The sequence below is a fragment of the Providencia sp. PROV202 genome, assembly GCF_028479565.1.
In the GTDB taxonomy this organism is placed as follows: Bacteria; Pseudomonadota; Gammaproteobacteria; order Enterobacterales; family Enterobacteriaceae; genus Providencia; species Providencia zhijiangensis.
Genome location: NZ_JAMPNV010000010.1, coordinates 1 through 115,343 on the forward strand (window position 1 = coordinate 1; position 115,343 = coordinate 115,343).

The window sequence follows — 115,343 nt, forward strand, 5'->3', positions numbered from 1 at the left end:
TGGTGAATAAGGCATTCACAATAAAAATTGCTGATCATGTTTAATGTTATGGCTAGCGATTTAATCGCACTGAAACCCAGTGACGAATTCGTCGATAAAGATAAAAGGCAATACCACTGGCGATAAGCAAATCAACCAGCAATACCGTGGTGGCGATATTTTCAGTAAAACCGTATAGCCAACCGGATGACATGATAATCAGTAGACTAGAGAGGGCTAATCCGATAATGATGGACGAGATAATGGCAACTAATTTTGGGTTGAAATGGATTTTATAATCAATCCTCTTAAAGGCACTCAAAACCCACAAGCCTAATTGCGCCAAGAGTTGTGGGATAACCAAAGCCAAGAGGTATAAAACGAAGTACATCAATGTGATCCCATATGGGTTCATGATGAGGGCGATAAGCTGGAAATGTGTTAGCAATACGCCCGTGATCCAAAGGCATAACAAGATACTGATAACGATAGCGATGCGTTCTAAACCCAATTGTAAGTGTGAAATGGTGTTCATATTTTTAAGCTTCCTTATGTGATGATGAATTCACGGTATGAGGGTGATTTTGAATGGGCATGGCCCATTCATGACCGCAATCGCGGCACATCCAACCCGTGCCCCATGCAATGATGTCTTGCTCAGAAGAACAGTGAGGGCAATGGGTTGGATGCGATGCTGGTGGGGCTAATAACGTCATGGTCGGCTCCTTTCTTTGAGTGATGGAAGAGAGGTAAGTACTTGTGATATCAATCGAAAATGCGGTAAGGCCGCGATAAAACTGTTTTGTTGTGACAGTTGCATCACTGCGTGTTTCGGTGTGAAGGAGGTATTGAGTGGTTGAACTTGCTGGATATCATCTAATAATAAGACATGCACTTGCTGGTGGTATTCCGCCAGTAAATACCACTGACCTTCACGGTAAATCAGTTGATAGGGTTGTAGCGGATTAAATCGACGCTCAGGTGTAAGTAAACTAATAGATTGCTTACTGGTAATGGCATACACCAATTGATAGAAATGGTCGGCATGCAAAGCCGAAATCTTATGGGCGTGATGCCAAATCAAACAAGGTGCATGGGGTTGTTGGGTTAACAGTAATCCCAGTAAGCGGCTGTCTAGCCCCGGAAACAATCGAGTCATCCCAATCTGTTTCACAAAAGTTAGAATATCTTTGTCTCGGTAAGCTTTTAGCGTATTGATGGGCAAGCGATAACAACCTTGCCGACCTTCTACGCCTAGATAAGACAAGCGTTCACGAAAATCGCGCTGTAACGTGCGTTCAGAAACATTGAACTCTTGGGCTAAACATGAGAGCACAAGGCTTTCTCCTGCCATTAAGCGGGCAATCAGCGCAGAGAGTCGCACAGCCATGCGGTCATATTTTCGGTTAATCTGAAACATAACGTATTGCTCTCAATAACAGACGTTAGGAAATTAAGAAGTGAGGGAGTTTAACTTAGGGGATTGACAGGTTATGTCTGTTGAGAAAAATTCTCATTGGGCTTTTTAGTGAAAAATGACCATAAGTAATTCATTGATAAATAAGGTTATGCTTTTTATTTGAACGATAAGAAAATAAGGCGTAGTGACACAACCTGTCAGGGCGGGAAAATTAGTTGGGTTGGCGAGGGGCTAGTTGGTTAAATAAGGTATCCGCCATCACCCACAGGGCTTTATTGAGTTTGATATCACCATCAATTCCATTCACCGAGCGAGTTCGAGCACGTTTACCTTTTGCAGTGCGGCCAGATAATCCTCCTTTAATCAGGTTTTCTTGTAGACGTTGGTACACTGTCCACAGGTCTTCTTTTTTATCTTCAAAACGTCGAGGCTGTAGAACTTGCTCTCGTGTGACGGGTTGGAACTCTTCACCAAAGCGATAGGTCAAAGCCGCTTCCGCAAAGGCGTGCTGGGCGGGTGAAGGCAATAATAACGACTGCATACTTTCGCGTTTTTCAGCCACTTGCTCAAACGTATCGAGTACCTCATACGCCCCTTCAATCACTTTGCCCACCACATCCCCTTTATGGGGCACACGCACTTCTCCTAATACATCACCGCACACCAAACCGTTGGAGCATACAGCTCTAAAGAGTCCCGGCAACATCTGATAGCTGCTCGAACCGTCATGGCTGTTTAATAAAATAATTTCAGGGACTTGTACGCCCGTTATTTGGTCATGACGACGCAGCCTCAACATATGCTTGGTGTGCTCTCGACGGCTGATATCACGAACACGAGTTTGACAGGCAAAGAACGGATAAAAGCCTTCTTTTTGCAGGCTATCTAACAAGGTAATAGTTGGAATATAAGTATATCGTTCACTGCGTGAATCGTGTTTTTCTTCAGAAAACACACTCGGTACAGTACGGAATAACTCTTCGATGGTCAGTGGGCGCTCACGACGAATACTGTTAGCAGAACCAAAACGCGAAGCTAATAAACTCATGATAGACTCCTAATTAATCAATTAAGTGGAAAATGGCAGCGGATTCGGGATGTTGTGAAGCGTAGTCACGCAGTTGATAAAAGTGGTCACTCATCACTTCGCTTTCTGTTTGGAATGACCAGATGCTGTACAGGATCAGACACACCGCAATGCCTGCCGCCTCTTGGCTCACGGTGGCTTCATTGCCGTTGTGCATATTGAATAGCGTTAAGGTGTCTGCGCTGATATCGGGGTAGATAAAGGCACCACCATTGCTGAGCGTGCCATATTCCCAGTAACCGCCATGATATTCATCACAGAACTGGTCCATCGTGGTGAAGATCACCACTTCAAAGGTAGCCCAGCCTTTCACTGCACCAAAATGGTTGAGCCAAAAATCAAGGCGTTGTTCATCAGGAACGCGTGTGATTGCAATAGCGGATTCAGTTAAATGATTCATAAGTTGATACTCCAATAAAAAGAAATAAAAAAGCGCCAATCCCGTTAAGGACTGGCGCTTGATGTCATCAATGTTGTGTTAATTTAAGAAGTTAAAAGAACAGGCTCCACAGGGATTTAGCGATAGATACAATGCTGTTTTTGACTGTATCAATCGTACTTTTCATCAAGGCAGGTAGGGGAAGGATGTCTATCAGCGTATCGACGATATCACTGACGCATTGCCCAAAATCGTTACGTGCTGAAGTTTCTACAGATTGCGTCCGGTAAGTGCTGCTCAGTTGCCTAGCGACACCGCTACTAGCCTCTGCCGGTAATACCTGTATTAATTGCTCTGCTAATTCTGTGAGTTGAAAACCTTCTGCCGCAGAGACTGTCATCACAGGGTGGTGCGGCTTGAATACTGTTATCACGGCTTGCTGCTTCAATTCTAAGTTAGCCGCTTGCTCTAGGGATGGCTGGTGGCGTTGTTCATCCCACTGGCGGCAGGGTTCTATTTTGTCGGCTTGGTTCAACACAAAAAGAAAGCGGTTTGGTTGATAACCACATTGCTCAGTGAGAAAGCGATAGCACTGTTCATCAGAAGACCATGCCCTATCATCCGCCTTGAGTACCCAGATGATTAAATCTAGCTCAGGTAATAAGTGACGATAGAGCTGGTGGTACTCTTTATCTCGTTCGATACTTTCCCCCACGCCGGGTAAATCAACAAAGGTGAGCGTATGGTTGTTCATCGTCATACTGAAGCGTTGCGCTTGGCGTGTGCAGCCGGAGACATCACTCACAGGCGATAGTTGGGATTGGAATAGGGCATTGATCAGACTGGATTTACCCGCTCCCGTTTTACCCATTAGACCGATGGTGGGCGAGTAGTTGATTAGGTAGTTTAGTTGATTGAAAAAAGAGGTTTGGAAGGTATGAGGTAATGCTGATAGGAGCGGTTTAAAGTAAGAGAGCATAGGCATATTACTCCTTGAAATAAAAGAAAATGATAGTTATTCAAGGAGATAATATATATCTGAGATTTTTTGTAATGGTAATTATGGATATAGCCTTTCTTACTAACGAAAGGCCTAACTATATTAAATGATAATCATCATCTAAGCTTTTTCACTCATTTCAATGGCATCTCGAAACATAACATCCAGTATTTTAGTTGATTTTAATAGTGTATCAAGGGCGCTTCTCAGTGGAGAAAAAACCTCATGCTCCACTGGGAATTCACCATGGAGTGCCCAGCAATCAGCAAGTACTTTTGAATCAATCATGACAGGAATAAAATAGTTACCTTTCCCTCGATCTTCTAGCCCAAGATCTTTTAGTTGTTTTTTATGCTCTACCGGAATCGAATTGTTAAAACTAGTCAGATTTCTGGCTCCTCCAAAAAGTGCTACATTCACCTTAAATTCAAAACCAAAATTTCCTTGCTCAGTTCCTGTGCCAGTCAGAACGGCTAAGGTATAGTCGAGTTCTTTATCAACTGTTGTCTTCGTTTCAAACCAGTATTTCCAGTTATTATTGTCAATGACCCAATTTTTCGGCGCGAGCCAACAATAACTTTTGTGCTCATAATTAGCATCACCAGCCAAATCATGACTTTTAATAAATCGCTCGATACACTTGTCAAAACTTTTCCAAAAAGTAGGATCTAAATGCTGTTCAAAGTAAACAACCGCTTCGTTAAACATTTTCAAATGTGAAAGTAGTTGTACGCCTGCTTGGCGTTCTGTTTCACTGAGTTTATTCATATCTATTCCTTTAAATTAAAATGTACGAATTCGATTAAGAAAGCAAAATACGGCATGTGCTGCCATCTGGCGCGACGGTGAGCTTTTTTCAACAGAATCGAGATTGTTATAGTACGATTGCAATGGATTTTCTAAATTTGTGGCAAGCTGGCGCCACGATAAACATGGTACATCTTCAGATTTAAACTCTGAACCACAGGTCTGAGGTTCTTTGCCTTGTAACGTTAAAAAGACGACCGCCCATGGGCGTGATATGGCTCGCTGCTTTGCATCCTCACAGTACCGGGCCATTTGTTCCGGTTGTTCATTAGCGTCAATTTTTACTTCAATAAATAGAAGAAAATTATCTGCGTCGATTTCTATATCAACACGATTGGTGCAATCACCAGTTGGATTGGTTTCAACTTGGACTCGACAATAGCGATGATAATCTTCTGGAATATCTTTTCTGTTGTGCCGTATCGTCTGTAGGAGTGTTTGCAGCGGTAATCTACCGAAACCATGAGTTCCCTCAGGATCAAGAAGCCAAGCAAGAACGGCTGTATTGCGAACTTCTTTACGTTCAAGACCTGCAACTTCCCATGGGTCAAAAGATAAAGCGCGATGTTGTACTAATTTCAGTGGGGCAGAAAGTTGGGTGAAAAACTGAGTTAGCTCCGCTGTATTGATATCAATTTTTGTGCGATTTCTTTCTCTAGCCCAATTGATGTTTTTAGGCCATTGCTTAAAAAAATCTGGAAGCCAATTTGCCAGAGAGGAATTGCGATGTTCCGTTGTGTTATCCATTCGGAATACTTCCTGTTGCTTGCTCAATGGGTAATTCAAAACATTTTACGGGCTTTCCGTCCTTCATTTCGATTAGTAGCCGTGCCGACTGCAGTTGTTTAACAATCAATCCTTGTTGGCGTTGTTCGAATGATAATTGGCTTTGCTCAATAGACAATTTTTGCTGTGCTAATGTGTTATTTATCCACTTTCGTAGTAATATTTTATTGGCATTCGTTGTATTGCTCTGTTCCGCTACCGAGCTGATGCTTTGTATTTTTTGATGCAACTGACCTTCAACTTCTTTAATAATGTTTTTGAACTGTTGATAACTATGAGTAATGCTTTGTTGGCGCTGTTTAACAAGAGTTGTATTCCCTTCGGAATTGGCTAACAGATGCAATGCTTGCCCACGAACTGCTATTGCCAAATTCCATTCGTGGATCCGCTCATCAAGGATTTTCTGTTGAGCTTGAACTTTGCTGGTAATTTCCATACTGCTAAAAAAACCACCATTTTCAAGCTTAATAATTTTGTTACCAGTAGCTGTTATATCTGTCAATAAATGCGCTTGTATAGCGGAAAATTGAAGCTCTATATCTTCTAGTTTTTGACGGACTGAGGGTAAGCACTGTTCTTCAAATACTGCTGGGCTAATTTGTTGCAAATACTCTATGGCTCCAGTGATTTCCGATTTACGTTCGTTGTTCTGAAAGGCAGAAACCTCTCGTACAGCATCAACTATTTCTGTTAATTTTTTGCTGATATCGGCTAGATGTTTTTGTGCTAATACAGCAGAAGCAACATTTAATAACATACCTGCATTAACAAGTTGATTGAGTTTGTCTGGGTTTAGTAGAACAGCATGCTCTTTAATACCTTTTTCTCCTAGACTGAATCCACGAAAGCCTGAACCATCTTTCACATTCGCTAGAGGGCCATTAATAAACACTTCCATATATTGATGATTAGCAATATGTGAAGAAGTAGCCAATGACGGCAGAGTTTGTAACAGCGGACTCAGGCGTGAAATACTCGCTACATTCTGTTCCCGCATAGCAGAGGTGTTGAACATTTCTGAAAGGGAAATTGTCGAAACAGTTAGTGCCGGTTGGTTATCATCACTCCCAAATCCCCAACGTTGATCGTAATTGAGTACAGGCATAGTAGTTGAGGATGATTTAGTTGCTAACCGAAATTGTCGGGAATTTTTTAAACGTATCCAAGCAATTTGTACCACGCAAGGGACTGTCACTCGGAATGCTGGATTTGAAGCGCTAATCAGACCGGCAATCGGTATGCCCATAGGGACAACTAGTGCGCCTAAAGCAGCTGCAATTCCATGTTTGGCACGAAACTCTACAGTTAAAGGCAACTCTTTGCTTGCTATGGCTTGAGCAAAGCTATTGGCAACGAACATCGCTTTTTGCCAATAGGGGATGTTAATACCGGATAAGTTTTCGATATTATTGGGAAGGGTTACCCCCATACCATGTAAAATAGTAGCACGTTCATCTACTGCTATTTTTTGCCACAAAGTGGTAAATTCAGCGTTAATAATCAATGCTTCTTTTTCTTCAACAGAGCTAGATGTTGGGAGTTTGAGCTCAACGTGACTGGCAACATCATTCACAATTTCGTTGTAACTGACGCCATTGCGACGAACTAAATTCACAAACGTATTGCCACCAAAGTATTGTAACTCTCGTACAAGTAGGCGTAGAGTTTCTTCATCAGGTTCATCATGGAGTTTAGTGTCTAATAACACACGCTTTACGTTATCTGACATTGAAAAACCAAACTTTCCAGTATTGGTTATGTAATCAATCAGTAAATCAATGTCATCTTTATCTGCATTTAATAGCAGTTTAACCAGGGCCTCATCATCCTGTATATCTATCTTACTCATGAAAATACCTATGTAATGTTAATTACTAAAAATGATTAAAAATTGCTAATTATTAATAAATATATTAACTGATATCATACTCGTTCATAAACCTATACACGAATACCATTTTATTTCAGAATATTTAGAGTTTAAAATAATTGTTCTTATTATTTTCACGGAAGGTTATGGCAATAAATACGTAGCCAGCCTGAACGATAAATAATTAATTTAGGGAAATAGATTAAGGTTTTTATGGAATACCAGTTCAAATCATACAGTAAAGGTAGCAAGAAGAAATTATTACCGTCTTCTATTTTTCCAGTCCTCTATTTATCTTGGCTAGTTTATTTTGCTGTTTCGCTTCATTTAGGCGGTAGCATTATGTTATTTGAATGGTTTCCTAAATGGACGATTATTATTGTTTTTGCTATTTTTACAGGGATTATTGGGGGAATATGGCACCCCTTCTTTCGCCCATCAAAGTATGTAATCATTGATTATTATTGGGGCGGCTTCCTTGGCTTTATGCTAATTATTCCAACATTTAATGTGCTTACTTATTTATCATTAGACCAAACAAATCAATACCAAACAGAATATGATATCGTATCGCCAGGGCCTCCGCGGCTTAAAGGCCCTAGATGTGAATATGGTATACGGTTAAAAGAAATCTATACGGGGCAGTGGGTTTCATTTTGCATTAGCGATCCAAAATTGAAAACCAAGAAAAACTCGGGAATCGTATGGGTTACAGCAAAAACAGGGCCTATTGGTGCATACGTTGTTGATTATCAGTTCTCTCCTTTTAACCCTGAGTAATAAGTACGAAGTTATAAAGACTAATATAATTTTAGCTTTCTCCACCCAAACCCACCTGATTTTATGCGATAATCTTAGCCAAACCTATTTTGTATACATTATCGGCAGTTAGCGTAAAAATAATCAATACTAACTCCGCGCTTGCCGATAATAACTGATAAGCAAAGAGAATCTATCGATATGGCCAAATCACCCGCGAAAAAACCAACCAAAGGCTTTGAAGAAACCCTGTGGGATACCGCTAATCAACTGCGTGGTAGCGTTGAATCGTCCGAATATAAACATGTGGTGCTTAGTTTGGTGTTCCTGAAATTTATCAGTGATAAATTCGAAGCCAAACGTAGCGAATTAATCAAAAATGGTCAGGAAGCCTTTGTTGATATGGATGTTTTCTATCAACAAGATAACGTTTTCTTTTTGCCACAAGTATCCCGTTGGTCTTATGTTCAAGAGCGAGCGAAACAAGACGATATCGCAGTCATTATTGACACTGCGTTATCCACCATCGAAAAAAGCAACGCATCGCTAACAGGCGCTCTACCTGATAACTATTTTTCCCGCCAAGGGCTTGAGCCGAAAAGGCTCGCTTCTCTTATCGACAGCATTGAAAATATCGATACCCTTGCCACCGAATGTGGGCTAGGGGAAGAAGATCTGGTTGGTCGCGTTTACGAGTACTTTTTAGGGCGCTTTGCGGCAAGCGAAGGTAAGGGGGGCGGCGAGTTCTATACCCCGAAGTCGGTAGTAACCCTACTTGCTGAAATGCTTGAACCTTACCAAGGTAAAGTGTATGACCCGTGCTGCGGCTCGGGCGGTATGTTTGTGCAATCGTTGAAATTTGTGGAAAGCCACCAAGGGAAAAGCAAAGATATTGCAATTTATGGGCAGGAACTGACCAGTACCACCTATAAACTAGCCAAAATGAACTTGGCGGTGAGGGGGCTTACGGGCAATTTAGGGGAACGCCCAGCGGATACCTTTTTTGCCGACCAACACCCTGATCTGAAAGCCGACTTCATTATGGCGAATCCGCCATTCAACTTAAAAGATTGGCGTAATGAAGCCGAGTTAACTAATGATCCACGTTTTGCTGGTTTCCGTACCCCGCCAACGGGCAACGCCAACTATGCGTGGATCTTGCATATGCTATCTAAGCTCAGTGAAGACGGTGTTGCGGGCTTTGTGTTAGCCAACGGTTCGATGAGTTCGAACACCAGTGGTGAGGGCGAAATTCGCCAAAAACTCATCGAAGATGACCGTATTGAGTGCATGATTGCACTGCCTGGTCAGCTCTTTTTTACCACGCAAATCCCTGTTTGCTTGTGGTTTATCAGCAAAAGTAAACAAGCGAGTGCCAAATATGGTTATCGTGATCGTCAAGGGGAAACCTTGTTTATCGATGCCCGTAACCTCGGGACGATGATCAGCCGTACCCAAAAAGAGCTCACAGCAAAAGATATTGCTACCATCGCCGATACTTTCCACGCATGGCGCAGTAGCGAAAGTGAACTGAAACGCCGTGTTACCGCCAAAGAAATCAGTGTTGAGAAGTATCAAGATCAGGCGGGCTTTTGCAAGGTAGCCTCTCTTGATGATATCAAGGCCAATGATTTTGTATTAACGCCGGGGCGCTATGTGGGCGCTGCGGAGGTTGAAGATGACGGTGTAGCGTTTGAAACCAAGATGCAGGAATTGACCCAAACCCTTTATCGCCAGATGGATGAAGCGGCAGAGCTGGATAAGGCTATCCATAAAAATATGGAGGCGCTGGGTTATGGGGAATAACAGCTGGCGGGAAGTCAAACTATCTGATTTAGGTGAGGTTGCGCGAGGTCGTTCAAGGCATCGGCCTAGATATGCTGAGCATCTATATGGAGGAGAATATCCTTTTATCCAGACAGGAGATATAAAAGCTTCTGAAGGTCGTATTTCATCTCATGAGCAAACATACTCTGAGGCTGGTTTGGCTCAAAGTCGTCTTTGGCCTACAGGTACAATGTGTATAACAATCGCAGCAAACATAGCAGAGACAGGAGTTCTACAGTACCCGGCATGCTTTCCTGACAGTGTTATTGGTTTTATTGCTGATAAGAATAAAGCTGATGTCTACTATATTGAATATGTATTTAGAAAGCTAAGAAAAGATATTCAGCGGCAAGCAACTGGCTCCGTTCAAGATAATATTAATCTCCAGACTTTTGAACGATTGAAGTTTAAAGTACCTCATGTTGAAGAACAGCATAGAATAGCCAACTTTCTTAACCATTTTGATAAAAAAATCTTTCTCAATCGTCAAACAAACCAAACCCTAGAGCAAATGGCACAAACCCTATTTAAATCATGGTTCGTGGATTTTGATCCTGTAATTGATAACGCACTAGATGCCGGTTTTTTTGAGCAGAATTTAGCTTTTTCTGATGAATTACTGCGTCGGGTTGAGATGCGTAAAGCGGTGCGTGAAAGTGATAATTTTAAACCATTACCAGAAGATATTCGTCAGTTATTTCCTGATGCGTTTGAAGAATGTACAGAGTCTGCGTTGGGGCTTGGGGGATGGGTTCCTAAGGGATGGGGCTCGTCACCAGTAGGTTCATTAATCGAGTTGATTGGTGGTGGTACGCCTAAAACGTCTGAGAGTAGCTATTGGGGAGGAAATATACCATGGTTTTCAGTGGTTGATGCTCCGAATGACAGTGATGTATTTGTAATGGATACTGAGAAAAAAATAACAGAATTAGGTATTCAAAATTCATCTGCGAAAATTTTAAAGGTAGGGACTACTATCATCAGCGCTCGAGGTACTGTTGGTAAATGTGCTTTAGTTTCTAAGCCTATGGCTATAAATCAATCATGCTATGGTATAGTCGGAAAGAATGGGATTCATGATTATTTTATTTATTACCTTATTCGACATTCAGTATCTCATTTGCAGCAAAGAAGTCATGGCTCTGTTTTCAGTACGATTACTCGTGATACATTCAGTTCCTTCAATTTCATTTTTTCAGGGCAGTTAATAGCGAATGCATTCGGAGAAACTATATCCTTTTGGTTTGAAAAAATAGCTAGAAATAACCACCAAAATTATATTTTACAGAACCTCCGCGACACTCTCCTTCCCAAATTAATTTCCGGTGAGTTATCTTTAAACGAGTTAAAAACAGCAATCCCAGAAGAAACGCTAATCTAATTTATGCGACCGCTTCACACTTTTATTGTTGTGAGGCGGTTTTTGTTATCGAATCAATTAAACTAGCTTAATTAAAAATGCGATAAAACAAATTTTAAAACGAATAAGAAGCCACTGATATGAGCCATATCTTCACTGAAGCTAAACTGGAACAGGCGATAATTGAACTGCTAGGACAACATGCAAACAATGCAGGTCAGCCTTGCTATCCGCATTATGTCGGCAACACTATCCCACGCAAAGACAATAGCGACGTGTTGATAGTGAATGACTTGCGTCAGTACCTCGCTCGCCAATATCAGGCGGATGGTATCACTGACGGTGAAATTAATTCTATTATCCATCAGCTTCAAGCCCTGCCTGCCAGTGACCTCTATCAAAGCAACAAAACCTTCTGTCATTGGCTCAGTAATGGCTTTTTACTCAAGCGCGAAGACCGCAACCAAAAAGACCTGTATATCGAACTTATCGATACTCAAACCTTGCCAAATCAATTAGCAAAATTATTTGCAGGGGAAGTCGAGCTATCCGAGGTAGATAATAACCGCTACCGGTTAGTTAACCAGTTAGAAATAGAAGGCCAAGCCCGAGACGGCGGGGTGCAATTGCGCATCCCTGATGCCATTTTATACGTCAATGGGTTACCGCTGGTGGTGTTTGAATTTAAATCGGCGGTGCGTGGGGAAGAAGCTACGTTATTTGATGCATGGACACAGCTTTGCGTGCGTTATCGTCGCGATATTCCTAAACTGTTTGTTTATAACGCCTTGTGTATTCTCAGCGATGGCGTGAATAACAAAATGGGTAACCTGTTTGCGCCTTATGAATTCTACTATGCATGGCGCAAAGTCAACGGCAACGAATCAACGGAAAAACAAGGCATTAATGGCTTGTATACCCTGATCGAAGGGCTATTTCATCCCGTTCGTTTATTGGATGTACTAAAAAACTTTATTTTTTTCCCTGATACCAGCAAGCACGAAGTGAAGGTGTGTTGTCGTTATCCTCAGTATTATGCGGCTCGTAAGCTGTATTACAACATCGAGAAAGAGCGTAAACAGATTAACGCAAGCGGTGAAAATATCGGCGGTAGTGGTAAAGGGGGCACTTACTTTGGTGCGACAGGCTGTGGTAAAAGCTACACTATGCAGTTTTTAGCGCGTCTATTGATGAAAAGCGTCGATTTTGCCAGCCCGACTATTATTTTAATAACTGACCGTACCGACCTTGATGAACAACTCGCCAAACAGTTTTGCAACGCAAAAGCCTTTATTGGCGATGAAATTATTGTGCCTGTCACCAGCCGCCAAGATTTACGTGATAAACTCGCAGGGCGTGCAAGTGGCGGGGTGTTCCTCACCACCATCCATAAATTTACGGAAGACATTCAGCTGCTTTCTGAGCGCAGTAATATCATCTGTATCTCGGATGAAGCTCACCGTAGTCAAATCAACCTCGACCAAAAAATCAGTATCAACCAAGAAGACGGCACGGTTAAAAAGACTTATGGCTTTGCCAAATATCTGCATGACTCACTACCTAATGCCACTTATGTTGGATTTACGGGGACGCCTATTGACGCCACCCTAGATGTATTCGGTGAAACAATCGATAGCTACACCATGACCGAATCGGTGAATGATGAAATCACAGTGCGCATTGTGTACGAAGGGCGTGCGGCTAAAATCGCCCTTGATAACAGCAAATTAGAAGAAATCGAACGCTACTATCAAGAATGTGAAGCCCAAGGCACCAGTGAATATCAGATAGAAGAAAGCAAAAAAGCCACTGCCAACATGAACTCTATTTTGGGTGATCCCGATCGTATTGATGCATTAGCGAAGGATTTTGCTCAACATTATGAAAAGCGGGTGGAAGAAGGTTCGACGATTAAAGGTAAAGCGATGGTAGTTTGCGCCAGCCGCGACATTGCTTATGCGTTTTATCAGAGCTTGAAATTACAACGACCGGAGTGGTTTGAAGCGAAACAGGCAATTGACGGTGTGGAACTCACTGAGCAAGAGAAAAGCGAGTTAATGCGTTTGCCGATGGTTAACATGGTAATGACCCGCGGGAAAGATGACCAAGAAGCCATGTACAACTTACTGGGAACGAAAGACTACCGCAGAGAGTTAGATAAACAATTTAAGAACCCGAAATCCAACTTCAAAATCGCCATCGTGGTAGACATGTGGCTGACGGGCTTTGATGTGCCTGAGCTGGATACCATCTATATCGACAAACCATTGCAAAAGCATAACCTTATTCAAACTATATCCCGCGTGAATCGCCGTTTTGAAGGGAAAGAAAAGGGTCTGGTTGTTGACTATATTGGCATTAAAAGCCGTATGAATATGGCGCTCGCCATGTACTCGAAGGCGGATAAGTCTAACTTTGAAGATGTTCAGCAATCTATTGTTGAGGTGCGTAATCATCTCAATTTGCTTTCACAGGTATTCCATAAATTCGATAGCCGTGATTACTTTTCAGGTTCGCCAACGCTGCAATTAGACTGCCTTAATCGAGCGGCTGAATTTGTTCTGCAAACCAAGAAAGTTGAACTGCGCTTTATGGGCTTAGTGAAACGTTTGAAAGCCGCTTATGATGTGTGTGTGGGTAGTGAAGATATCACCCAAGATGAACGTGAACATATCCATTTTTATTTGGCAGTCCGTTCCATTGTCTACAAATTAACGAAAGGTGATGCCCCTGACACGGCGCAGATGAATCAAAAAGTGCGTGAGATGATCTCCGAGGCGCTCAAAGCCGAAGGGGTAGAAGAGATCTTCACTTTAGGCGATGACAAAGCGGAAACCATCGATATTTTTGATGATGAATACATGGCGCGCATCAACAAAATCAAGTTGCCGAATACCAAAATGCAACTGCTGCAAAAGATGCTCCAAAAAGCCATTAGTGATTTCCAAAAGGTCAACCAACTCCAAGGGATCAATTTCTCAAAGCGTTTTCAAGCCTTAGTTGAGCAGTACAATCAACGCAAAGAGAACGATGTGCTCAATGGCGAAGAGTTCGATGATTTCACTGCACAAATGGCAGATATGATTTATGACATCAAGGCAGAGATGATGTCGTTTGAGGATATCGGCATCGACATGGAAGAGAAAGCCTTCCTCGATATTTTGCAGCATATGTGCCAGAAATACGATTTCATCTACAATGACGACAAAATGCTGGCACTTGCTAAGGATATGAAGCTGATTGTTGATGACAGTACACAATACCCTGACTGGAGCAACCGAGACGATATTAAAGCGAAGCTGAAAGTCGACCTGATTTTATTATTACATCGCTATGGCTTCCCACCAGTGGCGAATGACGAAGTATATAAAAGTGTGCTGGAACAAGCTGAGAACTTTAAGAAATATCAGTTGGTGTGATGGGTAATCGCTGAAATATCAAAGGCTACTCTAATTTACTGAATTAACACACCTTGATGGGAGGAGTTGATGGCACAACCGTTTATTCATACCTCTGAACTTTGCTGGTCACCTCAAGAGCTAGAAGCTATGGCTCGTGCTATTGAATCTTGCTTTTTGCAATACCAAATAAAAGGTGAGGTTGTTGGTTATGACGAAGGCTCAACATTTACACTTTTTAAAATCGAACTGGGCAGAGGGATAAAAGCCTCTCAAGTGACAGCGTTAGTGCCAGAATTGTGTCGTTCCTTGAGTGTCGTTGATATAAAAGTTATTGATTTTATTGCGGGTACACCTTATATCGGATTGCGAGTGACCAATACCTATCGTAGAGCGGTGCCTTTTGTTGAATGCTTTAATCAATGGTGTGGAAACAATGGGCTGTCTTCGCTTTCTATCATGTTAGGAGAAGATATTATAGGGGTTCCAGTTGGCTGGGATTTAGCTCAAATGCCACATTTACTTATTGCAGGTGTGACGCGCTCAGGCAAGTCAATGTTAATGCATTCCTTGGTAATGAGCATTTTATACAGAAACTCGCCGGATAAAGTTCGCTTTGTGATGTTTGATACAAGCCAGCTTGAACTCAGTTTATACAACGATATACCCCACTTATTATTTCCTTCCGCTTCTGATTCCGTTGAATCAATAAAGCCATTAACGTTTTTGGTTAATGAGTCAAGGCGTAGACAAAAATTATTTGGAGCATTAAATCAACGTAATTTGAGTGGATACAATAAGATAATCTCAAGTGCGAAAGAGTTAGGTAGGCCTATACCTGATCCCTTCTGGCGCCCTAATGAAAATTATAGCGATCATCTTTATTTAGGCTATGAGCCTGAAATTGTTGTTTGTATTGATGATTACGTTCAACTTATTGGCGAGTATAAACAAATAGGGGAAATGTTAGTTCTATTGAGCCAGCAAGGTCACGCGGTTGGTATTCATTTAATACTAACGACTCGTAGCCCTTTATCCACCAGTATCGGTTCACAGCTTCGAATTAATATTCCTACGCGTATTGCTCTTTCGGTGTCGTCTAAGGCTGACTCTAATTTAATCCTTGATCAGTATGGTGCAGAATCACTATTTGGTTTGGGGGATATGCTATTCGCATCACCGAGTTTATCTGAACCGACTAGGATCCAAGGTACTTATGTGAGTGATTCAGATATCAGGAACACAGTCGATTATTGCAAACAATGGGGAAATGCGAGTTATCTTAATCTTTATGATGATGCCCAGAATGGAGATGTGGCAGAGGAAGAACTTGACCCATTATTTGATCAAGCAACTGAGTATGTTGTAGAAAAACAGCGCGTTTCTATTTCAGGGATCCAGCGGCAGTTCCGAATCGGTTACAATAGAGCCGCAATGATTGTAGAGCAGCTAGAATTACAAGGCATAGTTAGTGAACAAGACCACCATGGTAATCGTGAGGTATTAGCTCCACCGTATGAGTAGCTACTAATATCGATTATTGTATAGGTGGCCCTAAGGCCACCACAAATATCAATACTGACTACGCCCTAAACTACGACGGACAGGACTGTACTGTTTGGAGTATTCTTTTGCTAAATAACTTAATCGTTTCATGACTAATTGGTAATCGTCAGAAAATGATGATGAAAGTTTATTTAAGCAATATCGGCAGTTTTCTGGGTAGTGTACTAATGTGCCTGTATCAAAAGAAGGATCATATTCGAGCTGTAATGCATTGTACCAAGCTGTGGTGATCATTGTCCGTAAACTAGGCTCGAACAAATTGTAGTCCCCTAAATGGTAGTATGCGTCTTTATTGAAGACTAAAAATACATGGTAGTGAGGGAGTGTCGCGGTTGCAATTTCTTTTACCCACATATAACGCATGTTGTTTTCAAAAGTACGTTTACCTTGAAGCTTTTTACGGTGTTGATCGTGCTTAAGTTTAGCCTTTAAGGAATCAGTAAATCGGGATATAGGACTTCCTTCTAAATAAGGGAAACAGGTCGGTATATCTCCATTATCGATAATAGGCGGAAAGTGAAGGTCAACTCGAATTACTGTAATACGAGGGTATTCCTTTAAAGCATAATTCAATGTATCAGCAATGCATTCTAGATAAAAATTATTATATTCATTTTTAGACATGAGTATTCCCTAGGGTAATATTAACTTACCCTTTAATATGATTAAAGTAATATTGGGGAAGGGCAAAGGATCTGCCTTATCCCTTTTTCATGATTTGGTTAATAAGATTTAAAATAATTTTTATTAAATCGGATATCATCTCCTTGGTGTTTTTATATAATGAGTTCCTTCTATAGTCTTTATTGTTTGCTAGTTATGATAGATGGTATATATAATACCTATCCAACGCGAAAACTATATTTAGAGTCGCACTGTAACTGAATTTACTATTAATTAGTTACTCTGGAGTTAGTCCTATTCGAAAATATCTTTATTCCAGTGGCGCTTTATAGTTGAAAGACTAATGTTAAGCTTATTTGCTATCTCGCGTTGTTTATATCCCTTGCACCTTAGCTCATAAATATAATCTTTATACTTACTTCCTGCTGGTCGACCTAATGACTTATTTTGGGATAACGAAATGTAATGTCGCCTGCTTAGTTTTAGTGCTTCATAGCTTTCTTCTAAATCATTTAATAGATTCAGCACGTCTAGCAAGAAAAACTTCTGTTCAAATATATTCGTGATAGACTGATTAAGGATGATAACAGCCATACCAAGTTCGTGGCATCGAGATAAAATCTGTGTAGCCTGCTGAGTATTATTTCCTATATCATAGAGATTCCTTATTATTAAAGTGTCTTCTGGTGTTAAAATATGGTCAATATGCTCCATAAGTTGTGGTGGAGGAAGTTTCACATCAAGCAATGGTTGACGTTCAATGATGATGTTATCCTTAACCTCAGGGCAAAACGTGACAATTTCCTGTGTGTATTGCTCAAGATTTGCTAAGGCATCACTGTTATCATGTCTTACTCGGATATATGCATAATGGCTCATTTTATTCCCTTAGGTATCAAAAAACGTATTAATGACCTGTTATAGTGGGTTTATGATTATGGTGTTTGAGCTTTTGTCTATTCTTTTGTTGGCATTGTTCCTATCAATAACCCCAATTAGAATGCACTGATGGTTTGTGTGATAAATCGGTATAAAAGCCTCATAGGTATGTTTTAACGGTACCTTACTTTTCTTTATCGCTTCTTCAATGCCAAAAAAAACAATATCATTCATCGGTATGTTAATGATCCCATTAAAGTCAAAAACATAATTTTTATACTCAGTGTTTTTAATTAAAATCGTATTTGATAATCCACCTGCTTTATGTAGCTTATAGTGAACATGCCTATCAGTATAAATAAAGATAGCTTTCTTAATATTGGGTTCGCTAATATAGTGATCTAGTTCTTCTTGAATGCTTATTTTTTCTTTGAGGCCAACTTTAGGACTTTTAAATGCATGAGGATAAGCATGTTGATCAATAATGACACCTTTTTCTATTATGTGCGTTTGCCATATATCTAAAAGATGTTCAGCTAAAGAAAATGTCGATGCTTTCCCTTGATAATTCATTGCAGATTTATCAGGGGAAAATAATTTACTTTCAAGTTCGTTAGTTAATTGAGTGTATTGGTTTATCTCTGAAAGTAATGGGCAAGCACTCTTTAATATACTGGATATTAAAGATGAACGTGAAGTTTTATGCTTACAGCAGTACTCATCTATCTGTTTTAAACTGTCTTCATTTTTTACAGTAATAGTTATCCGTTGAGACATGATAGTTATCCTCTCTTAAGTTTTTTATAAATAAATTTTAACGTTATTGAATAGTCAATATTCGATAATCTAGGCCAGTTTTGGTTTTACTTCTTTAACTTCTTCACAATAATAAACATTCTCAATAAAACATTAATATCGTTAATGATAAAATAATGACTAGCTAAGTTGACTCTCGTTGAAGTAACCAATCGTTGATTTCGGATTCGATCCAACCAACAGATTGTTTCCCTAATTTTTTTTGTTTAGGAAACGTTGGGTCATACCTTGGCGATGCTGGGTTGATCCAGTCATAGATGGTGGAACGACCGATACCAATACGTTCGATTACAGTGGGTAGTCGAAGAATCATGATATTGGATTGATTCATAGTGTGATTTCCTCTTTAAATTGAAGCGCTGTCTCGATGGGGAACAGTCTAGTAAAAATAAGAGGACGTAAATATACAGGAAACAAAATTATTCTTGTTTAAGAAAGACATAATTTTTATTGAGGTGTTAATTGATTGATAATAAAGAAGTGTTTTATCAGGCGCGAGTTTTTGTTGAAGCGAAACAGTGGCAGCTACATGACGAAATTTACAAAAAAGGGTGGAGAGGTTTAAGCGCAACGTCGAAAGAAAATGCAATAGACATGTTACAAATGAAAGATCCGAGAGTTTCTGAAACTGCAAATGAGCTCTATGAGAAAATAATGAAGAGTTCGAATCCATACAAACGCCTAGAAAAATACCTATCAACTGATCATGTAGAATTAACTAGAGTGCATTATGGTTCTAATGTATATCTTTTAAATACCATATTTTGGTCCTGCGTTACCTTTCATCTCGCAGTAAAGTTTCATAAGTTAAATCGCTCTACTGAGTTTGAAGTAATGGCGATGCAGTGCTTACTTAAAAGCCTGGAGATAGTTAGCGAAAGTTTTGGTTTAGGTGTTTATAGCTATTACAGTAAAGATTTAAATCGATTGAGGATGCAGCGTAGTGACGCTGCTAAAGAGGGGCGTAAGGCTCGAACCAACTTACTGAATCGGATAAAAAAAGAAGCAAGTGATTTACTTTATATACATCAACCGCCTGATAGAAAATGGAAAAGTAAAACTGAAGCAGCTCAAAAAATTGAAGGTAAACTATGGAGTTTTATCCAAGAATTGGAAGAGAACGGTGAAAAAACAGACCTTGTTTGTGAGAGTTTAGATAAGACGATTGTACGATGGTCTAAAAAAGAAGGTGAAGTAAAATTAGCAATGGAAGAAACAGTTAGGATCAGAAAAAATAAAGCTTCGGTATCGTGATTGATCTGGAATTCGACCCTGTAATGCTCAAGGACTATTTGCAGGGTTGATTATGGATATTTGTTTGGTAGCTTGCTGTAGATAATTTTAAAGATAAAATATCCACATACAGCAGACGGTAATAAGGATATAGCATGACAATTCTCTCCATCCACGGCGTTCGCAGTTATCAGGGTGAAAAGCCAGTGGAATTCGACTTGAGTAAGTATGTCACTCTTATCTATGGACAAAACGGTTCAGGAAAATCAACTGTTTCTGGTTACTTTTATAAGCATGGTCGAGCAGAATACAGTCAGTGTAACCTGCAACCTCCGTTGAGTATGAACTACTTGGTATTTAATCAGGAGTATGTAGATGATATTTTCAGTCAACCTTCTCAGCCGGGAATTTTCACTTTAAGTAGTGAAAATGCAGAAATTAAAACTGAAATAGATATTCTGGAAGCACAATGCAAACGTCTCCGTACCGATAGTGATGCTTTGGATGTACAAAAACGTGATGTTGAGAGTATGTCAGAAAGAGTTAAAAGTGAATCAGCAAAACAAATTTATAGTTCCACCGCAGAAATCAGAAAAACAGATTTATGGGATTTGATGGCTGGAACCAAACAAACCGATAAGCTTTATCAGACAATCTTAGAACACACTGAAGTTGAAGATACATCAACACAGGAATTGGTTGAAGAATTGCACCAACTTGAGGCAAGTAAAGGTAATCCTTATGCTTTACTCGAATCCTTGCCAGCATTCCCTTTGAATGAAACTGACATTACGTTATTGATGCAACCTCTTATTCCAACAGGTGATAGCCGCCTTGCTGCTGCAATTAATCAATTGGGCAACATTGACTGGGTGAGGAATGGACAGTCGTGGCTGATTGATGATATTTGTCCATTTTGTCAAACACCAATAGATGTGCAGCAACTTCAACGGGAAATTACTGCGCTTTTTGATACCTCATGGGAAGCCGCGATGGAGCAGTTGCAGGAGCTTCAGGAACGATATCAATCCTGGTACGATAAACCCGAAGATATGCGTCAGTTAATAAAGGCGTGTCCATTAGTTGAGAAAGAACATCCCGTTTATCTCTATCTGCTTGAACTAGAACAGGTATATCAGCGAAACAAATTGCATATTGATGAGAAATTAACATCACCTTCGATATCGATCTCTCTTGAAGATCTTTCTGTTTTGGCAGACGCTGTTTCAGCGCAGCTGACTGATATTAATACGATAATTGGCGAACATAACCGAAAGGCTGACAATTATCATGTTGAGCGGCCAAGACTAAAACAGAAGTTACTCGGCTATATCCGAAAACTGGTAACAGAAACAATAACTAATCATGATAAAAAATTAGCGGAGTTTGCAAAGAAGTTAGACAAATTAACGGAACGTCAGAAAGAAATCTCGGACAATCTTAATGCTCTAACCTTAATTATTCGCGATAAATCAAGCCTTATCGTCAATACTCAGGAAACGATTGATCGGATTAATTGTAGTTTGAATAGTCTAGGGGTCACTGGGTTTCATATTGCTCCTTATGAAGATCGGGATGATTACCGTCTGATTCGGGAAGGAGAGAACAGCGATACACCAGTTTTTAGTAGCCTGAGTGAAGGGGAAAAGACGTTGATTGCTTTTCTATATTTTCTAGAAACCTGCACAGGGAGAAAAAGTCGTGATGACAATGACCAACGAACACGTTTAATAGTCATTGATGACCCCATATCCAGCTTATCGCAAAATTATGTTTTTGAAATTGCTTCATTGATCCAGTACCATGTTATACGAGCCAGAATTGCTGAAAAAATTATTATTCTGACACACAGCCTATTTTTCTTTCAAGAGTTGCTACTTTCTGCGGAAAGAAAGAAAAGGCCTGCTGGTTCTTGTCCTCCTGAATGGACGCTTTATAGGATATCCAAATCCCTGCATAGTTCTGCTTCTCCTGTTTCTGAAAAAGAATTACTGAACGACTATCAGGCACTATGGTATGTCTTGCGTCATGCCCAAAAAAATGACATTGCCAGTGTTGTGATCCCGAATACAATGCGGCAAATTCTTGAATATTACTTTGGTTTTTCAGGAAAAAGTGCAACCCTTCACCGAGCACTTGAAACACTGTCCAGCGGACCTGAAGGCGAACCTGGGTTTCGTATATTTGCCCGTTATCTGAACAGACATTCCCACCAAGATGCTCGCAATATCTCTCTTCATGAAGGTGCTTCGGTTGAACGCTATCTTACTTGGTTTAAGAAAGTATTTGAGGCAGCGAAAGATGAAGAACATTACACATCAATGATGGGAGAAGTGACAAAATCTGCTTGATTAACAATAGAAAGGGACCATCACCCTGAGATTAACCGTTAACAGTTCGGCAAAGAGCGCATGTGCTGACACACGTGCTCCCAGCGACCAAAACGGAAACGCAGATACTGGTGAACCAGCACAGTTTTCTGTTTCATTCCGGGCTCCTTTCTTTCGACGCCGACAAGCTGTCAGCGAGCCTTGTACACCTCGTACAAGCGTGACTATCGTGTAGAGGCTGAGGATCCCAGGATGATGGCTACTGTTATTGTAGGCCATTTCAGCTAATGATTCAATCTTTGCTTAATCTCCTTATCTGGCTGTCATAGCTTCCATCATCAATAGCCGAGTCCATTATATTCATTCATTATTTAGTAACCTCACTACTAGTGGCTATTCAGGGAACTATTGTCCTCATTGTAAGCTTTTCTTATACTTAGTGTGGCAATGCTCAAACGAGTCTAGTGTTGTATTTAGCTATAAAAGGTGTTTGAACAGCTCACCATAAATTAACAGAGTACTCGCTTCTGGCATTAAACTACCCACATATAGAACCCTCGGGCCTATTCCCCAGATGGCAAACCGACAAGCTTAGTTGAATTGCCAGAAGTGGAGTTTAAAACCTGACTTCAAGCCTCTGGTGGTGTGGTGATTATTTAGCGGACTAATGCGAGCTGAAATTCTAAATCATCATTTAATAATGGCGGAGAATTACTGATAATATTCAAATATCATGCAGGGGGACTGGTGCGTATAAACATAACTGCATCTAAATCTAAGGAAGATAAATGACATCGTTTATAGTGGAGCAAAAATTTCACTCGGTAGGGAATGGCACTTTTAAATCAGGTGTAGTAATGAGCCTGGATACAAGAGAGGCTTTCCAATGGGTTTATGATTGTGGCTCCACAAGCATGACTACGCTAAATCGAGTATTAGGGGCAATAACCCGGCGCGGATGGCCAGAATCCATTGATATGTTAGTGCTATCGCATTTCGATAATGATCACGTTAACGGCGTTGAAGAGATTCTGAGGCACTGTCGCGTTAAAACTCTTATCCTCCCATTTTCAGAATGGGCACAGACCGTGCGCGAGATTTCGGTTATGGGCAAAAAGGGTACTTCACCGTCAACAGCGCTCATGCAGCTCAATCCAGTTAAATGGCTGACATCAAGAAATTTTGATGCTCATGTCGAAGAGATTGTATTGGTTCAGGGGGGAACCGAAACTTCACCTGTTCCCTATGGTGACGATGATCCTAAACCGGAACCGAGAGATTTTCAGCGAGATGATGATGTCAGACGTTTCAGTCAGAACTACTTTTCTTTAGGTTCGGCTATGACCGGTGCCTCAAGAATTCGAATTTTCCGCCATGATCGATCTATTCAAGCCTTAAACAGGGAGTTTGAGTTCGTCTTTTATAATGCAGAGAAAGACTTTGCTACCCTAGGGTTGATTGAACAGCGAAACGGACAGTGGTATGCAAAAAAATCAGGTAGTCTCTTATCTGATGCTAAAACAGATATTCAGAATACCATCATGAGTATTAACCTACACCAGCCGCTATCGACAATGCCTACAGGCTGGAGGAAAACTCTAAAGAATTGCTATGAAAACCATTTTGGTCATTCAGGCAAGGCTAAAAATAACATTTCGTTATGTATGTATGCTGCACCTATCAGAGCAACACCTTGTCAATTTCATGTGAGGAATGATTGTTGCATTATCCCGCATGCGAAAAAGCCGACTGTTAGGCTGGCTACGCTCTGTACTGGCGATATTCATCTTACTTCATCAGTGATTTCAGATATCCAAAACCATCTGGGAACGCAACGCTGGGACAGAATTGGTTTGGTGCAGGTTCCTCACCATGGTTCTCAGCATTCGTGGGAACTAGGTAATGCGAAATTACTGGCTCCTGCTCAATTTGTACATTGCGCATCGGGGACAAAGCACCATCCACATCCACTCGTGCAGGCAGATCTCAGTAGTTCTGTTGTGTATACGGCAGACCGTAAGCAAAGTGTATATGTTTATTATAAGCTTTAATGAAAGGGGGGAGCGCCCCCTGAAGGTCTTCGAAGGAATACTCCTTATCTAAGTGTTACTGTGATAGCGACACCTTGTGATCTGTACGTCGTAAATCCAACAAAATGATATTAGCTACTTTAGCTTCCGGCATAGAGCTGACATCTAGATGATGTATAGCTCTGAACTGATACACAGTAAGTTACCCAACTAGCGATATCCCTCTTATCCCGCCTTCAATAATACTTCCCCTATCAGCCTCTTCAATAAAATCAGCCCACCATTGCATCATAGGGCGTCTTTGCTCTAGATAATCACTGCGGTTATAGGCGCGTCTAACTTCATTTTTATCAACGTGGGCGAGGGCGGCTTCGATGACATCGGGTGGGAAGCCTTGTTCATTGAGAGCGGTACTAGCAATTGAGCGTAGGCCGTGTGAGACCAGTACACCACCGAATCCAGCGCGTTTTAATGCAGCATTGACGGTTTGGCTATTCATTGGCTGAGTAGGCTTGATACGGCTAGGAAAGATAAACTCACGATTACCACTTAATGGTTTCATTAGCTCTAAAATAGCCAAAGCAGCGTCAGATAACGGAACGGTATGTTCGCGATTCATTTTCATTCTAGCAGCGGGTATCTTCCATTCCTTGGTTTCAAAGTTGATTTCGTCCCAACGGGCCTCAGCGGCTTCGGCAGGGCGAGATATGGTAAGCAGCTGCCACATAAACAAGCATCGAGTTGATAGGCTAATACTAGCTGTTCGCATTGTCTGCATGAGCTTTGGTAGCTGATCAGGTGGGATACTTGGCATATTCTTTTTCTTGGGTTTTTCAAAAGCCTTGCCAATGTTGATACTTGGAACGGCATCAATTAACCCAGTATTTTGAGCATAGATCATCACTTCGTTGATACGCTGACAAAGGCGACGGACAGTTTCTAGTGCGCCTCTGGCTTGTACTGGTTGTATTGCTTGAACCAATATGTGCGCTTTGATATCAGTAACACTAATATCGCCAATAGCGGGGAAGACATCTCGTTCAAGTGAACGCCAAATGTCGTTACCATAGTCTTCGGTTACTGTGGACTTCTTCACTTCCCACCAACGTTCAGCGACAAGTTGGAAGGTATTGGTTTTAGCCTCTTGAGAGTTTCTTACTTGATCTTTCTGATATTCTTGAGGGTCAATATCTTTTGCCAGTAATGAGCGAGACTCTGCTCTAAGTTTTCTAGCATCTGAAAGTGTGACAGCAGGGTAGGCCCCAAAACTTTGTTTGGTCCTTTGTTTTGTATAAGGGCGGTAGTAACGGAATTGCCATAATTTGCTTCCGCTAGATTTGATTAGCAGTGTGAGTCCATCACCATCATACAGCTGATAGTCCTTGTCCTGCGGTTTAGCTGCTTTGATTTCGGTATCGGTTAATGGCTTAGTTTTTCTTGCCATGAAAAATCTCCATGCGTTTAGGCCCAACAAAGATGTTAGTTCTTTTCGTTGGGCCTATCAATGGGCCTAAAGGAATTAGCTTGGGTGGGATAAAATAGGACAGTGTAGGACATAAAAAAGCCCGCAACTCATTGAGTTAGCGGGCTTTTCAGTCTTCTTTGGACGTCCTTAGAAGATAATTTGGTGGAGCTGGCGGGAGTTGAACCCGCGTCCGAAATTTCTACATTCTCTAATGGGGTATAGTGAAATCAATAGGTTACTATATTAATCAATAAATTAGCTAACAATGGCTGATAACGGCTATCAATAGATATCAACGAATAACAATAGTTATTGAGTTAGATGGACACTATGTGGACATAATAAATTGTTAGCTGTGTAAAAAGCAATGTTTATTCATCCAGTGAACATAATGGATTTTTGGTGACGGCATCTTCCAAATGACTAGGTGCAAAGTGAGCATATATCATTGTCATTTTTATATCTGAATGGCCTAGAATGTCTCTTAGCACTAAAATATTTCCCCCGTTCATCATAAAGTGGCTTGCAAATGTATGTCGCAAAACGTGGGTGCATTGCCCTTCGGGTAATTCAATGCCTACTTTATTTACCGTTCTTTCAAATGTTTTACGACAAGGGGTAAACAGCTTGCCTCGTTTTTTGGGTATCTCGTTATATAGTTCTTTTGAAATAGGAACAGTTCTTACTTTTTTACTTTTTGTGTTTTTATAAGTAATACGATAGGGGGTTACTTGGCTACTTTCTAAATTTTCCGCTTCGCTCCATCTTGCGCCAGTGGAAAGACAGATTTTTGCTATCATTAAAACGCTATCACTTTTAGATTCTGAAAGCGCATCAAGTAGAATTTTGATTTCATCTTTATATAGAAATGTCACCATGCTTTCATCTACCTTAAAAGTAGGTAGGCCAGCAAGAGGGTTAGGTAAAGACCAATGACCTAATTTTTTTAAAGTACCAAAGACTGCTGATAAATTGCGTTGTTCATGATTAACCGTGACAGGCTTTATTTCCATGCAGCGCCCATTAACATCAGGTATTTCACCTTTTAAGCGACCCTCACGATATAAACTAAAATCAGATGCGGTTAGTTGTGATGCGATTGGATCGCCTAGCCCTGCACAAATAGCTTTTAGCTTTGACATCATGCGGTCTACATCGGTTAAGGTTCTACCGTATAAGTCATGCCATTGATTGATTAAATCAGAAAGCCGCCTGTTATCCTGTTTTTCACCAAGCCACGGCTTATCCTCCATTTCACCTAGGATATATTTCTCGTAATAAAGAGCTTCACCCTTTGTGGCAAATTTTTTTCGTATGCGTTTACCGTTAACACCGTTTGGCCTTATATCACATAGCCATTCGCCAGAGTCAATTTTTCTAACAGTCATATTATTTATTGATTTTCAATAATAGTAACAACTCGACCTAATATAGATAAGTCATCTAAATCACAATCAAACGGTATACCAACGCCAGACACGCGAACTTTTTTTATAGGTATGCGAGTAAGTTCTCTAATACTTATTTTACCCTCAATATCAACTAGCCATTTACCGTCAAAAATATCACTGAAATGTTTATCAATGATGTAGTAATTATTATCTTCCTGAATGGATTTAGGTTCAGCAGGAAGCGGGGCGGTATTTTTGAACATAGCTTTATCAAACATAACGTTGCTTGACTGAATAAGTTCACCATTGATTAACTTAAAGTTAGTAATTTTTAGAACATCAACTTTTTCATGTGTGAATGGTGTTCCAGTGCCAAATGTTAACCACTCAAGATTAGCGCCTGTTTCCAGAACGCAACGTACAACTATATCGGCGGGGAATAAATCTCTTTTGTAACGCATCGATAAGCTACTACTAGCGATACCTAAATGTTCTGCTAAAGCTACTTTGGAGCCAAATCCATAAGCCTCAATACAACGATCTAGCACCTCGCCACCACTTTTAGTGAAGTCTATTTCTAGATTCAAGGTAAATACCTCTTGATTTTAGCTTTAAGTGAATCTATTATTCACTACAAGCTATTGTTAGCCATTGTTAGGTAGTTAGCAATTATTGTTAGCTGTTGTTAACCAACTGGAGATTTTGCCTTATGAACGAACAATGTTCAACTGAAACAACCATGAAAAAGCGCTGGATTCCAATATCAGAATTTTGTGAAAAGTATGGAATATCGCTTAGTACTGCCCGTTATTGGAAATCTCAAGGTAAATTAAAAATCAAACCAAAGAAGAAAGCTAATGAACGTGTATACGTTGATTTGGTCGCTTACCATAAAGAATGGTTTGAATAAAAAAGTTCACGTTTCGTGAATGTTGATGTGTAAATAGTGAATTACAAAAAGAGTAAAGGCTATGTTTGATTATCAAGCTTCCAAACAATCACACTTTGACAATGCATGTCGTGCTTTTGCGATTACGCACAAAGGTGACCTTGTTCAGATAGCGGAAGCAATCGGCATGAATGCGCAAATGTTGCGTAACAAGTTAAACCCAGAACAGCCGCACCAATTAACATCAAGTGATTTAGTTAAAATTACGGATGCGACAGAAGATGCCACGTTGTTAGATGGTTTATTAGAGCAGCTTCAATGTCAGCCGTCTGTACCTTTGAATAATGCGACTGAGGGAAATTTTCCAGCGTATATTTTAAATGCAACGGCAGAGGTCGGAAAGTTAGCAAGTCAAGCGGTCTTAGGTGGTCATATTAATAATGCCCGTTCCGCTGAAATTAAACAGAGCGTAAATAATGCGATCCGTTGTTTAGCATTAGTTGGTGTGACAATTTCAGCCCGTTTACATTCATCCCCTGCGTTTGTATCAGCGATTGATACCGTTGTGGGATTCAGTCAAGCAATGGTGTGATTATGTGTAATGAAAAAAGTGCATTAGAAAAATTAGCAGAAATAACAAATAGAAATCGTGATTTGAATAAAAAAGGAATAAAAGTAAACACAGATAATATTCGCAATAGGAGCAAGTATAAGTCTGAATTGAAATCTGATGTGCTTAGTTGTCTTTTCTTATATATGGAAAATCATAATTTAGGCATTGATGCGGTGTATGAGGTGTTACTAGACATAAGGACAGAGTTAAATTGCGAGTTTAACGCAAAAATATACCATGATGATTATGATGATGAAGTTCCATTTTGAGGGTTAACAAATGACTCAAGCACATAAACAGCAGTACAAATATAAAGTCACTGGCGACTCATTTAAACGTTTAGAAGAAATCAGCGTAAACAAAAAAGATGGTTCATTAAAATATATTGTCCCCGTTATTTTGTTTGCAACTGTTTATTTAATTTCTAGAATATAGGTAATTACTATGAGACAGAACCCAGCAATACTTGAACAGCGTTACATGCCAATGTCTATAGGTCAGCGTGTACACGGTATCAATAAAGTATGTGAAGTTAAATCTAAAACATCGGGATTAGAGAACAAAGAATTAAAGTCATTTATAAAAGAAATGCGTGACCGCTTTAATGAAGACCATGTAAATAATAAAAAACTTTTAGCTGTTATATTTTTCATGGCTGACATTGATAAGTCTAGACATGGTTGTCAATTTGAAGATTTAACTTCAAAAGAAATATTTAATATTGTTAAAGCTATTAATTATATTAAAGGCTCAAGTGCCTTGTTACCTAAAAATTTAACCTTACCGCTTAATTAAATAATACCCAATTAAATAAATGACGTTAGCGCGTCAGGAATTTTTACACTCTAAATTTAGGAATTAAATAAATGAATATACCAGAACCAACATTCACACCTGTAGTTGATATGGGTAACGGTGAAGATGTCACAATGATTGCTGTTATTCAAGCTAACCGTGAAGATGAAAAAAATGCACGCTCAATTATTTTTGCTTCTCGTTTACGTCGCCTTTCATTGCAAGTTATTCGCGACAAGCTCGACTATGGACAGATAGCACAGTTATTGGAGAGTGAAGCTAATCACATCGAAAATCAGGCGCAAGAACTGAATTATGTTTGAAGTGCAAGAACACAATAGCGACGTATATATTTCAATACGTCGCCAACAAGAAGAAAATAAGCCAGAGTTGCCGAAATCAGCGACTCTGGCTGAACGCATTATGTGGGATGCCAATAAAGATGATGCTGAGTGGCGTCATGAAATTATTTCGCATGTTCCCGATTTCCTATCAATTTACTTTGCCACTAAATACGCACGCCTTTTTAATCAAAAAGGTCGTCGTCGTGCCAATGAATTTTTACGCAAAACAGCTAAGAATGTATTGCCACGATTCGAACGTGTCATGAAACAGTATGAGTTTAAACATCATGTTTCAGGTGACAGGCCATTCCCTTTTATTGAACAACTCGAAAATATAGCGCAGTTAGATAGAACGGTTATCAAAACCTTGGCAAATGAAATTGCCAGTTTTATGAGTGATAACTATGAAGCTGCAACAAAGCAATACGCCAATAGCGACCCAAAAGATGAATGTGAAGCCCGTCAGCGTCTTGATAAAACTTACGCTTTCCTTGCTAAATTAACATTGCAGTCAGGCACTCAGCCGCCATATTGGCAGCAATTTAACAAAGGTAGGATTAGGCCAAGTGAAGATAAACTTTGCGCGGCATTGCTTCGCATGTTTGATGTTGCTTGGTGGTATCGTCGTTTAAAACGTTTGTGTGACCTGAAACGTGAGCACCTTGCTATCGCGATTGGTCAAGTTCAAAAGTCCGCATCACCTTATGTTTCAAAAACAACCTTGCATCGTTGGGTAGAACAAAAGCGTTCCAACTGGCAATTTCTTAAAGACTTTGAATTACAAGACGAAGACGGCAACCGAACTGAACTTACAAAAATGGTTTTAGGTAGTGTGGCAAACCCTGCCGTTCGTCGTTGTGAGTTAATGGCACGCATGCGCGGGTTTGAAGACCTTGCAAATGAAATGGGCTGTGATGGTGAGTTCTACACAATGACCGCCCCATCAAAATACCATTCCGCTTATCAAGCAGGTGGTTTTGTTGATAATTGGAACGGATGTGATCCAAGAGCAACCCAAAAATATCTGTGTAAAACGTGGGCGAAAATACGTGCGGCTTATAGCCGTGCGGGTATCCGTGTTTTTGGTTTTCGTGTTACCGAGCCACACCATGATGGTACGCCACACTGGCATATGTTGTTGTTTGTTATGCCTGAGCAGAAAAAACAATTACGTTCTATTTTTAGCCACTATGCACGTTTAGAAGATAGAGACGAACTTACCACACCTAAAGCATTAAGAGCCCGTTTCCACGTTGAACCTATCGACGAAAGAAAAGGTAGTGCAACTGGCTATATCGCTAAATACATTTCAAAAAATATTGACGGTTACGCGATGGACGATGAAGTCGATAAGGAATCAGGCCAGAAGTGCAAAGACATGGCGCGTGCAGTTTCCGCTTGGGCTTCTCATTGGAAGATTCGCCAGTTTCAACAAATAGGTGGTGCGCCTGTGTCTGTATGGCGTGAATTACGCCGTATGGGTGATGATACAGAAGCATCAACAGGTTTGGATGTTGATTTTGCCGAAGTCCATAAGGCCGCAGACACAAGCAATTGGAGCGAATACACCAAATTGCAAGGTGGAGCCTTTGTACGTCGTGCCGACCTTATCGCCCGTCTATGGTATGAGCGTGAAGAAAAGACAAACGCCTATGGTGAGCCTGTCGATTGTATCAAGGGTGTTTATTGTACTTTGGTAGGTAATGACTCCCCATTAATTACCCGTATTAAGAGCTGGCAGATTGTGCCGAAGTTAGCCGAAGCGACAGCGGAGGCTGGTTTTGATGGCGCGATTAGCGCCCCTTGGAGTTCTGTCAATAACTGTACGCAGGCACGGAGGACGATTAAAGACAAAGAAACGGTTATTCCCGATATTGTCAGAAAAGCCAAAGAAATTGGCATCACTTTAGACCCCGAAAAAGACCCTTTCATGATCCATTCGATAGCAAGAGGGGCTATTTATACAGAAAACGGTCAAAGCGTGAAATTTCATGCGAATGGCCATATCCAAAAAATCGTATTTAAGTCAGATAAAGTCAAAAAATCACTGGCTCGGTGTGAGTCGGCTATATCTCGAATTCAGCAGAGGATAAAAGAAAATGGCAAAAACAGCGGCAGAGCGCAAAGCGGAACAGCGTAAGCGACAAAAAGACAATGGCGAAACGAAATTTGAGCTGATGGTCGATAGTCAAGAATTGGAAATGTTGAAGAATAATTGTGCTATTCGTCGACCAGGGCGGGAGCCTTACGAAATGAATGAGTACATTCAACTATTAATTCGCCAAGATACTGCTCGACTAAGTGACAAAATTCACGAGTTATCAAAATCAACCTGTAAAAGATGCGGTGAGCAATTGCCTGTTAGTCAGTGTTGCTTATCAGGTGCGTCTGATTGTTGGAATACCAACGGCTGGCATTATTTGAAGTTGGATAATATTGCCGTGACATGTCACAAAGCGGATAGTTTATAAATGAATCACATAACCCTGTAATTCAAAAGAAATTTTAATTATTTCTGATTTACAGGGTTTCCCAATGACTTTATTTATGTATACTGTACAAATATCCAGTATACAAATGGGAATTTGAATATGAGCGATTTATTACAGGAATCGGTAGCGTTTGAGCGCATTAGTGTTATTGCAAAGCTGGGGAGTTTAGAGGGTTGCAACCATTATGAGCGTCAAGTTGTACTCACACTGATTACTGAACTTGCAGACGGTGCAAGGGAAGAAATAGCAAAAAAGAGCAATCAAAAAATTAGGCTGCTAAATAGCAGCCTGATGTAAATCAGCAATCATGCACCCTTTGAGGTTAATAACCCTAGCGCCAGTTGGCGCTGTTCAGGGTTAAATTTTTCAATCATGGATTGAATCAAATCATCTGAGTGGGCGCTAGGGCTGATTGTGTGACTAAACGTTAGATTTAAAACATAGGTGTGACCGCATTCAACATCATTACAGGCGCAATAAAGGTCTGAAATTTCACGATGTTTACGATTCGATTTGCGAATTGTCGCGCGTTGGCCGCAAATGGGGCAGAATATTTTTAATACTCGCACGTTCCAGACCTCCGATTGTTGATAACGTCTTAATTTTACCCTATTTTTAGACATTATTCATTTTCCTTAATGATATTTTGACGGAAATTTAATTTCAAAGACTCATTTCTACCGATTTCACTATTAACCGCATTCATAAATAAATTTTGTACGGGGATAACTTCATCTTGTCGATAGGCTTCTCTTGCTTTTAAGGGGTCACCTAAGCCGCCAGAGCCTAAGCCGGGAATGATGCCAGCAAGGCCAGCAGGGAAACGGTGAGCATTTAGAATGTCTTGCGCACTAATACTTTTCACATTGCTAAACTCATCGTTTGCAGAGATATCCCCAACGGGAATAAATTTGATGCCGTCAGGGTCACCATTCGGCACACTCACAAACATGGTTTCAAAATTACCAATCCCTTTGCTTTGGCTGAGTTTTTGGATAATTTGTTCTTCTACTTCGTCGGTCATATTCGGGTCATTACAGTAAATCATCCCGCCCGTGTGTGCCCCGTTATGGTAATAACGACGACGAAATATAGTTGCTTCACTGTTCAGTAAAGCTGCGTGGATGCCGCCAATATAGTCCGGTAAACCGTAGACTTGCTGTTGTGGGTCATACATCTTGATATAAATGATTTCATCAGGGGTATAAACTAGTGGCTCACCTTCTTGTAAAATGACAAAATCGCCGTCTTTACGCCTACGCAAGTAAAGTGAGGGTAAAACCTCCAATCCGATGATTTCCCCCCAACCGTTACGCACTTTTAAAATGGCCACATCACCAAATAAAAAGTAATTAAAGACAGCCGCTTTTAATTGCTCGTGGGTTAGGCCACCGCCAATATAATCACTGGTGACCATATTATGACGAGCATAAAGAACGCCCCCATGCTGGCCATTTAAATTTACCAATTGCGCCAGTGCTTCACGGTCTATTGGTGGTGTCCAATGGTCAAAATCATTGTCATACCAGATATTTTTATAATCAGTATGCGTCGTTAAAATAGGCGTTGGCTTGCCTAGTGTGATGCTAAATCCTTTAGAGGGGGCTTTAGCCGGTTGCGCCATCTGTTTGCGTGAATTCCGTTTCTTTTTCATTATGCAGCCTTTGGTAATATATATTTGGATTTGCGCTTTTTATCCGTATTAAGCGGCTCTTTAATTACTGCGTGAGACGTTGCCCAGAAAACATCCGCGTGGCCTGTTTCTTGTGTTCTATCTGCGACGAATGTCATTGCGCCACCTTTACCCGTAGTTGTGTGACGAATGCATAAAAATGATGCTGGGATTTCTTTCTGATCCATATCCCATTCAATGCGCTCTTCATCAACAATATCTATCATCTTCATCACAAGTTGCGTTTTCATTTGCAGACTATAAAGAATGGGCTGTGTGATACGAGGCGCAAAATCTTGCACCATTTCATACACGGATTGGCCTATCCCTGTAGTATCGATGCCAATGTGTGTGAAACGATATTTCTTGGTTAAGTCTTCAATCAATTTTGCTTGATGTCGCCAGCTAAACCCTTGCCAATAAAATGTTGCCAATACCCGAAATACTTCGGGTGCCATCATGGGTGGTGCAACGATAACAAACGTTGATGTGTCGCCAGAGCGTGCAGGGTCATACCCGCCCCACACTTCGCGATTGCCAAATGGGCGCGGGTCGTCGGGTTTATGGTCTTCCCATAAATTCACATCAACACCGCATTTCATTAAGGTGTCATATTTAAAGACAGACTTACCACTATCAATAAATACGCACATATACAACATGTTGAATGTGTCAGGGTTATATCGTTGTCGTAATTTATCGATAGACGCTAAGTTAAAGCCGCCTTTTATCGCATCTTCAAGGGTAATGATATAGCGCCATTGCCCATCGGGGCACTCACGCCCCCCGTCACGCATTTCTTTCTCACTTGGAAACTCGACGTTCTTACGTTTAGGGTCATTGCCGCGCCATTCATCCCCCATCCAAAATGGATAAGCTGGATGTGTTTTAGAGCTAGGCGTGGAAAAATAGGTGATACGCCAGCGGTCATGTGTTGCCATTGCAGATGCAACATCATTTAAGCGTTTAAAATCAGGAACCCAAAAATATTCGTCACAATATAAATGACCACTATAAGATTGAGCCGTGTTTTTATTGGTGGATAAGAAGCGCAGTTCTGCTCCATTGCTTAAACGGATGGGATTACCCGTTAGCGATACACCAAAGAATTGCTCCGCAATATTCACAATATATGACCGGAATACTTCCGCTTGGGGTTTTGACGCAGATAAAAATATCTGCGGGTCACCCGTCAAGCAGGCATTCTCAAAGGCTTCAAAGGAGAAGTACCACGTTGCCCCGATTTGACGGCTTTTTAATATATTGCGCACTGCCTGCGTGATATTAATGCGCAAATGCTTTTGATAACCAAACAGCATTTCATCAGCAAAGCGTTGGAAATCTTCTGGCGTCAGGCTAGAAATGTCATTTTTACGATAGCGTTTCTTTTTCTTCGGTTCGCCATCTTCATTCATTGCATAATCAGCACCGCCTTGCATATCCGCTGATTGCGATTTTAACGCTGCCATTTTTTCAGCGTGTTTATTCGCTTGCGCCATTAATTTAACGTGGCTAGCAATCAATCGGTCTAACTCATCTAATTCAAGCTCCGTTTTTTTAGTTCGCTCGCTCAATAAAACAATGCGACGGTTAATTGCTTCAATCACACTCTCATGACTGAGCATATCTGCCCAATTCCATTTTTCTGCCCAATAGTAAACAATCCGACGATTAGGCAGGCTCAATTCCTCCGCGATTTCCGCTGGAGTATAGCGTCGCAAATATAACGATTTTGCGACCTGTATTTTTGCATCCGTGTATTTAGCCATAGTAGATGCATTGTGCCCCGACCTTTAAACGCTGGCATTAAGCGGCTTTCGGCAAAGCATTTATAACCGAATCGAACTTGTCGCCAGTGAAAAAAATGTGGGCAATACTGAGCACCTAACGAAATGGAAGCAACAAACCCAAGGACGGGAGCAACATGTAAATGTCGCAATTAAGAACAACATGGTTATGTATCGCGACAGAGGGTGACACCGTAGACGGCAGAGTCATTGAAAGGCAAGACCTGTTAGATGCAGCAGAGCTCTACGATTATAAATTATATGCGGCACTAATTTGGCCGGAACATAATCACGATGCAGAACCAATGGGCGAAGTGCTTGAGGTCATGCTTGAAGAAAATGAGCATGGTGAATTACAGCTTCTCGCCATTATCAGGCCATTTGTTAGCTTATTAATCGCAAATGCCGAGGATAAATACCTGTTTACCTCCATAGAATTAACGCCTGACGGTAATTTTAGAGGGACAGGTAAATCGTATCTTGAAGGGCTGGCTGTTACTAATGAGCCTGCCAGTGTTGGAACCACAAGGCTACATTTCAGCCGAAAAAAACGAAAGGACAAGGACATGTCAACAAAGTCTAAGAAAACAAGCTGGCGTAAGTTGTTTAATATTGCTGAGCCAGAAGCGACACCGCCAGAGGAAACGGTTGACGGTGATAAGTTACAGAAACTAGCGGAAGCATTAGCCGCTGCCGAAGAAGAAATTAAACTGTTAAAAGAACAGATTGCATCTACTCAGCAGGAAGTGGAGGACGTTCAAGACGACGTCGACACGGTAAAAGAAGTGGTAGACACGGAAGAATTCGCACGTTTGCGCGAGAACCTACCACAAATCGTTAAAAACTTTGGAAAGTTAGACGAAAAAGTCACTAAGTTGCCAAAAAATAACCCTAAAGGCGAAGATAAAGAACGCAAAAAAGGCTTCGAATATCTTTAATCGTCATTAGTTTAGGAGAGGGATTTCCATGTTAAATCAAAAGGCAGTTAAGTGTCTTGATAGTTATGAAGAAGGCCTTAGAAAATCTTATGGGATTGATAAGACTTCTCGTTATTTTAATTTGTCAGACCCAAAAGAAACCGCTTTACGTTCTGCATTATTAGACCGCATTGAGTTTCTTAATATGATTACTTGCGCTGATGTTGACCAGTTACAAGGCCAAGTCGTCGCTGTTGGTAATCCGGGTATTTTTACAGGTCGAAGTGATACTGGTCGTTTTATTCGAAAAACTGCGGTTAGTGGTAACGAATATAAATTGGTTGAAACCGACTCAGGTGCTGCGTTGCCATGGAGTTTATTGTCTGTTTGGGCGAATGCTGGGACAGAGGATGAATTTGCACAGCGCATGCAAACATTTACTAATGAATCTTTTGCGCTAGATATGCTCCGTATTGGTTTTAATGGTGTGAAAGTTGCGGCTAAAACCGACCCTGAAAAATACCCGAACGGAGAGGATGTCAATATCGGTTGGCATCAAATCGCTAAAAACTGGGAGAATGGTAAGCAAATTATTACTACTCCGGTCACATTGGATGACAAAGGCGATTATCGCTCATTAGATGCGATGGCATCCGACCTGATTAATACCTGCATTCCACAGCAATTCCGTAATGACCCGCGCTTGGTGGTGCTTGTTGGTGCTGATTTAGTGGCAGCAGAGCAATATCGATTATATCAAGCGGCTGATAAACCAACGGAAAAAATCGCTGCACAAATGCTGGCAGATACTATCGCGGGTCGTAAAGCGTTAGTACCGCCATTTATGCCCGGTAAGCGCATGGTTGTGACAATGTTGTCAAACCTGCATATCTACACCCAGCGCAACACGCGTCAGCGTAAAGCAGAGTTTGTAGAAGACCGTAAGCAGTATGAAAACAAATATCTGCGTAATGAGGGATATGCGTTGGAATACCCAGAGTTATATGCCGCTTATGATGAAAATGCAGTTACTATCGGCACCGTTTCTGAATTACCGAACAATCCAGATAATCAGGAACAATAGTAATGTTATCACCCGCACAACGCCACCGCTTAGACGTTGAAGTCAAGCAAAAGCTGGAAAGGCAAGAGGCCATCACTATCGCTGATGGTGCCAGCATGCACTTACAAGCGAGGGCGATTGAGCGGGATGTCAAAAGACTGCGTGAGCAACCGACAACGGCTGACCGCGTGGAAATGAAAAAGCGGGAGTTACTCCCCGCTTATCTTCCCACCGCTGAACGCTATTTGTCCGAGGGGGAGGTCTACCGAAACCCGATTTTTGCTTACTGCACCGTTTGGCTATTTGATGTTGGGGATTTCGACAAGGGATTGGATTGGGCAGATATTGCCATTGAGCAAGGACAGCTCACCCCAGACAATTTCCGCAGTAATTTTCCGGCCTTTGTCGCTGACACTATCTTAGCGTGGGCAACATTGGAAAATGAAGCGGGAAACAGTATTGAGCCTTATTTTTCAAGAACCTTTAAAAATGTCACTGAAAAATGGCGAGTTCACGAAAAAATCAGGGCGAAATACTACAAATTTGCTGCATTGAATTTGCTAAGAAGCAATATCAATCAGGATGCGAAAGCCAGTGCCATTGACTGTGTCGATACATTGGAACAGGCCGCATCCTATATGGAAAAAGCACGACAGCTTAATCCTAAGGTGGGTGTTGATACGCACTTAAAACGGATCGCCATGCGCATTCGAGCGTTAACAGCCGAATAAAAACGACTACCGCAAGCCAATCGGGCGTGGTGGAGATGACGCAATTTATTGCTTTCAGTCTTGGAAGCCAGTCAGCCCGATTTTTTATTACAAGGATTGATAATGAAATCAGACATAATTGTTGGCGCAATATTGATTGTGCTCGTAATCGCAGCATGTTTATTGCTATCTCTGGGTGTTTCTTGGGGAGTATTAAGTATCTGGAATTGGTTTTCAATTTCAGCCGAATTAAATACGGTAGTACCTGTAAATTGGGGAACGGTTATTGGGCTATCAGTCATTTTATTTGTATTGCGAAGTATATTCTGGCGGAGTGATTCAAAGTAGCGAGCGATAAATTATGTTTAATGGCAACGATTTAAATTATCAATCGGTCGAAATAACTAATGATGGTTTTTGGCCTGATATTAATTTAGCGGATTTTCAAAAGCAGCGCCAAGTACCACCTGATTTAAATCATGAGTTATTAACCGATGCGTTATTAGCGAGTGTTGCTGAAATTAATTTATCGCTCGAATCACTGAAAAAACAATTGTTGTCTAAAGGGTATAACACTGCAAATGACGCTCCGGGAGCAAAAGCCAATGGGCAAAACGCATTGTGTGCACAATATAAAAAGGCGCTCTATGCACGGGCTAAAGCGGATTTGATAGGCGAAATAACATCAATTGTCAGCCGTGCGGCAAATCCGAAGCAAGAAAACCCTGAAACAAAGAATAATTTACTCGCAGAAGCCGCATTTGTGATCCGCAATATGAAAGGCTTAAAACGTGTCACGGTGGCGATGATATGAATAAATTAAAAAGCCTAACTGATTTTTTAAAAGCCAATTTACCGCCACGCGTCTGCGATGTTGAATTTAAAAGCGAAATGGACGAAATACAGTTTATCCGCGCGCATCGGGATTTAGGCTTAGACCAATATCAAATGATGATACGACAAAGTGAAGCTGTCATTTCATGGGGGCGTTTTCCTTATCGACTGATTCACCCTGATTATATCCCTTTGCTAATTGATGCGTGGGCATGTGAACAAGATAACGAGTTAGGCAATAGCAATATCGAACAAGAACCGCCATCTATGATTGTTGAAGTTGATGACGAAACAGCCGTTGTCATTGTGTCAATTTCACTCGCTGAGCCCGTTGTGATGAAAGAAGACATAAACGGGATTGTTCCTTTTGATGGTAAGCGTTGGTCACTGGCAGATACCGAATTTGGATACGCAGAACACGCTGAAATTTATAGTGACGTGAAAAATGATAATTAAAGGCCAATTGAGCAAAGAGCAATTTGCAGAAATGCAAAAAGCGTTAAAAAACCTTGAATTATCAGAAAAGAAAAAACAGCGTTTTTTATGGCGCATGGCGAAGCATGGAGTAATTGCATCAGCAAAACGAAATGTTAAAAATCAACAATCGCCTGATGGCGAAGCTTGGGAAAAAAGGCAGAGTAAGTATAAGAAAAAAATGCTTCGTAATATGCCTAAGTTATTACATATCAGGGAAATGCCAGAAAAAGAAGCCGTTAGAATTTATTTACAAGGTGGTCATTATCGTAATGGTAAAAAACCTGTTCCTGCTGGTGTAGTTGGTTATGCACAGCAAAATGGAATGAGCGTGAGCCGAAGAAAAAGAGACTCAGAGCAAGAAAATAAATCAAAACCGACGGATAAAGATAGAAGAGCAACTATCAAACAAGCCAAAAAATTACGGGAGCTTGGTTATCAGGAAACCAAAGGAAAACGAATTAAAAAACCATCAGTTAAAGATATCACAACAAATATGTCTTTTATAAAAGCAGGTGGAATAATTCGAATGTTAAGTAAAAAAACAGCCAAAACATTTTGGACTATTGAAGTACCTTCACGTGTTTTCCTCGGCATGAGCGATAGCGATTTTAAAAAGGCACTCGCAAGGCAGTTACAAGGGATTGGATTTGGCGCTGATGTTAAAGCGCAGGATATTAAATAAAAGGACTTAACTATGTGGCCTAACATTCAGGTTAATCAAGTCAATCAGTTACAAGGCGAAACCAAAGAAATTGAGCGTGTTTTGCTGTTTGTGGGCAAAGCGAAAAGCCATATTGGTGAAACCTTACCTGTTAATACTCAAACTGATTTAGATACATTATTGGGGGTAGAAAATAGCCCTTTAAAGTCGAATATCAAGGCAGCAATGGCGAATGCGGGGCAGAACTGGTTTGGTTATGTTCACGTCTTACCGGAGAGCGCAGCCGAAACCGATTTTGTTGATGCGGTAATGAAAGCGCAATCTGTTGCCAGTGTTGAGGGCTATGTCTATATCGGTGACACCACGAAAGCAACCATTAAAGCCGCGCAAACACTCCGCGCAAATCTAATGGCGAAATTTGGGCGCTGGACATGGGCAATTCTTTCCGTCGCAGGTTTACAAGCAAAAGAAACGTGGCAACTAGCCTTAACCCGCCTTGGCGATCTTCAAAAAGGCGAAGCGGTTGAATCTATTCAATTAGTGCCCACGTTTTGGGGAAATGAAGCGGGCGTATTGGCGGGTCGTTTATGTAACCGTGCGGTTACCATTGCTGATAGTCCGGCTCGGGTGAAAACAGGCGCTTTGCTTGATTTAGGTAGCGTTGATAAACCTAAAGACGATAGCGGGGTAGAAATTGATTTAGCCACCTTGCAAGCGTTGGAAAAACTCCGTTATAGCGTGCCAATGTGGTACCCCGACTATGACGGCATGTATTGGTCGGATGGTCGCACTTTAGATGTTGAGGGCGGTGATTTTCAAGCGATTGAAAACCTGCGTATTGTTGATAAAGTCGCGCGTCGCGTTCGTTTACAAGCTATTGCAAAAATTGCAGACCGTAGCTTAAACAGTACACCAAACAGCATCGAAACCCACAAATCCTATTTTGCTCGCACCATGCGTGAAATGTCACGTAGTGCAGAAATTAACGGGGTTACGTTCCCCGGTGAGTGCAAGCCACCGCAAGACAATGACGTCGTGATTGTGTGGAAAACCAAAAATACCGTTGAAATTTATATCACAGTAAGAACGTATGAATGCCCGAAAGGAATTACGGTCAGTATCTTACTGGATGCTAGCTTGGAGAGCGCATAATGAGCCAACGTTTATCTGGTCAATCCTTTGACTTTAATATTGATGGTGACTTAATTCACGTCGAAAAAGTGAGTCTATCCATTACTGATAATACCGCAGCCGCGCAAACCAAAGGTATGCCCGACGGTTTTGTCGCGGGTGATGTGAGCGCAGAGGGTGAAATCGAAATTAGTACAAAATATTTTGAGATTATCGTTGCAAAAGCGCGGGCGGCAGGTTCATGGCGTGGGATTAAGCCAATGGATTTCTTATGGTATGCCAAGGCGGGCAATGAAGAAATGAAAGTCGAATCATTCGGTAATAAATTGATTCTGACTGATATTTTAGATACCGACCCCAAAGGTGGTGCACTCACTACTCACAAAATTAAATATCTGGTCACCAGTCCTGATTTTGTGCGTATTAAAGGCATTCCTTATTTGGAATCTGAGTTAACTCAAACCCTTATCGGATAATAGGGATAATTTGTTCATGGAAGAACACGAAAAAACATTTATTACAATGGTTATTATCGGGGCGCTAATTAGCATTGGTCAAATGCTAACAGGGGCTGAACCTATCACCATCAAGTTATTTGTGAGTCGGGTGATTTTAGGGGCGGCAACCTCTGTCGCTGCCGCTGCACTTTTAATTTGGATCCCCGACCTTTCACCGCTTGCCCTTGTTGGGTGTGCATCCGCATTAGGGATTGCCGGATACCAAGCGGTTGAAATGTGGATTAGAAAACGTGGAAGCGCACTGTTAAAAGGGAAATTTAAGCAATGAGCAAATTACCACCAAGAGGCATTCGTAACAATAACCCCGGTAATATCCGCCACGGTGATAAATGGCGAGGTTTACACCCTGAGCAAACAGATAAATCATTTTGCCGATTTATCGCACCGGAATGGGGGTATCGGGCGCTATTTATTTTAATGCGTACCTATGAGCGAAAACACAAAATTTGCTCTATTCGTGAAATTATTAACCGTTATGCACCGCCAGTGGAAAATAACACGGAGGGCTATATTCAGCGTGTCGCAAAAGAGTTAGGGGTTAGTCCTGATGATTGCTTATCTGTTATGCAAAAAGACGTTTTGTTTGCTTTAGCGGATGCCATTACTCGTGTCGAAAATGCGGGGCAGCAACCTTGGGGCATTGCCGAATTCGAAAAAGGATATGCATTAATATGACAAAACAACTCGCGCTGATAATTGCTTTATTGGCCTGTGCCTTTGGCGCGGGTTGGAAAGTCAACGGCTTATATCACGATAGCATTGAGCTAACCGCAAGTAGGACAGCAGCAAAAATTAAAGGGGATATTGAAAAGATATCGAGTGAGTCCGGTCAAAAGCTGGAAGAACAATTGGAGGGGATTGCCAATGCTGCCCCCAGAGAAATACGCACTGAAATTATTAAGCCTGTGTTTACTAACGTTTGTATTAGTGATGAGTTTGTCAGCATGTACAACCAAACCGCAGAAAACATCGAGCGTGAACTATCAGGAAAACCTGTTAAAAAAATGCTCGACGGACATTCCGAGACTCGCGGGAACAACAGGCCGTGATATCTCAGAGCCATTAGAAAAAATGGCTATTTTATACGGTCAATGTGCCGCACGGCACAACCAATTAACGGACGAAATCAGAAAGAGAAAGGAACTATCTCATGACTAAAAAAATTATTACGTTAACTATCAATGAAAAAGACGTTAGCTTTGAGCCAAATATCACGGCTTATAATGGCATGATTAACGATATGTCGATGGACAATAAAGTTGCCCCGCTCACCACTTATTTAAAACGTATTGTCACCGCTGAAAGCAAAGAATATTTAGATGAATTACTGAGCTTCCCGGGGGCTGCCGCACAGCTTGCCGAAGCAGTAAACAAAGAATACGCGCCAAAGCTGGAAATTAGCGTAAAAAACTAAAAAACCGTGTTCGTGCAATTGAGCGTAATGAGTTAGAGCAATTCATTGCGCTCAGAAAACACTATTTACCTCATGAGCCGGACACGGAAGAAAATCTCGCTACTGCAATCTGGTTAGATAACCGTCACTGGAAAAATACGCAAATTGCAGTCGCAAACGGAATTGTATTAGCGTTTAAAGGTGACTCATGAGCGAGTTAGATTTTACTCTCAGCCTTATCGACAATATCACAAAGCCTATTCGACAAGTGCAATCGGCTGTCTCTAATTTTGCTAGAGATAGCCAAGTCGCCTTTGGTAAAATTGCTGTAGGCGGTGCAGGTCTTGCCGGGGCGTTCTGGTCTATTAAAAGCATTCTTGACCCTGCCATTGAAATGAATGACGCCATGATGAGTGCATCATTACAGGGTATTGATGATGGCATTATGTCTAAAGTGTCTAAAGACGCCCTGAAATTCGCATCCCAATACGGAAAATCATCCATTGATTTTGTCAATTCCACTACGGCAATCAGCAAAGCCATTAACAATGTCACACAGCAAGATTTGCCGCAATTAACCCGTATTACCAATACGACAGCCGCTGCATTGAAAGCCACATCAACCGAAGCCACTGAATATATGGGACAAATGTTTAACCAGTTTGAGAGCCATGCGAATGCCGTTGGGCATGTTAAGTTTGCCGAAGATTTGGCGGGTAAGGCCGTGTATATGTCAAAAGCGTTTGGTGTATCGATGGCTGAAATAACAGGTTTGATGGAGGGCGCAAAAAATGCAGGTACGCAATTTGGCGTCGGGATTGATGAGCAGCTTGCGGTATTGGGTGAACTGCAAAGAACGCTAGGCGGTGAGTCGTCGGGAGCGTATGAAGCATTCCTCAAAACAGCGTCCGATAGCGGTAAAAAACTCGGCCTGTCATTCGTCAATGCGTCAGGTCAGATGTTATCCATGCCTGAAATGCTGGATAAATTGCAGGCCAAATATGGCAAGAGTATTGAGGGCAATTTAAAAGCCCAAAAAGAAATTGAAGCGGCCTTTGGTGATTCTGCCGTCGTGGTCAAACAGCTTTATGGCAATGTTGATATTTTGCGTAAAAATATTGGTTTCTTAGGTGCCAGTGATGGAATGAAGCGCACCACGGAGCAAGCCGCAAAATTAGCCAATCCGTGGGAACGGCTTATGTCTATTTGGCAATCTATCCGTATCGCCATTGGTATGACGTTATTACCTGTCATTACCCCATTAATCGATAAACTCGCGGAAGGCGGTCAAACCCTTGTACGATGGTTTACGTTATTCCCCAATATTGCGCGATGGGTCGGCTATATCACCATGGGCACACTCGGATTTGCTGCCGCAGGTGCTGCCGCCAATATCGTGATGGGTATTTCCAAATTTATCATGGCAGGGTTAAGTATCATCATGGGGGTATTTAGTGGCATGCTAAAAATGGGCACTGCTGCTATTTGGCTATATCGCACAGCAATATTGGCATGGAATACCGCCCTTAAATTTATTCGCGGCACATTGTTAGCGGTGCGTATTGCTGCAATGGCGGCAGGTGTCAGCTTTTCATTTATGAGCTGGCCTATTTTATTAGTAATTGGCGCCATCGCGCTTTTAGCTTATGGCATTTATAAACTTATTCAACATTGGGATGATGTTAAAGCCGCAGTGATGGACACCACCGCATTTAAAGTGATAGCAATTGCCGTGCGTGCCGTCGGGCTTGTTGCTATGCAAGCATGGGAATGGATGGCGCAAAAATGGCAAGAGTTTACAGCCTATTTTGCCGATACATGGGCATTCAAGGCGCTCATGATTGTGATTGATACTTTGAAATCTGCATTTGTTCAAACGTGGCAGGCAATTACAGATGGGTGGAATGCGGTTTGCAATTTCTTCAGTGATTCACCTATTGATAAAACATTTGAAGCAATGGGGAATAGTATTAAAGCTGTTTTTTCAAAGGTTTGGCAATCAATTACGGATTCTTTCCGTAGTGTTTATAACACCATTGTAGAAACACTAAATTACTTGCCGGGTGTCAATATTGAAACCAAAACCACCGGAACCGTTGACGGTTCACCCGCCCCAGCAGGCGCGGCAGGTTTATTGGTCGGTGGGCAACTTAGCGGTGTAGAGAAAGGCGGCATTAGTCGGCAAATCAGCAATAACCGAACCCAATCGATTGATAACAGCAAGCGATACGATACAGTAAATATCAATGTGACAAACGGAATGTCACCAACGGATTTAGCGGAATGGACTGCGCTTGATAATGGATAATCTACTCTACATTGATTTATTAATTACAAACCGAGATTTGACATTAAACTCCGGCAATGAGCCGGAGTTATGCAATAACCGTCAATCAATCACCCAAGATGTGGCACACCGTATTATTGAAAGCGGACTCGCCACCCAATTAGTGGCAGAGCGTAGCCCAACATTACGCGCGGACATTCGCACTCAAATGGAAATCTTGGTTGAAAGTGATGAACGGTTAGTTCCGGGTACCGTTGTGATTGATGAAGAAAATACTAAGCGACTTTGGGTAACCGCGGATACGTATGATTTTGGCCGTATCAATTTAGGGGTAAATTATGAACAGTAAAAAAATCCCTGAAATTGATTATGAACAGGTTTTACGTGATAGCGGGATGCCAGTCTCAGAGGAAGAAATTAGCGATAAATTTGCGGAAATTGTCCACGATGAGGGCTTTGTTACTAACACCTCGGACATGTCACCGTTTTGGCGCTTGATTAATACCATCGTAACAAAGCCTGTTCGCTGGCTCACGGAAGCATTAATTAATGTCACCTTGAAAAATATGTATTTAGCCACTGCATCAGGGCAATGGCTAGATATGTTTGCATGGGGCGTCAATTTAACGCGCAAGCCTGCCACCGAAGCAAAAGGCGTCATCCGCTTTTATCGTGCCGCAGGTGCGGGAACAGTCACCATTCCTGCCGGAACCATTGTGCAAACAGAGCGTATCAACGGAATTATTTACAGTATGAAAACCGTTGAAACGAAAGCGATAAATACCGATAGCGCATTAGTGCCGGTTATCGCTGAAAATGCCGGAGGAGCTTACAATCTTGCTCCTGGTTATTTTCGTATTTTACCCGTGGCGATTGCAGGGATTGAGCGTGTTCAAAGTGAAGAAAATTGGTTATTGGTTCCGGGTGCGAATGCAGAAAGTGACAATGATTTGCGTGACCGCTGCCGCAATCAATATAACTTAGTCGGTCAATATCATACCGATGCGGTTTATCGCGGCATGATAGCGAATGTTGTCGGCTTGAGTATTGACCGTATTTTCTTTTTGCATGATGCACCGCGCGGAGCGGGAACGGCTAATGCCTATTTGTTATTAGACAGTGGCGTCACCAGTCAGCCATTTATCGACAAAGTGAATGATTATATTAATGCACAAGGCCACCACGGACACGGTGATGATATGCAGTGTTTTCCCATGCCAGAAACACAGCACGTATTAAAAGTGACTTTATTTGTGCAAAGTGTGGAAAACTTTACCGCAGAGGAATTGCAAAAACTTAAACAAGATACGGGTGATTTGGTGCGTTGTGCATTTCGTGAAAACACCAATTATGACGTTAAAAAAACATGGCCATATTCGCGTTTTTCATTCTCAAATTTAGGCCGTGAGTTACATAAACAATTTTCCGTCTTGGATTCTATTGTGTTTAGCATTCCCGACATTGTCAGTGATTTAAGCGTCCCACGCCTAAAATCGCTCACGATAGAGGTGCAAAATGCCCGAGTTTAAAGAACGATTAAAGCGATTGCAGTTGCCGTCATGGATGAACCTTGGTGAGCTTGCCACATTATTGCGAGCCGCAAAGCGGTTTTGGGAAATAGTTTATAGCTGGTTAACGTGGCCTTTGGCGCAATTAGACCCCGATACATGCACCGAGCCATTATTAAACTTGTTGGCCTATCAACGCGATATCCACCGCTTTAATAATGAACCGTTGGATTTATACCGTAAACGCGTGAAATATGCATTTATCAATGCTAAAGACTCCGGCAGTGTCGCAGGATTTATTGAGATATTTAAACGCCTTGGTGTGGGCTATGTCGAAATTAACGAGCGACAACCGGATATTGACTGGGATGTCATTATTTTACGGGTCAGCGACGGGCAAATAGCGAATAACCCTGATTTGTTGCTGCAAATTATCCGTCAGTACGGGCGAACATGTAGGCGCTATCGTTTTGAAGTCATGGCGGTGCATGAGTTAGGAATGCGCGTGGGCTTTGTTGAAGCCGATTATATTTGCTATTACGCCACGCTCCCAAATCAACCATTATTTATTCGAATTGGACAAATTACCGCGTCAAGTGAAACCTTTGGCGCATCATTAATGTAAAGGACTACATTCATGGCATCAGTTATTACAGTTGCTTTCGAAAATTGGAAAGCCCAAGAGGCGGCAAGCGGTAAGGCCGTATTGTTGGATGAATTCGTGTTTGCCAATGTGCCGAATTTAGACCCGTCACAGCCGATTGACCGCAATGAAAAATTACCCCCTGCAAATCAAATTGTTCACCGTCAAGCGGTCAATAAAGCAGGTTTAGCCAGCGAAAATGCCGTGGCCTATAGCGTCACATTGGGCGCAGAAGTCGGTAACTTTGATTTCAACTGGATAGGCTTACTAAATAAAGCATCCGGCACCGTGGCCATGATTACCCATGCCCCAACCCAAAAGAAACTTAAAACCCAAAATGGGCAGCAAGGGAATGTATTAACTCGCTCATTTATCTTGGAATTCCAAGGCGCAGCCGAAGAAACCCAAATCAAAACCAGTGCGGAAACGTGGCAAATTGATTTTACTGCCCGCTTGTCGGGCATTGATGAAATGCAGCGCCTAATTAATGTTGATAGCTACGGCGCGGCTGCATTCTTTAATGATGGTTTTGAAGTCACCCGCAGTGGTGAACAATATACGGTAAAAAAAGGCTTGGGCTATGTGGGTGGGCTACGTGGTGAACTGGCACAAAACCAGATTTTAAACGGGTTACGCAACACTAAAGTGTATGCGGATTTTAGCTATCAAGGAAACATTGTTAGCCAGTGGAATACCGTTGTTAAAATCACACCAGCGGCAACACTGAATAATTATGTTGATGCCTTTGGGTTTACCCATCAAGTGTTTGCTATTGCCAGTATTGACGCATCAGGAAACGTAAAAGACTTGCGCCCGATGGGTGGGTTAAGTAGCCAAGAAATCAGCGCGTTGGAAACGCGCTTTAAACTTGATTTAACAAAAAAAATAGATAAAGCCAATATCACGCACCAAACAGGAAATAGTACCGAGCTAGTCGCTAGTCAACAGATGGTGACAACTGAATTAGGCAAGAAACAACCCGCTGGAAATTATGCTGATGGTTATATATTCAGTAAATTAAAAGATTATACCCGCATGCAATCCCCTTCATTTGCCTATCGTATTGTGATAACCGATGCGGGTAGCTTTATGATGATAAATGATGCTACTAGTGGTCAAGTTTTTGGTTTCAATGCATCAGGTGAATTAATCTCAGGCAAAATACCCGTTGAAAGATTGACAGGTCTATCTCAAACAGCCGGAAGCTCAAAAACTGCCGTGATGAGCCAAGATGCTGCAACAAAAGCATTTCAGCCTGCGGGAAATTATGCAAGTAGCGATATCTTTACTGTTAATAGCGTGTTTTCTGCAATGCGTTCACCAACCGAAAAGTACCGTGTGTGCATGCTGGATGATGGGCGGTTGATGGTGATTGATGCGACGGTATCCAGCTCTCCTGCAATCTTATCATTTTCTGCGTCAGGGGAAATGATGACGGGTAAAGTGCCTTTTGAAAGGCTGACTGGGGTGAGCAAAGATGCCAGCGGGTTTGTTCGCACTGGCAACTCAACTGCGCTAACAACAGCAGAAAGAACGGCTTCACTGGGAACATCCACAACACTTGTTGCAACGCAAAAGCTTGTTAATGATGTTAACTCAAAATTGATTGGCGTAGGCCAAACATGGCGGCACATGCACGCAACAGGGGAAAGAAAGCCTAATATCGTCTATACAAACGATAAGGGGCGAGCGATTGAAATCAGTGTCACCTACCAAGCCGCATCAGGAAACACTTTAGCCGCACTGTCAGTCAAAATAAACGGTTTCCTAATGGCAAGACAAGTATCTCGCTATGAATCAGCCGAAAAAGCCGTAAATATTACAATGGTTATTCCTTCAGGGGCGACTTATGAAGTGACTGACGTTGCTGGGAGTTTGTATTTATGGGCTGAATTATCATGAGGATAGACATGAATTACTATAAAGATAAAAAAACAAATCAAGTGTATGCGTATGATGCTAGTCAGCTTGAGCAGGTCGCGAGGCTGACAGAACTTGAGCATTTATTGACTGAAAGCGAACCTGATTTTATTGATGCCAACTCGCGATTACAACACGCAACTCAAGAGCTTGAAGACGCAAAACAGCAACTTGAAGAAAATAACGTCTTGATATTAAGTGAAGGGCATAACGAAGAATCACAAGTGGAGCTTTTTAAAAAACGCGAAGAATTAATGCAATGCGTCGATGAAAAATCACAAGATTATAATGACGCTTTACTCGCTTACCATAAAGCCGAACTCATCTACCTACCGTTAAAAAATGAGTATAACGCGGTTGTGCCTGCTATTTTTGATATTAGAGAAAATCTTAAATTATTTAAAAAAATGACAGTAAAAGAAGTTGATGCACATACCAACCCGCCAGTACCTAAAGAACAACTTATCGCCGAAGCTGCAATGCAAAAACAATCATGTGCGGATGATGCAGAGAAAAACATCACCATTTTAGAGCGAAAAGTAAGACTGAACATGGCGACAGATGATGATAAAAATAGCTTAACCGCTTGGGAAATATACAGTATCAAAGTATCGGACATTGATACATCAACCGCACCGGATATCGAATGGCCAGTGAAACCATAATCCACCCAACGTGGCGTAAATCGCTCATGAAAATGTCCCCGACCATGTCGGGGATAACCTGTTCAATGGTACCAGCACATCCGTTTGTTTATGGGCTTGGGCAAAAAACCGATACAGGTTGCTATTTAAGCCCAACCAACGCCATTAATCACATTGCAAAGAAATTGGCAGGTGCGGGTGAAACTGACATTGTTGTCATGATGGTCTGCGCTAAATCGCAGATGGAATTTATGTCATTATTACAATTGTTTTCGTCTGTATTTCCACTGCCTGTTTTCTCACAGGTAGAACGCATGGCAAAAACAGCAGCTAATTTGCAAGTCACCAAAATGCAATTACCGGGCAAACAGTTTGGCGGCTTACCCAAGCCACAGGCACTATCAACATCAACAAGTCGGGCAACAATTAATGCCCAATTGATAGAACAGGCCAAAAATAGCGCAGGTAGTACAAGCGGTATTGATGCCATGAAATCTGCTATGACTGGTTTTAAATCAGCAAGAGAGAGCGCACTTAAAGAGATTGGCAATAAACTCACGGATTTACTTGGAAAATCCGTGGTTATTTGGAGTTTTACGGGCAAAGGTACAGGCGATTATTTAGCGGAACGGCTACAAAAAGATATCCCTGAGCCAGATGCCATTTTTACATTGGCTACACTGTTTGCAGGAAGCGAACTGGCACCACTAAAAGGAATGCTTCATGATCCAACAAAATCAATCAACAACACAGAACCCGACAATCACGCTCGCCCTTGATGGTGAAGCTATTCCGCTGAAAAACATCAAAGTTAATTCGTCTATTCAATTTCAAGATAAAGACCAGTCCGGCCAAACGTCCAGCACATCCGTAGCAGAGCAAGGTATTAAGCCGCAAGAGTTGCGTATAACGGGCGTGATTAATTTTATTGATGAAAAAATCCTCACACGCCTATTTACATTAGCGAGAGCCACCGAAAACGGAAAGCTAAAACGTTATCGGGTCGCAAACCACACAGCTAAAGCAATTAATTTTCGCATTGGTACTTTTACCAATAATCTTGATGCCAGTGAAATTGATGGGCAGATGGCGTGGCAAGTCACATTCACGTTGCGAGAGCATTTATCCGTATCTGAGAAAAAAGACGCCAGAACCGCAGCCCAAGTCAAAGCGAAAAAACAAACGGGCAACCCGAAAGCACCGACGGCAGGGTCACAAGAAGAAAAAGACGAATTAAGTTGGTTTGAAAGCACGGTTTTGAAACCGATTGATGATTTAGGGAATAAATAATAATGAAACCCATTAGCCGCTGTTATTTATCTAATGATGAAGTCCATATTGTGGATGCTAAAATCATGCTTGAACTATCAGCCTGTGGTCGTGGTTTTTTGACGGTTGAGACAGAAAATGATTACACAGGTAAATTAGTTCGATTTGATACAGGTTACACGGATTCATTGTATCGGTATTTCACTGGGTACGTTGAACGCTCACAACCTGCAGATAATGGCTTTCAAAAATTATTTGTGCGTGAGCTCGTTGGCCTGTTTGATAAAATGTGGCCATGTTCATTTCAGCACCCAACATTAAAAACCATCATCGACTATCTACACGAAAATAGCGGCCTAACCTTTATTTTGCCCGATGCGCAATATATCTATACACCTATTCCTCACTTCACCCACAATGGTACCGGATATCAGCTATTAACTAATTTAGGCGCAGTTTTTAGCATCACTGATTATGTGTGGTACCAAATGCCCGATGGTAAAGTTTTTGTCGGCAGTTGGGTTGATTCGATGTTTAAAGCCGATAACCACGAAATCCCCACTGAATTTTCAAAGAATCAATCTGCAGGTAACAGCGCCACTTATCCATTAATCCCCGCTTTACGTGCCGGAACCGTGGTAAATAATCAGCGGGTTAATAAAATTCAGCTTGAAAATGACGATATTACGCTCTACTGGACTGCAGCAAATCCACTGACAGGGAAAGCCGAAAATAAGAGCCCAATTCAAAAACAAATTGATAAAGCTTACCCCGAATTATCAGCAGGTTTACATTTACCAAAATTCGCGCGAATTGAATCACCAAGCGAGTCAGTTAGTGCCGGTGATATTTCTGACCCATTCAGACCGAAATATGCCGTTGATGTGCAATTGTTAGATAGTGATGGTAACGAATCAGCCGCACCAACTTACAAAGCGGTACCATTACCACTACCAATGGCAGGCGGTGAAAGCGGTATGTTTCAATTTCCACCCGAGGGAACATTAGTCGAAATTGCTTTTGAAGGCGGCAGACCAGATAAACCGTTTATCCGGCAAACGCTCAGTCAAAATAATACCCTACCGGACATACAACCAGGGGAGCAATTGCAGCAACAGCGCAAAGAAGTTTTTCAGCGTGTAACGCAAGATGGTAGTTGGAACCGTGAAACTGACCAAAGCATCAATGAAGCGTCAATGTTACGTATTATCAAAGCGGACAAAGAACAGCGTGAACTGGTCGCAAGGGAAACCACAATACAGGCCAGCGACACATTAACCGTTTTAGGTACACGAAAATTACTAGCAGGCGCAATACTGCAATTATCTGAGGGTGACTACTCAATCGCCACATCATCAAATTATGTCGCCAGTATTGAAAAAGACATGACCCTTGATGTTGGGCAAAAGCTCATTGAGAAAGTTGGGCAAATAAAACAAAGCATTGCAGGCGCACAGCAACAAATTATAGCGCCTGTTGTTTGGATAGGTAGCCAGCAAATCAACGTCGCACAATTGATGATAGACACATTAGATGTGGTCAAGGAATTAGCAGAACTCACAGCCGCACATACTCACAGCAATACAGGTGCGCCAATAAATGCAGCAGCTATCAAAGGTACTGGCGACAAGTCAGACACCTTGAATAAAAAGTATTCACCCGTCATTGGTAAGTAAAGTTATCGTCCACCATTTGCCCACCGAGTGTGGGCTTTTTTATGCGTCTAATATAGCAGCCTGAGCGCAACTCAGAGCGCACTAATCACCCAACTACACCACGCAATAAATAAAATGGATCGCACTTACTGCATTGCGCTGGCGAGTCACAGCGCCCACGAAAGAAAAGATTTCACCACGTAAAACGCACTACACCGCACCCGCCTGCACAATTTGGATCTAAAAATTATTTCAGTTTTAAAATTCTACAAAACATATCGCCAAGCCGCGCCAATACTAGGGAGTTGCCTAAAATCTCAAACTGAAATGTGTGAAAAGAATTTCAATAGATTTCAGTTTTTAGATCACAAAATGGATCACACTAAAATCACAACACAATGAAAGATAAAAGAAATTTCTATTTTACGTGAGTTTGATTGGATCTCGATATCAACCATGTAATTTCAGAAAGCCAGCAATCATGCGGCTTGAGAGGAATTGAAAAACTGAAATGAACTGGAAAATTATTTGGGGAAATTAGCGTGACATACCTTAGACAAAATAAATCACGCTGTGACATGTCACGAAATTATTGTAAGCGGCCTTGAGTTACTTTTGCATTAGCAACTGATTCACTATCAATATTAATAATGCAGTGATAGGTCATAGGAACCTTTGCATTAAATCCATTTGTGAATTTAAGTTCATCACCAACAAGAGTCATTTGATTATTCTTTTCATCGAACAAGTACCGTGAAAACATAGGTGTCATTATTCCATCAGTCCACTCGTAATCGTACTTTGACAGTTTTTGAATATTGGTTTTACAACTTACAATTAAATCCGCATTTTTCATCATAGAGTTTGCAATGCACTCTCCATCATTCTTAGCACATGCAACAGGGTTTGTATTCGTTGTTTTATTCTCAGAATCACTACTAGCGAAGTAATAAACAATACCTGCAAAAATGACTAGGGCAACAAGACAGCCACCTGCTTTTTGTTTTGCTGTTACTCCGGGTTCTTTCACTCCACAATGAGGACATTGTTTTGCTTTGTCTGATACTTCCTTTTTGCATTCTTTGCATTTTACTAAAGCCATATCACCCTCGTTAATAAATATTGAGTGTCCATCTTCATTTAGAGTGATGGACGTAAAGTGGACATTAGATAAAACAAAGGGGCTGCGTTTTCACGCAACCCCTTGATTTAATTGGTGGAGCTGGCGGGAGTTGAACCCGCGTCCGAAATTTCTACATCCTCGGTACTACATGCTTAGTCTAGTCTTTAATTTCATTTGCCAACTGCGGACAGACACGCCATCAACAAACTATCCTGATTAAGTTTAACGCTTCAACCCCAGGCAAGGCATCCACGCGATCTCTTTTGGGTTTGACTTCTCTTGATCCCCGTCCTAAGAGCGGAGGCTAGGGAGAGAAGGCTCTAAGCAGGTTATTAAGCTGCTAGTGCGTAGTTTTCGTCGTTTGCGACTATTTTTTTGCGGCTTTTTACGAGGCCAACCGCCCCTCGGCATGCACCTTGGGTTTCGCAAATCCCGTCGAATCCAGAATCAGCCCCAAGTTGTGAGCGCAGTATAACAGAAAATAACTCTATAAAGCTAGGACTTAGCGATTAGAATGTTTCATTATACGTGCTTTATCTAATTGCCACTCTCTATCTTTGATATCAGAACGCTTGTCGTGGGCTTTTTTACCTTTGGCGACGCCAATTTTCACTTTGCACCACGCGTTTTTCCAATATAAGGAAAGAGCGATGACGGTATAGCCTTCGCGGTTAACTTTACCGTAAAGGGTATCTAATTCACGTTGATTAAGAAGCAGTTTTCTACTGCGGGTTGGGTCACAAACTACATGGGATGATGCGACCGTCAGTGGTGTAAAGTTGGCACCAAACAGATAGGCTTCACCATCGCGCAGTAAAACGTAGCTATCACCAATGTTGGCTTTGCCCGCGCGTAATGATTTAACTTCCCAACCTTGTAGGGATAAACCCGCCTCGAACTCCTCTTCGATAGAATATTCGTGGCGAGCACGTTTGTTCATAGCAATTGTTGCTGAACCGGGTTTATATGGTTTTTTCTTTGTCATAGTTCATTCATTATACGTTAAGATGCGTTGAATGAAATCGTTCAACACTGATATTTTTGCGATTGTGCATTTCTTGCCCTGCACGGGTTTTGTTTTTTGAGTAACCCATCAATGGTGCTATTATATGCGCAGTTTTTGGGGATAGGAATTGATATGCCACAGATTAGTCGCTCTGCGTTAGTCCCTTTTAGCGCAGAACAAATGTATAAACTTGTGAATGATGTGGTTTCATATCCAAGTTTTTTACCGGGATGCGTTGGAAGCCGAATTATTAGCCAAAATTCTGATGAAATGACGGCATCGGTTGAGGTTTCAAAGGCGGGAATTAGCAAAACCTTCATTACGAAAAATGCGTTGGAAGACAATAAACGTATCCAAATGCAGTTAGTTGAGGGCCCTTTCAGAACTCTATCTGGGGGATGGCAGTTTATTCCTTTGAGTGCTGATGCCTGTAAAATTGAATTTCATCTCGATTTTGAATTTACCAATAAGCTGATTGAGTTGGCATTCGGTAAAATATTCAAAGAGCTAGCCAACAATATGGTTCAAGCATTTACGTCTCGTGCTAAGGTCGTTTACCGTGTCTGATATCAATATTGAAGTGACTTACGCGTTACCTGAAAAGCAATTTTTGCTTTCAGTGAAGGTTGCAGAAGGAACGACGATTGAAGATGCCATTATTGCGTCGGGTATTTTAACGCTGCGTTCAGATATCGATTTAAAGAAAAATAAAGTAGGCATTTATAGTCGCCCAGCGAAATTGGGTGATGTGGTTCAAGAAGGGGATAGAATCGAAATTTATCGCCCATTGATTGCCGACCCGAAAGAGCTGCGCCGCAAGCGAGCTGAAAAATCGAAAGAGAATAATAAATAAGATATTGCGTAGTGAGCGAACCAATTTGATATGAAGCCGAGTGAAAGCTCGGTTTTTTTGTGTCTAATTTATAGATTTTTCTTTGTAGAGAGTGATGGATACGTCGATTTATAGGCTAGAACGTAGAAGATGGTGCTTCTATGTATTGGCGAGAATTTATAAAAGAATAAACAAAAGTACTAAAGTAACTACCTGTTTTTTATCCCATCATTTAAATGGGGCAGGTAGCTACTTATATACTCAAGTTATAAGACATACTTAAGTTATACACGCTCAAGCATTACGCTATATAGGGTTATTCCGCTGCTTTTGGTTCTGATGCTTTAACTTCACCAGCTTCCATGGCTTGTTGCGCTTCAAGGTTTTTCTCGTTTTTGATATCCGTCAGGATACCGTTGCGATCAAACGTCAGCGTCAATGTTTCTTGCTTCACTGGGTCATGCCCCAACTCTTGGCGGAAAACATAAAACCAAGTCTGAGAACCAAACGGGTCAGTCATCATTGGCGTGCCTAAAGCATAAGCAACCTGTTGCTGTGTCATTCCTTTTTTAATCTTCGCAACATCTTTCGCTGTCAGGTAGTTACCTTGGTTAATATCCGGATGATAGACAAGACGTTCCATCATTGAACAGCCTGTGGACATTAATGCGAATGATAGTGCTGCAGCAGTTAACAATTTATAACGCATGGATATCTCATTCCTTTTGGAGTCAGAACATCAATGATAATCGACATTGATACAATTTAAAACCTTCCAGATCGACTCTAAGACAACAGGAGATAAAAAAAGTTGTCGAAATTTAAGCTGCGAGCAACTCTTTTGCATTAGCCAACGTATTTTTTGTCACTTCAGAACCTGCAAGTAACCGTGCAAGCTCTTGTAATCTCGATTTTTTATCCAGTAACTGCATGTGAGTCTCGGTTTCTACACCGTTTGTTTCTTTACTAACATAAAAATGGTGATGACCGCAGCCTGCGACTTGAGGCAAGTGAGTCACACACATAACTTGGGTGGATTCGCCAAGTTCACGGAGCAATTTCCCGACGATAGCGGCGGTTGGGCCACTAATACCCACGTCTACTTCATCAAAAATTAACGCCGGAGTATCCATTTTTTTCGCGGTGATCACTTGAATGGCTAAAGCGATGCGAGATAGCTCACCACCTGATGCGACTTTTGCTAAGGCTTGATGAGGTTGTCCCGGGTTTGTGGTGACATTGAATTCGACTTTGCAGGCACCATCGATTTGCAAATGTTCAGGAACAAATTTTACATCAATCGTGAATAGACCATGAGGCATTGAAAGTTGGTGCATGCTGCTGGTAATTAGTTGGCTGAGTTCTTGTGCGTAATGCAGGCGTACATGATGTAAACGTTCCGCACATTCTAACGCTTTTTGGTGATCAGTAATGACCTGCGCATTTAAAGCTTCACAATCTTCATTTTGATTAGCAATTTGATTTTGCTCTTCGACTAATTGCTGAAAGAGTTCAGGCAGAGACTCAGGCGTAACATGATGTTTGCGCGCCAAACTAATTTGTTTGGAAATTCGCTGCTCCAATTCAAACAAGCGATTTGGGTCTAACTCGTATTGATCGCAGTAATGTTTAATTTCATCACTCACTTCACTAACTTGGATGGCCGCTTCTTCCAGCATATCCAATAGTCCTGAAAATTTAGGATTCAGAGTGACTAAATCAGAAAGCTCATTTTTTGCCATATTAAGAAGGCTGATGACGTTCGCATCGTCACTTTCAGTTAGGATTTGAGCCGCTGTTTGCCCAATAGTTAAAAATTGTCCGTGATTAGCAAGCTGCTTATATTCTTGGTCAATTTCCTCAAACTCCCCTTGAACGGGTAGGAACTCATTTAACTCTTTTAAATGATAATCAAGTAATTGTTGGCGAGATTCACGCTCTTGCATCTGTTTTTGAAAAACAGCTAATTGCTGACAAGACTCATGCCACTTTTGCCACGTTTGCTTCATTTGAGCGAGTAATTCTTGCTGATTAGCATAAGCATCAAGTAAGGATTGCTGATGGTCATTATCCAGTAATAACTGGTGAGCGTGTTGGCCATGAATTTGGATCAGTAATGCACCGAGTTCACGTAATTGGGATAAGGGAACGGAAACTCCGTTAATAAAGCCTCGAGAGCGCCCATCGGTTGCGATGGTACGGCGAAGCAAGCATTCATTTTGATTATCAAGTTGATGCTCAATAAGCCAGTTTGCCGCCATTTGAGCGTCAGACAGTGAAAAACGAGCACACAGGTCGGCACGTTGAGCACCAGGGCGAACCATGTTGGCTTCACCTCGGTTTCCTAAACATAAGCCAAGAGCATCGATAGCGATGGATTTACCCGCACCGGTTTCACCTGTAATTGTCGTCATGCCGCTACGAAAATCGATTTCTAACTCACGAACGATAGCAAAATTATTGATGGTTAGCTGGGTTAGCATCTGAGCTCTCCTGTTTAAATACACACCTGTGTTTTCATACAGTTTAACCTGTTTTTTTATACAGTAAAGAGGCAGTGCGAAAAATTTAAAAAGTTTTTTTAGACCAACCAAGTTTTGAGCTTAATGTATTGAAATAATTGTAATCTTTTGGATGAACTAAATTCAGACTCTTCGAGCTGCGTTTAATAATCACCTCTTCGCCATCCTGTATAGGTAGCATAATTTGACTGTCGCAACTGACTTCATAATCAATATTGGTGCGTAAAAATTTTAAGCGAATACTGCTGTCGCTACTGATAACTAATGGGCGAGACGATAAGGTGTGCGGGAACATCGGCACGAGTACAATAGCGTCTAGATTTGGTGTAAGGATAGGGCCCCCAGCGGATAAAGAGTAGGCTGTTGAGCCTGTCGGGGTTGCAATAATTAAGCCGTCTGAGCGTTGCGAAAAGGCAAATTTTTCATCAATGTAAACTTCAAACTCAATCATATGCGCGACTTTGCCAGGGTGAAGAACGACTTCGTTGATGGCGCTACTTTTACGGGCTTTTTGATTTGCTTTGATAACTTGAGCTTCTAATAAAAAGCGTTGTTCTTCATGATATTCCCCATCAAGAACACAAGAAAGTTGTTGAAGGGCATTGTCGGGGTCTAGGTCGGTTAAAAAACCTAAATTACCACGGTTTACGCCAATAACTTTATTGTTATAGCGGGATAAAATTCGCGCCGCTCCAAGCATGTTTCCATCGCCTCCGACAACGACGACTAAATCTGCTTGTTGACCGATTTCTGTTAAAGTTCCTGTATTGGCATCTTTTAATTTCAAATCCTTAGCCACTTGTTTATCAATTATTGCGTGGTAATTTTTTGAAATCAGCCAATGATAGATAAGTTCATGGGTCGCCAGTGCTTCAGGGTGCCTTGGGTGTCCGACAATACCGATAGTTTTAAATTGTGAAGATGGTGTCATCTTAGCCTTTTGCATACTTTTTTAACTCCTCGTTGTATGACTTCCCTTGAATCCCTGTATTAGATCCCCATAATACTCTCATAGATAGAATTATTGCTAAATACGCGGAGATATTCATGAGTAGTAAAGAACAAAACATGCATGATGAGCAAGCTTCTGAGCAAAATGAAACACAAAAAGTGCAAGCAGAGCAAGAAGTTGATACTCAACAAGCAGATTTACAAGCCGAAGAACAAGCGTTAGCAGCGCGTATTGCTGAGCTTGAACAGCAACTTGAAGCTTCCCGTAAAACTGAACGCGAAGCGATGTTACGTGCTCACGCTGAAATCGAAAATATTCGTCGTCGTACAGAACAAGATATTGAAAAAGCCCACAAGTTTGCGCTTGAGAAGTTTTCCAATGAATTGTTGCCTGTGATTGATAACTTAGAGCGTGCAATTGAAGCCGCTGATCGTGACAACGAAGAATCCAAAGCAATGTTAGAAGGCTTAGATCTTACGTTGAAAACGTTCTTAGATGCCGTTTCTAAGTTTGGTATTGAGCCTGTTGATGCGGCGAATGTGCCATTCAACCCTGAAGTTCACCAAGCCATGACCATGATTGAATCCCCAGACCATAGTGCAGGTCAGGTGATCAACGTAATGCAAAAGGGTTATACCTTGAATAACCGTCTGCTGCGTCCTGCAATGGTAATTGTTTCTAAATAAGTTTAGAACATAAATAATTTTAGGGTATATAACGAGAATGGGATGCTGAGCATCCCATTTTTCTATGATGAATTTCTGCAAGCTTCATCACCAACACATTTACTTTCTATAGAATGCGTTTATTCAGGAATAACCGGATACCAATCAATCGGTGTGCGACCTTGTTGTTCAAGCAATTGATTAGCTTTCGAAAAATGACCACATCCTAGGAAGCCTCGATGCGCAGAAAGTGGTGATGGGTGAGGTGCTTTAAGGACATGGTGGCGTTTAGTATCGATAATGCGACCTTTCTTTTGCGCATGGGATCCCCATAAAAGAAAAATCACGCCTTCTGTATGATCATTAATCGCCTGAATCACTTTATCTGTAAACGTTTCCCAGCCTAAATGTGCGTGTGAGTGCGCATTGCCTTGTTCGACAGTTAATACAGTATTGAGAAGTAAAACCCCTTGCTGCGCCCAGCTAAGTAGGTACCCATGTTCTGGGCGGATAAATCCAGGAATATCTTTCTCAAGCTCTTTATACATATTGACGAGTGAAGGTGGCGCTTTAATACCGGGGCGCACAGAAAATGATAAACCGTGTGCTTGTCCTGGTCCATGATAGGGGTCTTGTCCTAAGATCACGACTTTGATGTCCGCTAATTCAGTATAGCGAAACGCATTGAAAACATCTTCTTGCGGCGGGTAGATTACTTTTCCGCTTTCTCTTTCTTTTGCGACAAACGCGAGAGTCTCTTTGAAATAGGTTTGTGATTTTTCCGCACCGATTACGTCGTGCCAAGTCATCGTATTTGACATGAATGATTCCATAGTGATGTGTTTTATAGTTCGTAGCTTACTGGTTCATGACGTATAGATAAAGTGTTGTTCTGCGCTAACTCTCTAAAAGCGCTTCAAATTAATTTGAGAATTTACAAAAATAATTAAAAAACCCAAACGTGAATATTGATTTAAATCATGAAGATGCACTGGTTTGGTTAATTACCATACGAAATATTTGATAAATATCAAAGAATGTAGGGGTTCTAGCTGGTATATATTAGATAAACAGGTTGGTTAGACCAATTATCCAATCAACAGCGATTAAAAACAGTTAGCAAAGATTGATCAAAATCTGATTCGAACGTGGAGGTCGAGATGATTACTGGTATTCAAATTACTAAAAGTGACAACGCAGCACTGCTAAACTCTTTCTGGTTAATCGATAGCGAGACAAATGAAGCTCGTTGTGTATGTGCGAAAGCAGATTATAGCGAAGGTCAGGTTGTTCCTAAAGATGAACTGGGTGCTTTTGAGAGCCGTGAAGTTCCTCTCGAAATGAAACCAACTGTTCGTGTAGAAGGTGGTCAGCACTTAAATGTTAACGTATTAAGCCGTGAAACATTAGAAGATGCAGTAAAAAACCCAGAAAAATATCCTCAATTAACTATCCGTGTTTCTGGTTATGCAGTTCGCTTTAATTCATTAACGCCTGAACAGCAGCGTGACGTTATTACTCGTACTTTCACTGAAAGCCTGTAATAAACATTAAGGGGTCAATAGATCTCTTATCTTAATAAATTCTAAAAGCCATTGTTCTCAATGGCTTTTTTATTTGCCTCTAACAAAGTTGATTATTTCCTCCCTTGGTTATTTATATTTCAATATTCTTCCAGCATACAGCATTTGTTAGGGAGAATTTATGCCATTCAATACAGCAATACAGCAGACAGTAAGTAAGGACGAACTTTCTTTTGTTGAAGAAGGTTTAAATTTATATCAACAAAATACATTTTTAGATTCATCATGCGGTTTTAGAGATAAATGGTCTAAGAATGTCACAAGAGAGGAGTTTTTAGGAAGAGATGCACAGAATAAAGATTATCTTTTAGCGTTACTATCACAAGGTGCTTATCAGAATAATTGGCGTGATATTCAAGGAGTAGAAAAACTTAGCCCATCAAAAATTAATGAATTAGGCATAGATGCAGAACTTTTAAATAATGAATTTACAGGTTTTCAATCAAATATTTGTTGTTTTAATGGTCTGTATATTATTTGCTTTGCGGGGACGAATGATATTGTCGATTTTTATGCCAATATTCGGCAAGGGCTAGGATATTACGAACCTCAATTCTTTCAGGCTGTGGGGTTAACTAATATTCTATATCGAGCCGTGAAAGGCAATATTATCTGTACAGGGCACTCTCTAGGGGGAGGTCTTGCATCAATAGCCGCTCTGGCGAGTCAATCACCTTGTATTTCATTTAGTCCTTCAGGGCTTGCTCAAAACACAGTAAATAAAATTGGAATGGATTATAACATTGCTAAGCAACAAGCAGATGAAGGTTTGATACGCTTTTATACTGTTCAATATGATTGGCTTGATGCACTTCAAAACACGTTACCAATCCCTTCTGCGTTGGGAAACCGTATCAAAATGGCTTATAGCGAACATAATTCTTGGAAAGACTGGTTACCACACCGTTTGATGGCCAGGAGCTTTATTGCACATTCAATGGTTAAGATTATTAGGATGATGTGCAAATATAAACCATGGAATAATTGGAATGCGATTACAGGTGAATTTGATAAAACAGCGGATTCTATGTTGAATGAATTTCCTAACGTAGAGCAGAAACAAAGTCTTAATTGGCAAGAAAGCTGTAAAAATTCAATTAAGAAAGAAAACATCAGTGAATTTAAAGCGTTGCTTTCAATGAAAAATAAGCACTGCGATATTGATAAACTCGCTATGCAATCTGTTCGTACAGGTAATAGCCAATTTATAAAAGTATTATTGGAGTCACCATATGGGCAGGGAATTAAAAAAATGCAGTTGGCTCAGCAAAAAACTGTTTTACATTTAGCGGCTCAAAGCGGGAGAGTGGCTCAATCAGAAATTTTGCTGAGTAATGGTTTAATAGTCAACGTGAGAGATAATTTGGGAAATACTCCGTTGCATGATGCTTTAAATAGTCACTCTTTAGATGTTGCTGAATTATTATTATCGAATGGCGCAGATTGGAGAATGGAAAATAATCAGGGTTATAACTGCCGAGATATTTTAGATAATCATATGATAAAAGCAGAATCGTTAACTAATGAAAGCCGGGCTATGAGGGAGAAGGTCTATAAGTTAATGAATTAAAAACGGGCCGAAGCCCGCTTTTGTCAGTATCACTCGATTGAGTTTTACTTGGTTTTATTGCTATCTGCAGTTGCAGATGGCGCAGTTGTAGATGACATAGCTGGAGTGCGACGTTTGCCGATATTTTTCTTATCGCGATGGCGTACTTTTTCTTTTTTCTTGCTTTGCTCTTCTTTTTTCTTCTCTTTACGCTTAGCCAGCACTTTCTTAGATGGTTTTGGCTTATTCAGCATCGCTTCAGAAGGCGCTTTGGTTGTTGGGCGTAATGAATCTACCACACGCATCTTAATCGGATCTTCGATGTAGCGAGTGATTTTGCCCAGTAGAGGGAAATCGTGCGCTTCCACTAAAGAAAGGGCAGTACCTTTGCGTCCAGCACGACCAGTACGGCCGATACGGTGCAAATAGACATCTGCAGTGCGCGGTAAGTCGAAGTTAAAAACATGGCTGACGTTTTCAATATCTAATCCACGGGAAGCAACGTCCGTCGCAACGAGGACTTTAACTTGTCCAGTCACTAGGCGGCGAACGGCTTCGTTACGCTTCGCTTGCACCATTTCGCCTTCGATATAGCAAGGTTCAATACCAGCCTCACGCAGCCATTGGACAACTTCACGAACGCGTTCGCGCTTACGCACGAAGACAATCGATTTGGTGACATCTTCTTGCTTGATAAGATGGCACAGTAGCGCAGTTTTATGTTCTAACGTATCCGCGCGATAGTAGAATTGTTGGATTTTCTTGCGTTCACGGCGTGAAGGATCCGCTTCAATTTCGATAGGATCTTCGAGTAGGCGCTCAGCAAAATCACGAATCGCTTCACCTTCAAGGGTGGCGGAGAACAACATGGTTTGCTTACGCCAGCGGGTTTCGCCTGCGATCGTTTCGATATCGTGCGCAAAGCCCATGTCCAGCATACGGTCAGCTTCATCGAGGATCAGAATTTCCACAGCGCGGCAATCGAAGTTTTCTTCTTTAATGTATTGCAGCAAACGCCCCGTGGTTGCGACGACGATGTCTTGGTTTTCGCTGAAAACTTCAGCGTGATTCATATACGCAACGCCGCCTGTAATGGTGGCAACGTCTAAATGATTATGTACACACAACTCTTTAGCTTGATCAGCGACTTGCATAGCGAGTTCGCGAGTTGGTGTTAAAATCAGAACGCGAGGCGGACCTGATTTTTTTCTTGGGAAATCAAGTAAATGTTGAATAGCTGGCAATAAGAATGCCGCAGTTTTACCTGTTCCGGTTGGGGCTGAACCTAAAACGTCGCGTCCATCCATTGCAGGAGGGATGGCGGCTTCTTGGATCGCCGTCGGGCGCTCGTAACCTTTATTGGTCAGCGCGGTGATCAGGCTTTCATCAAGCTCAAGTTCAGAAAAAGTGGATGCAGTCATGATATACCTCTATTTGGGGCGCTGATTATAAACAGGTTAGCAAAATTGTTCACCACAAAAATCAGCTTTGTGCAGAGTTTACCTGTTTTTGTTGGCGGGGGGTATATAAGGAAGTGGCTTACTGATAATGCTCCCTCTTACCAAACTCTGTCATATAGTTGGTAAGAGGGATGAAGTGGAATTAGCTGAGCATGTTAATTAACCAAGTGTGGTAAGGAATTCCCACGAGGTCGATAAGTACAGCTCCGCTTAGAGGCACAATCATAAATGCTTTCATAGAAACTTGTTTGTAGCGCTCGCAGACCGATGACATGTTTGCCATTGCGTTCGGCGTTGCACCTAAACCATGCCCCATCATGCCTGAACACATTACTGCGGCATCGTAGTTTTTGCCTAACAGTCTGAAGACGACGAAAACAACGAACAGGATGATGGCAATAGTTTGCGCCAGTAAGATGATGAATAATGGCAGCGCGATGACTTTCAGTTCCCAAATCTTAAGCGACATCATCGCCATGGTTAAGAATAAGCCCAGTGAAACATCAGAAATTAAGTTGATGGATTTTTGGTTAATACGAACAATTTCAACTTGGTCGTTAATGTTGCGCACAATAATCGCGATAATCATGGCGCCTACATAGCTTGGTAAAGAGAATCCAGTAGCTTTAGTGAACTGGGCTGACGCAAACTGACCGACGACCATTACACCTAAAATCAGCGCTAACATTTTTAAGAATGCATGGGCGTCGATAGAGTCAATTTTACCTGCCAGTTTCTCTTCAACTTTCATGCTTTCAACATTATCTTCAGCTTGAATAGTGACGTTGTGTTTTTTAATTAAGTAGCTTGCGATAGGACCACCTAATAGGCTTCCTGAAATCAGACCAAACGTTGCAGCCGCAATCGCTGCTACGGTTGCAGACTGTACGCCAAGACCTTCAGCCATACTACCAAAGGCAGCCGCACCACCGTGTCCGCCTGTTAAGGAAACACCGCCAGCCATGATCCCGATAACCGGGTCGATACCTAGCAAATGCGCCAAACCGGCACCAAAGGTGTCTTGGAAAATAACCAATGTCCAGCAAATTAACAGGTAAGTAATCAATAAGCGTCCGCCGCTTTTTAATATGCGGAAGCTGCCATCAATACCCACAGTTGTAAAGAACGCCACCATTAAGAATGATTGTAAACTGGTATCGAACGTAATCTCAGCTAAATCGGAAGACTTTAATCCCCAGATAAGCAAACTGACTAAAAATCCACCAATGACCGGTGAAGGGATACAAAAACGTTGCAGCCATTCAATGCGCTTCTTGAGGTGAACACCCATTAGTAGGCAAACTACTGTCAGGAAGAGGGTGGTGAGTGTGTCGATTTGGAATGTCATATTTTTCCCTTTTTTATACTTTGTCTTTCGTGCTACAGCGTTGTTGGTTTCTCTTAGGTACCCTAGTCACATACTTTATGTATGCTCCTAGGGGTACCTTCATTCACCGCCTAGCTGTAACTCGAAATTCAAGGGTATAAATGTCTTGTTAAAGGCATGTATAAGTGTTTTTCAAGCGACAGTGTTGTTGGCTATTTCGAACCTCTGTGCTGTTTATTTTTAACTAGTTGCTTAGTTGACTAAGCTTTTATTTATATTTTGAAAGACAAGGTAAAGTTGTTTATCAGTCGTTTTATTGTGTTTGTTGTTTTTAGAATAAATATTGGTAAACCAAGTAAGCGGCTAGTTTTGATGTGTGGTTATCAATATCAAATTCAGGATTACACTCAGCGATATCAAACAGCGCAATCTTGCCGCTGGATTTGATGACGTTAAATAATTCATCAAATGTTTCAGTAGAAATCCCTCGAGCGGCTGGTGCACTGACCCCCGGTGCGATACCCGCAGAGAACACATCCAAATCCACAGTGACATACAGGTAATCTACAGAATTTATAAATTGTTTAATCTGTTCAATTGCTTGCGGTAATAAGCTTGCGGTTAAGGCTTTATCGCGAATATAGTGGCAGCCTAAGCTGTCCGCTGTATCGAATAACACCTTGGTGTTGCCATGATCCGCAATGCCTAAACACAGGTAATTGAAAGGGCGCTGATGCTTAGCGCACAGTTGCGAGGATTGTAAAAATGGCGTACCGGATGTGGCTTCTGGGGCTTCACGTAAATCAAAGTGCGCATCAAAATTGATGATCCCAATGGTCTTTTCTGGCTGATGTTTTTGAACGAAATCGAAAATGCCTTGAAAGCTCGCAAAGCCGACTTCGTGCCCACCGCCTAAAACAATGGGTTTTTGACGCTGTTCTAATACTGAGATTATTTCATCAGATAGGCGACGTTGAGCTGCTTCCAGCTCACCATCGTCACAACTTACGGTTCCCACATCACGGATAGCCAATGGCTGGTGGATAGGTAAGCCAGCAAGCTGACGACGAATGGCATCAGGGCCAGCTTTAGCACCTTGGCGGCCTTTATTGCGGCGAACACCTTCGTCTGAAGCGAAGCCGATAATGGCAAACTCTACAGGTGAGCGTTGGTTGATGACTTGGTGAATGCGTAAATGTTCCTGTGTTTCACCATCAGTTCGCCCCTGCCATTGAAAAGGTTGTGTCATAGTTACTCCAAGTTAATCAGTTTTGTTATATTTTGGGCCGTTTGGCATGTTGCTTTAATCAGTTCATCGACACGGTTGACGGCACGAAATTCGGGTGCCATGACAGAGACGACAGCTAAAATATCGTTGCCTTTAAAAACAGGAGCCGATGCGCCAAAAACACCAGCGTCAATTTCACCAATAGAAATGCCATAGCCTTGTTGGCGGATTTGGATTAGATCCTGTTTTAATTTCTGTAAATAGTTATCTTTGTGTAGCTGCTTGGCGTGAGTTTCGAAGACTAATTCTTGGTATTGTTCATCACGGTAGGCTAAAAGGGTTTTTGCGCTAGCGCCGCGGATCACGGTATTACCATGCCCAACAATAAAAGAGCAGCGTACGGCTTGTTCACTATCAATTTTATCGACACAGATAGTTTCCCGTAGGTTGGCGGTAATAATTGCCGCAGTCTCTTGGGTCTTTTTGGCCAGTGCGTGCAACTCTGATTTTGACGAGGTCATTAGCAAACTGTGGTGATAGTATTTTTCTTGGGTTTTGATACTCTGCGCACCAACGGTATAAGTGCCATATTGCTTAGAGTAAGTCACAAATTCCCAGTTTATGAGAATAGTTAAAAGCCGATAAACCGTTGAAAGAGGAATATCTAACTCTTTGGAGATGGTTTGTGGTGTGATTGGAGACGCGCAAGTCGTGACAAACGATAAGATATCTAGTGTTCTATTAATACTGTTCATGGCATCTCCTTTTTCTCGAACTTAGCAGTAAAAAAAATCACTAACAAATGATATTCTCAATATATGAGAATAATATTATTGAAATTAGATTAAATTTGCAGATTTGTGGGTTGAAATTGAGAATATTCACGCAAATCCTATTTAAACCAGAGTGGCAGTATGAGCGAACAAAAAAAGCGTTATCGAAAAGGCGGGTTTACCTTCAAGCAATTTTTTGTTGCCCATGACCGTTGCGCGATGAAGGTCGGTACTGACGGGGTATTACTCGGTGCGTGGGCGCCTCTTAATGCGACAAAATACGCGTTGGACATAGGCAGTGGGAGCGGATTAATTGCCTTAATGCTGGTTCAGCGTAGTGAGCAAGTGCAGGTTGATGCGGTTGAACTTGATGACGCCGCGGCGTTACAAGCGCAGGAAAATTTTGATGAATCGCCATGGTCTGAACGGCTGCGAGTGTTCCATCAGGACATTATTACGTTTAGTGAACAGCCTAACCATCAGTATGATTTAATCGTGAGTAATCCGCCTTATTTTGAGCCCGCGGTGGCGTGTCGGGATGAAAAACGCGATCAAGCTCGCTATACCGGAACACTGACTCACCAAGTATTATTAGATAGCGCTAAACAATGTTTGGCACCTGACGGTATTTTTTGTTTGGTATTACCTTATGAAGTGGGAGAGAAAGTCGAAGCAATGGCAATGGCGAGTGGTTGGAATTTAGCTTACCGCGTGCAAGTTCAGGATAAAGCACATACGCCATATCATCGGATGCTATTAGGGTTGACGATTAAGATGACGGAGCCGGTTATTTCGTCTTTAACGTTGAAACAACCCGATGATAGCTATACGGATGAGTTTATTTCGTTGATCCGGCCATTTTATCTTAAGTATTGATCGACTCAGCATTGTTCGACTAAGTATTAACCGCCTATCTGTGGTTAAAGATACCGATAGGCGGTTAGTGTTAGCGAGTTAAAATGGTGGGGCCAGACTCCGGTAATAACTCAGGGTAGTCTAGGGTATAGTGCAAACCGCGACTCTCTTTACGTTCTAAGGCGCAACGCACCATTAACTCTGCAACTTGGACTAAGTTGCGCAGTTCCAGTAAGTTATTGGAGATGCGGAAATTAGCATAATAGTCATTAATTTCTTGCTGAAGTAAATGAATACGACGCAAAGCGCGTTCAAGGCGTTTTGTGGTTCTTACTATCCCCATGTAATCCCACATAAATAGGCGTAATTCATGCCAGTTATGCTGAATTACAACCTGTTCATCAGAATTATGAACTCGGCTTTCATCCCATTCAGGGAGTGCAGAAATTGCAGGGATCTCGTCGATCGTTTTGATAATATTTTCTGCGGCAGCCCATCCATAAACTAGGCATTCAAGTAATGAGTTAGACGCCATACGATTGGCACCATGTAGCCCGGTATAACTCACTTCACCAATAGCATACAGATTTGGTATATCTGTCATGCCGGTTGGGTCAACAACGACGCCGCCGCAGGTATAGTGAGCTGCGGGAACTATCGGGATCGGCTCTTGGGTTAAATCTAAACCTAAGGTGAGCAACTTGGCATAAATGGTGGGGAAGTGGTTCTTAATAAAGTCTGGGGATTTGTGGCTGATGTCGAGATACATGCAGTCCGCCCCGAGGCGTTTCATTTCATGGTCGATAGCTCTGGCGACAATATCTCGCGGTGCTAATTCACTGCGCTCGTCATAATCTGGCATGAATCGGCTGCCATCAGGGCGTTTTAAGTAAGCCCCTTCACCACGTAAAGCTTCAGTGAGTAAGAAATTACGTGCTTGCGGGTGGAATAAACAGGTTGGATGAAACTGGTTAAATTCCAAGTTCGCTACGCGACAACCTGCTCGCCATGCCATGGCAATACCATCACCGGATGAGATATCGGGGTTAGTGGTGTATTGATAAACTTTCGCAGCGCCACCCGTGGCTAAGACGATAGTTTTTGCTCGAATAGTCTCGACTTGCTCTTTTTGGCGATTCCAAACATAGGCACCGACAATGCGGGAGCGGGCGTTCTGTTGGTTTTTGTCTTCGAGGATCAGATCAACCGCATTGTAGCGTTCTTTGATCTGGATATTCGGGTGTTCGAAAGCAAGATTAACCAGCGTGGTTTCAACCTCTTTTCCGGTGGCATCCGCGTGATGCAGAATGCGGCGATGGCTATGCCCGCCTTCTCGGGTGAGGTGATACTGAGTTTCCCCTGTTTCGTTGACTTCAGTATCAAATAAGACGCCTTGGTCAATGAGCCACTGAACACAATGTTTGGCGTTTGATGCAATAAACTCGACGGCGCTCTTTTCACAGATCCCTGCGCCAGCTACAAGCGTGTCATTAACATGGGACTCAATGCTATCTGTATCATCGAAAACGGCGGCTATTCCGCCTTGAGCATAATAAGATGCACCTTCATTGAGGGTGCTTTTACTGAGAATAGTAACTTGATGAAAGGGCGCGAGCCGGAGTGCGGCTGATAATCCTGCGACACCACTTCCAATGATTAAAATATCAGTGTCATGCTGTGTGGATGCGTTCATAAGTGTTTGTGTGCTGTGTTTCTATAGAGAATTTTATGTTAGCCTATCGAGCTGCCTGTGACTATGTATTAATCGCATTTTGAGTTCCCAAAGAACCGTTTTATTTAGCTACACTTGAGTTATTTGGAAAACTTGAGTTATTTGGAAAATCATCGTTTATTTGGAAAAAACCATCGGCTACATGATAAGTGCCAATGTGAATGAATAAATTCCACGTAATCATGCCGTAGATATGCCTGTTTTGTGTATACTATTAGGTAGTGCTCACAAGGATCAATGGGATCGATTAAGAAACTTTGATCTCATTTTTTGAAATTATTTTCGATTATTTTTGGAATAAATTGAACTTCATCAGTTTTTATTACTCGAAGTTAGGCTTGCTTAAGGAAGGGAGAAGATGAACAAGTTAAGTCATTATCAATCTGTGTTCAGGAGATGGTTCCTGGAATGAGCGAGCAGCTGACAGACCAAATATTGGTTGAGAAAGTACAAAAAGGCGATCAACAAGCTTTCAATTTATTGGTGATTAAATACCAGCATAAAGTTGCAAGTCTCGTTTCTCGTTATGTACCGCAAGCGGATGTGCCTGATGTCGCACAAGAGTCGTTTATTAAGGCTTATCGTGCAATCGGTTCGTTTCGTGGCGACAGTGCTTTTTATACTTGGCTTTATCGAATTGCTGTCAACACGGCAAAGAACTATTTAGTCGCGCAAGATAGACGTCCTCCCGCGTCAGATCTGGAAGCGAGCGACGCAGAAAACTTCGAGTCCGCCGGCGCATTAAAAGAAATTTCGAACCCAGAGAACTTAATGTTGTCTGATGAATTAAAGCGAGTTGTTTTTCGTACCATTGAGTCTCTGCCAGAAGATCTTCGAATGGCAATCACGCTACGTGAACTTGATGGTTTAAGCTATGAAGAGATAGCCGAAGTGATGGATTGCCCTGTGGGTACAGTTCGATCGCGGATCTTTAGAGCGAGGGAAGCAATTGATGAAAAAGTTCAGCCGTTGATCCAACAACATTAATTGGTTGGGTAGCGAGTTACTGTTTAACTGTGAGCAATTAACTGAAGGTAATTGGGCATGCAAAGAGAGAAACTTTCCGCAATGATGGATGGTGAAGCTCTAGATTTAGAACTTATTAACACCATTTCATGTGATTCAACGTTAAAGCAACGTTGGGAGAGCTATCATCTTGTTCGTGATACTCTGCGTAATGATACAGGCGATGTCATTCATTTTGATATTGCAAGTAAAGTTGCGGCAGCGCTGGAAAATGAAGCGGTGCGAATTAATCCTCAAGCAGTTGTTGAATCACAACCAGAGCCAGCAAGCTGGAGTGGCTTCCCGTTTTGGAACAAAATTCGTCCATGGGCTAGCCAAATTACGCAAATCGGTGTGGCTGCATGTGTATCACTCGCTGTAATTGTGGGGGTTCAACAATACAATCAAAGCAATAGCGTCGATTCTACTGTGGATGATCCTGTATTTAATACCGTTCCAGTCGGACGTGGTGCGCCAGTTAGCTTAAATCTTTCAGATAGCCAATTGTTTGGTACTGAGCAACAATCTCAGCAAATCGAACAACAAAATCAACGTATCAATGCCATGCTGCAACAGTATGAAATTGAAAGACGTTCAATGCTGAATCAGCCGCATCAAGACAGTGATAAAAATACCGCATCAGCAGGGGTTAAACTGCAATAATGAATAAATGGTTATCCGTCTTCTGCCTGACGGGCAGCCTGATTATGTCTAATCAAGCATCGGCATCATCTACGGATGCCGATGTTCTTTTCAAAGAAATGGGAACGGCTGCCCAGAACCTGTCCTATGAAATGTCGTTTATGACATTCAATCCGCAAAATATCGTTCCAGTGCGCTATCGTCATGCGATTATTAATGGAGTCCCTATTTCTCAAATGATCCAGATGGATTCATCTCGCCGAGAGATAGTGCAAAATGGTAACCGAATTAGTTATTTTGAACCGGGATTCGATGCGTTTAGCTTAAATGGTGAACATATCATTGATAACTTACCTACGGTACTTTTTGCGGATTACCAAAAAATTCAGCCTTATTATAATTTTATCGATGCTGGTCGTACGCATATTGGTGATAGACCCGCATTAGTCATGCGCATTATTTCAAAAGATAATTCTCGATTTAATTATGTGTTATTAATCGATGAAGAAACTAAACTGCCACTGCGTGTTGATTTGCTCGACAACAATAATCAAACACTGGAACAGTTCCGGGTAATTTCGACTGTTTTAGATAGTAAAAATGTACAAGATTCATTGAAATCTCTCAGTAATGTAAATTTACCACCATTATTAGTGTCGCCGAAAAACGAAAATCCATCGTTTAAATGGCGGGTGGGAATGCTGCCTCCAGGCTTTGAGGAAGTGTCTCGCTCTACGCGAAAATTAAGCGATGATGACATCATTGAAACGGCAATGTTCAGCGATGGGCTATTTACCTTTTCGGTTAATGTGACAAAAACATCGAAAGGTCCTTTACTGGATCAGCCGCGACAAAATGGTCGCCGCACAATTTACACCATGACTCAAAAGCAAAATGTGATTACGATAATAGGGGAGTTACCGCTATCAACATCCCAGTTAATTGCGAGTAGCATTCAGTTTCGGGAGTAAATCATGGTAAAAGAATGGGCAACGGTGGTTAGATGGCAGAAAGGCCGAGCATTATTACGTTATGGCTCTTCAGCCGGATGTGGAAGTTGTAGCGCTCGTGCTGCTTGTGGTTCATATGCTTTAAACAAAATAGGGCCTAACACAGAGCACGAATTGGAAATTGAAGTTGAGCAGCCTTTGGTTGTTGGGCAAAAAATTGAAGTGGGTATTCCTGAAGGGAGCTTACTGCGTTCTGCGATGTTAGTCTATTTAACGCCATTGGTTGGATTGTTTTTATTTGCCGCCTTGGCTCAATTAGCTGAATTTGAGCAAGTTTGGGTCGCCTTAGCGGGAATTTTCGGTGGGTTTGCTGGCTTTTTCACTGCGCGAGAAATGGCTGCACGTTGGCGCAATAAAATCGATTTCCAGCCTATCGTCTTACAAATAGGACTTCCCCCTGGCGACATTAGCGTTCAATCACATTGTTGAATGCCATTGTCTCACATCATCGCCTGTAGTTAAGCTTTCACGACATAAGCTTTTTACTACAGGCGATTTTGTTTTTAGTCGCTCAAAAATGAAGAAAAACGAAGAAAAATGAAATAAGTAACTCATTCAACTTTGGCAAGTTTACAGTTGTTTTACATTGAATCTTTGTGTTAGTGGGTTCTTGTATGTAAAATGCTGCTAATTAGCAATCTTGTGATAATCATAGCATTTTAGTTTTGCGGCAAAATTTGCTCAAAACTGATTTTGTAAGGCAATTTAAAAGAAGATATTACCTTGAAAATCAAAAACATCAGAAACTTTTCGATCATTGCACATATCGACCACGGAAAATCAACGTTGTCAGATCGTATTATTCAAATCTGTGGTGGCTTAACTGACCGCGAAATGGCGGCTCAGGTTTTAGACTCTATGGATCTGGAACGTGAACGTGGTATCACCATCAAAGCACAGAGCGTAACGCTCGATTATAAAGCGGCGGATGGTGAAACTTACCAACTGAACTTTATCGACACCCCAGGACACGTAGACTTCTCCTATGAAGTTTCTCGTTCATTGGCGGCGTGTGAAGGTGCATTATTAGTTGTGGATGCAGGGCAGGGTGTTGAAGCTCAAACCTTAGCGAACTGCTATACAGCTATTGAAATGGACTTGGAAGTGGTTCCAGTCCTGAACAAGATTGACTTACCAGCCGCTGATCCTGAGCGTGTTGCTGATGAGATTGAAGACATTGTGGGTCTTGATGCCCATGATGCTGTTCGTTGTTCTGCGAAAACCGGTATCGGTGTTCAAGATGTTATCGAACGTTTAGTGAAAGAAATTCCACCACCAGAAGGTGATGGTGATGCACCGTTACAAGCGCTGATTATCGACTCTTGGTTCGATAACTATTTAGGTGTTGTTTCTCTGATCCGTATTAAAAATGGTACATTGAGAAAAGGCGACAAAGTTAAAGTGATGAGTACGGGCAACGTGTATAACGCGGATCGCCTCGGTATTTTCACACCAAAACAAGTTGACCGTGATGTGCTTAACTGCGGTGAAGTAGGCTGGTTAGTGTGTGCGATCAAAGACATCACTGGCGCCCCAGTTGGGGATACTTTAACAGGTGCTCGTAACCCAGCAGATAAAGCATTACCGGGCTTCAAAAAAGTGAAACCTCAAGTTTATGCGGGTCTGTTCCCTGTTAGCTCTGATGACTATGAAGCTTTCCGCGATGCATTGGGTAAATTAAGCCTGAACGATGCTTCCTTGTTCTATGAACCAGAAACGTCAACAGCATTAGGATTCGGTTTCCGTTGTGGTTTCCTTGGCTTACTGCACATGGAAATCATTCAAGAGCGTTTAGAGCGTGAATACGATCTCGACCTAATCACTACAGCGCCAACGGTAGTTTATGAAGTGCAGCAAACTAATGGCGAGATTGTTTATGTGGATAGTCCGTCGAAATTACCACCGCTGAATAACATCGAAGAGTTAAGAGAGCCTATCGCTGAGTGTCATATGCTGATGCCTAAAGAGTATTTAGGTAACGTTATCACTCTGTGTATTGAAAAACGTGGCGTACAAACCAACATGGTTTACCACGGAAATCAGGTTTCTTTGACCTACGAAATTCCGATGTCAGAAGTGGTGCTGGATTTCTTTGACCGTTTAAAATCAACCTCTCGTGGTTATGCTTCTTTAGATTACTCATTCAAGCGTTTCCAAACGTCAGACATGGTGCGTGTGGATGTGTTAATCAACAATGAACGTGTCGACGCATTAGCGCTGATCACTCACCGTGGCAACTCACAGTACCGCGGACGTGAGCTGGTGGAAAAAATGAAAGAGCTTATTCCACGTCAACAGTTTGATATTGCTATCCAAGCAGCAATTGGTAACCACATTATTGCTCGTTCTACAGTGAAGCAGCTGCGCAAAAACGTTCTTGCCAAATGTTATGGCGGTGACGTTAGCCGTAAGAAGAAACTGTTACAGAAGCAAAAGGACGGTAAGAAACGTATGAAGCAAGTGGGTAACGTTGAACTCCCACAAGAAGCGTTCCTTGCTATATTGCACGTTGGTAAAGACAGCTAAGTTTACAAGGAGTCTTAATGGCTAACACATTTGCCCTGATCCTCACACTGGCTACGCTGGTGACAGGGATTATTTGGTGCTTAGATAAATTTAAGTTTGCGCCAGCACGTAAAGCGAAACTTAAAAAATTGCGGGAAGTAACAAACGGCTCAATGAATGAAGATGAACTTGCGAAAGCGGTTCGTCGTCCGTCGTGGCTGGAAACGGGAACCTCAATTTTTCCTGTGTTAGCCATTGTTTTGGTTGTTCGTTCGTTTATTTATGAGCCGTTCCAAATCCCATCAGGTTCGATGATGCCAACACTTTTAGTTGGCGATTTTATGTTGGTTGAGAAGTTTTCTTATGGATTGAAAGATCCAATTACTCAAACCACATTAATCGAAACGGGTAAGCCTAATCGTGGAGATATTGCGGTATTTAAATACCCGAAAGAGCCAAATGTAGACTTCGTGAAACGTGTTATTGGTTTGCCGGGGGATAAAATCATTTATAACCCAGAAGCGAAAGAGCTGACTATTTACCCTAACTGTGCAGACAATAAATGCACAGAAAAATTACCGGTTACTTATGGCCCATTAGAGCCAAGTGAATGGACAATGGTATTTGAAAATAGCTCCGTGGTTGATAATCAATATGGTAACTATCAAATCCCAGTAGACCAAGCGGTACCGAATAACTCACTGCGTCAATATGGCCGAAGTGAGAAATTAGATACCGTTACGCACCAAATTTTGACGATTAATAACTACATTACTCAATCAAAATATGTACAACCAGGTTTACCACTTAATGAGTGGATTGTACCTGAGAAACACTATTTTATGATGGGTGATAATAGAGACAACAGCTCTGATAGCCGTATGTGGGGCTTTGTTCCTGAGCAAAATTTAGTGGGCCGTGCGGTGTTTATCTGGTTAAGTTTAGATAAACAAGAGAACGAATGGCCTACAGGTATTCGCTTTAGCCGAATTGGTCCTCTATAATTCATTTCAGACAATGCGGGTTTTCATGAGAAAACTCGCATTATCATAAGCATTATTATTTTACCCAGTGTACAATAATGTTGTTTTAAACATTATTGACTTCCTAATTATTAACTATTCTCGTTAAATTCCGATAATTCATAAAATTTATTTTTCGAATATCAATTGCTTACGGGTGATGGTCGGAGGAAGTCAGTGCAAACGCAACAGTTTTGTAAAATAGCTGATTTTACAGGTCTGTTGCGTGTGCTTTTTTATTAAACGTAGAATGGTTGGGCGCACATGAACCCCTCTTTGTTAGAAAAATTACAGCGTAAGCTGGGATATACATTCCAGCAAAATGATTTATTAATTCAGGCATTAACTCATAGAAGTGCTAGCAGCAAACATAATGAAAGACTGGAGTTTTTGGGTGATTCAATTCTCAGTTTTGTGATTGCTAACGATCTCTATCATCGTTTCCCTAAAGTGGATGAAGGTGATATGAGCCGTATGCGCGCAACGTTAGTGCGTGGAAATACACTGGCAGAAATTGCCCGTGAATTTGAACTCGGTGAATGTTTACGTTTAGGCCCGGGTGAATTAAAAAGTGGCGGTTTCCGCCGAGAATCAATCTTAGCTGATACCGTTGAAGCCTTAATTGGCGGGATTTTCCTTGATAGTAATATTCAAACTATCGAACAGATCATTCTGGCATGGTACAAAGTAAGATTGGATGAAATTAGTCCGGGTGATAAACAAAAAGACCCGAAAACGCGGCTACAAGAATATCTGCAAGGGCGTCATCTTCCACTACCAAACTATTTAGTGGTACATGTGAAAGGTGAAGCTCATGATCAAGAATTTACGATCCATTGCCAAGTGAGCGGCATTGAAGAGCCGATTAACGGCATAGGTTCAAGCCGTCGTAAAGCGGAGCAAGCCGCAGCAGAACAAGCATTGAAAATCTTGGAGATTGAATGAGTGAATTACAATCCCACTGTGGTTTTGTTGCCATAGTTGGACGACCAAATGTTGGGAAATCAACACTGTTAAATCAGTTACTGGGGCAAAAAGTCTCGATCACATCGAGAAAGCCGCAGACAACTCGCCACCGTATTATGGGGATCCATACAGAAGATAATTACCAAATTATCTATGTTGATACCCCAGGTCTTCATATTGAAGAAAAAAGAGCAATTAACCGTTTGATGAACCGCGCAGCATCCAGCTCTATTGGCGATGTTGAATTGGTTATTTTTGTGGTTGAAGGTACCCATTGGACACCTGATGATGAAATGGTGCTGAACAAGCTATCTAGCTTGCGTTGCCCAGTCATTTTGGCGATCAACAAAATTGATAATGTGGTGGATAAAACCAGCTTACTGCCACACATCGGTATGATCAGCCAAAAAATGAATTTCTTGGACGTGGTGCCAATCAGTGCAGAAAAAGGCACTGGCGTTGATACCATCGCGAAGATTGTCAAGCAGCACATCCCTGAAGCTATTCACCACTTCCCTGAAGACTATATTACAGATCGCTCTCAGCGTTTTATGGCCTCTGAAATTATTCGTGAAAAACTGATGCGTTTCTTAGGTGACGAGCTACCATACTCAGTGACTGTTGAAATTGAACAGTTTAAAGAGATGGATAAGGGTGGCTACCATATCAACGGACTGATCTTAGTTGAGCGTGAAGGTCAGAAAAAAATGGTTATCGGTAATAAAGGTAGCAAGCTGAAAACCATTGGTACCGAAGCTCGTATTGATATGGAACGTCTGTTTGAAACTAAAGTTCACTTAGAGCTTTGGGTTAAAGTTAAATCCGGTTGGGCAGATGACGAAAGGGCACTGCGCAGTCTGGGCTATGTTGACGATTTAAAATAATCGGTGACATCGTGAGTGGTTGGCAACGCGCGTTTGTGCTCCATTCCCGTCCTTACAGTGAAACGAGTCTATTGATTGACTTTTTCACGGAAGGGGAAGGAAAAATTCGTTTGCTAGCAAAGGGTGCGAGACGCAACCGCTCACCATTAAGAGGCTGCTTGCAGCCTTTTACACCTTTGTTGATCCGTTGGAGTGGCAAAGGTGAAATCAAAACCCTCATCAATGCTGATCCTGTCTCTCTTGCTCTCCCTCTTAGTGGTACTGTTTTATATAGCGGTTTATACCTTAATGAACTTACCGCTCGGGTTATTGAGTTTGGCACACCGTATTCATCTCTATTTTTTGATTACCTCAATTGCTTGCAAGTTTTAGCCGGGAGTGAACGCACGCCTGAATCTGCTTTACGCCAGTTCGAGCTCGCTTTGCTGTCTTATCTCGGTTACGGCGTAGATTTTTTACATTGTGCGGGCAGTGGTGAGCCAGTTTCAGACACCATGACCTACCGTTACCGTGAAGAAAAAGGGTTTATTGGCAGCCTAATTGTTGACCAACTCACATTCACGGGTAAGCAATTAAGAGCGTTAGCCGAACGCGAATTCCCAGATGCGGACACCTTAAAAGCCGCTAAACGGTTTACCCGCATGGCACTGAAACCTTATCTTGGCGGTAAACCCCTTAAAAGCCGTGAACTCTTCAGGCAATTTATTATCCCTTCTCAGAATATGGCGAAGTCATAACAATTAATTGATTTTGTTTTATGACGCGATTTTTTCTATTTGTTATTACTGCGAGCATTTCCAACTATATACCTTTCCAACTGCGGACTGTTGTAACCGCAAAACTACAGGCAATCTAGACAAAGTTTTCGTCCTATCCATTTTCTTCGAGGCGCTTCCCAAAACATGAATGTAATTGATGAAATATTATTATTGCTTTGGAATCCGCGAGGAAGAACGAGATATTTTTTCCCCCAATACGATAAATTGCAGTAGGATATGGCAGACAAGAAATAAGTGACTGTTTATTCATAGGGAGTTAAACATGGCTGAGCTGTTATTGGGCGTTAACATTGACCACATTGCAACTGTTAGAAATGCAAGAGGAACACAATATCCTGACCCTGTTCAAGCAGCATTTGTTGCTGAGCAAGCTGGAGCTGACGGGATCACTATTCACTTACGTGAAGATCGCCGCCATATTACCGATAGAGACGTTGAACTGCTCAACCAAACCATTCAAACGCGCATGAACCTTGAAATGGCAGTCACAGAAGAGATGATTGACATTGCTTGTCGTATTAAGCCGACTTATTGCTGCTTAGTTCCTGAAAAGCGTGAAGAGGTGACTACTGAAGGTGGGCTTGATGTTGCAGGGCAAAAACAAAAAGTCGCATCCGCAGTAAAACGATTGACCGAAGCGGGTATTTTAGTCTCTTTATTTATCGATGCGGATCATGAACAAATTGATGCGGCTCAAGAGTGTGGGGCACCATTTATTGAAATTCACACAGGCGCATACGCGGATGCTAAAACTGAACAAGAGCAAGAGCTTGAATTTCGTCGTATTCGTGATGGCGTAAGCTATGCCGCGGGTAAAGGCATTAAAGTGAATGCGGGACATGGATTGACTTACCATAATGTTCAACGTATCGCAGCACTGCCTGAAATTTATGAACTGAATATCGGGCACGCGATTATTGGCCGAGCTCTGTTTAGCGGTCTAGCTCAAGCTGTATCAGACATGAAAAACTTACTCACAGAAGCGCGTAAATAATGGCTATTGTAGGTTTAGGTACAGATATTGTTGAGATTACGCGTATTGAATCTGTCATTGAGCGCTCCGCTGACAGCTTAGCGAAGCGTATTTTAACAGAACATGAATATGTACAATATCAGCAACAAGCTAAGCCTGCGCGTTTTCTTGCTAAGCGATTTGCAGTGAAAGAGGCGGCGGCTAAGGCATTAGGTACGGGGATCCGTAATGGTTTGGCTTTTAATCAGTTTGAAATCACAAACGATGAGCTAGGTAAACCGTTACTTTCACTGAGTGGTGAGGCGTTAAAACTAGCCAATAATTTAAAAGCCACGCATTTTCATGTTTCGATTACTGATGAGCGGCACTATGCGGCTGCAACAGTGATTATTGAAAGTCTGTAGGCATTACTCATTGCCGACTTGTTTTCGGTCGGCAATGTTTCAATGAAATAGTACTTTAATGAAATAGTACTTTAATGAAATAGTACTTTAATGAAATAGTACTTTAATGAAAGTGTGCTTCAACGGATGGATGTTTTTAGTAAAACAAAAATTGAATATCGCAGAGCTGAGCCATCGTCACTTTAACAAATGTATTCAGCGTATTGGCGAAATTAGATTTTATCGGCGTGATGGATCATGACAAACTTATCCCAGAGTTGTTCTTGGGATTCAACATGTTCAGGGTCTGTAATAATCGTATTCGTTATGGGGCAAACTGACTGGCAAGTAGGTTTATCATAGTGCCCAACGCATTCAGTACACAGGTTAGAATCTATTTCATAGATTTCCGACCCCATGAAAATTGCATCATTTGGGCATTCGGGTTCACACATATCGCAGTTAATGCATTTTTTAGTAATTAATAGTGCCATTTCAATTAGTTATATCAGATTCAAACCAGTAGTATACGTTTTCGAACGCCATTTTACACTGAAGTAAATCAATTAGACACTGAATTGTGTGTGAGTGAACGAATATACTTAGCAAAAAAATAGTAATGAACAAGCAGAATAATCAAGAGTTTTAAGTGTGATTCAAAGTGGATGGTCTATAAGTAAAGCGGAATTAATAATATAAAGATGATTTTATTTATAAAAATAAAATAAGAGCTTAAATTTAAGCTCTTATTGGGTAAGGCAATTAAAAATTAATAGAAAATATTAAATTAATAATTAATTAAGTTATAGATATACCAGTTCTTAGTTTTATCAGATTGCGTATAGAAGCACAGTACGCCATTAACGATGAAGAAGGTCGCTGATTTAACCGAGTCTTCAACGGTGAACTCCTCAGAGTACATCAGCACGATACTGGCATTATCGGTGACTTGATAAACATCAATAACTTTCTCATCGAGATTATAACCGTACAGATATTGCTTGTTCTGTGTTGGATCGTAGAAGGCTTGAATATTTTGCAGGTAGGTTTTTAATTTACCTTTTTGTACAACGACAGTAGGTTCGATTGTTCCTACGTCTTTCATGTTGTAGATCATGTAAGATTTATCTTTTGAATGCCCTAAGAAGTAATTTTTCTTAGCAGCACTGAATGCGAGCGTTGTTGGATAAAATTCTTCAAAGATACTTGATTGCACGGTTCTTTTAATAAAAGCCATGTTTATTCCTCTTATTTAAATTATGAAAACTGAAGTGCGGGTTAATCATATTTAATGAAAGAGATTTTAAAAATAATGTTATTTATTAGTTTGTTTTATATATTCAAATGATTTAAAAATTAATAAAAGTAGAATATTCACAATGGTTCTTAACTGTGATAGTAATAAGAAAAAACAATTAGGAAGTGGTCATGTTTGAAAATCTAGGGGTATTGAATTTCTGGACTTACTTAGCGGGATTGGTGCTTATCATCATTGTACCCGGTCCAAACTCACTGTATGTATTAAAATCAAGTACTTCACATGGGACTAAAGCGGGATATCGTGCCGCAATCGGTGTTTTCACGGGGGATGCAATACTGATTTTTCTTTCATTCATTGGTGTTGCCTCGGTCATCAAAGCCTCTCCAACACTGTTTACTATCGTAAGATACTTAGGGGCGGCTTATCTTTTGTACTTAGGATGCAAAATCCTATATGCAACCTTTTGGCAGAAAAAACCGTTATCAGCAGGGGTAGAGCAGATTGAAGTAAGAAAAGAAAATTACTTTACTCGAGCTTTGGTACTTAGCTTAACGAACCCGAAAGCGATTTTGTTCTATATTTCGTTCTTTATTCAATTTATTGACTTCAATTATAGCCATGCTTGGGTTCCGTACATGGTATTAGCAGTTATCTTAGAAACGGTTAGCTTCTTGTATCTAAGCTTATTGATATTCAGTGGCTACTTGATAGCCCGCTTTTTACGGGAAAAGCAGATTCTGGCGAAACTGGGAAATTGTACTGTAGGTGCATTCTTTATGGGGTTCGCTGCGAAACTTGCCATTTTTAGTAATTAGTTATTGATTAATATCAGATTCAATTTGCAGTCACTTTAACATTTCGTAATAATCAACTTTTCGAGTGTGGATGAATGAGAGGCTAGAGTGACGCAATTAGAAATCGATGAGTATTGGATGGCTCAAGCCCTTGAGCTAGCAATAAAAGCTCAAGATGCCGGGGAGATCCCTGTGGGTGCGTTACTGGTCAAAGATAACCAACTAGTGGCAGAAGGCTGGAACCACTCCATTGAAAACCACGACCCTACCGCCCATGCTGAAATTGTTACCTTACAAAAAGCGGGCACCGCGCTACAGAATTACCGCTTATTAGACACAACACTGTATGTCACTTTAGAACCTTGCATTATGTGTGCTGGAGCGATGATCCATAGCCGCATCGGTCGGGTCGTATATGGTGCGAAAGATTTTAAAACGGGAGCGTGTGGCTCCTTCATGAATATCATGTCGCAGCCAGGTTTAAATCACTATGTTGAAGTGACGAGTGGTGTACTTGAAGAAACTTGCTCATCCATGCTCAGCGAATTTTTTAGAATGCGCAGAGCACAAATTAAAGAACAGAGACGCCAAGAAAAACAGGCTCAAAACCCCGAGAACTAGTCATCAATCGGTGGTTCCCTTTGTAGGACTACGCCATTATCGATGGAACTCGAGCGTGTTGGTTTTGCTAGAATATATTTCCCTAGGGAGTGATTTTGTGCACGACTATTTTCACTGGCATAAAACACACCTAAATTAGCTGACGCTTTTGGCGCGACCTCCAATTTGGCTGGCACCATATCAGGCATCACATAAGATGAGAGCTGAGTATTCTCATTGGGTACCACGACATAAACGTGAGATTTCTTCGCAATCTCTAAGGTTTTCTGTTTTTTCTCCTGACTCTGCAAATAACCCACTAAGCTTTGATGATAGCGGCGAATATTTTCCACATAACGATAAGCCTCGTGTCCTCGAGCATAGCCATACGTGAGCTGAGAATAATATTTTGGTTGTGTTAACAGGGGCAAATTCGCTTTAACATCAAGCCAACGGTCAGGGTTGCCACCCAGCTTTTGCGTTAATTTACGCACATCCAGCATATGCCCATAGCCCATATTATAGGCTGCAAGGGTAAACCAAATACGGTCATCTTCAGCGATAGAGTCGGGTAAGCGTTTCATGATGTACGACAAATATGCTGCCCCACCTTTGATGCTTCCTTCAGGGTCTAATCTATCTTCAATTCCCATCGTTGCCGCAGTTGGTTTGGTAAGCATCATGATCCCACGAACACCAGTAGGGGAGGTTGCAAGGGGATCCCAGTGGGACTCTTGCCAAGCGATAGCTGCCAATAATTTCCAATCGACGGTCTCGACAGTATCCGCATATTTTTCAAATAAATGCTGATAATCAGGTAATTTATTGTTAATGGCACTAATAAATGTAATCGTATCAAAATAATCAAAGGATTCTACGTGACTAAAATGTTTCTCGGTCAAGCGGGCGAGTGAGTCATTTTGATTACTGATATTAAAAAAGTCGAGCAGAGCGGCATCTAGGCTATAGTCATGTTTGCGGCTCATATACCATGTGATGGCATGGTCATCGCGTAAGTCAAATGCGACAGCGACTTTCGGGTGAATACGTTGTTGTAAAGAGATTGCGATAGAATCCTCAAGGGTATAGTCAATTTCACCTTCGGCCACCATTTCTAATAACTGGCTTGGTGTATAGTCGCTGCTTTCTTCCCACTTAAGATTAGGGTATTGCGTCGAAAGTGCTTTTAATGTGCTGGCGTGAGTACTCCCAGTGATAACAACCAGTTTCCCTTTCACGTCATTGAAGGTTTTTGGACGAAGTTTCCCTTTACGATAAACCAATTGCTGAGTCACGTTTAAATAGCTTGGACCAGCTTTCATCGTGTCTAAACGGTCTTTGTTATACAGCAATCCTGCCATAGCAATATCAGCATCATTGTTGTCGATATCATCAAAAATTTGCTCGATAGTGGGGCGGATAATGATTTTTAGTTTAACACCTAGGTACGTGGCAAAGCCTTGAGCTAGCTCGTAGTCGAAGCCACGTAGCTGATGTTGCTCATTAATATAGATAAGTGGCGAATTTACTGCGCTAATACGTAATTCCCCTCGAGAGATAATTTTATCGACTAGGGTGTTTTGCGTATTCGGCCATCGGACATTGAAGCCAATGATCATGGTAGCAAGTAAGGCGATGACCACGATAATAAAATAGTTAACTTTTAGGTTATTCAAATAATTATTTCTCGTGTAGGGAACTGGTGTTGTGCGCTTAATAAAAACTGTTTAATCATGGTTATAAATCCAGTGGTTTCGTATTTTGCTCTAACAATGATGATCGGTGCAACTAATATTATCGTATTTAGCACATAATAATATTTAACTAATCGCTCTATTTTTAGTCACGCAAACGGTTTCGTATTGATGAACATTGCTCTATAATGGACTCCGGTTTCCCTGCTTTCATGTTCAGGGCTGGCGTTTAAAAGAGAGAATTTAAGACTATGGAAATTTTGCGTGGCTCACCGGCACTATCAGCATTTCGTATTACCCGCCTTTTGGCGCTGTTTGCTGAAAAACAGCTCCCTGTAACGGATATCTATGCTGAATATATGCATTTTGCTGAGCTATCAGCCCCATTAAGTGGCAGTGAGCAAGGTAAACTGAGTAGTTTGTTAAAATATGGTCCTTCTCTGGCAGAGCATGAGCCATTTGGAAAACTGATTTTAGTCACCCCACGCCCAGGAACTATCTCTCCTTGGTCTTCTAAAGCAACGGATATCGCGCATAACTGTGGCTTAACACAGGTTAAACGTATTGAACGCGGTGTTGCCTATTATATTCAAGCCGACTCACTGACAAGCGAGCAGTGGGATCTGGTCATCAGTCTGTTGCATGACCGTATGATGGAAACGGTTTTTGCCTCTTTTGAACAAGCCGAAGCGCTATTTGTTCAGCAGCAGCCAGCCCCAATGAAAGTGATTGATATTATCGCAGGCGGACGCCAAGCACTCGATACTGCTAACAAAGAGATGGGCTTAGCGTTAGCCGACGATGAAATTGATTATCTATTAGAGGCATTCACAGGGTTAAAACGTAACCCAACGGATGTTGAGCTGTATATGTTTGCGCAAGCAAACTCAGAGCATTGCCGCCATAAAATTTTCAATGCGGATTGGATTATTGATGGGGAAACACAGCCAAAATCCCTGTTTAAAATGATCAAAAATACTTTCGAAAAAACGCCAGATCACGTTCTGTCTGCCTATAAAGATAATGCGGCAGTAATGGAAGGCTCTTCAGTAGGTCGTTTCTTCCCTGAGCCAGATGGACGTACTTATCGTTACCATCAAGAAGATGCACATATTTTGATGAAAGTGGAAACTCACAACCACCCAACGGCAATTTCTCCATGGCCGGGAGCTGCAACCGGTTCTGGTGGTGAAATTCGTGATGAAGGCGCAACAGGTCGTGGTGCAAAACCAAAAGCAGGTTTAGTCGGCTTCTCCGTTTCCAACTTACGTATTCCGGGTTTTGAACAACCTTGGGAAGAAGATTTTGGCAAGCCAGAGCGTATTGTGACCGCACTCGATATTATGACGGAAGGTCCTTTAGGCGGCGCGGCATTTAACAACGAATTTGGGCGTCCTGCTTTATTAGGTTATTTCCGTACCTATGAAGAGAAAGTCAATAGCCATAATGGTGAAGAATTACGCGGTTACCATAAGCCAATTATGTTAGCAGGCGGTATTGGTAACATCCGTGCAGATCACGTTCAAAAAGGCGAAATTACTGTTGGCGCTAAGCTAATCGTTCTCGGTGGTCCTTCGATGAATATCGGTCTAGGCGGTGGGGCTGCATCATCAATGACATCCGGTCAATCTGCGGCGGATCTTGATTTTGCTTCTGTTCAACGTGACAACGCCGAAATGGAGCGTCGTTGCCAAGAAGTGATCGACAAATGTTGGCAGCTAGGCGATAAAAACCCAATTCTGTTTATCCATGATGTTGGCGCGGGTGGTTTATCCAACGCAATGCCTGAATTGGTGAGCGATGGCGGTCGTGGTGGTCGCTTTGAACTGCGTAAAATTCTGAATGATGAGCCGGGAATGAGCCCATTGGAAGTGTGGTGCAACGAATCCCAAGAGCGCTATGTGATGGCAGTTGCGCCAGAGCAATTAGCCTTATTCACAGAGATTTGTGAGCGCGAACGCGCACCGTTTGCTGTGATCGGTGAAGCAACGGAAGAGCGTCATTTAACCCTTAATGATGAGCACTTTGACAACCAGCCTATCGACATGCCACTGGATGTATTGCTGGGCAAAACGCCAAAAATGCTGCGTGATGTGACGACACTGAAAGCCGAGCCTGAATCACTGGATAGAACCGCTATCGATTTAACGGAAGCTGTTAAGCGTGTTCTGCATTTACCGGCTGTGGCAGAAAAAACCTTCTTAATCACTATCGGTGACCGTACTGTGACGGGTATGGTTGCACGTGACCAAATGGTTGGTCCATGGCAGATCCCAGTCGCTGACTGCGCGGTGACAACCGCAAGTTTGGATAGCTATTATGGTGAATCAATGTCTATTGGCGAAAGAACGCCAGTGGCACTGTTGGATTTTGCCGCTTCTGCGCGTATGGCTGTGGGTGAAGCACTGACTAACTTAGCTTGTTCTTATGTGCAAGACCTTAAGCGCGTGAAGCTGTCTGCTAACTGGATGTCTGCTGCGGGTCACCCAGGGGAAGACGCAGGTCTGTACGAAGCGGTTAAAGCGGTTGGTGAGGAGCTGTGTCCAGCATTAGGTTTAACAATCCCAGTGGGTAAAGACTCAATGTCAATGAAGACTCGTTGGCAGCAAAATGGTGAAGAACGTGAAATGACGTCGCCATTATCATTGATTATCAGTGCATTTGGTCGAGTTGAAGATGTTCGTCTAACGGTTACGCCAGAACTGAAAACTACGGCAGATAACGGCTTGTTATTAATCGACCTTGGTCAAGGTCACAATGCGCTTGGTGGTTCTGCACTGGCACAAGTTTACCGTCAGTTAGGTAATAAAGCGCCAGATGTCCGTGATCCAGCGTTGTTGTTAGGTTTCTTTAATACTATCCAAAAACTGTTATCTGAGCAGAAATTACTGGCTTACCATGACCGCTCTGATGGCGGGCTGTTTGTCACGTTAGTGGAGATGGCATTTGCGGGTCACTGCGGTATTAATGTGGATATCAGTTCATTTGATGAAGACACTTTAGCGGCGTTGTTCAATGAAGAGCTGGGCGCGGTGATCCAAATCCAAGGTGTGGATCGTCAATATGTAGAGCAATGCTTTAACGATGCGGGCTTAGCAGGCTGCGTTCACTATCTTGGTTCTGCAACTCATGACGATGCGGTGATCATCAATAGCCGTGATACGGTCGTTTATAATGGTTCCCGTAGTGCTTTGCGTGAGTGCTGGGCTGAAACTACATGGCAAATGCAGCGCCTGCGTGATAACGAAGAGTGCGCAGACCAAGAGCACGAAGCGAAGAAAGACAATCAAGACCCAGGTCTGAATGTGAAGCTGACTTACGATATCGCAGAGGATATTGCTGCGCCGTATATCGCGTCAGGCGTTCGTCCTAAAGTGGCTGTGCTGCGTGAGCAAGGGGTTAACTCCCACGTTGAAATGGCAGCAGCATGGGATCGCGCAGGTTTTGATGCTATCGACGTCCACATGAGTGACTTACTGGCGGGCAACTTGTCTCTTGAACAGTTCCAAGCGCTAGTGGCATGCGGTGGTTTCTCATACGGTGACGTATTAGGCGCGGGTGAAGGTTGGGCGAAGTCCATTCTGTTCAATAACCGTGTTCGTGATGAGTTTGCCTCCTTCTTCAACCGCCCAGACACTTTATCATTAGGTGTATGTAATGGTTGCCAGATGATGTCTAACTTGCATGACCTGATCCCCGGTGCTGAGTATTGGCCTCGCTTTGTACGTAACCGTTCAGAGCGCTTTGAAGCGCGCTTCAGCTTAGTGGAAATTGCAAACAGCCCATCATTACTGCTGCAAGATATGGCGGGTTCGCGTATGCCGATTGCGGTTTCTCACGGTGAAGGTCAAGTAGAAACTCGTGCACCTGCTCACTTAACTCAGTTAGAAAATAACGCGCTGGTGGCAATGCGTTTTGTGAATAACTACGGTCAAGTGACAGAGCAATACCCAGCGAACCCGAACGGTTCTGTGAATGGGATTACGGCAGTAACATCAATGGATGGTCGCGCGACTATTATGATGCCGCACCCTGAGCGTGTATTCCGTACGGTGAGCAACTCTTGGCACCCAGAAAACTGGGGTGAAGATAGTCCATGGATGCGCATTTTCCGTAATGCACGTAAGCAATTAGGCTGAGATTAAAACACCTGTTTTAATTTAAAGCTAAAAACTAAACACCCTGTAAGTCGCCTGATTTATAGGGTGTTTTTTATGCTTGAAGATTTTTAATAGAAAAATAATCATTATTTTTCTTTGAGTTACAACGACGAGTATTGAATTTTCAACGATGAACTTCCATTATTTTGCTATTCAAAAATAAGCTAATATGGAGTGTTAGATGCTTACGTGTTTTGATATTGCTGATTATTTTTTGTCTTGTTGTGATTCAGAAAGTGGCGAATTAATGTCCAATTTAAAAATCCAAAAATTGGTTTATTACGGGCAGGGATTCTCACTGGCATTGCTCAATGAAGCGTTGTTTAAAGAAAATATTGAAGCGTGGATGTATGGTCCAGTTATCCCTAAATTATATGAAAAATATAAAAAATATGATCAAACGCCATTGCCATTTAGCGGTTTAGATAAACGTAAATTTACTCAGGAGCAGCTGGATTTATTAGCGGAGGTTTACCATGTTTATGGTCAGTTTTCTGCATGGAAGCTGAAGGATATGACCTATCAAGAAGCGCCTTGGCGTGAAACTTACATAGATGGTAAAGAACCCGTCAGTATACCAATTGGTTTAATGAAACAATTTTTTTTGACTCGAATCGTGCATTAATATGTCATGAAAAAGCAGAAGAGCAAATTTAATGGGAAGATCATAAAACCCAGCAATAAATCAGAGGGTAATCTAGGAATACAAAAAAATATTACAGGTTATATTGCTGAAAATAACCCACCTAATTTTTCATTAAGATATTTGCAAAAAGGTTATTGCTTAGATTGCTGTGAGAAAGATGAAAAGGCTGCTTTATCTGATAAGCTATTTAAATTGAGCCAGATAACGTGGGCAGAAATAAAAAGTTTACCTCGGCATGGTTTAGGGTTTGAAAAAATAAGTCGCAGTTGTATTAAATCGAGTATTCCTCCGCATATTACAGATGATGTTGAGCTAATTGCATTTAGGTTTTGTGCAAAAAAGCCAATGGTAGGTTATAGGAAAGATTCAACCTTTTATCTTATTTGGTTGGATAGGACGTTTAAATTGTATAACCATACTTAATTGTACACTTAACTATGAATGAAAAGACAAATAAAAACCGCCCAATAGGGCGGCTGAAATAACAAGTCTAAAACAGAAAACCTTTATTCTAAAATAAACATCCCGTATGGGTGGATTTGCAAATAAAGATCTTCACCCACAGACGGTTGCAATTGAGTTGCGTTGATCTGCAATAGCATCGATTGACCATGCCAATCTACCGTGACTTCATATTGCGGGCCCATATATGCCACATGAGTGATGGTACAGCGTTGGCTATCTTCACCTTGCTTGCTTAATGTGATGGCTTCTGGGCGAACACCGACAGTGACTTGGGTTTTATCTGTCATAAACTGCGCAGGGCGTGGTAAACGATAATTAAAGATATCCACGGAATCGCTGCTGAGTGTGGCTGGGAAAATGTTCGCATCACCCATAAAGCTCGCCATAAATTTGGAAGCAGGCTGGCGGTATAGCTCTTGCGGTGAACCTAACTGCATTATTTTACCTTTGTTCATTACCAGAACCATATCCGAAACCGCAAAAGCTTCGCTCTGGTCGTGGGTCACGTACAGTGAGGTAATATTAAATTGCTGTTGCAGTTCACGGATTTTTTCACGCATGCTGCGGCGTAAGTTAGCATCCAAGTTACTTAGCGGCTCATCAAATAACAGCACTTTCGGTTTTAAAATCAGAGCACGTGCCAGTGCCACTCGCTGCTGCTGCCCACCGGAAATTTGGTCAACGAAACGGTCTGCAAAGCCCGCTAAGTCTACCAGCTCTAATGCTTCTTCTACGCGCTGTTTGATTTCAGCCTTTGGTAAGCCAAGCATTTTCAAACCATAGCCTACGTTATCCCCTAACGACATATGCGGGAAGAGGGCATAGGATTGGAAAACCATACAAATATCGCGCTGTTGAATAGAGCGGTCGGTGACATCTTCGCCATCGATAAACATGCGTCCTTCCGTTGGTTTTTCTAAACCGGCGACTAAACGCAGCACGGTGGTTTTACCACAGCCAGACGGCCCTAATAGGGTGACCATGCTTCCTTGTGGGATGGAAAGACTTAAATCGTCAATGACCGTATTGTCGCCAAAGCGCTTAGTTATATTTTTTAATTCAACGAAACTTTTCTGTGTCATGTCAGTGACTCCATGATTACTGTGCATTTTTGGCTTTGGAACGTGAAACACGGGCTTCGCCAATTAAATAGTCAAATAAGAAGATAATCGCGAGCATGACCACGATCAGAATAGAGCCGTAAGCAATTGCCACACCGTATTCACCATCTTCAACGCGGTTCAAAATATACGCCGTCGCAACGCGGGTGTCTGGTGTTACCAAGAACACAATGGCGCTCACGGTGGTGATAGCACGGACAAAGCTATAGATCAGTGCCGACAAAATCGCTGGGCGTAATAATGGCAGTAAGATGTGGAAAATTGTCCTCATTGAACCTGCACGTAAGCTGAGGGAAGCCTCATCTAGCGACTTGTCAATTTGGCCTAATCCCGCGATACCTGCGCGAATACCCACAGGCACGTTACGCATGGTCATGGAGATAATCACAATTGCCGCCGTCCCTGTTAAATAGAACGGTGTATCGTTAAAGGCGAGGATGTAAGAAACCCCAGCCACAGTACCCGGTACGGCAAAGCACAACATGGTGGTAAATTCGATGGTTTTCTTACCACGGAAATCTTGGCGAACCACAATATACGCGATAAGCAGACCCAAAATCGCGGTGATTGGTGCAGCGATACCCGCATATAACAAGGTATCTAACAGTGACGGCCATGCGCCATCATTCATGCCTTGACCAAACAGTTTGATAAAGTTGTCCAGTGTTAAGGTGTAGTCCACACCCCAGTTCACAGTGAAGCTTCCGTAGAAGATGCTGCCGTACAGTAAGACGTTAAACGCTACCCAAATACCCAGAATTGTTGTCACTGTTGCGACAAGAGAAACTGGCAGCGGTTGCACATCGCCACGATAAGATTTACCGGAAACGGTGACGTAAGAGCGTTTACCAATCCACATGTATTGCACACAGAACACCAGCAATGAGAAGACAAGTAAGGAAGCACCTAACGTACTGGCCGCTTGGTAATCCAGTTGGGAACCTGTGATATAGAAATAGATTTGCGTCGCCAGAACGTCGAAGTTACCCCCTAATACTAATGGGTTACTGAAGTCGGCAAGGGATTGCACAATCACGATTAAGAAGGCGTTCGCCAGTGCAGGTTTCAACAGTGGCATAAACACGTTGAAGAATGTCTGGTAGCGGTTAGCACGTAAGGTGTATGACGCTTCTTCCAGTGATGGATGGATAGTTTTAATCGCACCATCAAGGATCATAAAGGACATCGGCGTGAACGCGAGAACCTGCGCTAGCCAAATCCCAGTAAAGCCGTACAACCAGTTAGTATTTTCTAGCCCCATATAGGTCGCTAAAAACTCAGTAATATAGCCTGAGCGACCCATCATTAAGGTGACGCCTAAACCGACAACAAACGGCGGGGTCACAATCGGTAAAATCGAGAATACGCGACCAATAATCGCAGAACGCTTAGCAATTCGGGTGGTATAAATCGCGAGGATCAGACCAAAGAAGGTACAGCCAACACCCACGGCTAGCGAGAGGAATATGGAGTTGATGATGACCTGAACAATATGCGACTGGGTTAAAATAGCCACAAATGCAAATGGTGCAAAATCTCCGTTCCCATCAGTAAACATCGGAATAAAAATTGCCACACTGGGAAATACGATAAACAGCGCAATCAGTGCGACAACGGTGATCAGGGAGCCAATCACAAATTGGTCGCCACCCAGCCACTCTAAGCGAGTGAGGGCATGGGTCATTATCATACCCAATGCAATAAACAGCGTAATGGCGGAGTAGCCTAATCCTGTGCCTACCAAATAGGCACTAATAATGACGACAACGGCGGTAATTGCAGCCACGGCGATGTCGATATAGTGACGCGTTTTTTGGTTGCGATCAGCGGCAGTGATGGGTCTTAACAGTAAAATAGAAGGCAATAAATACCATAGCCAACTAATATTGACACTGCTCCAGCCATACGCAGCTAAGATCTCATCTTGGGTTGAGTCGAATAAGCCGTAGTCGAGGCTCCATGAGGGTAGCAGAGCGAAGCCCAGCCACGCTATCAGAATCCAAAGGAAGATACTGTCCTTTTTCTTCGAGGCTGTGAGGGTTAAGGTCTGAGGCATTGTTTTTCCCCTAAGCTTATGATTATTGAGTTAATTAATCACTGATTTAATATTATGATTTATAAAGAAAATAATTATAAACTTAATTAATATTATCGTTCTAATGAGTGAGCCAAGCTGGAGCCGTCTGCGTGGCGCAGACACTCTTTGATTTGGCATCATTTTTTATAGTAAGTAGCTAATACACTAAATCGCGAAGCTCGCGAGTCTTACGTGAGCAAATCAGGTAAAGTGCGGCGATGGGCGCCGCACTCAACATCTTATTTACTCATTTTAACTTCAGTAACCCACTTGTTGATTAGATTCTTACGGACTTCAGCATCGCCGTATTTATCCATATCGTAGTTGATTAAGTTTAAGTCTTTGAGTTTCAGAGACAGTGGAGAAGACTCTGCAGTGGTGTTAGTCAGGATTTGGTAAGATTGACCTTGTTTCCAGCTCAGTTCTTGGGCTTCTTTAGACAGAACGAAATCCACGAACAATTTTGCGTTGTCCATGTTACGTGCGTTTTTCAGAATACTGATCCCGCCGATTTCATAGCCTGTACCTTCACATGGCGCGATTAACTCTAATGGCGCACCATTTTCAACTTCTAAAGAGTAGTCATGCAGGAAGCCGATGCCGATAGCAGATTCGCCGCGAGCCGCGTTACGTGCTGGGGCAATACCTGATTTGGTATATTGGGAGATGTTCGCGTTCAGTTTTTTCAGGTAATCAAAGGCTTGCTCGTTGCCCCACAGTTGGTCAAAAGTCGCCAATGCAGTGTAGGCAGTCCCTGAACTTTGTGGATCCGCGATTTGAATTTCGCCTTTATATTCAGGCTTAGTCAGGTCTTTCCAGCAAGTAGGAACTGGTAACCCTTTCTCTTTTAAGCGATCTTTATTCACACCAAAACCTAAGATGCCGATGTAAACCGCAGAAGAGTAGTTACCTTTACGTTTAGCTGGATCTTGGAATTGCGGCATGATTTGAGACAGGTTAGGGGATTTGTACGGCTCAAGCAGATCCATTTCACCCGCTTGTGAATGTGGATCTAAGGTTCCGCCATACCAGACGTCTGCTTGTGGGTTACGTTTTTCAGCTTCGATTTTCGCTAACGTACTGCCGGAACCGTTGCGAACAAACGTGGTTTTAACGTCGTATTTCTTAGCGAATGCTTGCGTTTCCGCTTCGCACATTGCGTTGGTCGCACTACAGTAAACCACTAAACGACCCGCTGCGTTTGCAGTGGTTGTAATAGCGGCAAGGGATAAACCTGCTGCAACGAGTGTAGAGAGAGTCTTAAGTTTCATTGTCAGTCCTTTATTCACGTTTTCGGATTAACTATTATTATGTGTCGGTGAAACTGCACCGGCTAAATGCTCTCTTTTGCTGACATTGGCAATCAAAAGAGGCATCAGTAGTAGCCCCATCAAAGCGGCTGCACTGGCGAGTAAGGTAAACATCCCTGACCAACCATAATTGGCAATCACTTGAGAGAGCGGCCATCCTGCGATTGCCGCCCCTAGATAAGCGTACAATCCAAGATAACCTGTTACCGTTCCAGCTGCCTTTTTATGACAATATTCTGTAGCAGCTAGACCGACTAACATTTGTGGTCCAAATACAAAGAAACCGTTGGCTAAGAAGCATGCAGCTAATAGCCCGTAGTGATGAATTGGTATTAACCATAAGGCATTCACAGAAATGAATAGACCTAAGGAAAACAGCAAAATCATCGGTGCGCGTTGCCCTCGAAACAGGAGGTCGGAACCCCAACCCGCGCACAGTGCGCCCAATAAACCACCTAATTCAAACAGTGCTAACGTGGCATTGGCACTTAATAAATTGCTTCCGTGTGTTTCGGTTAGCCATAAATTTCCCCAATCGTTTATCCCAATACGGATGAGATAAACCAAAATGTAGGTGAAACCGAGCAGCCAAATCATTGGGTTAAACACAATGGTTTGTTTTAAAATCACCCACATGGATTGTGGGGGAGAAAGCTGCTCTTGGCGTAACTCTAATGCATCATGTCGCCACTGTCCTACCGTGGGTAAATGTTCTTCTTTGGGCGTACCTCGGAGCTGGCGGCATAGCCATAATCCTAAAATAACCCCAATAATTCCCGGTACGATCAGCGCCATTTGCCAACTGTAATGGGTCGCCAGCAGTGCCGCTAACAGCGGTAGCACCATTCCCCCAAGATTGATGGAGATATTCCACAATCCCCACCAAAAGCCCCGCTCGTTACGTGAGTACCAATGAGTGAGAATACGCGCACAGGGTGGCCAACCCCAGCCTTGGAAAAATCCGTTTAACGTCCAAACGACTAACAGCGCAGGGAACGATAAGCAGTAGGCAAAAATGATATTGAGGATCCCTGTCATGATGAGGCCAACACCCATAAACCAACGGTAGCCTGTAATGTCATGGAAAATACCGGATATAAACTTGGATAGACCATACGCAAGGTAAAATGCTGAGGCGATCCAACCAATATCACTTTTGTCTAAAAACAGTTCCGTCTGCATAACGGGCATCACAAAATTAACGCTTTTACGGGTAAGGTAAAAAGCGGCATAACCGATGATCATGGAAAACATCAGGCGGCGACGCCAGAAACGGTAATTGCTATCCAGATCCAGTTTGCTTGTACCCGTCATAATTGTGTTTCTCCCGTTTGGCAGAATGTAATGAAGTTTTTAAATAAAAGGATGAGATAAGGTATTAGGAGGCTAAGAATAATTCCTAGTTTTTCACTATTTCATTTCAAAATGTGGGCAAGTTAACAATTATTTTGGTACCACTTTGCGTTGTTAGCGTCCAGTCACCACCTAAGGCCCTGACTCGTTCCTCAATTCCGCGTAAACCAAAGCCTGATGTGCGTTTGCTAAAAGGAATGCCTACACCGTTGTCATCCACAATTAGCTGTATCGAGTCACCTTGCTGATTGAGTGAGATGTGGATTTTTGTGGCTTTGGCGTGCTTGCTGATATTGTTCAGTAGCTCTTGAACTAAACGGTAAAGGGTGAATAACACCGTTTCATTGGCTGGGGTTTCAGTTAATCCGTAATGGAAGTCACATTGAATATTGTTTTCTTTAAATGCAAATTCACCGATTAGATGGGTGAGTGCGTTTTCAAGGGACATTTCATCGAGTACAGGCGGACGTAATTGGCGCAATAGATGGCGGGTGGCTTGGTGGATCTGTAGTGCTAGCTCATTAATTTGGCTGGCAGCGTTATAGCTTAAATCGTTAGTCGCCGTTTTCTTCACCAGCATAGATTGGATTTGGATCGCGGTAATGTTTTGTCCAATCTCATCATGAAGTTCACGGGCGATATCTTTCTTCACATCTTCTTCGGTGTGCACGAGTTGGCGCATCAGGTCTCGACGGGCATGAAGTTCTTCTTCTAATCGCTGGCGGTAGCGTTGTAAATTACTTGAGAGTTGCTTCTGGCGGCTGATAGCAATACCTAACCCGATACCAATCAAGGCTTGAGAGCTTAAAAACAGTTGTAGTTCTTGGAGATCATCAAAAGCCCCGTGGAACTGTCTTGCAAAGGTGATGATTAAGCTTCCCAGTAATGCGGATAACACACCGCCTTGCCAGCCATAACGGTATGCCATAAAAATATTGGGAATAAAAACTAATAAAACAATCAGTTGCTCAATTTCTGGGGCAAAGAAAATTTGGGCACTTAAACCAACAAGGCAGAAAAGAAAACACCAAATAATCAATGAAGTACGTAATTGCTTATCCGTGGTTCCATAGTCAAGCAGCATATGATAGTGCTGTTCGTGCAAGTATTCATAGATAAGATAAACAAAGGGGGAGAGGAGAATTCCACCCGTAAATGTCGTTAAGAATAATTGGCTAATGGAATATTGAGACAAAAGCCCAAATAGCAAGGCATTGAGTATGCTATTGGCGGCCACACCAGCCAGTAACAAAATAAGCCGTTGCCAATAAAGGGTATATCGCCACCAAATATTTTGGATAACCATCGCAACCAGCAGGCTCAATATTGGGGATAACAGCAAAATAGGTTGAGTGAGTAATTGCTCTTGTGCAAGCCAGTAGGTCAGTAGCCCTTCAGCGAGTAAAACCGTTGGCCAGTAGCGTCGCCATAATAGGATCATCAAGGTGAGGCGTAAGGCTTGCGGTAGAAATAGGGTGGCTTGAAAGCTATTTTGGCTAAGATAAAAGCCGATGATCCATAACCCCACCCAAATCAGTGAGTAGGTAAATAATAGGAAGAGAGACTGTAATCCTAAACGAGCCGCTTTGTTCATTACTATTTACCTTGCTGGGACGTTACCTTGCTGTAACGGAAATCGGTCTATCGAGAAATGATGTTGTGTTCTAAGGCGTAGTGCACTAAATCAATGGTGCTTTCGCATTGCAATTTCCCGAGGACATTCGCGCGATGTACATGCACCGTTTTATGGCTGAGGTTTAATTGTTCGGCTATGACTTTCACACTGAGACCTGCCACCAGTAAATCAAAGACTTCGCGCTCACGGTTAGTGAGCTCTTGAACACCTTGTTTTTGCTGCGGTGTTTGGCGCAAGGCTCGCATTGCATCAGCACACAGGTAGCACCCACCTTGGTGAACAGAGCGTACCGCCTGGACTAATTCTTCAGGTCCGCAGCATTTGGTGAGATAGGCACTGGCGCCAGCATCAAGTGCACTTTGCACGAAAGCAGGGGTGTCATAGATGCTTAAAATAATGGTACGAAACTCGGGCTTTTTTTTACGTAAACGGGTTAGCAGTTGTAAACCGCTCTCATCTGGCATTGATATATCCATAATCGCCACGTCAATATCGAGGCTAATTAGGTGCGGCCATGCTTCTTGCGCACTCGCATATTGTCCCACAATACTAATGTCAGGTTCTAACGTCAGTAATTGGGCAAAACCGGAGCGAACAACAATATGGTCATCAATAAGGGCTATTTTTATCATTGTAATGTTAAGAGTAAGTAGGAGACCATTTGCCAGTCTTATATCAATATAGGGATGGATAAGCTAGCGGAATAACATAAAATTCTGACGTACATCAGAAATGAAACGCGCAGGATCATAGCGATAATAAATAGGATGGCAATATTTTATTTGGGGATGAAGTGAGTTTGCCATCAAATAAAATAGGTTTTGGTGAATGACTATACACTCGCTGCTAAAATACCGTGAAAGCGAGTGCGAGAATATTATTAGATTATTTGGGCTTCAAGAATCGATAAATCACAGTCAGTTTTAATAAAGTTGGTGACTTTTAAGCCTGCTTGATGCAACAGCAGCTCAAAATCTTCTTTAGAACGTTCATCAGCACCCACGTTGATGTTGGTGCATAAAAGTCCCACTAATTTTCCAACATTAAGGTGATTACTGTGTGGGAAATGGTAATCAATCAATAGGATCTTTGATTCATCCTTCATGGAGCTACGAATGACGTTGAATATTTTTACTAGTTGTTGGTCGCTCCAGTCATGGGCTACCGTTTTTAAAATATAAAAATCCGCAGTAGGGACTTTCTCAAAGAAAGAACCACTTTCAATAGTCCAGCGGTTATCCTCGTTTAAATCATGAAGAATGTGTTTATCCGTCACGGCTTTTAGGTCAAAGAGGATACCTTGAGTATTCGGATTATTTTTTAATATTTCAGCAAGTAAGCCACCCGTTCCACCACCAATATCGGCAATCACGCTGTTTTCAGGGAATGAAAGTTGGGTGATGATAAATGGGATTTCAATGCGTGAGAGTGATGCCATGCCATCATGGAAACTATCAGCGGTATTTGCCTCATTTTCCCAGTAATCAAAAAAGGAGCTACCGAAGATATGTTCAAAAACAGGTTCTCCCCGCGCCATCGCTGAAAAATGCAATGAAGGGAGCCAAAATGTTTGGTCAGTGAGCATTAAGACGGCACTTCGCATTGAGTAAGGGTGTTCAGCTAACAGAAATTCAGCATCTGAATTCAATGCAAATTGGCAATCATCAATAGCAGAAAAAACATTTTGCGTGGCGAGTAGACGTAGAATTTGGTGGATTATCGTGGCATTAGCATCAACTTTTTGTGCAATTTGCTCTGCGGTTTGAGGACCACTTTGCAGATGTTCAGCCAATTCTAACTTCACTGCCGCACGTAGGGCTGCTTGAAAAATAAAACCAACGGATTTGTGAATTAATCGAACGCCAGGTTCCAGATGAGAAAAAACATAGGATGACGACAAGCTCATAGAGTCTCCGTATATGAATGAATAGGGTATTTTTATTAGGAACTTGAAGTATCGTAGGGAAGGGAAAAACCATCAAAACTATAAATTAACTATACCAATATAAAAAACAATAAGATCACGAGGTTACACTAATTTTTATTGTTATCTGGATGTAGCTTAACCTAAATGTCTAATATTGGCGACAAACATGGATCTTTAGTGTCTCTAAAAGGAGACATTTATCTTATTGATAAATAAAGCATTTAAAAACGAGAGGATTCACTGTCTTAAATTGGAGACAGATTTGTGTTGGGTAAGTGGCGTTTTTCTGTATTCAGATCAATTCAGAAATGATGTAAATGAGTAAGAAGATAAATTTTGATAAAAATCAATGATATAAAAATCTCATTGAAAAGTTGGCACGGGTTGTGCATAATATTTGTCAGTTGCTCATTCAATTGCTTATGTAGGTCCAAGCTTGGGGAAACCTAGCAAATGGGAACATACCACATAAAACCCGAATGATGCCAAAGTAAGGTGCCTACCGTCCGATATCATCGATATTCGCTTTCGAGCTTTATCAAACACAGGGCGACACGTGGAGTGAGGCACCACCTATATGATTATCTTTAATGAAAGACATAATCATATGCAAAAAATCGACATTCAAGCGTAATGCCGAGTATCGCTGGCGGAGGTGAGAAGCAATTCTTCCCTCCGCCTTCCCATTTCTGGGGTATCAACATTCCTTTCTATGAGTTTATCCTTTCTATCAAGTTTATCCTTTTTATCGAATTAATCCTTCCGTTCTATTGTGGTGTTTTTATCTGAAATCATTCATGTTTCAGTCACTTTTTTGGCATGTTCATTGCTATCTATTTGTTTATTGGTTTCTCTATCATCAATGTAAACAGCACTTTTCGCATTAACTGGAGTTCTGCTACCATTGAATTACATATAAATAGGTAAGAGATGAATGCGTTGAGTAAATTGCGTCTTTTTCCGCGCTCATTGCGGCAGTTAGTGGTCATGGCTTTTTGGTTAGTCCTTTTACCATTATTGGTATTGGCTTATCAGGCTTATCAAAGTCTAGAACAATTGAGTAATCAGGCTGCGGATATCAATAAAACTACGCTGCTTGATGCTCGGCGCAGTGAAGCGATGAGTAGCCTCGCGCTGGAAATGGAGCGCAGCTATCGCCAGTATTGTGTATTGCAAGATAAAGCCTTACAGACGCAGTATGAAAAGCAGTTTGCTGATTATGAACAGATGCTGGAACGCCAAAAAACTATTTTGCCAGAGACACCTGAAGTGCTAGGGCTCTTTACTGGCCTGCAAAAGCTGAAAGCGATTAGTTGTGAAAATAATGAGCCGATGGAAGCCACGACTAAAGTGTTAGAGCAATTCTCAGCGCAAAATACGGCTGTCGTTCAGCAAACTCGAGAGGTTATTTTTAGCCGCGGTGAACAGCTTCAAAAAGCCATTGCGAATAAAGGACAATTATTTGGTTGGCAAACACTGATCCTCTTCTTGCTAAGCGCACTGTTGGTGACCTTATTTACTCGTATGATTATCGGCCCGGTTAAAATCATTGAACGTATGATTAACCGTTTAGGAACGGGACTGACTCTGGAAAATGATACTGACCGTTTTAAAGGCCCAAGAGAATTGCGGATCATTGCTCAGAGAATTATTTGGTTAAGTGAACGGTTGGCTTGGTTAGAATCCCAGCGCCATGAGTTTTTGCGTCATATTTCCCATGAGCTGAAAACACCATTAGCCAGTATGCGAGAAGGAACAGAATTATTGGCAGATGAGGTTGCAGGTCCGTTAACTAGCTCACAAAAAGAGGTGGTTGATATTCTTGACCAGAGCAGTAAGCATCTTCAGCAACTTATTGAACAGCTTCTTGACTATAATCGGAAATTAGTCGATGAGCCGCCCGTTGCCCAGCAAGTTGATTTGAAAAAGCTTATTGAAGATATTGTTAATGCACATAATTTACCCGCAAGAGCGAAAGGTATTATCACCGATGTCCGCTTAAAAGTGGAAAGTTGTCTTGCAGAACCGACCTTACTCGGAAGGGTTATTGATAATATCTACTCCAATGCGGTGCACTATGGTGGCGAATCAGGTAATATTTGGATCTCAAGCCGCAGGACAGGGAATAAGTTACTCATTGAGGTTGCCAATACGGGCACGCCTATCCCTGAGTCTGAGCAAAATATGATTTTTGAACCTTTCTATCAAGGCAGCCTCCAAAGAAAAGGTGCCGTCAAAGGAAGTGGGTTAGGGCTTAGCATCGCGCAAGATTGTATTAAGCAGATGGGTGGTGAATTATCATTAGTGCCACATAAATCCGCGGATGTTTGCTTCCGAATTGAATTGCCTTTAACCGCAGAGAACGAATAATAATGCAAAACAGGTCTACAGATTTCTTGGCGGTATTGTGTAATGCAGTACTGTCGAAGACAAAAACAATCTCCATTCGCCGTGGGACAAGCGTTAAGTCTTCCCGCGTAGGCACTCCTTTGGGAATGATTTTATTCTCGCTCATTTTAACGGGGTGTGTGGCGAAGAACGGTCAATCACCATTAGAAACTCTCGCTAAAGTCGTTATTCCAGAAGTGAAAACCACGGATTACCGTTACGCTTCTTGCGAATCAATTTGGGAAAATCAAGAACCTATCTCACAGGAAAATGCCCTCTATTGGTTACGTATGATGGGCTGTGTGGATAGAATGGATGCTGACAAAGCACGTGCCGAAGCGAAAAAGATTGAAGTGAATGATTGGTCTACTTCATTTACCAAAAATATTCTCTTAGGCTCAGCGGAGCCGACAATCGCTGAGCGTCGCCAAATGCTTGATAGCATCAACACCTATAGTTTGAGCTTCCCAACACCAATTCGCCCATTATTGCAATTGTGGCGCGAGCAGCAGGTTCAAGTGATTAACCTTGCAGATGCGAATGCCCGTTATAAACGTATGCAGCAGGAGATGGATGCAAAGCTTGACCGTCTAAAAGAAGATAATGCCAAGCTGCGTTTTGAGCTTAATAATACTTCCCGCAAGTTAGAGAACTTAACGGATATCGAACGCCAGCTCTCTTCTCGCAAGAAAAATGCGAATGAAGTTGAAAAAGAAGATGAAGCCGCTGTTGCTGCGCCAGCAGAAACGAAGCCAGCCCCAGCCGAACAAAATTCCTCGGAGAATAAAGCACAATGACCGGCCGTAAGTCAGCTAACTTACTTTTGGTGGATGATGATCCTAGCCTGCTAAAATTGCTTGGTATGCGTTTGAGCAGTGAAGGTTTTAAAGTCTCAACAGCGGAGAGTGGGCCTGAAGCACTAAAATTACTCCAGAAAGAAAAAATCGACCTCGTTATTAGCGATTTACGCATGGATGAAATGGACGGTATGGCGCTGTTTGATGAAGTGCAAAAAGCCCATCCGAATCTTCCGGTGATTATTTTAACGGCTCATGGTTCGATCCCTGATGCGGTTGCGGCAACGCAGCGCGGGGTGTTTAGTTTCTTAACCAAACCCGTTGATAAAGACGCGCTTTATAAAGCCATTGATGAGGCATTAGCATTATCTTCTACACCGATGAGTGATGAAGAGTGGAGCGCTGGCATTGTCACGCGTAGCCCGCTCATGATCCGCTTGCTTGAGCAGGCGCATATGGTGGCGCAATCGGATGTGAGTGTGCTGATTAATGGGCAAAGTGGTACGGGTAAAGAAGTATTAGCGCAAGCAATCCACAAAGTGAGCCCACGTGCTCATAAACCGTTTATCGCGATTAACTGTGGCGCATTACCTGAACAATTGCTGGAGTCTGAACTGTTTGGACATGCTAAAGGCGCGTTTACAGGTGCAGTCAGTAGTCGTGAAGGGCTGTTTTTTGCTGCCAGCGGTGGGACGCTCTTTTTAGACGAAATTGGTGATATGCCGATGCCGCTGCAAGTCAAACTGCTGCGTGTTCTGCAAGAACGTAAGGTTCGCCCGCTAGGAAGTAATCGCGATTTAGATATTGATGTACGCATTATTTCTGCGACCCATCGTAACTTACCGAAAGCGATGGAAAAAAACGAGTTCCGTGAAGATCTCTATTATCGTTTGAATGTGGTGAACTTGCGGATCCCTGCGTTGAATGAACGCTCGGAAGATATTCCGTTATTAGCGAATCATTTATTACGTGAAGCTGCGAGCCGCCATAAACCCTTTGTGCGCAGTTTTTCGAGCGATGCGATGAAGTGCTTGATGACTGCAAGTTGGCCCGGAAACGTGCGCCAGTTAGTGAACGTGATTGAGCAGTGTGTCGCATTGACGACATCTCCAGTGATCAGCGAAGCCCTCGTTAGCCAAGCCCTGGAAGGCGAAAATACGGCGCTACCGACCTTTGTGGAAGCGCGTAACCAATTCGAATTAAATTATCTGCGTAAATTATTGCAGATGACCAAAGGCAACGTGACCCAAGCTGCACGCATGGCGGGACGCAACCGTACTGAGTTTTATAAATTACTTGGGCGTCACGATTTAGAAGCGAATGATTTTAAAGAATAAAACCTTTATAGCCTAAAGGATTAAGGGAGAACAAACACGTTATGAGCCGTAAGCTTAATATCTCACTGGCACAACTTAACTGGCTGGTTGGCGACATCGAAGGCAACTGTGATCGTATGTTGCAAACTGTTGAAGAACAGGCTGAAAATACTGATATTGTCATGTTTTCTGAGTTGGCTCTAACAGGGTACTCCCCTGAAGATTTACTCTTCCGCCACGATTTTGAAGAGCGTTGCACCGCACAATTAAAACGTTTACAACAAGCTAGCGGTCAATGCGGGATCATCGTGGGTCACCCGTGGTACGAAGATAATGAAATTTATAACGCATTATCATTTTTCTACCAAGGAAAGCTATTAGCCCGTTACTTTAAGCAAGAGCTGCCTAATTATGGTGTTTTTGATGAGCCTCGTTATTTCACTGCAGCAGAAAAAACCTGCGTGGTGGAATTCAAAGGCTATCAGCTCGGTTTACTGATTTGCGAAGATATTTGGTATGACGAACCGATTGATGCGGTGAAAGGGGCGGGGGCTGAGTTGGTTCTCACCATTAATGCTTCACCGTATGATTTAAACAAAGAGCACATTCGCAGTGATCTGCTGGTGGAACATGCTCAGCGTACCGGTTTGCCGATTGTCTATCTGAACCAAGTGGGCGGACAAGACGAACTCGTATTTGATGGCGGCTCGAAAGTGCTGGCAAACAAAGGCAAGCAAGTCTACCAAATGGCTGAATTTGCAGAGCAAGTGGCGACAGTCACCTTTGAAGATGCGAAATTAGTGACTGAGCAGCCGAAGCAGCCTGAAGTGTCGCAAATTGCTCAGGTGTATCAAGCATTAGTCTTAGCAACCCGCGATTACATCAACAAAAATGGCTTTAATGGGGCGATTTTAGGGTTATCCGGTGGGATTGATTCAGGATTAACTGTGGCGATTGCGGCGGATGCTATCGGTAAAGATCGCGTTCAAGCCGTTATGATGCCGTTCCGTTACACCTCTGAAATGAGCATCCATGATGCTAAAGAGCAAGCGGAATTACTGGGTGTTGAGTTTGATATCGTCTCCATCGAACCGATGTTTGATGCCTTTATGACGCAATTGCAGCCGATGTTTGAAGGTACTCAACCGGATACCACGGAAGAAAACTTACAAGCCCGTTGCCGCGCCGTGATCTTAATGGCGATGTCCAATAAGCGTCGCCGTTTAGTATTGACGACCAGTAATAAAAGCGAATCCGCAGTTGGGTATTCAACCTTGTATGGTGATATGGCGGGGGGCTTCGATGTCCTTAAAGATGTGCCAAAAACGCTGGTCTTTGAACTGGCTAAATATCGTAATACAATATCGCCAGCAATTCCGCAGCGCGTGATTGATAGACCACCTTCAGCGGAACTGGCTCCAGGGCAATTAGACCAAGATAGTTTACCGCCTTATGATGTGTTAGATGCCATCTTAGACGGTTATGTAGAAAAAGATTTATCTGTGGCTGACCTTATCAAGCTCGGATTTGATAGAGAAATTGTTCGCAAAGTTGTGCGTCTTGTCGATATTAACGAATATAAGCGCCGTCAGGCTCCTGTTGGACCGCGGATCACAATGCGTAATTTCGGTAAAGATCGTCGTTATCCGATTACCTCAGGTTTTGGCCGTAAAAACTGGTCATAACAGGAACTGAAAATGAAAAAAATTGATGCAATTATAAAGCCATTCAAACTTGATGATGTGCGCGAAGCGTTAGCCGAAGTGGGGATCACGGGTATGACGGTGACTGAAGTGAAAGGCTTTGGTCGCCAAAAAGGTCACACTGAACTGTATCGTGGCGCGGAATATATGGTGGATTTTTTACCAAAGGTAAAAATTGAAATCGTTGTGCCGGATGATATTGTTGAAAGCTGTGTAGAAACTATTATGCAAACGGCGCAAACCGGCAAAATCGGTGATGGAAAAATCTTTGTGTATGATGTCGCTCGCGTAATTCGTATTCGTACGGGTGAGCAGGATGAAGAAGCGATTTAACTAGAATGAAAAATGCGGTAACGGGATAAATATATCCTACATGGGATGATAATATATTTATATGCGAGTCCGTTACCGCAAAAATTAAAAATAATTTAAAACTAAAGCTTTAAAAACAATCCACTATAATGAATAACCGCGGTTAATTTAACGGTAATACTTTATGAGGGCCAAAACACTCATAATGAATATTATCGGCAGTAACACCCATTTCAATTAGCTGTTTTCCAACATGCTGCATAAAGCCAACTGGTCCACAGAAATAGAATTGCATATTTGGCTGAAGCATTTTCTCTTTAACTTGCGTTAAATCCAGTAATCCACGGTATTGGTAATCTTCACCCAGTTGATCTTGTGGCGAAGGTTGATTAAACCAGACTGCTGAATGACCTTGGGTATGTTGTGATATCAACTGGCTAACTTCTTGATTAAAAGCGTGTACATCCCCATTTTCAGCAGCATGTAGCCAATTCACAGGTGCTTGATGTTGGTGCGTGGTGAGGTGGTTAAGCATGCTAAGCATTGGTGTTAAGCCGACGCCAGCAGAAATTAAAGTCACTGGTGTTTTCGGTTCGACATCAAGGTAAAAATCACCGCATGGTGGCGCTAAACGAACAATATCGCCTTCATTGAGATTTTGATGTAAGAAGCCAGAAACGGTGCCTTGCTCTTCACGTTTCACCGCAATACGGTAGGTTTTCCCATTTGGCGCAGTAGTGAGTGAATACTGGCGAATTTCTTGATTTTCAAAACTATTTTCATTCAGGTACACAGTAATATATTGCCCTGGACGATAATCCGCCACCGCTTTACCATCTACCGGAGTGAGTTCAAAACTGGTGATAACAGCACTTTGAGGTTGTTTTTTAGTGATTTTGAATTCACGTAAACCTTCCCATCCGCCGGACTTTTCCGCGTTTTCACGGTAAATCGTGCTTTCACGGTTAATGAAAATGTCCGCCAACACGCCATAAGCTCTTCCCCAAGCATCCAACACTTCTTGACCCGGGCTCAGTAGCTCATCAATCGCAGCGAGAAGGTTTTCCCCGACAATCGGGTAGTGCTCAGGTTTGATATTTAAACTGGCATGTTTCTGGGCAATTTTCTCCACTGCGCCAATTAACGCTTCGGGGGTTTCAATATGGACTGCATAAGCGCAAATGGCGTTGAATAGGGCTTCACGCTGATCGCCATTCGTTTGATTTCTCATATTGAAAATATCTTTCAGCTCAGGATGTTGTTTAAACATTCTGTCATAAAAGTGAGCGGTTAATTTAGGGCCAGTTGCTGCGATGGCAGGGATGGTGGATTTAATTGTGGCGATAGTTTGTTGGTCAAGCATACAGGTACTCCTGAATTATTTTCATAATATTATGAATTTATAAACATGTATTTTGTATGCAACTTATAATATTTAGCGGGAGATGTAAATAATTAACGCATCAAAAAGTGGGGGAATTCACCGCAAAATTAGAGGTGGCTAGCAAAGTTAGATATTCGTCTCGGTATTATTAAAATGTGCGCTATTATATTTTGTGTTGTTTAAAGGTATCTGAAAGCAAAAAAATTAATGCAATCGTTTGCGTATATTTTTTCGTAGGGGCTATCTCAACGACGAAAAAGAGTTTACACTGTCAGTCATTAAGTTGAATTGATTGTTACCTTATTGAATTGCTGAGGCAGGAGAAGCGAATGTTAAAGCGTGAAATGAATATTGCAGATTACGACCCACAACTGTGGGAAGCAATGGAAAAAGAAGTACAACGTCAAGAAGAACACATTGAATTAATTGCTTCTGAAAACTATACCAGCCCACGAGTTATGCAGGCTCAAGGCTCTCAGCTGACCAATAAGTATGCGGAAGGTTATCCAACTAAACGTTATTATGGTGGTTGTGAATTCGTTGATGTGGTTGAGCAATTAGCTATCGACCGCGCGAAAGCGTTATTTGGTGCTGACTACGCAAACGTACAGCCACACTCTGGTTCACAAGCTAATGCTGCGGTCTATATGGCGCTGCTGCAACCAGGTGACACTGTATTAGGTATGAACTTGGCGCATGGCGGTCACTTAACTCACGGTTCTCCAGTAAACTTCTCCGGTAAACTGTATAACATCGTTCCTTACGGTATCGATGAAAGCGGTAAAATCGATTACGACGATATCGCGGCTCAAGCGAAAAAACATCAACCTAAAATGATCATCGGCGGCTTCTCCGCATATTCTGGTGTGGTTGATTGGGCTAAAATGCGTGAAATCGCTGACAGCATCGGTGCCTACCTGTTCGTTGATATGGCACACGTTGCGGGTCTGGTGGCGGCGGGTGTTTACCCTAACCCAGTTCCACATGCTCACGTCGTTACGACAACAACACACAAAACTCTAGCGGGCCCACGTGGTGGTCTGATTTTAGCTAAAGGCGGCGACGAAGACCTGTATAAGCGTCTGAACTCTGCGGTATTCCCAGGTTCACAAGGCGGTCCTCTGATGCACGTTATCGCAGGTAAAGCGGTAGCACTGAAAGAAGCGATGGAGCCTGCGTTCAAAACTTACCAACAGCAAGTTGCAAAAAATGCGAAAGCAATGGTAGAAGTTTTCCAAAAACGCGGCTTTAAAGTGGTGTCTGGCGGTACTGAAAACCACCTGTTCTTAGTTGACTTAGTTGACAAAGATATTACTGGTAAAGATGCTGACGCAGCACTGGGTCGCGCAAACATTACGGTAAACAAAAACAGCGTACCTAATGATCCGAAGAGCCCGTTTGTCACTTCTGGTGTTCGTATCGGTTCTCCTGCAATTACGCGTCGTGGCTTCAATGAAGCAGATGCACGCGAGCTAGCTGGCTGGATGTGTGATATTCTGGACAACCTCAATGACGAAGCAACCATTGAAGCTGTTAAACAGAAAGTATTAGCTATCTGCAAAAAATACCCAGTTTACGCATAATGGTAATTAACCAATAGCGTGCAGTGAATTAGCACGATAAACCCGCTTCTACATTTGGTAAAAGCGGGTTTTTTGTTGTCCGTTTTAAACCCCTCAATAGTAGGGGAAGATGAAAATAAGGGAGGAGTGATGGTTATTCCATCAACGCGTTGGCTAGCGATTGATTATTTTACCTACTTTTTTGCCTACAGTATTTTCTTGCCATTTTGGTCCGTGTGGCTACAAGGTGAGGGAATAGATGCAGAAATGATAGGGCTTTTGTTAGGTATCGGACTTGCGGCGCGTTTTCTCGGTGCGATGTTTATCACTCCCCAGGTTAAAGAGCCTTCCAAACTGATCAATGCATTACGATTACTGGCGGCGCTTTCCCTTATTTTCTCCATTGGATTTTCGTTCGGCTCCCATTGGGCGTGGCTGATGTTTGTCATGATTGGATTTAACCTATTTTTTGCTCCTATGGTGCCATTAGGGGACTCATTAGCAGGAACATGGCAGAAACAATTTACGTTTGATTATGGCAAAATCCGAGTTTGGGGCTCAATTGCCTTTATTATTGGCTCGTCATCAATGGGATATTTTGCTGGGGTGTGGGGACATACCTCGATAATGGTCGCATTAGTGATCAGCTGCGCGGCCCTATTATTGGGAGCCATGTTGAAACCTGCGATTATGCCAGCGGGAGTAGCAAAAGCAGAAGGTGCAAATAAAGTCTCATTCAAACAACTGATCGCAGATAAAAATATACTGATGTTTTTAATCTGTGTGACTTTATTGCAAGGTGCGCACGCCGCTTATTACGGGTTTGCTTCGTTGTTCTGGAAAGAAGCGGGTTATTCTGATTTAGTGATCGGTAATTTATGGTCGCTGGGTGTGGTGGCCGAAGTGATTGTCTTTATGCTGAGCCATCGATTATTCCGACGCTGGAGTGCCCGTAATTTACTTTTATTATCCGCAGTGTGTGGGATTATCCGCTGGGGAATGATGGGGGCATTTACTGCATTGCCAGTCTTAATTATTGTGCAAATATTACACAGTGGAACCTTCACCGTTTGCCACTTAGCTGCGATGCGATTTATTAGTGCGCGTAAAGAAAATGAAATTATACCGTTGCAAGGGGCTTATTCTGCCTTAGCAACTGGAGGCGGGCTCGCGGTGGTTACTATTATGGTGGGGTATATTTATGAGCGTATGCCTGACCAACATGGCGTCGTGTTTTATTTGATGGCGCTCTTAGCTGTGCCTGCACTGTTTATTCGACCAAGAGTGACGGCTTAGTCTTAGACTGGAGTTACCGTAACGCAATAATAAAAAGGGCGCTTAGTTTTCACTAGCGCCCTTTTTAGTAAATTTAACGAGGATTAAATTAACGTTTTAATGCTTCAGATAATTCATCTTTCATTGCAGCCAGAATATCGCGAACAACGCGTGGGCTACCTGCGACTAAGTTACCTGATGCTAAATAGTTATGACCGCCTACAAAGTCAGTCATGATCCCGCCCGCTTCACGCATGATCAGTTCGCCACCTAAGAAATCCCATGGTTTTAAACCGATTTCGAAGTAAGCGTCAACGCGACCCGCAGCCACATAGCATAAATCCAGAGCTGCTGAACCCGTGCGACGGAAATCTGCACATTGGTCAAACATTTTGCCCATGATGTTCATGTAGATAGGTGCGTGTTGCTTGTGTTTGAATGGGAAGCCAGTTGCGACAACTGCGCCTTCAAGGTCGCGTTTCTCAGCCATACGTAAACGGTAACCGTTCATTTGAGCACCTTGACCACGTACCGCAGTAAATAATTCGTTACGCATTGGGTCATAGACAGCAGCAACCTCTGTACGGCCTTTAATGCGTACAGCGATAGAAACTGAGAAGTGAGGGAAACGTTTTGTGAAGTTGGTGGTGCCATCCAGTGGATCGATTACCCATTGAATATCTTCATCTTTGCCTAATAACTCGCCACTTTCTTCAGTGATGATAGTGTGGTCTGGGTAAGATTTACGAATAATATCAACGATGATTTGTTCAGCGTCACGGTCAACGTTAGTGACGAAATCGTTAGCACCCTTTTGGGTTACTGTTACGTTCTGAGGATCTTCATAGTTTTTAGCTATGTAATTACCAGCCTTACGTGCAGCACGTATGGCGATGTTAAGCATCGGATGCATGGGTATTTTCCACTGGGATGTTAAAGAACGAAAATCAAGAGACGCAAAGTATATAGATGTTCGTCACAATAAGCAATTTTGTGTTAGACTCTTGCGATTAATTTTTCATGACAACGTATAAACCATGCTAGAAAATATTCGTATCGTTCTTGTTGAAACCTCACACACTGGCAATATGGGCTCAACCGCTCGTGCAATGAAAACCATGGGGCTTTCAAACCTCTATTTAGTTAACCCACTCGTTGAACCTGATTCTCATGCTATCGCGTTATCCGCGGGTGCAAGTGATGTGATTGGTAATGCAAAAATCGTAAAATCTCTCGATGAAGCATTAGAAGGGTGCAAATTAGTCATTGGTACCAGCGCACGTTCTCGTACACTTTCTTGGCCAATGGTCGAGCCTCGTGAATGTGGCGTGAAATCTGTTGAACAGTCAAAAGAGTCACCGGTCGCGATTGTTTTTGGCCGTGAGCGTGTCGGTTTAACCAACGAAGAATTGCAAAAATGTAACTATCATTTGTACATTCCAACCAACCCAGAATACGGTTCGCTGAATCTGGCAATGGCGGTTCAATTAGTTAGCTACGAGATCCGCATGGCGTATTTGGCAATTGCTGAAAAAAATACGCAAACATCGACGGATGATGAGGTAGAATATCCACCGGCTGAAGATTTAGAACGTTTCTATGTTCATCTTGAAAGCGTATTGAATGAATCGGGCTTTATTCGCAAGGCGCATCCGGGATTAATTATGAATAAACTGCGACGTTTATTTACCCGTGCCCATGTAGAAACCCAAGAGTTGCATATTCTTCGCGGCATTTTGACATCAATGGAAAAATGGGCGAAAAAATGAGGTTAATGCCGTGGTGAAGTGAGCATAATACTTGAGTAAATTAGTCAGGTAAATGGTTGACCAAATTACTCAGGTATGTCACAATTGCTGCATATTTTACCACGGAGTATTTATGTTATGAGACTCACTTCCAAAGGGCGTTACGCAGTAACTGCGATGCTAGATGTCGCGTTACACTCTCAGACTGGTCCAGTACCTTTAGCTGATATTTCTGAACGTCAGGGAATCTCCCTCTCTTATCTTGAGCAACTCTTCTCTCGTTTACGTAAAAACGATTTAGTTTCTAGTGTTCGCGGTCCTGGTGGCGGTTATCTGCTTGGGCGTGATGCAGACCAAATCTTTGTTGCTGAAGTAATTGCTGCGGTCGATGAATCCGTAGATGCAACCCGTTGTCAGGGTAATAAAGAAGGTTGTCAAAATGGCGACCGCTGCTTAACTCACGCATTATGGCGTGACCTAAGCGACAGAATCACCAGTTTCCTTAGCAGCATCAGCCTTGATGAGCTGGTTAAGAACCAAGAAGTTCTGGATGTTGCTGATAGGCAAGATAATGAAAAGCGTAAAACAATGCCGAACGGCATTACGCCAGAATCCATTATCAATGTTCGTGCCTAATAAAAAATAGATTATAAATTGCAGTCGATCACCAAATGGTGAAAAAGCCCAACCTATAGCGGCTTGCACCATTGGGGTCATTAAAAAATTAAAGGCAAAGTTGTCTTGTCCTTTGGAGTATGTGAGCAATGAAATTACCGATTTATCTAGATTATTCAGCAACTACGCCTGTCGACCCGCGCGTTGCTGAAAAAATGATGCAATGTCTAACAATGGATGGGAATTTTGGTAACCCAGCATCTCGTTCACACCGTTTCGGCTGGCAAGCTGAAGAGGCGGTAGATATTGCTCGTAATCAAATCGCTGAATTAGTGAATGCGGATCCTCGTGAAATCGTCTTCACATCAGGTGCAACAGAATCTGATAACTTAGCTATCAAAGGTGCTGCCCAGTTCTATCAGAAAAAAGGCAAGCACGTCATCACTTGTAAAACAGAACATAAAGCTGTTCTGGATACCTGCCGTCAATTAGAGCGTGAAGGTTTTGAAGTGACTTACTTAGCACCTCAAAGCAACGGTTTAATTGACCTGAAAGAGTTAGAAGCGGCAATGCGCGAAGACACCATTTTAGTGTCAATCATGCACGTGAATAACGAAATCGGTATTGTTCAGGACATCGCTACAATCGGCGAATTATGCCGTAGCCGTGGCATCGTATTCCACGTTGATGCCACCCAAAGCGTTGGTAAATTGCCTATCGACCTGTCAGCGTTAAAAGTTGACCTGATGTCATTCTCTGCACACAAACTGTACGGACCAATGGGTATCGGCGCACTGTATGTTCGTCGTAAACCACGTATTCGTTTGGAAGCGCAGCAACACGGTGGCGGCCATGAACGTGGTATGCGTTCAGGAACTTTACCTGTTCACCAAATCGTGGGCATGGGCGAAGCTTACCGTATTGCTAAAGAAGAAATGGCTCAAGAATCGGAACGTCTGCGCGGTTTACGCTTACGTTTATGGAACGGTATTAAAGATATCGAAGAAGTTTACCTTAACGGTGACTTAGAAAATGGTGCGCCGCACATTCTGAACGTCAGCTTCAACTATGTTGAAGGTGAATCATTAATGATGTCGCTGAAAGATTTAGCAGTTTCTTCGGGTTCTGCATGTACTTCTGCAAGCTTAGAACCTTCATACGTGCTGCGTGCATTAGGTATGAATGACGAACTGGCTCATAGCTCAATTCGCTTTTCTTTCGGTCGCTTTACGACTGAAGAAGAAATTGACTATGCAATTAAACAAATTCATGGTGCGATCGGCCACTTACGTGAGCTGTCTCCTTTATGGGATATGTTTAAAGCAGGCGTAGATCTCAACAGCATCGAATGGTCTCACCATTAATCAGACAGTTTCAGGAGTTTAAAAATGGCTTACAGCGAAAAAGTTATCGATCATTATGAAAATCCACGTAACGTCGGTTCATTTGATAACAATGATCCAAGCGTGGGTAGCGGTATGGTAGGTGCACCTGCTTGTGGTGACGTTATGAAGTTACAAATCAAGGTAAATGATGACGGTATCATCGAAGATGCACGTTTTAAAACCTATGGTTGCGGCTCTGCAATTGCATCAAGTTCACTGGTCACTGAGTGGATGAAGGGCAAAAGCTTAGACGAAGCTGAGTCAATCAAAAATACAGCGATCGCGGAAGAGTTAGAATTACCGCCAGTGAAAATTCACTGCTCAATTCTGGCTGAAGATGCAATCAAAGCTGCTATTGCTGATTACAAAAGCAAACGCCAAGGCAAATAATAGATAAATATCAGTAAGTAAGGGCTGTACCTTAGAGCATATAAACAACAAAAATAGACAGCCCACGACTGATAGTTAAACTCAAATTAATTAAAGATGTATTTATTATGCAACTTTAAATATAATGAGTTGTACCGATGATTTGAAGGCGGATGCTAATAATTTCTAGCATCTGCCTTGTTTGTTTCTAAAGTGAGGTTTGCAATGTCGATTTCTCTTACTGAAAGTGCAGCGCAACGAATTCAAGCATTCTTGAATAATCGTGGTAAAGGCGAAGGCTTGCGTTTGGGTGTAAGAACTTCAGGTTGCTCGGGAATGGCATACGTGCTTGAATTCGCTGATGTAATTAATGAAGAAGACACCGTTTTTGAAGACAAAGGTGTTAAAGTCATCGTCGATGGCAAAAGCATGGTTTATTTA

At 42.1% G+C, this 115,343-nt stretch carries 115 protein-coding genes and 1 other RNA gene (1 of these 116 running past the window's edge); 73 read left to right on the forward strand and 43 right to left on the reverse strand.

The annotated features are described in order from the left end of the window. Positions 1-52: 52 nt before the first annotated feature. The 9 genes from PR799_RS06260 to PR799_RS06300 form a co-directional block, all read right to left on the reverse strand. Complete coding sequence (locus PR799_RS06260) at positions 53-514, reverse strand: hypothetical protein (RefSeq protein ID WP_272521504.1); 462 nt, start codon at positions 512-514, stop codon at positions 53-55. A gap of 4 nt (positions 515-518) precedes the next feature. Beyond that, the gene (locus PR799_RS06265) at positions 519-695 is read right to left on the reverse strand and encodes a hypothetical protein (RefSeq protein WP_210787126.1); all 177 of its coding nucleotides are present in this window, start codon (positions 693-695) and stop codon (positions 519-521) included. Continuing rightward, positions 692-1,399 (reverse strand): helix-turn-helix transcriptional regulator, encoded by a 708-nt coding sequence (locus PR799_RS06270; protein WP_272521505.1) that lies wholly within the window; start codon positions 1,397-1,399, stop codon positions 692-694. The genes PR799_RS06265 and PR799_RS06270 overlap by 4 nt, the downstream gene beginning before the upstream one ends. Positions 1,400-1,610: 211 nt before the next feature. After that, complete coding sequence (locus tag PR799_RS06275) at positions 1,611-2,447, reverse strand: DUF932 domain-containing protein (RefSeq protein ID WP_272521506.1); 837 nt, start codon at positions 2,445-2,447, stop codon at positions 1,611-1,613. A 13-nt stretch (positions 2,448-2,460) separates the two neighbouring features. Beyond that, complete coding sequence (locus PR799_RS06280; RefSeq protein ID WP_272521507.1) at positions 2,461-2,886, reverse strand: antirestriction protein; 426 nt, start codon at positions 2,884-2,886, stop codon at positions 2,461-2,463. A gap of 91 nt (positions 2,887-2,977) precedes the next feature. After that, a complete protein-coding gene (locus tag PR799_RS06285) occupies positions 2,978-3,850 on the reverse strand; it encodes a GTPase family protein (protein ID WP_272521509.1) in 873 nt (290 codons plus the stop codon). 135 nt (positions 3,851-3,985) lie between these two features. Then, on the reverse strand, positions 3,986-4,633 hold the full coding sequence (locus tag PR799_RS06290; protein WP_272521511.1) for a hypothetical protein: 648 nt from the start codon (positions 4,631-4,633) through the stop codon (positions 3,986-3,988). Positions 4,634-4,648: 15 nt separating this feature from the next. Further along, complete coding sequence (locus PR799_RS06295; protein ID WP_272521512.1) at positions 4,649-5,419, reverse strand: PDDEXK-like family protein; 771 nt, start codon at positions 5,417-5,419, stop codon at positions 4,649-4,651. Next, positions 5,412-7,307: a hypothetical protein gene (locus PR799_RS06300; protein ID WP_272521513.1), complete on the reverse strand. Its 1,896-nt coding sequence runs from the start codon at positions 7,305-7,307 to the stop codon at positions 5,412-5,414. Before PR799_RS06300 ends, PR799_RS06295 begins: the two co-directional genes overlap by 8 nt. Positions 7,308-7,541: 234 nt before the next feature. Between PR799_RS06300 and PR799_RS06305 the strand changes: the two genes are divergently transcribed. From PR799_RS06305 to PR799_RS06325, 5 genes are all read left to right on the forward strand, one after another. Next, positions 7,542-8,108 carry a hypothetical protein gene (locus PR799_RS06305; RefSeq protein ID WP_272521514.1) on the forward strand — a complete coding sequence of 189 codons (567 nt, stop codon included), beginning with the start codon at positions 7,542-7,544 and terminating at the stop codon, positions 8,106-8,108. A 180-nt stretch (positions 8,109-8,288) separates the two neighbouring features. Beyond that, positions 8,289-9,893, forward strand: a complete 1,605-nt coding sequence (locus PR799_RS06310) for a class I SAM-dependent DNA methyltransferase (RefSeq protein ID WP_272521515.1) — start codon at positions 8,289-8,291, stop codon at positions 9,891-9,893. Then, complete coding sequence (locus PR799_RS06315) at positions 9,883-11,295, forward strand: restriction endonuclease subunit S (RefSeq protein WP_272521516.1); 1,413 nt, start codon at positions 9,883-9,885, stop codon at positions 11,293-11,295. Before PR799_RS06310 ends, PR799_RS06315 begins: the two co-directional genes overlap by 11 nt. 119 nt (positions 11,296-11,414) lie before the next feature. Further along, a complete protein-coding gene (locus PR799_RS06320; RefSeq protein ID WP_272521518.1) occupies positions 11,415-14,693 on the forward strand; it encodes a type I restriction endonuclease subunit R in 3,279 nt (1,092 codons plus the stop codon). A gap of 69 nt (positions 14,694-14,762) precedes the next feature. Next, entirely contained in the window at positions 14,763-16,196 is a 1,434-nt protein-coding gene (locus tag PR799_RS06325) for a DNA translocase FtsK (RefSeq protein WP_272521519.1), read from the forward strand. Between the two features lie 48 nt (positions 16,197-16,244). Here PR799_RS06325 and PR799_RS06330 read toward each other — a convergent pair whose 3' ends face one another. The 4 genes from PR799_RS06330 to PR799_RS06345 all read right to left on the reverse strand — a co-directional run bounded on the left by PR799_RS06330 (position 16,245) and on the right by PR799_RS06345 (position 18,888). Continuing rightward, complete coding sequence (locus PR799_RS06330; RefSeq protein WP_272521520.1) at positions 16,245-16,862, reverse strand: inovirus Gp2 family protein; 618 nt, start codon at positions 16,860-16,862, stop codon at positions 16,245-16,247. Positions 16,863-17,156: 294 nt separating this feature from the next. Continuing rightward, positions 17,157-17,741, reverse strand: coding sequence for a resolvase (locus PR799_RS06335; protein WP_272521521.1), 585 nt, complete (start codon positions 17,739-17,741; stop codon positions 17,157-17,159). A gap of 39 nt (positions 17,742-17,780) precedes the next feature. Further along, on the reverse strand, positions 17,781-18,518 hold the full coding sequence (locus PR799_RS06340; protein ID WP_272521522.1) for a hypothetical protein: 738 nt from the start codon (positions 18,516-18,518) through the stop codon (positions 17,781-17,783). Positions 18,519-18,681: 163 nt separating this feature from the next. Continuing rightward, entirely contained in the window at positions 18,682-18,888 is a 207-nt protein-coding gene (locus PR799_RS06345; RefSeq protein ID WP_272521523.1) for a helix-turn-helix transcriptional regulator, read from the reverse strand. Positions 18,889-19,019: 131 nt separating this feature from the next. Here PR799_RS06345 and PR799_RS06350 point away from each other — a divergent pair, with 131 nt between their 5' ends. From PR799_RS06350 to PR799_RS06360, 3 genes are all read left to right on the forward strand, one after another. Next, positions 19,020-19,811, forward strand: a complete 792-nt coding sequence (locus PR799_RS06350; RefSeq protein WP_210837097.1) for a hypothetical protein — start codon at positions 19,020-19,022, stop codon at positions 19,809-19,811. A gap of 134 nt (positions 19,812-19,945) precedes the next feature. Continuing rightward, on the forward strand, positions 19,946-22,141 hold the full coding sequence (locus tag PR799_RS06355; protein WP_272521524.1) for an AAA family ATPase: 2,196 nt from the start codon (positions 19,946-19,948) through the stop codon (positions 22,139-22,141). 767 nt (positions 22,142-22,908) lie between these two features. Next, a complete protein-coding gene (locus PR799_RS06360) occupies positions 22,909-24,171 on the forward strand; it encodes a hypothetical protein (RefSeq protein ID WP_272521525.1) in 1,263 nt (420 codons plus the stop codon). Positions 24,172-24,352: 181 nt separating this feature from the next. Here PR799_RS06360 and PR799_RS06365 read toward each other — a convergent pair whose 3' ends face one another. The 3 genes from PR799_RS06365 to PR799_RS06375 form a co-directional block, all read right to left on the reverse strand. Continuing rightward, positions 24,353-25,594 carry an integrase gene (locus tag PR799_RS06365; RefSeq protein ID WP_272521609.1) on the reverse strand — a complete coding sequence of 414 codons (1,242 nt, stop codon included), beginning with the start codon at positions 25,592-25,594 and terminating at the stop codon, positions 24,353-24,355. A gap of 392 nt (positions 25,595-25,986) precedes the next feature. Beyond that, positions 25,987-27,003, reverse strand: a complete 1,017-nt coding sequence (locus PR799_RS06370; RefSeq protein ID WP_164455370.1) for a site-specific integrase — start codon at positions 27,001-27,003, stop codon at positions 25,987-25,989. A 5-nt stretch (positions 27,004-27,008) separates the two neighbouring features. Beyond that, a complete protein-coding gene (locus PR799_RS06375; protein WP_164455372.1) occupies positions 27,009-27,593 on the reverse strand; it encodes a phage repressor protein CI in 585 nt (194 codons plus the stop codon). A gap of 122 nt (positions 27,594-27,715) precedes the next feature. Between PR799_RS06375 and PR799_RS06380 the strand changes: the two genes are divergently transcribed. The 9 genes from PR799_RS06380 to PR799_RS06420 all read left to right on the forward strand — a co-directional run bounded on the left by PR799_RS06380 (position 27,716) and on the right by PR799_RS06420 (position 32,436). Then, the gene (locus PR799_RS06380; protein WP_036952399.1) at positions 27,716-27,916 is read left to right on the forward strand and encodes a MerR family transcriptional regulator; all 201 of its coding nucleotides are present in this window, start codon (positions 27,716-27,718) and stop codon (positions 27,914-27,916) included. Positions 27,917-27,977: 61 nt separating this feature from the next. Next, complete coding sequence (locus tag PR799_RS06385; RefSeq protein ID WP_048608898.1) at positions 27,978-28,487, forward strand: phage regulatory CII family protein; 510 nt, start codon at positions 27,978-27,980, stop codon at positions 28,485-28,487. A gap of 2 nt (positions 28,488-28,489) precedes the next feature. Beyond that, on the forward strand, positions 28,490-28,777 hold the full coding sequence (locus tag PR799_RS06390) for a hypothetical protein (RefSeq protein ID WP_164455374.1): 288 nt from the start codon (positions 28,490-28,492) through the stop codon (positions 28,775-28,777). A gap of 10 nt (positions 28,778-28,787) precedes the next feature. Next, positions 28,788-28,943, forward strand: a complete 156-nt coding sequence (locus tag PR799_RS06395; RefSeq protein WP_164455376.1) for a hypothetical protein — start codon at positions 28,788-28,790, stop codon at positions 28,941-28,943. A gap of 9 nt (positions 28,944-28,952) precedes the next feature. Continuing rightward, the gene (locus tag PR799_RS06400; protein ID WP_232058945.1) at positions 28,953-29,303 is read left to right on the forward strand and encodes a DUF5347 family protein; all 351 of its coding nucleotides are present in this window, start codon (positions 28,953-28,955) and stop codon (positions 29,301-29,303) included. 71 nt (positions 29,304-29,374) lie between these two features. After that, the gene (locus PR799_RS06405) at positions 29,375-29,626 is read left to right on the forward strand and encodes a DUF2732 family protein (RefSeq protein WP_229597468.1); all 252 of its coding nucleotides are present in this window, start codon (positions 29,375-29,377) and stop codon (positions 29,624-29,626) included. Next, positions 29,619-31,787 carry a replication endonuclease gene (locus PR799_RS06410; protein ID WP_272521526.1) on the forward strand — a complete coding sequence of 723 codons (2,169 nt, stop codon included), beginning with the start codon at positions 29,619-29,621 and terminating at the stop codon, positions 31,785-31,787. Before PR799_RS06405 ends, PR799_RS06410 begins: the two co-directional genes overlap by 8 nt. Beyond that, entirely contained in the window at positions 31,747-32,118 is a 372-nt protein-coding gene (locus PR799_RS06415; RefSeq protein ID WP_272521527.1) for a hypothetical protein, read from the forward strand. The genes PR799_RS06410 and PR799_RS06415 overlap by 41 nt, the downstream gene beginning before the upstream one ends. Before the next feature lie 120 nt (positions 32,119-32,238). Beyond that, entirely contained in the window at positions 32,239-32,436 is a 198-nt protein-coding gene (locus PR799_RS06420; protein ID WP_272521528.1) for a hypothetical protein, read from the forward strand. 8 nt (positions 32,437-32,444) lie between these two features. On the opposite strand, the gene PR799_RS06425 is transcribed toward PR799_RS06420, so the two are convergent. The 3 genes from PR799_RS06425 to PR799_RS06435 are packed head-to-tail and all read right to left on the reverse strand — an operon-like array spanning position 32,445 to position 35,580. Continuing rightward, positions 32,445-32,762, reverse strand: a complete 318-nt coding sequence (locus PR799_RS06425) for an ogr/Delta-like zinc finger family protein (RefSeq protein ID WP_141395919.1) — start codon at positions 32,760-32,762, stop codon at positions 32,445-32,447. Further along, positions 32,762-33,793, reverse strand: a complete 1,032-nt coding sequence (locus PR799_RS06430) for a phage portal protein (RefSeq protein WP_109911720.1) — start codon at positions 33,791-33,793, stop codon at positions 32,762-32,764. Before PR799_RS06430 ends, PR799_RS06425 begins: the two co-directional genes overlap by 1 nt. Further along, complete coding sequence (locus PR799_RS06435; RefSeq protein ID WP_272521529.1) at positions 33,793-35,580, reverse strand: terminase large subunit domain-containing protein; 1,788 nt, start codon at positions 35,578-35,580, stop codon at positions 33,793-33,795. The genes PR799_RS06430 and PR799_RS06435 overlap by 1 nt, the downstream gene beginning before the upstream one ends. A 161-nt stretch (positions 35,581-35,741) precedes the next feature. On the opposite strand from PR799_RS06435, the gene PR799_RS06440 reads away from it, so the two are divergent. The 22 genes from PR799_RS06440 to PR799_RS06545 all read left to right on the forward strand — a co-directional run bounded on the left by PR799_RS06440 (position 35,742) and on the right by PR799_RS06545 (position 53,249). Beyond that, the gene (locus PR799_RS06440; RefSeq protein ID WP_272521530.1) at positions 35,742-36,536 is read left to right on the forward strand and encodes a GPO family capsid scaffolding protein; all 795 of its coding nucleotides are present in this window, start codon (positions 35,742-35,744) and stop codon (positions 36,534-36,536) included. Positions 36,537-36,564: 28 nt separating this feature from the next. Then, positions 36,565-37,599, forward strand: coding sequence for a phage major capsid protein, P2 family (locus tag PR799_RS06445; RefSeq protein ID WP_272521531.1), 1,035 nt, complete (start codon positions 36,565-36,567; stop codon positions 37,597-37,599). 2 nt (positions 37,600-37,601) lie between these two features. Then, positions 37,602-38,309, forward strand: a complete 708-nt coding sequence (gene gpM / locus PR799_RS06450) for a phage terminase small subunit (RefSeq protein WP_272521533.1) — start codon at positions 37,602-37,604, stop codon at positions 38,307-38,309. A gap of 340 nt (positions 38,310-38,649) precedes the next feature. After that, the gene (locus PR799_RS06455; protein ID WP_164455408.1) at positions 38,650-39,102 is read left to right on the forward strand and encodes a head completion/stabilization protein; all 453 of its coding nucleotides are present in this window, start codon (positions 38,650-38,652) and stop codon (positions 39,100-39,102) included. After that, on the forward strand, positions 39,099-39,578 hold the full coding sequence (locus tag PR799_RS06460; RefSeq protein WP_164455410.1) for a phage tail protein: 480 nt from the start codon (positions 39,099-39,101) through the stop codon (positions 39,576-39,578). The genes PR799_RS06455 and PR799_RS06460 overlap by 4 nt, the downstream gene beginning before the upstream one ends. After that, a complete protein-coding gene (locus tag PR799_RS06465) occupies positions 39,568-40,281 on the forward strand; it encodes a hypothetical protein (protein ID WP_272521535.1) in 714 nt (237 codons plus the stop codon). The genes PR799_RS06460 and PR799_RS06465 overlap by 11 nt, the downstream gene beginning before the upstream one ends. Positions 40,282-40,293: 12 nt before the next feature. Continuing rightward, the gene (locus PR799_RS06470; RefSeq protein ID WP_272521536.1) at positions 40,294-41,412 is read left to right on the forward strand and encodes a DUF2586 domain-containing protein; all 1,119 of its coding nucleotides are present in this window, start codon (positions 40,294-40,296) and stop codon (positions 41,410-41,412) included. Continuing rightward, positions 41,412-41,867 (forward strand): phage protein, encoded by a 456-nt coding sequence (locus tag PR799_RS06475; RefSeq protein WP_048608860.1) that lies wholly within the window; start codon positions 41,412-41,414, stop codon positions 41,865-41,867. Before PR799_RS06470 ends, PR799_RS06475 begins: the two co-directional genes overlap by 1 nt. A 16-nt stretch (positions 41,868-41,883) precedes the next feature. Next, complete coding sequence (locus tag PR799_RS06480; protein ID WP_048608858.1) at positions 41,884-42,177, forward strand: phage holin family protein; 294 nt, start codon at positions 41,884-41,886, stop codon at positions 42,175-42,177. Next, a complete protein-coding gene (locus tag PR799_RS06485; RefSeq protein WP_048608857.1) occupies positions 42,174-42,584 on the forward strand; it encodes a structural protein in 411 nt (136 codons plus the stop codon). The genes PR799_RS06480 and PR799_RS06485 overlap by 4 nt, the downstream gene beginning before the upstream one ends. Then, positions 42,581-42,958: a hypothetical protein gene (locus PR799_RS06490; RefSeq protein ID WP_272521537.1), complete on the forward strand. Its 378-nt coding sequence runs from the start codon at positions 42,581-42,583 to the stop codon at positions 42,956-42,958. Before PR799_RS06485 ends, PR799_RS06490 begins: the two co-directional genes overlap by 4 nt. Before the next feature lie 101 nt (positions 42,959-43,059). Beyond that, positions 43,060-43,323, forward strand: coding sequence for a putative phage tail assembly chaperone (locus PR799_RS06500; protein WP_096864679.1), 264 nt, complete (start codon positions 43,060-43,062; stop codon positions 43,321-43,323). A 44-nt stretch (positions 43,324-43,367) separates the two neighbouring features. Further along, positions 43,368-43,514 carry a DUF6890 family protein gene (locus PR799_RS17660; protein WP_442959911.1) on the forward strand — a complete coding sequence of 49 codons (147 nt, stop codon included), beginning with the start codon at positions 43,368-43,370 and terminating at the stop codon, positions 43,512-43,514. Further along, a complete protein-coding gene (locus tag PR799_RS06505; RefSeq protein ID WP_272521538.1) occupies positions 43,511-45,610 on the forward strand; it encodes a phage tail tape measure protein in 2,100 nt (699 codons plus the stop codon). The genes PR799_RS17660 and PR799_RS06505 overlap by 4 nt, the downstream gene beginning before the upstream one ends. Beyond that, on the forward strand, positions 45,603-45,938 hold the full coding sequence (locus PR799_RS06510) for a DUF2590 family protein (protein ID WP_048608849.1): 336 nt from the start codon (positions 45,603-45,605) through the stop codon (positions 45,936-45,938). Before PR799_RS06505 ends, PR799_RS06510 begins: the two co-directional genes overlap by 8 nt. Then, positions 45,928-47,118 (forward strand): baseplate J/gp47 family protein, encoded by a 1,191-nt coding sequence (locus tag PR799_RS06515; RefSeq protein WP_272521539.1) that lies wholly within the window; start codon positions 45,928-45,930, stop codon positions 47,116-47,118. Before PR799_RS06510 ends, PR799_RS06515 begins: the two co-directional genes overlap by 11 nt. Further along, on the forward strand, positions 47,105-47,722 hold the full coding sequence (locus tag PR799_RS06520; RefSeq protein WP_048608846.1) for a phage tail protein: 618 nt from the start codon (positions 47,105-47,107) through the stop codon (positions 47,720-47,722). Before PR799_RS06515 ends, PR799_RS06520 begins: the two co-directional genes overlap by 14 nt. A 12-nt stretch (positions 47,723-47,734) precedes the next feature. Next, positions 47,735-49,642, forward strand: coding sequence for a phage tail-collar fiber domain-containing protein (locus PR799_RS06525; RefSeq protein WP_272521540.1), 1,908 nt, complete (start codon positions 47,735-47,737; stop codon positions 49,640-49,642). A gap of 8 nt (positions 49,643-49,650) precedes the next feature. Then, on the forward strand, positions 49,651-50,325 hold the full coding sequence (locus tag PR799_RS06530) for a tail fiber assembly protein (protein WP_272521541.1): 675 nt from the start codon (positions 49,651-49,653) through the stop codon (positions 50,323-50,325). After that, on the forward strand, positions 50,307-51,083 hold the full coding sequence (locus PR799_RS06535; RefSeq protein ID WP_272521542.1) for a hypothetical protein: 777 nt from the start codon (positions 50,307-50,309) through the stop codon (positions 51,081-51,083). The genes PR799_RS06530 and PR799_RS06535 overlap by 19 nt, the downstream gene beginning before the upstream one ends. Next, the gene (locus PR799_RS06540; protein WP_272521543.1) at positions 51,028-51,594 is read left to right on the forward strand and encodes a baseplate complex protein; all 567 of its coding nucleotides are present in this window, start codon (positions 51,028-51,030) and stop codon (positions 51,592-51,594) included. The genes PR799_RS06535 and PR799_RS06540 overlap by 56 nt, the downstream gene beginning before the upstream one ends. A gap of 2 nt (positions 51,595-51,596) precedes the next feature. Next, complete coding sequence (locus PR799_RS06545) at positions 51,597-53,249, forward strand: hypothetical protein (RefSeq protein ID WP_272521545.1); 1,653 nt, start codon at positions 51,597-51,599, stop codon at positions 53,247-53,249. 568 nt (positions 53,250-53,817) lie between these two features. Here the strand turns inward: PR799_RS06545 and PR799_RS06550 are convergent. The 3 genes from PR799_RS06550 to smpB all read right to left on the reverse strand — a co-directional run bounded on the left by PR799_RS06550 (position 53,818) and on the right by smpB (position 55,336). After that, entirely contained in the window at positions 53,818-54,330 is a 513-nt protein-coding gene (locus tag PR799_RS06550; protein WP_166184518.1) for a zinc ribbon domain-containing protein, read from the reverse strand. Positions 54,331-54,442: 112 nt separating this feature from the next. Further along, positions 54,443-54,806, reverse strand: a transfer-messenger RNA (tmRNA) gene (gene ssrA, locus PR799_RS06555). A 47-nt stretch (positions 54,807-54,853) separates the two neighbouring features. Beyond that, on the reverse strand, positions 54,854-55,336 hold the full coding sequence (gene smpB, locus PR799_RS06560) for an SsrA-binding protein SmpB (RefSeq protein WP_006814817.1): 483 nt from the start codon (positions 55,334-55,336) through the stop codon (positions 54,854-54,856). A 153-nt stretch (positions 55,337-55,489) separates the two neighbouring features. On the opposite strand from smpB, the gene PR799_RS06565 reads away from it, so the two are divergent. Together PR799_RS06565 and PR799_RS06570 are read left to right on the forward strand one after the other, a co-directional pair. Continuing rightward, entirely contained in the window at positions 55,490-55,924 is a 435-nt protein-coding gene (locus tag PR799_RS06565) for a type II toxin-antitoxin system RatA family toxin (RefSeq protein WP_195848268.1), read from the forward strand. Continuing rightward, the gene (locus PR799_RS06570) at positions 55,917-56,210 is read left to right on the forward strand and encodes an RnfH family protein (RefSeq protein WP_211886192.1); all 294 of its coding nucleotides are present in this window, start codon (positions 55,917-55,919) and stop codon (positions 56,208-56,210) included. Before PR799_RS06565 ends, PR799_RS06570 begins: the two co-directional genes overlap by 8 nt. 295 nt (positions 56,211-56,505) lie before the next feature. On the opposite strand, the gene bamE is transcribed toward PR799_RS06570, so the two are convergent. The 3 genes from bamE to nadK form a co-directional block, all read right to left on the reverse strand. After that, positions 56,506-56,898 (reverse strand): outer membrane protein assembly factor BamE, encoded by a 393-nt coding sequence (bamE, locus tag PR799_RS06575; protein ID WP_036949409.1) that lies wholly within the window; start codon positions 56,896-56,898, stop codon positions 56,506-56,508. A gap of 112 nt (positions 56,899-57,010) precedes the next feature. Further along, entirely contained in the window at positions 57,011-58,672 is a 1,662-nt protein-coding gene (gene recN, locus PR799_RS06580) for a DNA repair protein RecN (protein ID WP_154629007.1), read from the reverse strand. An 85-nt stretch (positions 58,673-58,757) separates the two neighbouring features. Then, entirely contained in the window at positions 58,758-59,642 is an 885-nt protein-coding gene (nadK, locus tag PR799_RS06585; protein ID WP_181478775.1) for an NAD(+) kinase, read from the reverse strand. Positions 59,643-59,758: 116 nt separating this feature from the next. Here nadK and grpE point away from each other — a divergent pair, with 116 nt between their 5' ends. Beyond that, the gene (grpE, locus tag PR799_RS06590) at positions 59,759-60,349 is read left to right on the forward strand and encodes a nucleotide exchange factor GrpE (protein WP_036949413.1); all 591 of its coding nucleotides are present in this window, start codon (positions 59,759-59,761) and stop codon (positions 60,347-60,349) included. 119 nt (positions 60,350-60,468) lie between these two features. Here the strand turns inward: grpE and ung are convergent, their stop codons facing one another. Beyond that, positions 60,469-61,149 (reverse strand): uracil-DNA glycosylase, encoded by a 681-nt coding sequence (gene ung / locus PR799_RS06595; protein WP_154629005.1) that lies wholly within the window; start codon positions 61,147-61,149, stop codon positions 60,469-60,471. A 339-nt stretch (positions 61,150-61,488) separates the two neighbouring features. Here ung and grcA point away from each other — a divergent pair, with 339 nt between their 5' ends. Beyond that, complete coding sequence (grcA, locus tag PR799_RS06600) at positions 61,489-61,872, forward strand: autonomous glycyl radical cofactor GrcA (RefSeq protein ID WP_108478520.1); 384 nt, start codon at positions 61,489-61,491, stop codon at positions 61,870-61,872. Between the two features lie 160 nt (positions 61,873-62,032). Beyond that, positions 62,033-63,481: an ankyrin repeat domain-containing protein gene (locus PR799_RS06605; protein ID WP_272521548.1), complete on the forward strand. Its 1,449-nt coding sequence runs from the start codon at positions 62,033-62,035 to the stop codon at positions 63,479-63,481. A 44-nt stretch (positions 63,482-63,525) separates the two neighbouring features. Here the strand turns inward: PR799_RS06605 and srmB are convergent, their stop codons facing one another. The 4 genes from srmB to PR799_RS06625 form a co-directional block, all read right to left on the reverse strand. Continuing rightward, on the reverse strand, positions 63,526-64,881 hold the full coding sequence (gene srmB, locus PR799_RS06610; protein WP_272521549.1) for an ATP-dependent RNA helicase SrmB: 1,356 nt from the start codon (positions 64,879-64,881) through the stop codon (positions 63,526-63,528). A 181-nt stretch (positions 64,882-65,062) separates the two neighbouring features. Beyond that, positions 65,063-66,268, reverse strand: a complete 1,206-nt coding sequence (gltS, locus tag PR799_RS06615; protein ID WP_154629002.1) for a sodium/glutamate symporter — start codon at positions 66,266-66,268, stop codon at positions 65,063-65,065. A 310-nt stretch (positions 66,269-66,578) separates the two neighbouring features. Then, on the reverse strand, positions 66,579-67,496 hold the full coding sequence (hutG, locus tag PR799_RS06620) for a formimidoylglutamase (RefSeq protein WP_272521550.1): 918 nt from the start codon (positions 67,494-67,496) through the stop codon (positions 66,579-66,581). A 2-nt stretch (positions 67,497-67,498) separates the two neighbouring features. Next, positions 67,499-68,230, reverse strand: coding sequence for an IclR family transcriptional regulator (locus tag PR799_RS06625; RefSeq protein WP_272521551.1), 732 nt, complete (start codon positions 68,228-68,230; stop codon positions 67,499-67,501). Positions 68,231-68,389: 159 nt separating this feature from the next. Between PR799_RS06625 and trmN the strand changes: the two genes are divergently transcribed. Continuing rightward, a complete protein-coding gene (gene trmN, locus PR799_RS06630; RefSeq protein ID WP_154628999.1) occupies positions 68,390-69,124 on the forward strand; it encodes a tRNA(1)(Val) (adenine(37)-N(6))-methyltransferase TrmN in 735 nt (244 codons plus the stop codon). Positions 69,125-69,194: 70 nt separating this feature from the next. On the opposite strand, the gene nadB is transcribed toward trmN, so the two are convergent. Next, positions 69,195-70,796: an L-aspartate oxidase gene (gene nadB, locus PR799_RS06635; protein ID WP_154628998.1), complete on the reverse strand. Its 1,602-nt coding sequence runs from the start codon at positions 70,794-70,796 to the stop codon at positions 69,195-69,197. A 447-nt stretch (positions 70,797-71,243) separates the two neighbouring features. On the opposite strand from nadB, the gene rpoE reads away from it, so the two are divergent. The 11 genes from rpoE to acpS all read left to right on the forward strand — a co-directional run bounded on the left by rpoE (position 71,244) and on the right by acpS (position 81,025). Further along, positions 71,244-71,822: an RNA polymerase sigma factor RpoE gene (rpoE, locus tag PR799_RS06640; protein WP_006661282.1), complete on the forward strand. Its 579-nt coding sequence runs from the start codon at positions 71,244-71,246 to the stop codon at positions 71,820-71,822. A gap of 57 nt (positions 71,823-71,879) precedes the next feature. Continuing rightward, positions 71,880-72,503, forward strand: a complete 624-nt coding sequence (rseA, locus tag PR799_RS06645) for an anti-sigma-E factor RseA (RefSeq protein ID WP_154602644.1) — start codon at positions 71,880-71,882, stop codon at positions 72,501-72,503. Continuing rightward, positions 72,503-73,453 carry a sigma-E factor regulatory protein RseB gene (gene rseB / locus PR799_RS06650; protein ID WP_154628996.1) on the forward strand — a complete coding sequence of 317 codons (951 nt, stop codon included), beginning with the start codon at positions 72,503-72,505 and terminating at the stop codon, positions 73,451-73,453. The genes rseA and rseB overlap by 1 nt, the downstream gene beginning before the upstream one ends. Before the next feature lie 3 nt (positions 73,454-73,456). Next, positions 73,457-73,921: a SoxR-reducing system protein RseC gene (rseC, locus tag PR799_RS06655; RefSeq protein ID WP_154628995.1), complete on the forward strand. Its 465-nt coding sequence runs from the start codon at positions 73,457-73,459 to the stop codon at positions 73,919-73,921. 300 nt (positions 73,922-74,221) lie between these two features. Then, positions 74,222-76,018 (forward strand): translation elongation factor 4, encoded by a 1,797-nt coding sequence (gene lepA / locus PR799_RS06660; RefSeq protein WP_181478773.1) that lies wholly within the window; start codon positions 74,222-74,224, stop codon positions 76,016-76,018. A gap of 17 nt (positions 76,019-76,035) precedes the next feature. Continuing rightward, on the forward strand, positions 76,036-77,001 hold the full coding sequence (lepB, locus tag PR799_RS06665) for a signal peptidase I (protein ID WP_154628993.1): 966 nt from the start codon (positions 76,036-76,038) through the stop codon (positions 76,999-77,001). 282 nt (positions 77,002-77,283) lie between these two features. Continuing rightward, a complete protein-coding gene (gene rnc, locus PR799_RS06670; protein WP_154602649.1) occupies positions 77,284-77,964 on the forward strand; it encodes a ribonuclease III in 681 nt (226 codons plus the stop codon). Further along, positions 77,961-78,869 carry a GTPase Era gene (era, locus tag PR799_RS06675; protein WP_036949437.1) on the forward strand — a complete coding sequence of 303 codons (909 nt, stop codon included), beginning with the start codon at positions 77,961-77,963 and terminating at the stop codon, positions 78,867-78,869. Before rnc ends, era begins: the two co-directional genes overlap by 4 nt. A gap of 11 nt (positions 78,870-78,880) precedes the next feature. After that, positions 78,881-79,606, forward strand: coding sequence for a DNA repair protein RecO (gene recO / locus PR799_RS06680; protein ID WP_181477344.1), 726 nt, complete (start codon positions 78,881-78,883; stop codon positions 79,604-79,606). Between the two features lie 304 nt (positions 79,607-79,910). After that, the gene (pdxJ, locus tag PR799_RS06685; protein ID WP_272521552.1) at positions 79,911-80,642 is read left to right on the forward strand and encodes a pyridoxine 5'-phosphate synthase; all 732 of its coding nucleotides are present in this window, start codon (positions 79,911-79,913) and stop codon (positions 80,640-80,642) included. Continuing rightward, a complete protein-coding gene (gene acpS, locus PR799_RS06690; RefSeq protein ID WP_154628991.1) occupies positions 80,642-81,025 on the forward strand; it encodes a holo-ACP synthase in 384 nt (127 codons plus the stop codon). The genes pdxJ and acpS overlap by 1 nt, the downstream gene beginning before the upstream one ends. Before the next feature lie 212 nt (positions 81,026-81,237). Here the strand turns inward: acpS and PR799_RS06695 are convergent, their stop codons facing one another. Continuing rightward, complete coding sequence (locus PR799_RS06695) at positions 81,238-81,498, reverse strand: YfhL family 4Fe-4S dicluster ferredoxin (RefSeq protein ID WP_154602652.1); 261 nt, start codon at positions 81,496-81,498, stop codon at positions 81,238-81,240. Between the two features lie 293 nt (positions 81,499-81,791). Further along, the gene (locus tag PR799_RS06700; protein WP_272521553.1) at positions 81,792-82,241 is read right to left on the reverse strand and encodes an XRE family transcriptional regulator; all 450 of its coding nucleotides are present in this window, start codon (positions 82,239-82,241) and stop codon (positions 81,792-81,794) included. Positions 82,242-82,432: 191 nt separating this feature from the next. Here PR799_RS06700 and leuE point away from each other — a divergent pair, with 191 nt between their 5' ends. Next, the gene (gene leuE / locus PR799_RS06705) at positions 82,433-83,080 is read left to right on the forward strand and encodes a leucine efflux protein LeuE (RefSeq protein ID WP_154628989.1); all 648 of its coding nucleotides are present in this window, start codon (positions 82,433-82,435) and stop codon (positions 83,078-83,080) included. Positions 83,081-83,167: 87 nt separating this feature from the next. Further along, positions 83,168-83,680: a tRNA adenosine(34) deaminase TadA gene (gene tadA, locus PR799_RS06710; protein WP_181477343.1), complete on the forward strand. Its 513-nt coding sequence runs from the start codon at positions 83,168-83,170 to the stop codon at positions 83,678-83,680. Here the strand turns inward: tadA and mltF are convergent. Then, positions 83,677-85,335 carry a membrane-bound lytic murein transglycosylase MltF gene (mltF, locus tag PR799_RS06715; RefSeq protein WP_272521554.1) on the reverse strand — a complete coding sequence of 553 codons (1,659 nt, stop codon included), beginning with the start codon at positions 85,333-85,335 and terminating at the stop codon, positions 83,677-83,679. The two genes, tadA and mltF, sit on opposite strands and share 4 nt — an antisense overlap. A 269-nt stretch (positions 85,336-85,604) precedes the next feature. Between mltF and purL the strand changes: the two genes are divergently transcribed. From purL to PR799_RS06730, 3 genes are all read left to right on the forward strand, one after another. Next, complete coding sequence (gene purL / locus PR799_RS06720; RefSeq protein WP_272521555.1) at positions 85,605-89,492, forward strand: phosphoribosylformylglycinamidine synthase; 3,888 nt, start codon at positions 85,605-85,607, stop codon at positions 89,490-89,492. Positions 89,493-89,760: 268 nt separating this feature from the next. Continuing rightward, positions 89,761-90,138, forward strand: coding sequence for a Panacea domain-containing protein (locus PR799_RS06725; RefSeq protein WP_230088712.1), 378 nt, complete (start codon positions 89,761-89,763; stop codon positions 90,136-90,138). Between the two features lie 6 nt (positions 90,139-90,144). Further along, positions 90,145-90,582: a hypothetical protein gene (locus tag PR799_RS06730; RefSeq protein WP_154628985.1), complete on the forward strand. Its 438-nt coding sequence runs from the start codon at positions 90,145-90,147 to the stop codon at positions 90,580-90,582. Between the two features lie 83 nt (positions 90,583-90,665). Here the strand turns inward: PR799_RS06730 and fbpC are convergent, their stop codons facing one another. From fbpC to PR799_RS06765, 7 genes are all read right to left on the reverse strand, one after another. Further along, positions 90,666-91,706: a ferric ABC transporter ATP-binding protein gene (gene fbpC / locus PR799_RS06735; protein WP_272521556.1), complete on the reverse strand. Its 1,041-nt coding sequence runs from the start codon at positions 91,704-91,706 to the stop codon at positions 90,666-90,668. A 16-nt stretch (positions 91,707-91,722) separates the two neighbouring features. Next, positions 91,723-93,801, reverse strand: coding sequence for an ABC transporter permease (locus tag PR799_RS06740; protein ID WP_272521557.1), 2,079 nt, complete (start codon positions 93,799-93,801; stop codon positions 91,723-91,725). A gap of 260 nt (positions 93,802-94,061) precedes the next feature. Then, a complete protein-coding gene (locus PR799_RS06745) occupies positions 94,062-95,093 on the reverse strand; it encodes an ABC transporter substrate-binding protein (protein ID WP_154628982.1) in 1,032 nt (343 codons plus the stop codon). Between the two features lie 27 nt (positions 95,094-95,120). Further along, the gene (gene uhpC, locus PR799_RS06750) at positions 95,121-96,446 is read right to left on the reverse strand and encodes an MFS transporter family glucose-6-phosphate receptor UhpC (RefSeq protein ID WP_272521558.1); all 1,326 of its coding nucleotides are present in this window, start codon (positions 96,444-96,446) and stop codon (positions 95,121-95,123) included. A 106-nt stretch (positions 96,447-96,552) separates the two neighbouring features. Next, positions 96,553-98,079, reverse strand: a complete 1,527-nt coding sequence (locus PR799_RS06755) for an MASE1 domain-containing sensor histidine kinase (protein ID WP_154628980.1) — start codon at positions 98,077-98,079, stop codon at positions 96,553-96,555. A 47-nt stretch (positions 98,080-98,126) separates the two neighbouring features. Further along, complete coding sequence (locus PR799_RS06760) at positions 98,127-98,753, reverse strand: response regulator transcription factor (RefSeq protein WP_272521559.1); 627 nt, start codon at positions 98,751-98,753, stop codon at positions 98,127-98,129. Between the two features lie 248 nt (positions 98,754-99,001). Continuing rightward, entirely contained in the window at positions 99,002-100,027 is a 1,026-nt protein-coding gene (locus PR799_RS06765; protein ID WP_154628978.1) for a methyltransferase, read from the reverse strand. A 951-nt stretch (positions 100,028-100,978) separates the two neighbouring features. Here PR799_RS06765 and PR799_RS06770 point away from each other — a divergent pair. From PR799_RS06770 to glnB, 5 genes are read left to right on the forward strand one after another with little or no spacing between them, the layout of a single operon-like run. Then, positions 100,979-102,418, forward strand: coding sequence for a sensor histidine kinase (locus PR799_RS06770; RefSeq protein WP_154628977.1), 1,440 nt, complete (start codon positions 100,979-100,981; stop codon positions 102,416-102,418). A 2-nt stretch (positions 102,419-102,420) separates the two neighbouring features. After that, the gene (qseG, locus tag PR799_RS06775; RefSeq protein WP_154628976.1) at positions 102,421-103,233 is read left to right on the forward strand and encodes a two-component system QseEF-associated lipoprotein QseG; all 813 of its coding nucleotides are present in this window, start codon (positions 102,421-102,423) and stop codon (positions 103,231-103,233) included. Continuing rightward, the gene (gene glrR, locus PR799_RS06780) at positions 103,230-104,570 is read left to right on the forward strand and encodes a two-component system response regulator GlrR (protein WP_154628975.1); all 1,341 of its coding nucleotides are present in this window, start codon (positions 103,230-103,232) and stop codon (positions 104,568-104,570) included. Before qseG ends, glrR begins: the two co-directional genes overlap by 4 nt. A gap of 41 nt (positions 104,571-104,611) precedes the next feature. Then, entirely contained in the window at positions 104,612-106,234 is a 1,623-nt protein-coding gene (locus PR799_RS06785; protein WP_154628974.1) for an NAD+ synthase, read from the forward strand. Between the two features lie 12 nt (positions 106,235-106,246). After that, positions 106,247-106,585, forward strand: a complete 339-nt coding sequence (gene glnB, locus PR799_RS06790; RefSeq protein WP_004921424.1) for a nitrogen regulatory protein P-II — start codon at positions 106,247-106,249, stop codon at positions 106,583-106,585. Positions 106,586-106,727: 142 nt separating this feature from the next. On the opposite strand, the gene hmpA is transcribed toward glnB, so the two are convergent. Then, positions 106,728-107,927, reverse strand: coding sequence for an NO-inducible flavohemoprotein (gene hmpA, locus PR799_RS06795; RefSeq protein WP_272521560.1), 1,200 nt, complete (start codon positions 107,925-107,927; stop codon positions 106,728-106,730). A gap of 350 nt (positions 107,928-108,277) precedes the next feature. On the opposite strand from hmpA, the gene glyA reads away from it, so the two are divergent. Together glyA and PR799_RS06805 are read left to right on the forward strand one after the other, a co-directional pair. Continuing rightward, entirely contained in the window at positions 108,278-109,531 is a 1,254-nt protein-coding gene (glyA, locus tag PR799_RS06800; RefSeq protein WP_154628972.1) for a serine hydroxymethyltransferase, read from the forward strand. 129 nt (positions 109,532-109,660) lie between these two features. Continuing rightward, positions 109,661-110,806, forward strand: coding sequence for a 3-phenylpropionate MFS transporter (locus tag PR799_RS06805; RefSeq protein ID WP_154628971.1), 1,146 nt, complete (start codon positions 109,661-109,663; stop codon positions 110,804-110,806). Between the two features lie 88 nt (positions 110,807-110,894). Here PR799_RS06805 and suhB read toward each other — a convergent pair whose 3' ends face one another. Next, entirely contained in the window at positions 110,895-111,698 is an 804-nt protein-coding gene (gene suhB, locus PR799_RS06810; RefSeq protein ID WP_154602670.1) for an inositol-1-monophosphatase, read from the reverse strand. A 124-nt stretch (positions 111,699-111,822) separates the two neighbouring features. Between suhB and trmJ the strand changes: the two genes are divergently transcribed. The 5 genes from trmJ to iscA form a co-directional block, all read left to right on the forward strand. Beyond that, positions 111,823-112,554 (forward strand): tRNA (cytosine(32)/uridine(32)-2'-O)-methyltransferase TrmJ, encoded by a 732-nt coding sequence (trmJ, locus tag PR799_RS06815; protein WP_036949475.1) that lies wholly within the window; start codon positions 111,823-111,825, stop codon positions 112,552-112,554. A gap of 117 nt (positions 112,555-112,671) precedes the next feature. Then, positions 112,672-113,169 (forward strand): Fe-S cluster assembly transcriptional regulator IscR, encoded by a 498-nt coding sequence (iscR, locus tag PR799_RS06820; protein WP_036949477.1) that lies wholly within the window; start codon positions 112,672-112,674, stop codon positions 113,167-113,169. A gap of 128 nt (positions 113,170-113,297) precedes the next feature. Beyond that, complete coding sequence (locus PR799_RS06825; protein ID WP_132495564.1) at positions 113,298-114,512, forward strand: IscS subfamily cysteine desulfurase; 1,215 nt, start codon at positions 113,298-113,300, stop codon at positions 114,510-114,512. A gap of 24 nt (positions 114,513-114,536) precedes the next feature. Then, a complete protein-coding gene (iscU, locus tag PR799_RS06830; protein ID WP_036949481.1) occupies positions 114,537-114,923 on the forward strand; it encodes a Fe-S cluster assembly scaffold IscU in 387 nt (128 codons plus the stop codon). A gap of 204 nt (positions 114,924-115,127) precedes the next feature. Then, positions 115,128-115,343: the 5' portion of an iron-sulfur cluster assembly protein IscA gene (iscA, locus tag PR799_RS06835; protein WP_154628970.1), read on the forward strand. 108 nt of this gene lie beyond the right edge of the window; 216 of the gene's 324 nt are visible here — the first part of the coding sequence; its start codon is at positions 115,128-115,130; the stop codon falls past the right edge of the window.

Coding starts and splice junctions, on each gene's coding strand:
- uhpC (WP_272521558.1), bottom strand. CDS start 96,446: ATGACGGGTACAAGCAAACTGGATCTGGATAGCAATTACCGTTTCTGG.
- PR799_RS06520 (WP_048608846.1), top strand. CDS start 47,105: ATGCCCGAGTTTAAAGAACGATTAAAGCGATTGCAGTTGCCGTCATGG.
- fbpC (WP_272521556.1), bottom strand. CDS start 91,706: ATGACACAGAAAAGTTTCGTTGAATTAAAAAATATAACTAAGCGCTTT.
- PR799_RS06265 (WP_210787126.1), bottom strand. CDS start 695: ATGACGTTATTAGCCCCACCAGCATCGCATCCAACCCATTGCCCTCAC.
- lepB (WP_154628993.1), top strand. CDS start 76,036: ATGGCTAACACATTTGCCCTGATCCTCACACTGGCTACGCTGGTGACA.
- PR799_RS06270 (WP_272521505.1), bottom strand. CDS start 1,399: ATGTTTCAGATTAACCGAAAATATGACCGCATGGCTGTGCGACTCTCT.
- grpE (WP_036949413.1), top strand. CDS start 59,759: ATGAGTAGTAAAGAACAAAACATGCATGATGAGCAAGCTTCTGAGCAA.
- trmJ (WP_036949475.1), top strand. CDS start 111,823: ATGCTAGAAAATATTCGTATCGTTCTTGTTGAAACCTCACACACTGGC.
- gltS (WP_154629002.1), bottom strand. CDS start 66,268: ATGACATTCCAAATCGACACACTCACCACCCTCTTCCTGACAGTAGTT.
- PR799_RS06330 (WP_272521520.1), bottom strand. CDS start 16,862: ATGTCTAAAAATGAATATAATAATTTTTATCTAGAATGCATTGCTGAT.
- PR799_RS06360 (WP_272521525.1), top strand. CDS start 22,909: ATGACATCGTTTATAGTGGAGCAAAAATTTCACTCGGTAGGGAATGGC.
- PR799_RS06700 (WP_272521553.1), bottom strand. CDS start 82,241: ATGGCTTTTATTAAAAGAACCGTGCAATCAAGTATCTTTGAAGAATTT.
- PR799_RS06755 (WP_154628980.1), bottom strand. CDS start 98,079: ATGAACAAAGCGGCTCGTTTAGGATTACAGTCTCTCTTCCTATTATTT.
- PR799_RS06465 (WP_272521535.1), top strand. CDS start 39,568: ATGATAATTAAAGGCCAATTGAGCAAAGAGCAATTTGCAGAAATGCAA.
- PR799_RS06410 (WP_272521526.1), top strand. CDS start 29,619: ATGTTTGAAGTGCAAGAACACAATAGCGACGTATATATTTCAATACGT.
- glnB (WP_004921424.1), top strand. CDS start 106,247: ATGAAAAAAATTGATGCAATTATAAAGCCATTCAAACTTGATGATGTG.
- PR799_RS06425 (WP_141395919.1), bottom strand. CDS start 32,762: ATGTCTAAAAATAGGGTAAAATTAAGACGTTATCAACAATCGGAGGTC.
- PR799_RS06395 (WP_164455376.1), top strand. CDS start 28,788: ATGACTCAAGCACATAAACAGCAGTACAAATATAAAGTCACTGGCGAC.
- PR799_RS06400 (WP_232058945.1), top strand. CDS start 28,953: ATGAGACAGAACCCAGCAATACTTGAACAGCGTTACATGCCAATGTCT.
- glyA (WP_154628972.1), top strand. CDS start 108,278: ATGTTAAAGCGTGAAATGAATATTGCAGATTACGACCCACAACTGTGG.
- bamE (WP_036949409.1), bottom strand. CDS start 56,898: ATGCGTTATAAATTGTTAACTGCTGCAGCACTATCATTCGCATTAATG.
- PR799_RS06695 (WP_154602652.1), bottom strand. CDS start 81,498: ATGGCACTATTAATTACTAAAAAATGCATTAACTGCGATATGTGTGAA.
- PR799_RS06760 (WP_272521559.1), bottom strand. CDS start 98,753: ATGATAAAAATAGCCCTTATTGATGACCATATTGTTGTTCGCTCCGGT.
- rseC (WP_154628995.1), top strand. CDS start 73,457: ATGGTAAAAGAATGGGCAACGGTGGTTAGATGGCAGAAAGGCCGAGCA.
- PR799_RS06310 (WP_272521515.1), top strand. CDS start 8,289: ATGGCCAAATCACCCGCGAAAAAACCAACCAAAGGCTTTGAAGAAACC.
- PR799_RS06455 (WP_164455408.1), top strand. CDS start 38,650: ATGTTTAATGGCAACGATTTAAATTATCAATCGGTCGAAATAACTAAT.
- rseA (WP_154602644.1), top strand. CDS start 71,880: ATGCAAAGAGAGAAACTTTCCGCAATGATGGATGGTGAAGCTCTAGAT.
- PR799_RS06390 (WP_164455374.1), top strand. CDS start 28,490: ATGTGTAATGAAAAAAGTGCATTAGAAAAATTAGCAGAAATAACAAAT.
- iscU (WP_036949481.1), top strand. CDS start 114,537: ATGGCTTACAGCGAAAAAGTTATCGATCATTATGAAAATCCACGTAAC.
- PR799_RS06280 (WP_272521507.1), bottom strand. CDS start 2,886: ATGAATCATTTAACTGAATCCGCTATTGCAATCACACGCGTTCCTGAT.
- nadB (WP_154628998.1), bottom strand. CDS start 70,796: ATGAACGCATCCACACAGCATGACACTGATATTTTAATCATTGGAAGT.
- PR799_RS06475 (WP_048608860.1), top strand. CDS start 41,412: ATGAGCCAACGTTTATCTGGTCAATCCTTTGACTTTAATATTGATGGT.
- suhB (WP_154602670.1), bottom strand. CDS start 111,698: ATGCATCCGATGCTTAACATCGCCATACGTGCTGCACGTAAGGCTGGT.
- srmB (WP_272521549.1), bottom strand. CDS start 64,881: ATGACTGCATCCACTTTTTCTGAACTTGAGCTTGATGAAAGCCTGATC.
- PR799_RS06805 (WP_154628971.1), top strand. CDS start 109,661: ATGGTTATTCCATCAACGCGTTGGCTAGCGATTGATTATTTTACCTAC.
- era (WP_036949437.1), top strand. CDS start 77,961: ATGAGTGAATTACAATCCCACTGTGGTTTTGTTGCCATAGTTGGACGA.
- acpS (WP_154628991.1), top strand. CDS start 80,642: ATGGCTATTGTAGGTTTAGGTACAGATATTGTTGAGATTACGCGTATT.
- PR799_RS06545 (WP_272521545.1), top strand. CDS start 51,597: ATGAAACCCATTAGCCGCTGTTATTTATCTAATGATGAAGTCCATATT.
- PR799_RS06290 (WP_272521511.1), bottom strand. CDS start 4,633: ATGAATAAACTCAGTGAAACAGAACGCCAAGCAGGCGTACAACTACTT.
- PR799_RS06505 (WP_272521538.1), top strand. CDS start 43,511: ATGAGCGAGTTAGATTTTACTCTCAGCCTTATCGACAATATCACAAAG.
- PR799_RS06525 (WP_272521540.1), top strand. CDS start 47,735: ATGGCATCAGTTATTACAGTTGCTTTCGAAAATTGGAAAGCCCAAGAG.
- PR799_RS06435 (WP_272521529.1), bottom strand. CDS start 35,580: ATGGCTAAATACACGGATGCAAAAATACAGGTCGCAAAATCGTTATAT.
- PR799_RS06745 (WP_154628982.1), bottom strand. CDS start 95,093: ATGAAACTTAAGACTCTCTCTACACTCGTTGCAGCAGGTTTATCCCTT.
- PR799_RS06415 (WP_272521527.1), top strand. CDS start 31,747: ATGGCAAAAACAGCGGCAGAGCGCAAAGCGGAACAGCGTAAGCGACAA.
- PR799_RS06470 (WP_272521536.1), top strand. CDS start 40,294: ATGTGGCCTAACATTCAGGTTAATCAAGTCAATCAGTTACAAGGCGAA.
- PR799_RS06285 (WP_272521509.1), bottom strand. CDS start 3,850: ATGCCTATGCTCTCTTACTTTAAACCGCTCCTATCAGCATTACCTCAT.
- PR799_RS06405 (WP_229597468.1), top strand. CDS start 29,375: ATGAATATACCAGAACCAACATTCACACCTGTAGTTGATATGGGTAAC.
- grcA (WP_108478520.1), top strand. CDS start 61,489: ATGATTACTGGTATTCAAATTACTAAAAGTGACAACGCAGCACTGCTA.
- PR799_RS06740 (WP_272521557.1), bottom strand. CDS start 93,801: ATGCCTCAGACCTTAACCCTCACAGCCTCGAAGAAAAAGGACAGTATC.
- PR799_RS06730 (WP_154628985.1), top strand. CDS start 90,145: ATGAAAAAGCAGAAGAGCAAATTTAATGGGAAGATCATAAAACCCAGC.
- rpoE (WP_006661282.1), top strand. CDS start 71,244: ATGAGCGAGCAGCTGACAGACCAAATATTGGTTGAGAAAGTACAAAAA.
- PR799_RS06490 (WP_272521537.1), top strand. CDS start 42,581: ATGACAAAACAACTCGCGCTGATAATTGCTTTATTGGCCTGTGCCTTT.
- PR799_RS06515 (WP_272521539.1), top strand. CDS start 45,928: ATGAACAGTAAAAAAATCCCTGAAATTGATTATGAACAGGTTTTACGT.
- glrR (WP_154628975.1), top strand. CDS start 103,230: ATGACCGGCCGTAAGTCAGCTAACTTACTTTTGGTGGATGATGATCCT.
- PR799_RS06370 (WP_164455370.1), bottom strand. CDS start 27,003: ATGACTGTTAGAAAAATTGACTCTGGCGAATGGCTATGTGATATAAGG.
- PR799_RS06420 (WP_272521528.1), top strand. CDS start 32,239: ATGAGCGATTTATTACAGGAATCGGTAGCGTTTGAGCGCATTAGTGTT.
- PR799_RS06320 (WP_272521518.1), top strand. CDS start 11,415: ATGAGCCATATCTTCACTGAAGCTAAACTGGAACAGGCGATAATTGAA.
- qseG (WP_154628976.1), top strand. CDS start 102,421: ATGCAAAACAGGTCTACAGATTTCTTGGCGGTATTGTGTAATGCAGTA.
- PR799_RS06345 (WP_272521523.1), bottom strand. CDS start 18,888: ATGAATCAATCCAATATCATGATTCTTCGACTACCCACTGTAATCGAA.
- PR799_RS06500 (WP_096864679.1), top strand. CDS start 43,060: ATGACTAAAAAAATTATTACGTTAACTATCAATGAAAAAGACGTTAGC.
- ung (WP_154629005.1), bottom strand. CDS start 61,149: ATGTCAAATACGATGACTTGGCACGACGTAATCGGTGCGGAAAAATCA.
- rseB (WP_154628996.1), top strand. CDS start 72,503: ATGAATAAATGGTTATCCGTCTTCTGCCTGACGGGCAGCCTGATTATG.
- PR799_RS06385 (WP_048608898.1), top strand. CDS start 27,978: ATGTTTGATTATCAAGCTTCCAAACAATCACACTTTGACAATGCATGT.
- PR799_RS06460 (WP_164455410.1), top strand. CDS start 39,099: ATGAATAAATTAAAAAGCCTAACTGATTTTTTAAAAGCCAATTTACCG.
- PR799_RS06260 (WP_272521504.1), bottom strand. CDS start 514: ATGAACACCATTTCACACTTACAATTGGGTTTAGAACGCATCGCTATC.
- PR799_RS06785 (WP_154628974.1), top strand. CDS start 104,612: ATGAGCCGTAAGCTTAATATCTCACTGGCACAACTTAACTGGCTGGTT.
- PR799_RS06365 (WP_272521609.1), bottom strand. CDS start 25,594: ATGGCAAGAAAAACTAAGCCATTAACCGATACCGAAATCAAAGCAGCT.
- PR799_RS06510 (WP_048608849.1), top strand. CDS start 45,603: ATGGATAATCTACTCTACATTGATTTATTAATTACAAACCGAGATTTG.
- PR799_RS06770 (WP_154628977.1), top strand. CDS start 100,979: ATGAATGCGTTGAGTAAATTGCGTCTTTTTCCGCGCTCATTGCGGCAG.
- purL (WP_272521555.1), top strand. CDS start 85,605: ATGGAAATTTTGCGTGGCTCACCGGCACTATCAGCATTTCGTATTACC.
- PR799_RS06340 (WP_272521522.1), bottom strand. CDS start 18,518: ATGTCTCAACGGATAACTATTACTGTAAAAAATGAAGACAGTTTAAAA.
- rnc (WP_154602649.1), top strand. CDS start 77,284: ATGAACCCCTCTTTGTTAGAAAAATTACAGCGTAAGCTGGGATATACA.
- PR799_RS06485 (WP_048608857.1), top strand. CDS start 42,174: ATGAGCAAATTACCACCAAGAGGCATTCGTAACAATAACCCCGGTAAT.
- trmN (WP_154628999.1), top strand. CDS start 68,390: ATGAGCGAACAAAAAAAGCGTTATCGAAAAGGCGGGTTTACCTTCAAG.
- hutG (WP_272521550.1), bottom strand. CDS start 67,496: ATGACACAACCTTTTCAATGGCAGGGGCGAACTGATGGTGAAACACAG.
- PR799_RS06430 (WP_109911720.1), bottom strand. CDS start 33,793: ATGAAAAAGAAACGGAATTCACGCAAACAGATGGCGCAACCGGCTAAA.
- PR799_RS06725 (WP_230088712.1), top strand. CDS start 89,761: ATGTCCAATTTAAAAATCCAAAAATTGGTTTATTACGGGCAGGGATTC.
- nadK (WP_181478775.1), bottom strand. CDS start 59,642: ATGACACCATCTTCACAATTTAAAACTATCGGTATTGTCGGACACCCA.
- PR799_RS06335 (WP_272521521.1), bottom strand. CDS start 17,741: ATGAGCCATTATGCATATATCCGAGTAAGACATGATAACAGTGATGCC.
- PR799_RS06480 (WP_048608858.1), top strand. CDS start 41,884: ATGGAAGAACACGAAAAAACATTTATTACAATGGTTATTATCGGGGCG.
- PR799_RS06305 (WP_272521514.1), top strand. CDS start 7,542: ATGGAATACCAGTTCAAATCATACAGTAAAGGTAGCAAGAAGAAATTA.
- PR799_RS06445 (WP_272521531.1), top strand. CDS start 36,565: ATGTTAAATCAAAAGGCAGTTAAGTGTCTTGATAGTTATGAAGAAGGC.
- PR799_RS06765 (WP_154628978.1), bottom strand. CDS start 100,027: ATGAGCTTGTCGTCATCCTATGTTTTTTCTCATCTGGAACCTGGCGTT.
- leuE (WP_154628989.1), top strand. CDS start 82,433: ATGTTTGAAAATCTAGGGGTATTGAATTTCTGGACTTACTTAGCGGGA.
- PR799_RS06530 (WP_272521541.1), top strand. CDS start 49,651: ATGAATTACTATAAAGATAAAAAAACAAATCAAGTGTATGCGTATGAT.
- PR799_RS06315 (WP_272521516.1), top strand. CDS start 9,883: ATGGGGAATAACAGCTGGCGGGAAGTCAAACTATCTGATTTAGGTGAG.
- PR799_RS06825 (WP_132495564.1), top strand. CDS start 113,298: ATGAAATTACCGATTTATCTAGATTATTCAGCAACTACGCCTGTCGAC.
- gpM (WP_272521533.1), top strand. CDS start 37,602: ATGTTATCACCCGCACAACGCCACCGCTTAGACGTTGAAGTCAAGCAA.
- PR799_RS06380 (WP_036952399.1), top strand. CDS start 27,716: ATGAACGAACAATGTTCAACTGAAACAACCATGAAAAAGCGCTGGATT.
- pdxJ (WP_272521552.1), top strand. CDS start 79,911: ATGGCTGAGCTGTTATTGGGCGTTAACATTGACCACATTGCAACTGTT.
- PR799_RS06300 (WP_272521513.1), bottom strand. CDS start 7,307: ATGAGTAAGATAGATATACAGGATGATGAGGCCCTGGTTAAACTGCTA.
- PR799_RS06355 (WP_272521524.1), top strand. CDS start 19,946: ATGACAATTCTCTCCATCCACGGCGTTCGCAGTTATCAGGGTGAAAAG.
- PR799_RS06325 (WP_272521519.1), top strand. CDS start 14,763: ATGGCACAACCGTTTATTCATACCTCTGAACTTTGCTGGTCACCTCAA.
- PR799_RS06295 (WP_272521512.1), bottom strand. CDS start 5,419: ATGGATAACACAACGGAACATCGCAATTCCTCTCTGGCAAATTGGCTT.
- hmpA (WP_272521560.1), bottom strand. CDS start 107,927: ATGCTTGACCAACAAACTATCGCCACAATTAAATCCACCATCCCTGCC.
- PR799_RS06605 (WP_272521548.1), top strand. CDS start 62,033: ATGCCATTCAATACAGCAATACAGCAGACAGTAAGTAAGGACGAACTT.
- PR799_RS06625 (WP_272521551.1), bottom strand. CDS start 68,230: ATGAACAGTATTAATAGAACACTAGATATCTTATCGTTTGTCACGACT.
- iscR (WP_036949477.1), top strand. CDS start 112,672: ATGAGACTCACTTCCAAAGGGCGTTACGCAGTAACTGCGATGCTAGAT.
- PR799_RS06565 (WP_195848268.1), top strand. CDS start 55,490: ATGCCACAGATTAGTCGCTCTGCGTTAGTCCCTTTTAGCGCAGAACAA.
- PR799_RS06535 (WP_272521542.1), top strand. CDS start 50,307: ATGGCCAGTGAAACCATAATCCACCCAACGTGGCGTAAATCGCTCATG.
- PR799_RS06540 (WP_272521543.1), top strand. CDS start 51,028: ATGATCCAACAAAATCAATCAACAACACAGAACCCGACAATCACGCTC.
- PR799_RS06275 (WP_272521506.1), bottom strand. CDS start 2,447: ATGAGTTTATTAGCTTCGCGTTTTGGTTCTGCTAACAGTATTCGTCGT.
- PR799_RS06440 (WP_272521530.1), top strand. CDS start 35,742: ATGTCGCAATTAAGAACAACATGGTTATGTATCGCGACAGAGGGTGAC.
- recN (WP_154629007.1), bottom strand. CDS start 58,672: ATGCTAACCCAGCTAACCATCAATAATTTTGCTATCGTTCGTGAGTTA.
- PR799_RS06550 (WP_166184518.1), bottom strand. CDS start 54,330: ATGGCTTTAGTAAAATGCAAAGAATGCAAAAAGGAAGTATCAGACAAA.
- smpB (WP_006814817.1), bottom strand. CDS start 55,336: ATGACAAAGAAAAAACCATATAAACCCGGTTCAGCAACAATTGCTATG.